This is a genomic window from Streptomyces sp. JNUCC 63 (genome assembly GCF_054366325.1).
The window spans coordinates 3,252,661-3,364,056 of sequence record NZ_CM135963.1; the positions used below are offsets into that span (position 1 = coordinate 3,252,661).

At 70.7% G+C, this 111,396-nt stretch carries 108 protein-coding genes, 5 pseudogenes and 2 riboswitches (2 of these 115 cut by a window edge); of the genes and pseudogenes, 33 read left to right on the plus strand and 80 right to left on the minus strand.

Annotation, left to right across the window (positions count from 1 at the left end; all coding sequences use genetic code 11):
* The 9 genes in view from ACX25U_RS14755 to ACX25U_RS14795 are tightly spaced (at most 6 nt apart) and all read right to left on the minus strand, a layout consistent with a single transcriptional unit that may run on beyond the window.
* Positions 1-1,138, minus strand: partial view of a complex I subunit 4 family protein gene (locus tag ACX25U_RS14755; protein WP_454392278.1) — the 5' portion only. Its footprint begins 491 nt before the window's first position; 1,138 of the gene's 1,629 nt are visible here — the first part of the coding sequence; its start codon is at positions 1,136-1,138; the stop codon falls past the left edge of the window.
* Between the two features lie 6 nt (positions 1,139-1,144).
* Entirely contained in the window at positions 1,145-3,139 is a 1,995-nt protein-coding gene (locus ACX25U_RS14760) for an NADH-quinone oxidoreductase subunit 5 family protein (protein ID WP_454392280.1), read from the minus strand.
* Positions 3,136-3,534 carry an NADH-quinone oxidoreductase subunit NuoK gene (gene nuoK / locus ACX25U_RS14765; protein WP_454392282.1) on the minus strand — a complete coding sequence of 133 codons (399 nt, stop codon included), beginning with the start codon at positions 3,532-3,534 and terminating at the stop codon, positions 3,136-3,138. Before nuoK (ACX25U_RS14765) ends, ACX25U_RS14760 begins: the two co-directional genes overlap by 4 nt.
* Complete coding sequence (locus ACX25U_RS14770) at positions 3,534-4,160, minus strand: NADH-quinone oxidoreductase subunit J family protein (protein ID WP_454392284.1); 627 nt, start codon at positions 4,158-4,160, stop codon at positions 3,534-3,536. Before ACX25U_RS14770 ends, nuoK (ACX25U_RS14765) begins: the two co-directional genes overlap by 1 nt.
* Positions 4,157-4,771, minus strand: coding sequence for a NuoI/complex I 23 kDa subunit family protein (locus ACX25U_RS14775; protein ID WP_454392286.1), 615 nt, complete (start codon positions 4,769-4,771; stop codon positions 4,157-4,159). Before ACX25U_RS14775 ends, ACX25U_RS14770 begins: the two co-directional genes overlap by 4 nt.
* On the minus strand, positions 4,771-5,739 hold the full coding sequence (locus tag ACX25U_RS14780) for a complex I subunit 1/NuoH family protein (RefSeq protein ID WP_454392288.1): 969 nt from the start codon (positions 5,737-5,739) through the stop codon (positions 4,771-4,773). The genes ACX25U_RS14775 and ACX25U_RS14780 overlap by 1 nt, the downstream gene beginning before the upstream one ends.
* Positions 5,736-7,151 (minus strand): NADH-quinone oxidoreductase subunit C, encoded by a 1,416-nt coding sequence (locus tag ACX25U_RS14785; RefSeq protein WP_454392289.1) that lies wholly within the window; start codon positions 7,149-7,151, stop codon positions 5,736-5,738. Before ACX25U_RS14785 ends, ACX25U_RS14780 begins: the two co-directional genes overlap by 4 nt.
* The gene (locus ACX25U_RS14790) at positions 7,148-7,756 is read right to left on the minus strand and encodes an NADH-quinone oxidoreductase subunit B (protein WP_454392291.1); all 609 of its coding nucleotides are present in this window, start codon (positions 7,754-7,756) and stop codon (positions 7,148-7,150) included. The genes ACX25U_RS14785 and ACX25U_RS14790 overlap by 4 nt, the downstream gene beginning before the upstream one ends.
* A complete protein-coding gene (locus tag ACX25U_RS14795; RefSeq protein WP_454392293.1) occupies positions 7,747-8,154 on the minus strand; it encodes an NADH-quinone oxidoreductase subunit A in 408 nt (135 codons plus the stop codon). Before ACX25U_RS14795 ends, ACX25U_RS14790 begins: the two co-directional genes overlap by 10 nt.
* A gap of 227 nt (positions 8,155-8,381) precedes the next feature.
* On the opposite strand from ACX25U_RS14795, the gene ACX25U_RS14800 reads away from it, so the two are divergent.
* The 7 genes from ACX25U_RS14800 (at position 8,382) to ACX25U_RS14830 (ending at position 16,873) form a co-directional block, all read left to right on the plus strand.
* The gene (locus tag ACX25U_RS14800; RefSeq protein ID WP_454392295.1) at positions 8,382-9,605 is read left to right on the plus strand and encodes a sensor histidine kinase; all 1,224 of its coding nucleotides are present in this window, start codon (positions 8,382-8,384) and stop codon (positions 9,603-9,605) included.
* 136 nt (positions 9,606-9,741) lie between these two features.
* The gene (locus ACX25U_RS14805) at positions 9,742-11,109 is read left to right on the plus strand and encodes a sensor histidine kinase (RefSeq protein WP_454392297.1); all 1,368 of its coding nucleotides are present in this window, start codon (positions 9,742-9,744) and stop codon (positions 11,107-11,109) included.
* Positions 11,110-11,368: 259 nt separating this feature from the next.
* Positions 11,369-12,040 (plus strand): LuxR C-terminal-related transcriptional regulator, encoded by a 672-nt coding sequence (locus tag ACX25U_RS14810; RefSeq protein ID WP_454392299.1) that lies wholly within the window; start codon positions 11,369-11,371, stop codon positions 12,038-12,040.
* Positions 12,041-12,197: 157 nt separating this feature from the next.
* Complete coding sequence (locus tag ACX25U_RS14815) at positions 12,198-14,126, plus strand: 2-oxoacid:acceptor oxidoreductase subunit alpha (protein ID WP_454392301.1); 1,929 nt, start codon at positions 12,198-12,200, stop codon at positions 14,124-14,126.
* Entirely contained in the window at positions 14,119-15,198 is a 1,080-nt protein-coding gene (locus ACX25U_RS14820) for a 2-oxoacid:ferredoxin oxidoreductase subunit beta (protein ID WP_454392303.1), read from the plus strand. Before ACX25U_RS14815 ends, ACX25U_RS14820 begins: the two co-directional genes overlap by 8 nt.
* A 125-nt stretch (positions 15,199-15,323) precedes the next feature.
* On the plus strand, positions 15,324-16,298 hold the full coding sequence (gene rarD, locus ACX25U_RS14825; RefSeq protein WP_454392305.1) for an EamA family transporter RarD: 975 nt from the start codon (positions 15,324-15,326) through the stop codon (positions 16,296-16,298).
* A gap of 95 nt (positions 16,299-16,393) precedes the next feature.
* Entirely contained in the window at positions 16,394-16,873 is a 480-nt protein-coding gene (locus ACX25U_RS14830; protein ID WP_454392307.1) for a VOC family protein, read from the plus strand.
* A gap of 16 nt (positions 16,874-16,889) precedes the next feature.
* On the opposite strand, the pseudogene ACX25U_RS14835 reads toward ACX25U_RS14830, so the two are convergent.
* The 5 genes and pseudogenes from ACX25U_RS14835 to ACX25U_RS14855 all read right to left on the minus strand — a co-directional run.
* Positions 16,890-17,444, minus strand: a pseudogene (locus ACX25U_RS14835) (tetratricopeptide repeat protein); the annotation flags it as partial.
* A 162-nt stretch (positions 17,445-17,606) separates the two neighbouring features.
* On the minus strand, positions 17,607-18,479 hold the full coding sequence (locus tag ACX25U_RS14840) for an ABC transporter permease (RefSeq protein WP_454392309.1): 873 nt from the start codon (positions 18,477-18,479) through the stop codon (positions 17,607-17,609).
* Positions 18,466-19,410 carry an ABC transporter ATP-binding protein gene (locus ACX25U_RS14845; RefSeq protein ID WP_454392311.1) on the minus strand — a complete coding sequence of 315 codons (945 nt, stop codon included), beginning with the start codon at positions 19,408-19,410 and terminating at the stop codon, positions 18,466-18,468. The genes ACX25U_RS14840 and ACX25U_RS14845 overlap by 14 nt, the downstream gene beginning before the upstream one ends.
* 46 nt (positions 19,411-19,456) lie before the next feature.
* On the minus strand, positions 19,457-20,692 hold the full coding sequence (locus tag ACX25U_RS14850; RefSeq protein ID WP_454392313.1) for a LolA family protein: 1,236 nt from the start codon (positions 20,690-20,692) through the stop codon (positions 19,457-19,459).
* 297 nt (positions 20,693-20,989) lie between these two features.
* Positions 20,990-22,000 (minus strand): polyprenyl synthetase family protein, encoded by a 1,011-nt coding sequence (locus ACX25U_RS14855; RefSeq protein WP_454392315.1) that lies wholly within the window; start codon positions 21,998-22,000, stop codon positions 20,990-20,992.
* Positions 22,001-22,485: 485 nt separating this feature from the next.
* A riboswitch (cyclic di-AMP (ydaO/yuaA leader) is annotated at positions 22,486-22,676 on the plus strand.
* 3 nt (positions 22,677-22,679) lie between these two features.
* Here ACX25U_RS14855 and ACX25U_RS14860 point away from each other — a divergent pair.
* A complete protein-coding gene (locus ACX25U_RS14860) occupies positions 22,680-23,174 on the plus strand; it encodes a transglycosylase SLT domain-containing protein (protein WP_454392317.1) in 495 nt (164 codons plus the stop codon).
* Positions 23,175-23,202: 28 nt separating this feature from the next.
* Here the strand turns inward: ACX25U_RS14860 and ACX25U_RS14865 are convergent, their stop codons facing one another.
* Both ACX25U_RS14865 and ACX25U_RS14870 read right to left on the minus strand, forming a co-directional pair.
* Positions 23,203-24,009 (minus strand): HAD family hydrolase, encoded by an 807-nt coding sequence (locus tag ACX25U_RS14865; protein WP_454392319.1) that lies wholly within the window; start codon positions 24,007-24,009, stop codon positions 23,203-23,205.
* Between the two features lie 194 nt (positions 24,010-24,203).
* Positions 24,204-25,442, minus strand: a complete 1,239-nt coding sequence (locus tag ACX25U_RS14870; protein WP_454392320.1) for a carboxylate--amine ligase — start codon at positions 25,440-25,442, stop codon at positions 24,204-24,206.
* Between the two features lie 223 nt (positions 25,443-25,665).
* On the opposite strand from ACX25U_RS14870, the gene fahA reads away from it, so the two are divergent.
* Positions 25,666-26,877, plus strand: coding sequence for a fumarylacetoacetase (fahA, locus tag ACX25U_RS14875; protein WP_454392322.1), 1,212 nt, complete (start codon positions 25,666-25,668; stop codon positions 26,875-26,877).
* Between the two features lie 188 nt (positions 26,878-27,065).
* Entirely contained in the window at positions 27,066-28,004 is a 939-nt protein-coding gene (locus tag ACX25U_RS14880; protein WP_454394281.1) for a M56 family metallopeptidase, read from the plus strand.
* A 24-nt stretch (positions 28,005-28,028) separates the two neighbouring features.
* On the opposite strand, the gene recQ is transcribed toward ACX25U_RS14880, so the two are convergent.
* From recQ to ACX25U_RS14955, 15 genes are all read right to left on the minus strand, one after another.
* Positions 28,029-30,023 (minus strand): DNA helicase RecQ, encoded by a 1,995-nt coding sequence (recQ, locus tag ACX25U_RS14885; protein ID WP_454394283.1) that lies wholly within the window; start codon positions 30,021-30,023, stop codon positions 28,029-28,031.
* A 245-nt stretch (positions 30,024-30,268) separates the two neighbouring features.
* The gene (gene nuoN, locus ACX25U_RS14890) at positions 30,269-31,918 is read right to left on the minus strand and encodes an NADH-quinone oxidoreductase subunit NuoN (protein ID WP_454392323.1); all 1,650 of its coding nucleotides are present in this window, start codon (positions 31,916-31,918) and stop codon (positions 30,269-30,271) included.
* Positions 31,915-33,528 carry an NADH-quinone oxidoreductase subunit M gene (locus ACX25U_RS14895; RefSeq protein ID WP_454392325.1) on the minus strand — a complete coding sequence of 538 codons (1,614 nt, stop codon included), beginning with the start codon at positions 33,526-33,528 and terminating at the stop codon, positions 31,915-31,917. The genes nuoN and ACX25U_RS14895 overlap by 4 nt, the downstream gene beginning before the upstream one ends.
* Positions 33,529-33,533: 5 nt before the next feature.
* On the minus strand, positions 33,534-35,498 hold the full coding sequence (nuoL, locus tag ACX25U_RS14900; RefSeq protein WP_454392327.1) for an NADH-quinone oxidoreductase subunit L: 1,965 nt from the start codon (positions 35,496-35,498) through the stop codon (positions 33,534-33,536).
* A gap of 15 nt (positions 35,499-35,513) precedes the next feature.
* Positions 35,514-35,813 (minus strand): NADH-quinone oxidoreductase subunit NuoK, encoded by a 300-nt coding sequence (gene nuoK / locus ACX25U_RS14905; RefSeq protein ID WP_454392329.1) that lies wholly within the window; start codon positions 35,811-35,813, stop codon positions 35,514-35,516.
* Positions 35,810-36,652 carry an NADH-quinone oxidoreductase subunit J gene (locus ACX25U_RS14910; protein ID WP_454392331.1) on the minus strand — a complete coding sequence of 281 codons (843 nt, stop codon included), beginning with the start codon at positions 36,650-36,652 and terminating at the stop codon, positions 35,810-35,812. The genes nuoK (ACX25U_RS14905) and ACX25U_RS14910 overlap by 4 nt, the downstream gene beginning before the upstream one ends.
* Positions 36,649-37,251, minus strand: a complete 603-nt coding sequence (gene nuoI, locus ACX25U_RS14915; RefSeq protein ID WP_454392333.1) for an NADH-quinone oxidoreductase subunit NuoI — start codon at positions 37,249-37,251, stop codon at positions 36,649-36,651. Before nuoI ends, ACX25U_RS14910 begins: the two co-directional genes overlap by 4 nt.
* Positions 37,244-38,608, minus strand: a complete 1,365-nt coding sequence (gene nuoH, locus ACX25U_RS14920; RefSeq protein WP_454392335.1) for an NADH-quinone oxidoreductase subunit NuoH — start codon at positions 38,606-38,608, stop codon at positions 37,244-37,246. The genes nuoI and nuoH overlap by 8 nt, the downstream gene beginning before the upstream one ends.
* Positions 38,605-41,109: an NADH-quinone oxidoreductase subunit G gene (locus ACX25U_RS14925; protein WP_454392337.1), complete on the minus strand. Its 2,505-nt coding sequence runs from the start codon at positions 41,107-41,109 to the stop codon at positions 38,605-38,607. Before ACX25U_RS14925 ends, nuoH begins: the two co-directional genes overlap by 4 nt.
* Positions 41,106-42,452, minus strand: a complete 1,347-nt coding sequence (nuoF, locus tag ACX25U_RS14930) for an NADH-quinone oxidoreductase subunit NuoF (RefSeq protein WP_454392339.1) — start codon at positions 42,450-42,452, stop codon at positions 41,106-41,108. Before nuoF ends, ACX25U_RS14925 begins: the two co-directional genes overlap by 4 nt.
* Positions 42,449-43,327: an NADH-quinone oxidoreductase subunit NuoE gene (gene nuoE, locus ACX25U_RS14935; RefSeq protein WP_454392341.1), complete on the minus strand. Its 879-nt coding sequence runs from the start codon at positions 43,325-43,327 to the stop codon at positions 42,449-42,451. Before nuoE ends, nuoF begins: the two co-directional genes overlap by 4 nt.
* The gene (locus ACX25U_RS14940) at positions 43,324-44,655 is read right to left on the minus strand and encodes an NADH-quinone oxidoreductase subunit D (RefSeq protein WP_454392343.1); all 1,332 of its coding nucleotides are present in this window, start codon (positions 44,653-44,655) and stop codon (positions 43,324-43,326) included. Before ACX25U_RS14940 ends, nuoE begins: the two co-directional genes overlap by 4 nt.
* Positions 44,652-45,434, minus strand: coding sequence for an NADH-quinone oxidoreductase subunit C (locus tag ACX25U_RS14945; RefSeq protein ID WP_454392344.1), 783 nt, complete (start codon positions 45,432-45,434; stop codon positions 44,652-44,654). Before ACX25U_RS14945 ends, ACX25U_RS14940 begins: the two co-directional genes overlap by 4 nt.
* Positions 45,431-45,985 (minus strand): NuoB/complex I 20 kDa subunit family protein, encoded by a 555-nt coding sequence (locus ACX25U_RS14950; RefSeq protein WP_007383964.1) that lies wholly within the window; start codon positions 45,983-45,985, stop codon positions 45,431-45,433. The genes ACX25U_RS14945 and ACX25U_RS14950 overlap by 4 nt, the downstream gene beginning before the upstream one ends.
* A 15-nt stretch (positions 45,986-46,000) precedes the next feature.
* Positions 46,001-46,360 carry an NADH-quinone oxidoreductase subunit A gene (locus ACX25U_RS14955; protein ID WP_007383963.1) on the minus strand — a complete coding sequence of 120 codons (360 nt, stop codon included), beginning with the start codon at positions 46,358-46,360 and terminating at the stop codon, positions 46,001-46,003.
* Between the two features lie 804 nt (positions 46,361-47,164).
* Between ACX25U_RS14955 and ACX25U_RS14960 the strand changes: the two genes are divergently transcribed.
* A complete protein-coding gene (locus ACX25U_RS14960; RefSeq protein ID WP_454392346.1) occupies positions 47,165-47,989 on the plus strand; it encodes a C40 family peptidase in 825 nt (274 codons plus the stop codon).
* A 163-nt stretch (positions 47,990-48,152) separates the two neighbouring features.
* Here ACX25U_RS14960 and ACX25U_RS14965 read toward each other — a convergent pair whose 3' ends face one another.
* Positions 48,153-49,469 carry a geranylgeranyl reductase family protein gene (locus ACX25U_RS14965; protein ID WP_454392348.1) on the minus strand — a complete coding sequence of 439 codons (1,317 nt, stop codon included), beginning with the start codon at positions 49,467-49,469 and terminating at the stop codon, positions 48,153-48,155.
* A gap of 99 nt (positions 49,470-49,568) precedes the next feature.
* On the opposite strand from ACX25U_RS14965, the gene ACX25U_RS14970 reads away from it, so the two are divergent.
* On the plus strand, positions 49,569-50,075 hold the full coding sequence (locus ACX25U_RS14970) for a GNAT family N-acetyltransferase (RefSeq protein ID WP_454392350.1): 507 nt from the start codon (positions 49,569-49,571) through the stop codon (positions 50,073-50,075).
* 118 nt (positions 50,076-50,193) lie between these two features.
* Positions 50,194-50,523: a PASTA domain-containing protein gene (locus tag ACX25U_RS14975; RefSeq protein WP_454392352.1), complete on the plus strand. Its 330-nt coding sequence runs from the start codon at positions 50,194-50,196 to the stop codon at positions 50,521-50,523.
* A 48-nt stretch (positions 50,524-50,571) separates the two neighbouring features.
* On the opposite strand, the gene ACX25U_RS14980 is transcribed toward ACX25U_RS14975, so the two are convergent.
* On the minus strand, positions 50,572-51,267 hold the full coding sequence (locus ACX25U_RS14980; protein WP_454392354.1) for a demethylmenaquinone methyltransferase: 696 nt from the start codon (positions 51,265-51,267) through the stop codon (positions 50,572-50,574).
* 157 nt (positions 51,268-51,424) lie between these two features.
* Here ACX25U_RS14980 and ACX25U_RS14985 point away from each other — a divergent pair, with 157 nt between their 5' ends.
* The gene (locus tag ACX25U_RS14985; RefSeq protein WP_454392356.1) at positions 51,425-52,426 is read left to right on the plus strand and encodes a chitinase; all 1,002 of its coding nucleotides are present in this window, start codon (positions 51,425-51,427) and stop codon (positions 52,424-52,426) included.
* 12 nt (positions 52,427-52,438) lie between these two features.
* Here the strand turns inward: ACX25U_RS14985 and ACX25U_RS14990 are convergent, their stop codons facing one another.
* The 4 genes from ACX25U_RS14990 to ACX25U_RS15005 all read right to left on the minus strand — a co-directional run bounded on the left by ACX25U_RS14990 (position 52,439) and on the right by ACX25U_RS15005 (position 56,819).
* Positions 52,439-52,885 (minus strand): imidazolonepropionase-like domain-containing protein, encoded by a 447-nt coding sequence (locus tag ACX25U_RS14990; RefSeq protein ID WP_454392358.1) that lies wholly within the window; start codon positions 52,883-52,885, stop codon positions 52,439-52,441.
* A gap of 22 nt (positions 52,886-52,907) precedes the next feature.
* Positions 52,908-54,107, minus strand: a complete 1,200-nt coding sequence (gene mqnC, locus ACX25U_RS14995) for a cyclic dehypoxanthinyl futalosine synthase (protein ID WP_454392360.1) — start codon at positions 54,105-54,107, stop codon at positions 52,908-52,910.
* A 154-nt stretch (positions 54,108-54,261) separates the two neighbouring features.
* A complete protein-coding gene (locus tag ACX25U_RS15000; protein WP_454392362.1) occupies positions 54,262-55,920 on the minus strand; it encodes a serine/threonine-protein kinase in 1,659 nt (552 codons plus the stop codon).
* Positions 55,921-55,970: 50 nt separating this feature from the next.
* On the minus strand, positions 55,971-56,819 hold the full coding sequence (locus tag ACX25U_RS15005; protein ID WP_454392364.1) for a menaquinone biosynthetic enzyme MqnA/MqnD family protein: 849 nt from the start codon (positions 56,817-56,819) through the stop codon (positions 55,971-55,973).
* A gap of 369 nt (positions 56,820-57,188) precedes the next feature.
* Here ACX25U_RS15005 and ACX25U_RS15010 point away from each other — a divergent pair, with 369 nt between their 5' ends.
* Together ACX25U_RS15010 and ACX25U_RS15015 are read left to right on the plus strand one after the other, a co-directional pair.
* Positions 57,189-57,392, plus strand: a complete 204-nt coding sequence (locus ACX25U_RS15010; RefSeq protein WP_003992177.1) for a cold-shock protein — start codon at positions 57,189-57,191, stop codon at positions 57,390-57,392.
* Positions 57,393-57,604: 212 nt separating this feature from the next.
* Complete coding sequence (locus ACX25U_RS15015) at positions 57,605-58,339, plus strand: class I SAM-dependent DNA methyltransferase (RefSeq protein ID WP_454392366.1); 735 nt, start codon at positions 57,605-57,607, stop codon at positions 58,337-58,339.
* A 19-nt stretch (positions 58,340-58,358) separates the two neighbouring features.
* Here ACX25U_RS15015 and ACX25U_RS15020 read toward each other — a convergent pair whose 3' ends face one another.
* On the minus strand, positions 58,359-60,332 hold the full coding sequence (locus ACX25U_RS15020) for an AMP-dependent synthetase/ligase (RefSeq protein ID WP_454392368.1): 1,974 nt from the start codon (positions 60,330-60,332) through the stop codon (positions 58,359-58,361).
* A gap of 398 nt (positions 60,333-60,730) precedes the next feature.
* On the opposite strand from ACX25U_RS15020, the gene ACX25U_RS15025 reads away from it, so the two are divergent.
* Positions 60,731-61,627, plus strand: a complete 897-nt coding sequence (locus ACX25U_RS15025; protein WP_454392370.1) for a MaoC family dehydratase — start codon at positions 60,731-60,733, stop codon at positions 61,625-61,627.
* 3 nt (positions 61,628-61,630) lie between these two features.
* Here ACX25U_RS15025 and ACX25U_RS15030 read toward each other — a convergent pair whose 3' ends face one another.
* From ACX25U_RS15030 to ACX25U_RS15075, 10 genes are all read right to left on the minus strand, one after another.
* A complete protein-coding gene (locus tag ACX25U_RS15030) occupies positions 61,631-62,314 on the minus strand; it encodes a TetR/AcrR family transcriptional regulator (RefSeq protein ID WP_454392372.1) in 684 nt (227 codons plus the stop codon).
* 72 nt (positions 62,315-62,386) lie between these two features.
* Positions 62,387-62,686 (minus strand): DUF4229 domain-containing protein, encoded by a 300-nt coding sequence (locus tag ACX25U_RS15035; RefSeq protein WP_454394285.1) that lies wholly within the window; start codon positions 62,684-62,686, stop codon positions 62,387-62,389.
* A gap of 116 nt (positions 62,687-62,802) precedes the next feature.
* A complete protein-coding gene (locus ACX25U_RS15040; RefSeq protein ID WP_454392374.1) occupies positions 62,803-63,327 on the minus strand; it encodes an N-acetyltransferase family protein in 525 nt (174 codons plus the stop codon).
* A gap of 76 nt (positions 63,328-63,403) precedes the next feature.
* Positions 63,404-64,078, minus strand: coding sequence for a UdgX family uracil-DNA binding protein (locus tag ACX25U_RS15045; protein WP_454392375.1), 675 nt, complete (start codon positions 64,076-64,078; stop codon positions 63,404-63,406).
* A gap of 60 nt (positions 64,079-64,138) precedes the next feature.
* The gene (gene mqnE / locus ACX25U_RS15050; protein WP_454394287.1) at positions 64,139-65,302 is read right to left on the minus strand and encodes an aminofutalosine synthase MqnE; all 1,164 of its coding nucleotides are present in this window, start codon (positions 65,300-65,302) and stop codon (positions 64,139-64,141) included.
* 48 nt (positions 65,303-65,350) lie between these two features.
* Positions 65,351-65,806, minus strand: a complete 456-nt coding sequence (locus tag ACX25U_RS15055; protein ID WP_388350003.1) for an Lrp/AsnC family transcriptional regulator — start codon at positions 65,804-65,806, stop codon at positions 65,351-65,353.
* A 106-nt stretch (positions 65,807-65,912) separates the two neighbouring features.
* Complete coding sequence (locus ACX25U_RS15060) at positions 65,913-66,587, minus strand: UbiX family flavin prenyltransferase (RefSeq protein ID WP_454392377.1); 675 nt, start codon at positions 66,585-66,587, stop codon at positions 65,913-65,915.
* Between the two features lie 31 nt (positions 66,588-66,618).
* A complete protein-coding gene (locus ACX25U_RS15065; protein ID WP_454392379.1) occupies positions 66,619-67,191 on the minus strand; it encodes a Uma2 family endonuclease in 573 nt (190 codons plus the stop codon).
* 85 nt (positions 67,192-67,276) lie between these two features.
* Complete coding sequence (locus ACX25U_RS15070) at positions 67,277-67,549, minus strand: hypothetical protein (RefSeq protein WP_454392381.1); 273 nt, start codon at positions 67,547-67,549, stop codon at positions 67,277-67,279.
* A complete protein-coding gene (locus tag ACX25U_RS15075) occupies positions 67,546-67,884 on the minus strand; it encodes a hypothetical protein (RefSeq protein ID WP_454392383.1) in 339 nt (112 codons plus the stop codon). Before ACX25U_RS15075 ends, ACX25U_RS15070 begins: the two co-directional genes overlap by 4 nt.
* A gap of 152 nt (positions 67,885-68,036) precedes the next feature.
* Between ACX25U_RS15075 and ACX25U_RS15080 the strand changes: the two genes are divergently transcribed.
* Positions 68,037-68,312, plus strand: a complete 276-nt coding sequence (locus tag ACX25U_RS15080) for a GntR family transcriptional regulator (RefSeq protein ID WP_454392385.1) — start codon at positions 68,037-68,039, stop codon at positions 68,310-68,312.
* 433 nt (positions 68,313-68,745) lie between these two features.
* Here ACX25U_RS15080 and ACX25U_RS15085 read toward each other — a convergent pair whose 3' ends face one another.
* Complete coding sequence (locus ACX25U_RS15085; protein ID WP_454392387.1) at positions 68,746-69,729, minus strand: EamA family transporter; 984 nt, start codon at positions 69,727-69,729, stop codon at positions 68,746-68,748.
* Positions 69,730-69,808: 79 nt separating this feature from the next.
* On the opposite strand from ACX25U_RS15085, the gene ACX25U_RS15090 reads away from it, so the two are divergent.
* Entirely contained in the window at positions 69,809-70,699 is an 891-nt protein-coding gene (locus ACX25U_RS15090) for a LysR family transcriptional regulator (protein ID WP_454394289.1), read from the plus strand.
* Between the two features lie 30 nt (positions 70,700-70,729).
* Here ACX25U_RS15090 and mqnP read toward each other — a convergent pair whose 3' ends face one another.
* Both mqnP and ACX25U_RS15100 read right to left on the minus strand, forming a co-directional pair.
* Positions 70,730-71,632, minus strand: coding sequence for a menaquinone biosynthesis prenyltransferase MqnP (gene mqnP / locus ACX25U_RS15095; protein WP_454392389.1), 903 nt, complete (start codon positions 71,630-71,632; stop codon positions 70,730-70,732).
* Positions 71,629-73,086 carry a menaquinone biosynthesis decarboxylase gene (locus ACX25U_RS15100; protein ID WP_454392391.1) on the minus strand — a complete coding sequence of 486 codons (1,458 nt, stop codon included), beginning with the start codon at positions 73,084-73,086 and terminating at the stop codon, positions 71,629-71,631. Before ACX25U_RS15100 ends, mqnP begins: the two co-directional genes overlap by 4 nt.
* A 90-nt stretch (positions 73,087-73,176) precedes the next feature.
* On the opposite strand from ACX25U_RS15100, the gene ACX25U_RS15105 reads away from it, so the two are divergent.
* Complete coding sequence (locus ACX25U_RS15105; RefSeq protein ID WP_454392393.1) at positions 73,177-73,566, plus strand: PLD nuclease N-terminal domain-containing protein; 390 nt, start codon at positions 73,177-73,179, stop codon at positions 73,564-73,566.
* A gap of 16 nt (positions 73,567-73,582) precedes the next feature.
* Here ACX25U_RS15105 and ACX25U_RS15110 read toward each other — a convergent pair whose 3' ends face one another.
* The gene (locus tag ACX25U_RS15110) at positions 73,583-74,350 is read right to left on the minus strand and encodes a CDP-alcohol phosphatidyltransferase family protein (protein ID WP_454392395.1); all 768 of its coding nucleotides are present in this window, start codon (positions 74,348-74,350) and stop codon (positions 73,583-73,585) included.
* Between the two features lie 118 nt (positions 74,351-74,468).
* Here ACX25U_RS15110 and ACX25U_RS15115 point away from each other — a divergent pair, with 118 nt between their 5' ends.
* Positions 74,469-74,942 (plus strand): nucleoside deaminase, encoded by a 474-nt coding sequence (locus tag ACX25U_RS15115; protein ID WP_454392397.1) that lies wholly within the window; start codon positions 74,469-74,471, stop codon positions 74,940-74,942.
* On the opposite strand, the gene ACX25U_RS15120 is transcribed toward ACX25U_RS15115, so the two are convergent.
* From ACX25U_RS15120 to hemL, 8 genes are all read right to left on the minus strand, one after another.
* On the minus strand, positions 74,896-75,330 hold the full coding sequence (locus ACX25U_RS15120; protein WP_454392399.1) for an SRPBCC domain-containing protein: 435 nt from the start codon (positions 75,328-75,330) through the stop codon (positions 74,896-74,898). The two genes, ACX25U_RS15115 and ACX25U_RS15120, sit on opposite strands and share 47 nt — an antisense overlap.
* A gap of 25 nt (positions 75,331-75,355) precedes the next feature.
* Positions 75,356-76,459 (minus strand): c-type cytochrome biogenesis protein CcsB, encoded by a 1,104-nt coding sequence (gene ccsB / locus ACX25U_RS15125; protein ID WP_454392401.1) that lies wholly within the window; start codon positions 76,457-76,459, stop codon positions 75,356-75,358.
* On the minus strand, positions 76,456-78,249 hold the full coding sequence (resB, locus tag ACX25U_RS15130; RefSeq protein ID WP_454392403.1) for a cytochrome c biogenesis protein ResB: 1,794 nt from the start codon (positions 78,247-78,249) through the stop codon (positions 76,456-76,458). The genes ccsB and resB overlap by 4 nt, the downstream gene beginning before the upstream one ends.
* A gap of 2 nt (positions 78,250-78,251) precedes the next feature.
* Positions 78,252-79,013 carry a cytochrome c biogenesis CcdA family protein gene (locus tag ACX25U_RS15135; protein ID WP_454392405.1) on the minus strand — a complete coding sequence of 254 codons (762 nt, stop codon included), beginning with the start codon at positions 79,011-79,013 and terminating at the stop codon, positions 78,252-78,254.
* Positions 79,014-79,019: 6 nt separating this feature from the next.
* Entirely contained in the window at positions 79,020-79,685 is a 666-nt protein-coding gene (locus ACX25U_RS15140) for a TlpA family protein disulfide reductase (RefSeq protein WP_454392407.1), read from the minus strand.
* A 66-nt stretch (positions 79,686-79,751) separates the two neighbouring features.
* Positions 79,752-81,041 (minus strand): hypothetical protein, encoded by a 1,290-nt coding sequence (locus ACX25U_RS15145; protein WP_454392409.1) that lies wholly within the window; start codon positions 81,039-81,041, stop codon positions 79,752-79,754.
* Between the two features lie 153 nt (positions 81,042-81,194).
* Positions 81,195-81,890, minus strand: a complete 696-nt coding sequence (locus ACX25U_RS15150; RefSeq protein WP_454392411.1) for a histidine phosphatase family protein — start codon at positions 81,888-81,890, stop codon at positions 81,195-81,197.
* A complete protein-coding gene (gene hemL / locus ACX25U_RS15155) occupies positions 81,887-83,203 on the minus strand; it encodes a glutamate-1-semialdehyde 2,1-aminomutase (RefSeq protein WP_454392413.1) in 1,317 nt (438 codons plus the stop codon). The genes ACX25U_RS15150 and hemL overlap by 4 nt, the downstream gene beginning before the upstream one ends.
* 538 nt (positions 83,204-83,741) lie before the next feature.
* Here hemL and ACX25U_RS15160 point away from each other — a divergent pair.
* Positions 83,742-84,179 carry a hypothetical protein gene (locus ACX25U_RS15160; RefSeq protein ID WP_010353923.1) on the plus strand — a complete coding sequence of 146 codons (438 nt, stop codon included), beginning with the start codon at positions 83,742-83,744 and terminating at the stop codon, positions 84,177-84,179.
* A 66-nt stretch (positions 84,180-84,245) separates the two neighbouring features.
* On the opposite strand, the pseudogene ACX25U_RS15165 reads toward ACX25U_RS15160, so the two are convergent.
* Together ACX25U_RS15165 and ACX25U_RS15170 are read right to left on the minus strand one after the other, a co-directional pair.
* Positions 84,246-84,419 (minus strand): annotated as a pseudogene (locus ACX25U_RS15165) (site-specific integrase); the annotation flags it as partial.
* A gap of 280 nt (positions 84,420-84,699) precedes the next feature.
* Positions 84,700-84,942, minus strand: a pseudogene (locus tag ACX25U_RS15170) (DDE-type integrase/transposase/recombinase); the annotation flags it as partial.
* 223 nt (positions 84,943-85,165) lie between these two features.
* Here ACX25U_RS15170 and ACX25U_RS15175 point away from each other — a divergent pair.
* Together ACX25U_RS15175 and ACX25U_RS15180 are read left to right on the plus strand one after the other, a co-directional pair.
* On the plus strand, positions 85,166-85,516 hold the full coding sequence (locus ACX25U_RS15175) for a hypothetical protein (protein WP_454392415.1): 351 nt from the start codon (positions 85,166-85,168) through the stop codon (positions 85,514-85,516).
* Positions 85,517-85,555: 39 nt separating this feature from the next.
* Positions 85,556-86,335 (plus strand): DUF4118 domain-containing protein, encoded by a 780-nt coding sequence (locus tag ACX25U_RS15180; protein WP_454392417.1) that lies wholly within the window; start codon positions 85,556-85,558, stop codon positions 86,333-86,335.
* 71 nt (positions 86,336-86,406) lie between these two features.
* Here the strand turns inward: ACX25U_RS15180 and ACX25U_RS15185 are convergent.
* Positions 86,407-86,526, minus strand: a pseudogene (locus ACX25U_RS15185) (MgtC/SapB family protein); the annotation flags it as partial.
* Between the two features lie 122 nt (positions 86,527-86,648).
* Positions 86,649-87,382: pseudogene (locus ACX25U_RS15190) on the minus strand (divalent metal cation transporter); the annotation flags it as partial.
* Positions 87,382-87,499: riboswitch (M-box (ykoK) riboswitch) on the minus strand. Its footprint overlaps the pseudogene before it by 1 nt.
* A gap of 132 nt (positions 87,500-87,631) precedes the next feature.
* Between ACX25U_RS15190 and ACX25U_RS15195 the strand changes: the two are divergent.
* Entirely contained in the window at positions 87,632-87,844 is a 213-nt protein-coding gene (locus ACX25U_RS15195; protein ID WP_454392419.1) for a hypothetical protein, read from the plus strand.
* A gap of 38 nt (positions 87,845-87,882) precedes the next feature.
* Here ACX25U_RS15195 and ACX25U_RS15200 read toward each other — a convergent pair whose 3' ends face one another.
* From ACX25U_RS15200 to ACX25U_RS15225, 6 genes are all read right to left on the minus strand, one after another.
* A complete protein-coding gene (locus ACX25U_RS15200; protein ID WP_454392421.1) occupies positions 87,883-88,062 on the minus strand; it encodes a GNAT family acetyltransferase in 180 nt (59 codons plus the stop codon).
* A gap of 805 nt (positions 88,063-88,867) precedes the next feature.
* Complete coding sequence (locus ACX25U_RS15205) at positions 88,868-90,202, minus strand: hypothetical protein (protein ID WP_454392423.1); 1,335 nt, start codon at positions 90,200-90,202, stop codon at positions 88,868-88,870.
* A 6-nt stretch (positions 90,203-90,208) separates the two neighbouring features.
* The gene (locus ACX25U_RS15210) at positions 90,209-90,541 is read right to left on the minus strand and encodes a hypothetical protein (protein WP_454392425.1); all 333 of its coding nucleotides are present in this window, start codon (positions 90,539-90,541) and stop codon (positions 90,209-90,211) included.
* A gap of 119 nt (positions 90,542-90,660) precedes the next feature.
* The gene (locus ACX25U_RS15215) at positions 90,661-90,954 is read right to left on the minus strand and encodes an SHOCT domain-containing protein (RefSeq protein WP_454392427.1); all 294 of its coding nucleotides are present in this window, start codon (positions 90,952-90,954) and stop codon (positions 90,661-90,663) included.
* 24 nt (positions 90,955-90,978) lie between these two features.
* A complete protein-coding gene (locus tag ACX25U_RS15220) occupies positions 90,979-91,443 on the minus strand; it encodes a DUF6325 family protein (protein ID WP_454392429.1) in 465 nt (154 codons plus the stop codon).
* A 130-nt stretch (positions 91,444-91,573) separates the two neighbouring features.
* Positions 91,574-93,487 carry an ABC transporter ATP-binding protein gene (locus ACX25U_RS15225; RefSeq protein WP_454394291.1) on the minus strand — a complete coding sequence of 638 codons (1,914 nt, stop codon included), beginning with the start codon at positions 93,485-93,487 and terminating at the stop codon, positions 91,574-91,576.
* 437 nt (positions 93,488-93,924) lie between these two features.
* On the opposite strand from ACX25U_RS15225, the gene ACX25U_RS15230 reads away from it, so the two are divergent.
* Positions 93,925-94,257, plus strand: a complete 333-nt coding sequence (locus ACX25U_RS15230; protein WP_454392431.1) for a hypothetical protein — start codon at positions 93,925-93,927, stop codon at positions 94,255-94,257.
* A gap of 75 nt (positions 94,258-94,332) precedes the next feature.
* On the opposite strand, the gene ACX25U_RS15235 is transcribed toward ACX25U_RS15230, so the two are convergent.
* The 4 genes from ACX25U_RS15235 to ACX25U_RS15250 form a co-directional block, all read right to left on the minus strand.
* Complete coding sequence (locus ACX25U_RS15235) at positions 94,333-95,844, minus strand: HAMP domain-containing sensor histidine kinase (protein ID WP_454392433.1); 1,512 nt, start codon at positions 95,842-95,844, stop codon at positions 94,333-94,335.
* Positions 95,845-96,585, minus strand: a complete 741-nt coding sequence (locus ACX25U_RS15240; protein WP_454394293.1) for a response regulator transcription factor — start codon at positions 96,583-96,585, stop codon at positions 95,845-95,847.
* A 115-nt stretch (positions 96,586-96,700) separates the two neighbouring features.
* Positions 96,701-97,315: a CE1759 family FMN reductase gene (locus ACX25U_RS15245; RefSeq protein ID WP_454392435.1), complete on the minus strand. Its 615-nt coding sequence runs from the start codon at positions 97,313-97,315 to the stop codon at positions 96,701-96,703.
* A complete protein-coding gene (locus ACX25U_RS15250) occupies positions 97,312-98,412 on the minus strand; it encodes an LLM class flavin-dependent oxidoreductase (RefSeq protein WP_454392437.1) in 1,101 nt (366 codons plus the stop codon). The genes ACX25U_RS15245 and ACX25U_RS15250 overlap by 4 nt, the downstream gene beginning before the upstream one ends.
* Before the next feature lie 165 nt (positions 98,413-98,577).
* On the opposite strand from ACX25U_RS15250, the gene ACX25U_RS15255 reads away from it, so the two are divergent.
* Positions 98,578-98,916: a YnfA family protein gene (locus ACX25U_RS15255; protein WP_454392439.1), complete on the plus strand. Its 339-nt coding sequence runs from the start codon at positions 98,578-98,580 to the stop codon at positions 98,914-98,916.
* 57 nt (positions 98,917-98,973) lie between these two features.
* On the plus strand, positions 98,974-99,750 hold the full coding sequence (locus ACX25U_RS15260; RefSeq protein WP_454392441.1) for an SDR family NAD(P)-dependent oxidoreductase: 777 nt from the start codon (positions 98,974-98,976) through the stop codon (positions 99,748-99,750).
* 10 nt (positions 99,751-99,760) lie between these two features.
* Here ACX25U_RS15260 and ACX25U_RS15265 read toward each other — a convergent pair whose 3' ends face one another.
* The gene (locus ACX25U_RS15265; protein ID WP_454392443.1) at positions 99,761-100,954 is read right to left on the minus strand and encodes an RtcB family protein; all 1,194 of its coding nucleotides are present in this window, start codon (positions 100,952-100,954) and stop codon (positions 99,761-99,763) included.
* Positions 100,955-101,151: 197 nt separating this feature from the next.
* On the opposite strand from ACX25U_RS15265, the gene ACX25U_RS15270 reads away from it, so the two are divergent.
* From ACX25U_RS15270 to ACX25U_RS15280, 3 genes are all read left to right on the plus strand, one after another.
* Positions 101,152-101,958, plus strand: coding sequence for a DUF3558 domain-containing protein (locus tag ACX25U_RS15270; RefSeq protein WP_454392445.1), 807 nt, complete (start codon positions 101,152-101,154; stop codon positions 101,956-101,958).
* A 118-nt stretch (positions 101,959-102,076) separates the two neighbouring features.
* Positions 102,077-102,988: a DUF3558 family protein gene (locus ACX25U_RS15275; protein WP_454392447.1), complete on the plus strand. Its 912-nt coding sequence runs from the start codon at positions 102,077-102,079 to the stop codon at positions 102,986-102,988.
* Between the two features lie 106 nt (positions 102,989-103,094).
* On the plus strand, positions 103,095-104,363 hold the full coding sequence (locus ACX25U_RS15280; RefSeq protein WP_454392448.1) for a DUF2637 domain-containing protein: 1,269 nt from the start codon (positions 103,095-103,097) through the stop codon (positions 104,361-104,363).
* 68 nt (positions 104,364-104,431) lie between these two features.
* Here ACX25U_RS15280 and lysS read toward each other — a convergent pair whose 3' ends face one another.
* On the minus strand, positions 104,432-106,174 hold the full coding sequence (gene lysS, locus ACX25U_RS15285; RefSeq protein ID WP_454392450.1) for a lysine--tRNA ligase: 1,743 nt from the start codon (positions 106,172-106,174) through the stop codon (positions 104,432-104,434).
* Positions 106,175-106,394: 220 nt separating this feature from the next.
* Here lysS and argS point away from each other — a divergent pair, with 220 nt between their 5' ends.
* Positions 106,395-108,158 (plus strand): arginine--tRNA ligase, encoded by a 1,764-nt coding sequence (argS, locus tag ACX25U_RS15290; RefSeq protein WP_454392452.1) that lies wholly within the window; start codon positions 106,395-106,397, stop codon positions 108,156-108,158.
* A 111-nt stretch (positions 108,159-108,269) separates the two neighbouring features.
* Here the strand turns inward: argS and ACX25U_RS15295 are convergent, their stop codons facing one another.
* The gene (locus ACX25U_RS15295) at positions 108,270-108,620 is read right to left on the minus strand and encodes a DUF805 domain-containing protein (protein WP_454392454.1); all 351 of its coding nucleotides are present in this window, start codon (positions 108,618-108,620) and stop codon (positions 108,270-108,272) included.
* A gap of 402 nt (positions 108,621-109,022) precedes the next feature.
* Here ACX25U_RS15295 and ACX25U_RS15300 point away from each other — a divergent pair, with 402 nt between their 5' ends.
* A complete protein-coding gene (locus ACX25U_RS15300) occupies positions 109,023-109,235 on the plus strand; it encodes a hypothetical protein (RefSeq protein WP_454392456.1) in 213 nt (70 codons plus the stop codon).
* Here the strand turns inward: ACX25U_RS15300 and hemB are convergent.
* The 3 genes from hemB to ACX25U_RS15315 all read right to left on the minus strand — a co-directional run.
* Positions 109,199-110,191, minus strand: coding sequence for a porphobilinogen synthase (hemB, locus tag ACX25U_RS15305; RefSeq protein WP_454392458.1), 993 nt, complete (start codon positions 110,189-110,191; stop codon positions 109,199-109,201). The genes ACX25U_RS15300 and hemB overlap by 37 nt on opposite strands.
* A 66-nt stretch (positions 110,192-110,257) precedes the next feature.
* Complete coding sequence (locus ACX25U_RS15310; protein WP_454392460.1) at positions 110,258-110,743, minus strand: hypothetical protein; 486 nt, start codon at positions 110,741-110,743, stop codon at positions 110,258-110,260.
* 49 nt (positions 110,744-110,792) lie between these two features.
* On the minus strand, positions 110,793-111,396 hold the 3' portion of the coding sequence (locus ACX25U_RS15315) for a helix-turn-helix domain-containing protein (RefSeq protein ID WP_454392462.1). 410 nt of this gene lie beyond the right edge of the window; only the last 604 of its 1,014 coding nucleotides appear in the window; its start codon lies beyond the right edge, outside the window — the gene reads right to left on this strand; it ends in the stop codon at positions 110,793-110,795.

The following is a 111,396-nucleotide window of genomic DNA, read 5'->3' on the forward strand; positions in this document are numbered from 1 at the left end:
TGGTGCCGGTGCGGTCCTTGAGCGCGCCGACGACGAAGAAGAGCAGGCCGGTGATGAGGCCGTGGGCGATGTTGCCGAACAGGGCGCCGTTCACGCCGGTCGGGGTCATGGTGGCGATGCCGAGCAGGACGAAGCCCATGTGGCCGACGGAGGAGTAGGCGATGAGCCGCTTGAGGTCGCCCTTGGCGCCCTGTTTGGCCAGGGCGAGGCAGGCCAGGGATCCGTAGATGATCCCGACGACGGCGAAGGCTGCGAGGTAGGGCGCGAAGGTGTGGAAGCCGTCGGGCGCGATCGGCAGCAGGATCCGGACGAAACCGTACGTTCCCATCTTGAGCAGGACGCCGGCCAGCAGGACCGAGCCGACGGTCGGGGCGGCGGTGTGAGCGTCCGGCAGCCAGCTGTGCAGCGGCCACATCGGCGTCTTGACCGCGAGCCCGATCCCGATCGCCAAAACCGCGATGACCTGCACGGTTGCGGTCAGTGACCGGCCGTTGTCAGTGGCGAGTGCGACCATGTCGAATGTGCCGGCCTTGATCCCGATCAGGAGCAGGCCGAGCAGCATGACGACCGAGCCGAGCAGCGTGTAGAGGATGAACCGCCAGGCGGCGGCCTGACGGCCCTCGCCACCCCAGCGGGCGATGAGGAAGTACATCGGGATGAGCACCATCTCGAACGCGAGGAAGAACAGCAGCAGATCGAGGACGGCGAAGGTCGCGAGGGTGCCGGACTCGAGGAGGAGCAGCAGCGCGACGAGGGCCTTCGGGGCCGGGCCCGCGGGTGGCTTGAAATAGGAGTACAGCGCGCAGAGGAAGGTCAGCAGCGCGGTCAGGACGAGGAGGGGGAGGGAAATGCCGTCGACGCCGAGGTGGATGCGCACGTGGAGTGCGGGGATCCAGCTGATGTCGGTCGTGGCCTGCATCTTCGACGCCTGGGAGTGGTCGAAGCCGGCCGTGAGGACGATCGCGGCGACGAGGACGGCGCCGGTGACCGTGACTCCGTGCCGGAGCACGGCCTGGTCGGGTGACTTCCCCTTCAGTCCGGGCGGGGCGGGCAGGAGAGCGGCGGCGGCGCCGAGGAGCGGGCCGACGACGAGGAATGCCAGAAGGAACTGCATCACGGACTCGTTGATACCGATCACGCCTGCTCACACTCCCGTGGCGAGAAGGACGGCGGCGACCGTGAGGACGACGGTGCCGGCGAGCAGCGCGCTCACATAGGTCTGCACATTGCCGGTCTGGGCACGCCGTACGGCGGCCCCGAGCAGCCGGGGTGCGGCGCCGGCGCCGCGTACGTAGGTCTCGACGACCTCGCGGTCGAGGAACCGGACGAGACTCGCTCCGGCCAGGACCGGGCGGACGAAGAGGGCCGCGTACACGGCGTCGAGGTGGAAGCCGACGGCCGCGTGGCGGTGCAGCGGTCCGAGCAGCAGCCGTCCGGGGTCGGCGGGGTCGGGCGCGTAGGCGATGTCCCCGTAGGCGGGCTTGTGGCTGGCGATGGCCTCGGCCTCGACGAGTCCGGCGTCGGCCTCCGGGTGGGCGGCGACGGCGCCGAGAGGGACGCGGGCGGCGAGCGCGGTGGTGTGCCGCCAGGCGCCGTAGGTGACGATGCCGCCGACCAGGGCGATTCCCGTGCCGAGGACGGAGGTGGTGAGCGTGGGGCTCAGGTCGCGGCCGTCGAACCAGGCGGGAAGGAGGCGGAAGGCGAGGCCGCCGAAGGCGAGGGACGGGACGGCGAGCACCCAGAGGACGGTGTTCATGACGAGGGGCTGCTTGCCGTGGTCGGGGGCCTCGGTGCCCCGGCCGCGGAAGGTCAGCAGCCACAGGCGCATGGCGTAGGCGCCGGTGAGCAGGGCCGTGACGAGGCCGGCGACGAGGACGGTCCAACCCGCCGCGCCGGGGGCGTGGTCGGTGTGGCCGGAGGCGACGTGTTCGGCGGCGCCGAGGACGGACTCCTTGGAGAAGAAGCCGCTGAAGGGAGGGATCGCGGCGAGCGCGAGGAGCGCCACGGTCATCGTCCAGTAGGCGTCCGGGACGCGGTCGCGCAGGTTGCTCATGCGGGACATGGCGGCCAGCGAGTTGGTGCCGGCGGCGTGGATGATCACGCCGGCGGCGAGGAACAGCAGCGCCTTGAAGGCGCCGTGGGACAGGAGGTGGAAGACGGCGGCGCCGCGGTCGGCGACGGCGAGGGCGCCGGTCATGTAGCCGAGCTGGCTGATCGTCGAGTAGGCGAGGACGCGTTTGATGTCGTCCTGGGCGAGTGCGGCGAGCGCCGAGCCGGCCATGGTCACGGCGGCCATGACGGCGAGGACGGTCATCGCGGCCGCGGAGGCCTGGAAGACGGGAAGGAGTCGGGCGACGAAGTAGACACCGGCGGCGACCATCGTCGCGGCGTGGATCAGCGCGGAGACGGGTGTGGGGCCCGCCATCGCGTCGGGCAGCCAGGTGTGCAGCGGGAACTGCGCCGACTTCCCCGCCACGCCGGCGAGGAGCAGCAGGGCGATCACGGTCGGGTGGTGCAGTCCGCCGCTCGCGACGGTGCCGAGGACCTTGGTGATCCGGAAGGACCCGGCGGCGGTGCCGAGCGCGAACAGGCCGATCAGGAACGGCACGTCGCCGAGCTTGGTGACCAGGAAGGCCTTGATGGAGGCGGCGCGGGCCTCCGGGGTCTCCCAGTAGTGGCCGACCAGGAAGTAGGAGCAGATGCCCATCACTTCCCAGCCGACCAGCAGCACGATCAGGTCGCCGGAGTAGACGACGAGCAGCATCGCGGAGGTGAACAGGGAGACGAGAGCGGCGTAGGAGGGATAGCGCGGGTCGTCGCGCAGGTAGCCCGTGGAGTAGATCTGCACGCAGGTGGCGACGACGCCGACCAGGACGGCGACGAGCGCGGCGAAGCCGTCGATGTGCAGGGCGAGCTCGATGGGGACCGAGCCGGTGGGTGTGAGCTCGGTGGCGGCGTCGACGGCCCGGCCGCCGCCCTGGTCCGCGGCGACCAGCACGGTCAGGACGAGGGAGGCGAGGGTCGGCAGGACGGCGAGCGGACGGACGAAGCCGGGGGCGGTGCGGCCGAGCAGCAGGCCGGCCACGGCGCCGAGGAACGGAAGGAGGGGGACGAGGACGGCGAGGGTGGTCGTGGTCACGCGGTGGCCTCAGCCTTCTCAGCGGCCCGCGCTCGCGCGGCGGCGTCGCTGTCGGGGCCGTCGTCGGAGTCGTCGGGACCCTCGGCGGCATCGCGGAGCCGGTCGATGTCCGAGGTGCCGCGGTTGCGGTGGACGGCGAGGACGATCGCCAGGCCGATGCCGATCTCGGCGGCGGCGATGGCGATGGTGAACAGGGTCAGGGCCTGTCCGGAGTGCAGGGTCTCGGCCGCGGCTCTGCTGAGCCAGACGTCGAAGGCCACCAGGTTGAGGTTGACGGCGTTGAGCATGAGCTCGACGGACATCAGGACCAGGATCGCGTTGCGGCGGGCGAGGACGCCGTACAGGCCGGTGCAGAAGAGGAGGGCGGAGAGCACGGCGGGATAGGCGAGGTGCATCAGCGGGCACCTCCCTTCGTGCCCTGGCCCGCACTCCGGTCGGCACCCTGGTCGCCGCGGGACTGCGGGGTCCGGGAGGCGGTGGCGTCCGCCTTCGCCTTGCGGGACAGGACGATCGCGCCGACCAGGGCGGCCAGCAGGAGGACGGAGAGGGCCTCGAAGGGCAGCACCCAGTTCTGGAAGAGGCTCTCGCCGGTGACCTTCGTGGAGCCGGCGGCGGCGCCGTCCAGGTCGATCCAGGTGGTGCGGAAGGCGTCGACGACCACCCAGACCAGGGCGGCCGCGGCGGCGACGGCCACGGTGAGGGCGGCCCAGCGGTTGCCGGAGTCGGCGTCCGGGGAGCGGCCGATGGGGGCCTTGGTGAGCATCAGGCCGAACAGGAGGAGGACGACGACGGAACCGACGTAGATGAGGACCTGTACCCAGGCGATGAACTCGGCGGTGAGCAGGAGGTACTCGACGGCGAGGCCGCCGAGGGCCACCACCAGCCACAGGGCGGCGTGCACCAGCTGCCGGGTGGTGACGGTGACGAGGGCGGCGCCGAAGGTGACCAGGCCGACGAGGAGGAAGGCGACCTCGACTCCGGTCGGGGAGAGGAAGCCGTGGCTTGCGGCGGCGATGCTCACGCGTCCTCCTCCCGCGGCTCGGTCTGCTGGGACTGCTCGGCCTGTGCGGTCTGCGCGGCCTGTTGCTGGGCGGCCAGCTTCTCGGCGGTCTTGCGGGCGGTGGCGATCTCCTTGGGTTCCTCCGCGCCGGGGTCCAGGGCGGGCGGGGCCGGCACGGTCCACATCCACTCGCGGAGTTTGTCGCGCTCGTGGGTGAGGTCGTGGATGTCGGTCTCGGCGTACTCGAACTCCGGGGACCAGAACAGGGCGTCGAAAGGACAGACCTCGATGCAGATACCGCAGTACATGCACAGGGCGAAGTCGATGGCGAAGCGGTCGAGGACGTTGCGGCTGCGTTCGCGGCCGCCGGGGGTCGCCGCCGGGATCGTCTCCTTGTGGGAGTCGATGTAGATGCACCAGTCCGGGCACTCGCGGGCGCACAGCATGCAGACCGTGCAGTTCTCCTCGAACAGGCCGATCACGCCGCGGGTGCGGGGCGGCAGGTCGGGCTGGGTGTCCGGGTACTGCTCGGTGACGGTCTTCTTCGTCATCGTGCGCAGGGTGACGGCCAGGCCCTTGACCAGACCGGAGCCGGGGATGCGGGGCCGGGTGGGCGGGAGCGACTCGGCCATCAGGAGATCACCACCTTGACGATGCCGGTGAGGGCGATCTGGGCGAGGGAGAGGGGGACGAGGAGGGTCCAGGACAGTTTCTGCAGCTGGTCCTCGCGCAGGCGGGGGTAGGTGACACGCAGCCAGATGACGACGAAGGCGAGGACGGCGGTCTTCAGCAGGGTCCACAACCAGCCGAGTCCGTCGGCGCCCCAGGGGCCGTGCCAGCCGCCCAGGAAGAGGACGGTGGTCAGACCGCACAGGACGACGATCCCGGCGTACTCGGCGAGGAGGAAGAGGGCGAAGCGGAGGCCGGTGTACTCGGTGTAGGCGCCGAAGATGATCTCCGAGTCGGCGACGGGCATGTCGAACGGCGGGCGTTGCAGTTCGGCGAGGCCGGCGACGAAGAAGACGATCGCGCCGACGATCTGCCAGGGCAGCCACCACCACTGGAAGGCGTGGACGATGCCGGGCAGGGAGACCGTGCCGGCCGCCATCGCCACGGAGGCGGCGGCGAGCAGCATGGGCAGTTCGTAGGCGAGGAGCTGTGCGGCGGTGCGCAGACCGCCGAGGAGGGAGAACTTGTTGGCGGAGGCCCACCCGGCCATGAGCGAGCCGAGGACGCCGACGCCCATCACGGCGAGCACGAAGAAGATGCCCGCGTCGAGGACCTGGCCGACGGCGCCCTCGCCGGGGCCGATCGGGATGGCGAGCAGCACGAGGAGGTACGGGAGCAGGGCGACGGCGGGGGCGAGCTGGAAGACCCGGCGGTCGGCGCCGGCCGGGACCACGTCCTCCTTCTGCGCGAACTTCACGCCGTCCGCGACGAGCTGGGCCCAGCCGTGGAAGCCGCCGGCGTACATGGGACCGAGGCGGCCCTGCATGTGGGCCATCACCTTGTGCTCGGTCTGACCGACGATCAGGGGGAAGGTGAGGAAGACCACGAAGACGATCAGGAGTCGCAGGGCGACGTCGACCGCGTCGTTCACCGCGGGCCTCCTTCGGAGTCGTCGGGGGTGTCGGGGGTGTTGTCGTCGGGGGTGTCGGGGGTGTCGTCCTCGGGTTTCCGCCTCGGCTTCGGCTCGGGCTCGTCGAACGCCGGGCGGGCGTGGTGCCAGGGGGCGTCCGAGCCGCGCGGGGCCGCGGGAGGCGTGGGCGACCGGTCGGCCGCCGCCGCGCGCTGGGAGGCCGAACCCTCGCTCGCACCGCGCGCGCGACGCGGCCCGGCGTCGGCCCGCTGGGACGCCGATCCCTCGGACGCGCTCCGCGCACGCCGCGGCCCGGGCCGGGCCGCGGGGGGCGCCCCCACGGTCGGTGTGCCCGGCTCATGGGCCACCGATGCCTCCGCGGCCGGTCCTTCCGCCGCCGCGGCCTGCGACGCCGTGCCTTCGGCCGCGGCCTGCTTCCGTCGCGCGGCACTCCCGGCCGCCGCCCCGCCGCCTTCCACGGGCACGTCCTCGGCCGCTGTCGGAGCCTCCGGGGCCGCATCCTCCGCGCCTGCCACGCGCTGACTGGCCGAACCCTCGGACGCGCTCCGCATCCGGCGGGACCTCCCGGCGGCCTGCCCCTGCGGCGCGGCGCTCCCGGCCACCGCTCCGGCCTCCCCGGGCACTCCCTCGGCCCCCGCCGGGGCCTCCCGGCCCGCGTCCTGGCTGACCGAACCCTCGCTCGCGCTCCGTATCCGGCGGGGCCTCGCGGCCCCGGTCGCATCCGCTGCGGGGCCGGTCTGGCTCGCCGAGCCCTCCGCCGCCGTGCGGGTACGCCGTACCGGACGGTCGCCCGCCGCGCGGGCCGCGCCCCTCGCCGGGCGGGCCGGGGCGGCCGGGAGCCGGCCCTTCAAAGGGCCCCACTCGTTGGGGTCGGGGACGCCCGGGGGCAGCATCTGGCGGCGCTTGGGGCCGCCGTGGTCCGAATCCCCCGGCTCCTTCGCCCCCGGCCAGGCCTTGGCGACGCGGGCGGCCAGGACGAAGTCCTTGCGCAGGGGATGGCCCTCGAAGGTCTCCGGCAGGAGGAGGTGGTCCAGAGCGGGGTGGCCCTCGAAGCCGACCCCGAACATCTCGTGCGTCTCGCGCTCGTGCCAGGCCGCGCCCGCGTAGACGTCGACCGCGGTGGGCAGCACCGGCGCCCCGTGCGGGACCGTCGTACGCAGCAGCAGGCGCCGTACCGGGGCGAGGGCGACGACATGGGCCGAGACACGGAAGCCCGTGCCCGGTTCGTCGACCGCGCTCAGCCAGTCGAAGTAGGTGCAGCCCAGCTCGTCGCGGGCGGTCAGCAGAGCGGGCACCCACGCGGTCGCCGGTACGTCCACCGTCAGGACCTCGTAGGACTCCTCCGCCGTGGCCTCGGCGCCGAACAGCTCCTCGGCGGGCGCGGGCAGCCAGCCGGCACCGGCACCGCTCATCGCGCGTCCCCCTCACCGGCGGTTCCGGCGGCCGGCGGCTTCACCAGCCCGCTTTGCAGCGCCGCCGTCGAAGGACGCGCCGTTTCGGCCCCGTACCGCTCCCCCAGCGACTCCCGCGCGATCTTCTCCTGGAGCTTCAGGATCCCCTGGAGCAGCGCCTCCGGGCGCGGCGGACAGCCGGGGACGTAGACGTCCACCGGGATGATCTGGTCGACGCCCTTGGTGACGGAGTACGAGTCCCAGTACGGGCCGCCGCAGTTGGAGCAGGCGCCGAAGGAGATGACGTACTTCGGCTCGGGCATCTGCTCGTACAGGCGCTTGATCGCCGGGGCCATCTTGTCCGTGACCGTGCCGGACACGACCATCAGGTCGGCCTGGCGCGGCCCGGGCGCGAACGGGATCACACCGAGCCGGATGAAGTCGTGCCGGGCCATCGACGCGGCGATGAACTCGATCGCGCAGCAGGCGAGACCGAAGTTGAAGACCCACAGCGAGTAGCGGCGGCCCCAGTTCAGGACGACCTTCATCGGCTCGGGAGCCAGCCGGGCGAGCGCACCCAGCCTCTTCGGCTCCGGCAGCAGAACGGGCTCGGGATTCACGTCCATGCCAGGACGCCCTTCTTGTATGCGTACAGCAGGCCCACGGTCAGGAAGCCGAGGAAGATGAACATCTCCACGAGCGTCGTCGCGCCGTAGCCGGGGGCGGCGAAGACCGTCGCCCAGGGGAACAGGAAGATCGAGTCGACGGCGAAGATGACGTACAGGAAGGCGTAGACGTAGTAGCGGACCTGGGTGTGTGCCCAGCCCTCGCCGACGGGGTCGACACCGCACTCGTACGTCAGCAGTTTCTCCGGCGTGGGGACCACCGGGCGCAGCAGCCGGCCCGCGCCGAAGGCGACGGCGACGAACAGCACGCCCACGACGGCGAGCAGTCCGACGACCGAATAGGACTGGAAGTGGTCCGCCGCGACGACGGCGGTCGACCCACGCAACGTCTCCCGCACCGTCCGTCCCCTCGCTCCCTGGCCGTGCCGGCCCCGTTGTCCCGGCCCTGCCGGTCCTGTCTCCTGGCCTTGTGTTCGACGATCTGTACGCACGGGAGTCTAGGCCCTGATAAAGGAACGGTAAGCAGTCCTTCACACCGTGAGATGCGAAGGTGGGGTTTTCCCCCGCAGGGCAGGGCGGCCGACCTCATGGCGCGAACGCCCCGCCGCACGGCACGCTGACCCGTATGACCGCACGCATCTCCACCGCCGATCCGGCGGCAGCCGACGCCGAGGACCGTCTGCCCCCGGTTCGTCTCGCCTACGACCTGCCCACCTGGAAGGAGATCACGCATCTCCTGGGGAACCTGCCGGTGTCGCTGTTCGGCTTCGTCTACGTGGTGTCGGTGCTGTTCACCGGCGCCACGCTGACACTGACCGTGATCGGCTTCCCGCTGCTGGCGGCCGGGCTGATGGGCTCGCGGCAGCTGGGCAGGCTGGAGCGGGCGCGGGCCAGGGCGCTGCTCGGCGTGCGGATCGATGAGCCGAGCCCGCTGCCGCTGCACCGTACGAAGGGGCTGTTCAACCGGCTGTGGCTGGTGCTGAAGGACCCGGTGGGCTGGCGCACGGTCCTGTACGACTTCATACGGCTGCCCTGGGGTGTGCTGACCTTCTCGGTCACGCTGGTCTCGCTGTTCGTGCTGTGGCCGGTGCTGCCGTTCCTCGCGCGGGGCATGGCGAACGTGGACCGGGCGATGGTGCGCGCCCTGCTCTCGCCCTCCGACGAGCTGGAGCGGCGGATCGCCGAACTGGAGTCCGACCGCGGGGTCGTGGTCGACACGGCCGCCGCGGACCTGCGGCGCATCGAGCGGGACCTGCACGACGGCGCGCAGGCCCGGCTGGTCAACCTGGCCATGGGTCTCGGCCTGGCCAAGGAGAAGCTGCTGGAGGGTCAGGCCGACGAACACGTCGCCGCGATGGTCGAGGAGGCGCACGGCGAGGTGAAGCTCGCGCTGCAGGAGCTGCGCGATCTGGCCCGCGGCATCCATCCCGCCGTACTGACCGACCGCGGCCTGGACGCGGCCCTGTCCGCGGTCGCCTCGCGCTGCACCGTGCCGGTCAAGGTGACGGCCGGCCTGGACGCGCGGCCGGCCCCGGCCATCGAGGGCATCGCCTACTTCACCGTCTCCGAGCTGCTGCAGAACGTCAGCAAGCACAGTGGGGCACGGTCCTCCTCCGTCGACGTGTGGCGGGTCGAGGACCGGCTGCTGATCCAGGTGTGGGACGACGGCCGCGGCGGCGCCCGGCTGGACGGCGGGACGGGGATGCGCGGTCTGGCCGAGCGGCTGGACGCGGTCGACGGCCTGTTCGTCGTCGACTCGCCGCCGGGCGGCCCGACGACGGTCACGGCGGAGCTGCCGTGGCGGGACCGCACCGACGGCCCCGGCGCGGACGCCCCCGGCAGGGGGTAGGGAAAACCCCCCGCCCAGGACGCCGACGCGCTCCATGGCCCCGCTCCCCGCAACCGAGCAGGCTGGAAGTACGGCGGGACAGCCGCAGGAAGCAAGCCGCAGGAAGCAGCAGAACGAGGGGAACGGGACGACGCCGATGGCCACCCAGTACGGATCGCGCTACGGACAGGGCTACGGGCCCTACAGCGGGGACGGGCTCCACGACGACGGCACCGGCCGGCGGAGGCACCTGCTGCCGGCGGGACTGCGGGCGCCGTTCGAGGCGCGCAGCTGGCGCGAGTTCGGGTACGTGCTGCTGAGCCTGCCGATCGGCATCATGCTCTTCACGTACGCCGTCACGATGGTGTCGCTGGGCGCGGGCATGCTGGTGACGTTCTTCGGTGTCCCGGTGCTGGCGGCGGCGCTGGCCGGCTGCCGCCTGTTCGGCGTGCTGGAGCGGGCGCGGGCGCGCGGTCTGCTCGGCCTGGAGGTGGCCGAGCCGGAGCCGCTGCGGATGAAGGAGCCGGGCGTCCTGGCCTGGACGGGGATCCTGCTGAAGAGCGGCGCCTCCTGGCGGGCCCTGCTCTACGCCGTGCTGCAGTTCCCGTGGGCGGTGTTCTCCTTCTCGGTCGCGCTGACCTTCTGGACGCTGGGCTGGGGGCTGCTGACGTACCCGCTGTGGTTCTGGGTCTTCCCGATGTGGGCCGGCCAGGGCGGCATCCAGCTCTACGGCGACGGGCATCACGGCATCTACCTCGACAACCCGTTCGAGATCACGGTGACCGCGCTGGTGGGGCTGCTGTTCACGCTGGCCACGCCGTGGATCGTGCGGGCGCTGACGATGGTGGACCGGGTGCTGGTGCACGGGCTGCTCGGGCCGTCGCGGCTGTCGGCGCGGGTGGTGGAGCTGGAGTCGGACCGGGGTGTCGTGGTCGACACGGCCGCCGCCGACCTGCGGCGTATCGAGCGGGACCTGCACGACGGCGCGCAGGCCCGGCTGGTGGCGCTGGCGATGGACCTGGGGCTGGCCAAGGAGAAGCTGGCGGAGGACCCGCGGGCGGCGGCGCGGATGGTGGACGAGGCGCACGGCGAGGTGAAGACCGCGCTGCAGGAGCTGCGGGACCTGGCCCGCGGCATCCACCCCGCCGTACTGACCGACCGCGGCCTGGACGCGGCCCTGTCCGCGGTCGCCTCGCGCTGCACCGTGCCGGTACGGGTGGAGGTGGACCTGTCGGAGCGGCCGGCGCCGGCGATCGAGGGCATCGCCTACTTCACCGTCTCCGAGCTGCTGCAGAACATCAGCAAGCACAGCGGGGCGCGGTCCGCCTCCGTCGACGTGTGGCGGGCCGAGGACCGGTTGATGCTGCAGGTCGTGGACGACGGGGTCGGCGGCGTGGACGTGTCCAAGGGGTCGGGCCTGGCGGGGCTGGCCGAGCGGCTGGACGCGGTGGACGGGATCCTGGTCGTCGACTCGCCGGCCGGCGGGCCCACACGGGTGACGGCGGAGCTGCCCTGGCGGCGCTGAGCGCACCGTGGATCCAGATCTTTTGATGTGCGGCCTGCCGGCCGCGGCCGCCCGGCCGTGGTCGGCAGGCCGTGGTCGGCAGGCCGTGGTCGGCAGGCCGTGGTCGGCAGGCCGTGGTCGGCAGGCCGAAACGTGTGGTCAACCGCGTAGTCACCTCCCTCACTTCCCGTGGCCCGGGCGCGGCAGGGTTCGAATGCTGGAATGCTGGACCATGTCGTATGCAACGACCGCTGAGCGAGGCTGTGGGGGGCCGAGGATTGTGGAGGACAGGGTGCGGGTGGTCATCGCCGAGGATTCAGTGCTGCTCAGGGAGGGCCTGACCCGGCTGCTGACCGACCGCGGGCACGAGGTCGTGGCGGGTGTCGGCGACGCCGAGGCGCTGATCAAGACCATCACGGAGCTGCACGACCAGTCGGCGCTGCCCGACGTCGTCGTGGCGGACGTACGGATGCCGCCGACGCACACCGACGAGGGGGTGCGGGCCGCCGTCCAGTTGCGCAAGGCACACCCGGAGCTGGGGATGCTGGTGCTGTCGCAGTACGTGGAGGAGCGGTACGCCACCGAGCTGCTGGCCGGTTCCAGCCGCGGGGTGGGTTATCTGCTCAAGGACCGGGTGGCCGATGTCCGGGAGTTCGTGGACGCGGTGGTGCGGGTCGCCGAGGGCGGTACGGCCCTGGACCCGGAGGTGGTCGCCCAGCTGCTCGGGCGCAGCCGCAAGCAGGACGTGCTGGCCGGGCTCACCCCGCGGGAGCGGGAGGTGCTGGGCCTGATGGCCGAAGGACGGACGAACTCGGCGATCGCCCGGCAGCTGGTGGTGAGCGACGGCGCGGTCGAGAAGCACGTCAGCAACATCTTCCTGAAGCTCGGACTGTCCCAGAGCGACGGGGATCACCGGCGTGTTCTGGCCGTGCTCACCTATCTGAACTCATGATCGTCCGACACTGTGACGGGCGGATCGAGCCGTCTCAGCGTTGCGTCCAACATGCGAACGGTCCAGGGAAGGCGCCCCTGACCGACGTAGGGTTGAAACCGGGAAGGTCTTCGGGAAGGCCGCTCCCACACAGCCGCCTCGAGGGAGGTCCAGTTCAGTGACCAGCCAGGTCAGCAGTCCAGCGGAGCAGGCCGACGGAGCCGTCGTGGGAGAGCAGCGCAGGGCGGCCGGGACGAAGGACGTCCGCCGTCTGGACCGGGTGATCATCCGGTTCGCGGGTGACTCGGGTGACGGTATGCAGCTGACGGGTGACCGTTTCACGTCGGAGACGGCGTCGTTCGGCAACGACCTGTCGACCCTGCCGAACTTCCCGGCCGAGATCCGGGCCCCCGCGGGGACCCTGCCGGGGGTGTCCTCCTTCCAGCTGCACTTCGCCGACCACGACATCCTCACCCCGGGCGACGCGCCGAATGTGCTGGTGGCGATGAACCCGGCCGCGCTGAAGGCGAACATCGGCGATCTGCCGCGCGGCGCGGAGATCATCGTCAACACCGACGAGTTCACCAAGCGCGCGATGGCCAAGGTCGGCTACGACGCCTCCCCGCTTCAGGACGGCTCGCTGGACGGCTACAGCCTGCACCCGGTGCCGCTGACCACGCTGACGGTGGAGGCGTTGAAGGAGTTCGACCTGTCCCGCAAGGAGGCCGAGCGCAGCAAGAACATGTTCGCGCTGGGCCTGCTGTCCTGGATGTACCACCGGCCCACCGAGGGCACCGAGAAGTTCCTGAGGAAGAAGTTCGGCAGGAAGCCGGAGATCGCGGCCGCGAACATCGCCGCCTTCCGGGCGGGCTGGAACTTCGGCGAGACCACGGAGGACTTCGCGGTCTCCTACGAGGTCGCCCCGGCCGCCAAGGCCTTCCCCGTGGGCACCTACCGGAACATCTCCGGCAACCTGGCCCTGGCCTACGGCCTGATCGCCGCCTCCCGCCAGGCGGACCTGCCGCTGTTCCTGGGCTCGTACCCGATCACCCCGGCCTCGGACATCCTGCACGAGCTGTCCAAGCACAAGAACTTCGGCGTGCGGACCTTCCAGGCCGAGGACGAGATCGCCGGCATCGGCGCCGCGCTGGGCGCGGCCTTCGGCGGCTCCCTGGCGGTGACCACCACCTCCGGCCCCGGTGTGGCGCTGAAGTCGGAGACCATCGGCCTGGCGGTGTCCCTGGAGCTGCCGCTGCTGATCGTCGACATCCAGCGCGGCGGACCGTCCACCGGCCTGCCCACCAAGACCGAGCAGGCCGACCTGCTGCAGGCGATGTACGGCCGCAACGGCGAGGCCCCGGTCCCGGTGGTCGCCCCCCGCACCCCGGCCGACTGCTTCGACGCCGCCCTGGACGCGGCCCGGATCGCGCTGACGTACCGCACGCCGGTGATGCTCCTGTCGGACGGCTACCTGGCCAACGGCTCCGAGCCGTGGCGCATCCCCGAGCCGGACGAACTGCCTGACCTCACCGTGCAGTTCGCCCGCGGCCCCAACCACACCCTGGCCGACGGCACCGAGGTGTTCTGGCCCTACAAGCGGGACGCGCAGACGCTGGCCCGGCCGTGGGCGATCCCGGGCACGCCGGGCCTGGAGCACCGCATCGGCGGCATCGAGAAGCAGGACGGCACGGGCAACATCTCCTACGACCCCGCCAACCACGACTTCATGGTCCGAACCCGGCAGGCCAAGGTCGACGGCATCGAGGTGGCGGACGTGGAGGTCGACGACCCCCACGGGGCACGCACCCTGGTGCTCGGCTGGGGCTCCACGTACGGCCCGATCACGGCGGCCGTACGGCGGCTGCGCGCGGCCGGGGAAGCGATCGCGCAGGCCCACCTGCGCCACCTCAACCCCTTCCCGAAGAACCTCGGCGCGGTCCTGAAGCGTTACGACAAGGTGGTGATCCCCGAGATGAACCTCGGGCAGCTCGCCACGCTGGTGCGGGCGAAGTACCTGGTGGACGCGCACTCGTACAACCAGGTCAACGGCATGCCGTTCAAGGCCGAACAGCTCGCCACGGCTCTGAAGGAGGCCATCGATGGCTGAGACGTCCACGGAAGGCAGGGGCACCCTCGAGGCGCTCTCCCTGGTGCCGAAGGCCGAGGCCAGGCAGTCCATGAAGGACTTCAAGTCCGACCAGGAAGTGCGCTGGTGCCCCGGCTGCGGCGACTACGCGATCCTCGCGGCCGTCCAGGGCTTCATGCCGGAACTGGGAGTGGCCAGGGAGAACATCGTCTTCGTCTCCGGCATCGGCTGCTCGAGCCGCTTCCCGTACTACATGAACACCTACGGGATGCACTCCATCCACGGCCGCGCCCCCGCCATCGCCACCGGCCTGGCCACCTCGCGGCGCGATCTGAGCGTGTGGGTGGTCACCGGTGACGGCGACGCGCTGTCGATCGGCGGCAACCACCTGATCCACGCACTGCGCCGCAACGTCAACCTCAAGATCCTGCTGTTCAACAACCGGATCTACGGCCTGACCAAGGGCCAGTACTCCCCGACCTCCGAGGTCGGCAAGATCACCAAGTCGACGCCGATGGGCTCCCTCGACGCGCCCTTCAACCCGGTCTCGCTGGCGATCGGCGCCGAGGCGTCCTTCGTGGCGCGCACCATCGACTCCGACCGCAAGCACCTGACCGAGGTGCTGCGCCAGGCCGCCGCCCATCCCGGCACCGCGCTGATCGAGATCTACCAGAACTGCAACATCTTCAACGACGGCGCCTTCGACGCCCTCAAGGACCGCCAGCAGGCCCAGGAGGCCCTGATCCGCCTGGAGCACGGGCAGCCGATTCGCTTCGGCGCCAACGGCGAGCGCGGTGTCGTCCGCGACCCGGCCACCGGCGACCTGACCACCGTCGACGTCACCGAGGAGAACGCCTCCGGCATCCTCGTCCACGACGCCCACGCGGCCTCGCCGACCACGGCCTTCGCGCTGTCCCGGCTCGCCGACCCCGACACCCTGCACCACACCCCCATCGGCGTGTTCCGCTCCGTCGACCGCCCGGTGTACGACACCGCGATGGCCGACCAGCTGGACACCGCCATCGAACAGCGCGGCAAGGGAGACCTGGCCGCCCTGCTCGCCGGCGGCGACACCTGGACCGTCGTCGGCTGAACACGCCGGCTCCCGCCGAGTACACCGGGCACCCCCGCCTGTCATGACCGTATTGCGGTACGGGTATGACAGGCGGGGGTGCCCGGCGTTACCTTCATGCGTGCCGCGCGGCACGCGGCCAGGGCATGAAGGAGGATCTCTTGAGCGAGAAGCCGAGGGGTGAACGGCGCACAGGACTGCTGAACGGCATCGCCGCCTACGGGATGTGGGGGGTCGTCCCCCTCTTCTGGCCTCTGCTCAAACCCGCCGGGGCGGTGGAGATCCTCGCCCAGCGCATGGTGTGGTCCCTCGCCTTCGTCGCCGTCGCGCTGCTCGTCGTACGCCGCTGGGCCTGGGCCGGCGAACTGCTGCGGCAGCCGCGCAGGCTGGGCCTCGTCGCGGTCGCCGCCGCGGCGATCACCGTCAACTGGGGCGTCTACATCTGGTCCGTGAACAGCGGGCACGTCGTCGAGGCCTCCCTCGGCTACTTCATCAACCCTCTGGTCACCATCGCGATGGGCGTGCTGCTCCTCAAGGAACGGCTGCGGCCCGTGCAGTGGGCGGCGGTCGGCGTCGGCGCCGCCGCCGTCGCGGTGCTCGCCGTCGGCTACGGCCGCCCGCCGTGGGTCTCCCTGTGCCTGGCCTTCTCCTTCGCCACCTACGGCCTGGTGAAGAAGAAGGTCAACCTCGGCGGCATCGAGTCGCTGGCCGCGGAGACCGCCGTCCAGTTCCTGCCCGCCCTCACCTATCTGCTGTGGCTGAGCGCACAGGGCCGTTCCACCTTCGCCGCCGAGGGCGCCGGGCACGCCGCGCTGCTCGCCTCCACGGGCATCGTCACCGCCCTGCCCCTGGTCTGCTTCGGCGCGGCCGCGATACGGGTGCCGCTGTCCACGCTGGGCCTGCTGCAGTACCTGGCTCCGGTCTTCCAGTTCCTGCTGGGCGTCGTCTACTTCCACGAGTCCATGCCGGCCGAGCGCTGGGCCGGGTTCGCCCTGGTCTGGCTGGCCCTGACACTGCTGACCTGGGACGGGCTGCGCGCGGCCCGACGGGCGGCACTGCTCAGGGCCCGGATCGGGGCACCCAGGGCGGCGGTGGCCGACGCCGATCCGGTGGACGCGTAGACATCGCCGCGAGGCCCGGGTCCGGGTGCCGGACCCGGTGAGCCGGGGGACGAGAAGCGGCTGAGCCGCCGGTCGTCAGTCGCTATAAGTGGTACATGACACAGACGTCCGCGGCCTCCGCGCCCGCCCCGCTGCACTGGAAGCTCGTCATCGACGCCACCGACCCGCACGCGCAGGCCGACTTCTGGGCCGCCGCGCTGCACTACGAGGTGGAGGACAACAGCGGGTTCGTCGAGCGGCTGCTGGAGTTCGGGGCGCTGCCCGGCGAGGCCACCGTCGAGTTCCACGGCCGCCCGGCCTTCCGGGACCTGATCGCCGTACGGCACCCCGACGACCCGTACGACACCGAGCGCGGCACCGGGCTGGGCAGGCGGCTGCTGTTCCAGCGGGTGCCGGAGGGCAAGTCCGGCAAGAACCGGCTCCACCTCGACCTGCATCCCGGCGAGGGCCGGCGCGCGGACGAGGTGGAGCGGCTGAAGGGGCTCGGCGCGAGCGTGCTGCGGCACGTGAAGGAGCCGGCCGGGGAGTGGGTGGTGATGGCGGACCCGGAGGGCAACGAGTTCTGCGTGGCGTAGGGATCCTGGGCCCGGGTCAGATGCTGGGCGTCGGGGGTGTCGTGTTGCGGGCTCGCTCGGCGAGGCGGACCATGCGGGCGCGGGCGGAGTGCAGTTGTTCGATGTCGGCGGCGGCAGGACCGTCCTCGGTGGTGAGTTCGGTCCACAGGTCGATCAGGTCGCGGCCGAGCCGCAGGCCCAGTTCGGGGTCGCGGACCGCGCGCCAGGCGGTGGCCGCGCTCTGGATGCCGCCGTAGGCGGCCCCCGCGTCGCGGTTGCGGCGGTGGATGCGGGCGAGGCCGAGGGAGAGGCGGAAGGAGCGGAGCGGATCGCCTGCCAAGTAGGCGATGTAGGCGGTCAGTTCGCGCAGGCGCAGCACCTCGGGGTGGTCCGGGCCGAGTGTGCCGGAGGCCTGCGCGACGGTGCGTTCCACCAGGGTCGCCGCCTCGTCGATACGGCCCTCCCTCACGGCCTCGTTGATCCGCGCCAGGGGCTCGGCGAGCAGGACCGCGCCCGCCTCGCCGGTCGCTGCCCTGGGATCCTCGCCGAGCACGGCTTCGGCCACGGCGTCGAAACCGCGGGCGGGGACGGGCTCGCGGCTCAGTCGAGACATCGGCTCCCTCACTCGGGTGAATGCCATCCGATCGGACGCATACTGTCGAGTCTCGCCGCCCGCCTGCCCCGCCCACGTCACCGCGACGTCACAGACTCGCACCAGGAAACCGGTGGCCGACGCCGTCACCGGGGCCGGTCCCTAGGCGGTGATGTCCTTCGTCGTGAACCGTGCCCAGGCCGCCGTGCCGAACACCGTCGCGTACAGGGCCTGCAGCTGGACGTTCTTCACCAGGCCGTCCCAGTAGACCGGCTCGCGCATGAGGTCGGCGAACGACAGCCAGTGGTGGGAGAAGAGATACGGCTGGATCGCGTGGAGCTGGGGGATCTGGTCCAGGATCTGGACGGTGATCAGCAGGCCCACGGTCGTGGCCATCGCCGCGATGCCGCTGTTGGTCAGCGTCGAGACGAACAGGCCGAGGGCGGCGAGGCCGGTCAGGGACGCGGCGACGACGAGGGCGATCAGCAGCGCCCGGCCCAGACCCTCGGCGAAGCCGATCTGCGTGCCGGAGATGGTCGTCAGGTCGCCGAGCGGGAAGAGCAGCGCGCCCACGGTGAGCGCCGAGACGGCGACCACGAGCGTGGCGACCAGGCAGAACGCCATCGTCGTGGCGTACTTGGCCAGCAGCAGGCGGGTGCGGCCGGCCGGGGCGACCAGCAGATAGCGCAGGGTGCCCGCGTTCGCCTCCCCGGCGATCGCGTCGCCCGCGATCACGCCGACGGCCATCGGCAGGAAGAACGGCAGGGTGGCGGCCAGCGCGGTGAAGACCAGGAACAGTCCGTTGTTGGTGATCTGCGCGATGAACGCCGGGCCTTCGCCGCCTCCTCGGCCGACCGGTGAACCGTTCCTCGTCTCGATTCTGACGGCCGCCCCGACCAGGACCGGTACGGCGGCCAGCACGCCCAGCAGGGCCAGGGTGCGCCAGCGCCGGAAGGTGGTGGCCAGCTCGCTGCGCAGCAGCCCGAAGGTCCACAGCGGGCTCGGGGTGCGTACGGCGGCCTCAGCCCGCGACATCGAATCCCTCCCCCGTGAGCGCCACGAACGCGTCCTCCAGCGAGGCCCGTTCGAGCCCGAGGCCACGCACGCGGACGCCCGCCGTCACCAGCGCGGCGTTCACCTCGGCGAGGTCGCGCTCCGGCGGGTCGCCGGTCACCCGGTCCTCGTCGACGACGACGTCGCCGACGCCCTGTTCCTTCAGCACCCGGGCCGCCTCCCCGGTGTCCGGCGTGGTCACCACCAGCCGGCCGCGCGCACCGGCGGCCAGCTCGGCCACCGCGCCCTGGGTGACCAGCCGGCCCTGGGCCATGACGGCCGCGTGGGTGCACACCTGCTCGATCTCGTCCAGCAGGTGGGAGGAGAGGAAGACGGTCGTGCCGTCGGAGGCCAGCTCCCGGATCAGGGAGCGGATCTCGCGCATGCCCTGGGGGTCCAGGCCGTTGGTGGGCTCGTCCAGGACGAGCAGCCTGCGCGGCTGGAGCAGGGCCGCGGCGAGGCCCAGACGCTGCTTCATGCCCAGGGAGTACGCCTTGGCCTTCTTGCCCGCGGCCGCCGTCAGGCCCACCCGGTCCAGGGCTGCCGCGACCCGGGCACGCCGGGTGCGGGGGTCGGCGGTCGGGTCGGCGGCGTCGTAGCGCAGCAGGTTGTCCCGGCCGGTCAGGTAGCCGTACAGGGCCGGGCCCTCGATGAGCGCGCCGACCCGGGGCAGCACGGCGCGCGAGGACCGGGGCATGGCGTGCCCCAGTACGCGCGCCGTGCCGGCGGTGGGCTCGATGAGCCCCATCAGCATGCGGATGGTGGTGGTCTTGCCCGAGCCGTTCGGACCGAGGAAGCCGAAGACGCTGCCCGCCGGGACGGTCAGGTCGAGACCGTCGACGGCGAGCTGCCCACCGCGGTAGCGCTTGGTGAGCCCGCGGGTGTGGATGACGCCGTCATCCCCTTCGTCCATCGGCTCCCTCGTTCCGTCGTGCCCGTCGCCTGCTCACCGCGCGGCGTCACTGCCCGGTGTTCGCCGCCTTCACCAGCGCGTCCTTGGTGACGGCACCGACGTAGACCTTGCCGTCGTCCGTCATCAGGGCGTTGATCAGGCGGGTGGAGAAGACCGTGCCCTTGCCGAACTCGCCGGAGACGCGGTCGCCGAGCGAGCCGAGGAAGCCGCTCAGGTCGCCGTTGCCGGAGGACGACGGGATGCCGCCCTTGGCGCCGGAGTCGAACACGGCGACGGAGTTCCAGCCCCTGCCGAGGACCGTGGGGCCGCCGCTCTTGGCGAGGTCCTTCTGCGCCGGGCCGGAGTCCCGGAAGTGCGCACCCGGCCCGGCGTCCTTGCCGGTGCCCTTTCCGGCGTCCTTCTCCTCGGTGACCTTCGCCCCCTTGGGCGGGGTGAAGTCGAACGTGGAGGCGGCCGGCTTGGCGAAGCTGATCCGGGTGAAGCCCGCGTCCACGACGGCGGCACCGCCGCTCGCCGGGGTGAGCGTGAACTTCAGCGGCAGCCCGGTCTTGGCGTCCACCGCGATGCTGATCGCGCCGACCGTCGTGCCGGAGGCGTGCTTCGGCTTGACGACCAGCCGGTAGGCGTCGCGGCCGGCGACCTGCGCGGTGCCGTCGACGGTCACCGAGGTGGTGTCGTCGACCGACTTCAGGGCCTGGTCGGCGAAGTCCTTGGGCGTGGCGGGCACGTCGCTCTTGTCGTCCCTGTGCTTCTTGCCGCTGTCGGCCGCCGTGCCGTGGAAGACCTCGTTCGACTTGCTGTCGTAGCCCCAGACGTCCCTGCCGTTGTGGATGAGGCTGTACTCGGCCGCGCTCTCGATCAGCGAGACCTTCTGCCGGTCCTGGCCGTCGGTCGCGACGCGCAGGGTGTGCGTGCCGGAGACCAGTTCGGTCAGTTTGGACGTCGGGTCGGCCGACGAACCCTCACCGCCCTTGCCGGCGCCCGAGATCAGGCCGCTCTCCAGGCCGCCGAGGTCGGGCAGGCCCAGGTCGGTGCTGATCTTGACCGTGCCGGACAGCTGCTGGACGTCCGACCGGGCGATTTTCTCTATGAGTTGCTGCGCGGTTATCTTCGGCAGGTCGGGGTTGCCGGAGTCGGCGAGTGCCGGGACGAGCCCGATGGTCGCCGCCGCCACCCCCACCACCGCGACCGGGACGACGTAGCGCGCGGCCCTGCGCCGTCCCGAGTGCAGACCGTCGGCCTCCCCGGCGCCCATGCTGTCGTCGGATTCGTACGGTGCCATGTGTGCCCTACCTCCGTCGTCGGCGGCGGCTGTCCTTCGCACTGGGTCCACCCCGAGCCGCCATTCTCACCCGAATCGGTGAGCAGTGGTGTTGTCCGTGGATTCCATCTGACCAAATCGGCCACGAGGAGGCGTCAACCCCCGGAGCCAACTCGTGTACTCCTGCGGTATGACACGAAAAGGGCGACGCCTCCGTCACCCCGTAAGGGTCGGGGTGGGGAGCGCCACCCGAATGGAGCAGTTGGAGCTCTGACAGGCCCCGTGGCCCGAAACCGGCTCGATCCGCCGGACAGGGCACTAGCCGGCCCGGTGCACCACCGCGTCGCACAGGTCCGTCAGCGCGGCCTTCGCGCCGCACTCGCGCAGCGGAGCCAGCGCGGCCCGCGCCTCCTCTGCGTAGCGCACGGTGTCCCGGCGGGCCTGTTCCAGCGCCGGGTGCGTGCGCAGCGCCGCCAGTGCCTCGGCGTGCCGCGTGTCGTCGCTCAGGTCGGAGTCCAGCAGCTCGCACAGGGCGACGTCCTCGGCCAGCCCCATCCGGGCCGCGCGCTCGCGCAGCCGCAGCACCGGCAGCGTGGCGATGCCCTCCCGCAGATCCGTGCCGGGCGTCTTGCCGGACTCGTGCGAGTCGGAGGCGATGTCCAGGACGTCGTCCGCGAGCTGGAAGGCGACGCCCAGCCGCTCGCCGTACTGCGTCAGCACGTCCACGACCGTCTCGTCGGCACCGGACATCATCGCGCCGAACCGGCACGACACCGCCACCAGCGACCCGGTCTTGCCGCCCAGCACGTCCAGGTAGTGGTCGACCGGGTCCCGGCCCTCCTGCGGGCCCGCCGTCTCCAGGATCTGCCCGGTGACCAGCCGCTCGAACGCCAGGGCCTGCACCCGGACCGCCTCCGGTCCGAGGTCGGCGAGGATCTGCGAGGCCCGGGCGAACAGGAAGTCGCCGGTCAGGACGGCGACGGAGTTGCCCCAGCGGGTGTTCGCGCTGGCCACGCCGCGGCGCACCGCGGCCTCGTCCATCACGTCGTCGTGGTACAGCGTCGCCAGGTGGGTCAGCTCCACGACCACGGCCGACGGCACGATCCCCGGCGCGTACGGGTCGCCGAACTGGGCCGCGAGCATCACGAGCAGTGGCCGGAACCGCTTTCCGCCTGCCCTGACGAGGTGCTGAGCGGCCTCCGTGATGAACGGGACCTCGCTCTTGGTGGCCTCGAGCAGCCCTTCCTCGACAGCCGCCATCCCGGCCTGGACATCGGCTTCGAGAGCCTGGTCCCGCACGTTCAGCCCGAACGGCCCGACGACGGTCACGAGGGGTCTCCTGTCTGCTGGTGTCAGCTGGCGGTCACACGGTTTGTCGATAGGTCGCTGCCATCACTCAAGTCAGCGTATCCGGTCAAGTTTCGATCACCGATAGCGCCCACCGATACGGGCCGGGCGGCATCACCCGACGTGACCACCATCACGCGCCTGCCACGCGGCCCATACGGGCACTCACCCGTGCGGCCCGATTCACCCTTATTAGGGTTTCAATTCCTGTTGGTCACAATTGCTCCTCGTGTCGCCAAACCGTGAATTGAGTCACGCCGGCCTCCCTGTCCATTTTCCCCCGGTCGACTTGACTTTCCCTTTGCCTGTACGCCAGTTGAACCTTGACAGACGCAAAGGATCAAGTACCTCATACACCTCAGATCAAGGTCAACCAGGGCGATCCGTGAATCCGGCCCTTGTTCCGGGCATGCGCTCTCGCATACGTTCCCGGCCGACGGGCGGACGCCGAATCCTGCCGCCGCCCGTGAACCCATCGATCGAGTCACTCACGGCAGGAGCGGGGGACCCAGGTAAGTCGCCGGGCCGGGCGTCGTACGTCCTGTGTCGTACGCCGTGCCGGAACGGCTCGGGGTGAAGCCGTGCCCTCAAGGGCGCGGCCGGGCACCTCCCCGCCCGAACCCGACAGCTCACCTCGCAGGCGACGGAGAGGAAATTCCCCATGCCTGCAAAGGGTCAGCGCCACCGTTCCCGCATAGCCCGTGCTGTCCGCACCCTCGCCGTCACCGGCACGGGTGCCGCCGTTCTCGCCGTGCCGCTCCTCGGCGCCACCAGCGCGTCCGCGGCGACCCCGGTCGGCGGCACCACCGTCAAGACGGTCACGGGCATCGGCTACCCGAACAACCTCGACGGCTGGATCCGGGCCTCCCTGGCGATCATGAAGAAGAACGGCATCCCGGGCACCTACAACGGCATCCACCGCAACATCATGCGCGAGTCCTCCGGCAACCCGCGGGCCATCAACCTCTGGGACTCCAACGCGGCCAAGGGGATCCCGTCCAAGGGTCTGTTGCAGGTCATCGACCCGACCTTCAAGGCCTACCACGTCCCGGGCACCTCGTACGACATCTACGACCCGGTCGCGAACATCACCGCCGCCTGCAACTACGCGGCCAAGCGGTACGGCTCGATCGACAAGGTGAACGGCGCCTACTGACGGACACGCGGGCCGGTCCACACTCCGGCTAGTCAAACAATCGTTCGAGGACGACGGCGATGCCGTCGTCCTCGTTCGACAGCGTGACCTCGTCGGCCACCGCCTTGAGCTCCGGGTGGGCGTTGGCCATGGCGACACCCCGGGCGGCCCACTGGAACATGGGGATGTCGTTGGGCATGTCGCCGAAGGCGAGGGCGCTCTCGCGGCCCAGCCCCAGGTGTTCGGCGGCCAGCGCCAGCCCGGTCGCCTTGGTGATGCCGCACGGCTGGAGTTCGACGGTCCCCGGACCCGACATGGTGACCGTGGCCAGGGAGCCCACCACACTGCGCGCCGCCGCCGCCAACTCGTCGTCGGACAGCACGGGATGGCGCAGCAGCACCTTGCTGATGGGCGTACGCCACAGGTCGTCGCGCCGGTCGACCCGTACGGCGGGCAGGGTCGGGTGCGGCATGCGGTACCCCGGCTCGATGAGCGTGAGCCCGTCGACGCCGTCCTGGTCGACGGCGGCGTACACCTCGCCCACCTCGGCCTCGATCTTGCCCAGCGCGGTCTCGGCCGGCTCCCGGTCCAGGGTGACCGACCACAGCAGACGGTCCGTGGCGGCGTCGTAGACCTGTGCGCCCTGACCGCACACCGCGAGCCCCGTGGCGCCCAGGGCATCGAGCAGCGGCCGCACCCTCGGCGCCGGCCGTCCGGTCACCACGAGGTGCCGGGCACCGGCGGCCGCCACCCGCGCGAGCGCGGCGAGGGACCGTTCGGACAGGGTGTCGTCGCCGCGCAGCAGCGTTCCGTCCAGGTCAGTGGCGATGAGGGCGTACGCGAGGGGAGGGGCCATGATCAGAGAATACGGATCCGCCGCCCCGCCGACTCGACGGGAACCGGACGACGGCCACGGGCACGGCTGTTCCGGCCGTCTTCCCCAACTCTCCTTGTCCGGGCGGGCGCTTCGGTGTCCCGGACAGGGAATTTCTTGAATTGTCCAACCGAGCGCCGCCGCAAGGCATTTGAGCAGTCGCAGAGCCGGCTGCCCTAACCGGTCGTGCTGCCGCGGCGGTTGGTCCGCCACAGTTGGTGGAGGTGCTTCGCGCCGGGCCGCACGAAGCGCGCGAGCATCGTGAGGAACGGCAGCGGGTCGTCACCCGCGAACCAGGCCGGCTCCGTCCCGCTCGCCTTCGCCGGCGCGTGCGGCGTCGTATAGCCGCTGCGGCGGTAGGCGAGGAGGGCGGGAAGGTCGATGTTCTCCACGACGTACCGGTGGCCAGCGCGCTGTTCTCCCTCCGGAACGGGGCGACCGGTCAGGTCGAGGTGCATGGCACGCACGACGTCCACCCCCGACTCGTTCTCGAAGAGCCGGAACTGGGCGCCCATGCGCGGGTTGAAGTCGAGGAGCTTGTACTGTCCGTCGCGCCGGTCGAAGCGCAGGTCGAGGTCGATGATGCCGGTGTAGCCGATCTGTTTGATGAAACGCGCGGCGAAGTCGGCGAGTTCCGGGTTGTCGACGACGTACGCGTTCGCCGTCATCCCCGCGTGCGGCGGCCAGGAGCGGACCTTGACGCCGGTGAACATCGCGAGCGGGGTCGAGTCCTGGTCGAAGTAGGCGTGCACGATCCAGTCCTCGGCCTCCTCCCTCGGCAGGTACTCCTGGAGGATCACGCCGGGCCGCTCGCCCCAGTCGCGGGCGAGGGTCAGCAGGCCCTCGCGGGTGGTGATCTTCGTGGTGCCGTTCACCGCGGGGCTGCTGCGCCGTACGAACGCCTCGCGGTTCTTGGCCACCACCGGGAAGCGGGCCTGGTCGGCGAACGCCACGATGTCGTCGTACGACTGCGGGAAGGCGGCCGCGGGGCTGGGGATGCCGTGCTCCACGCACATCTCGTGCAGGCCCTGCTTGCTGGCCAGCCGGCGCGGCAGGTCGGGGGCGACGCGCGGGAAGAGGAAATGGCTCTTGAGTTCGTCCTGGTGTTCGGCGATCAGGACGGCGGCCTCTTCGTCCGTGGGCACCAGGACGGTGGGCCGGCCGATGCGGCGGCCGATCCGCAGCAGGCCCTCCACCAGATGGTCCGCCTCCTCCGTGCCCCGTGTCGGCCAGACGAACGCACGTTTGAGATAGCGGGAGGAGGCTGCGGGCGTGTACGCGTCCTCGGTGATCGCGTACATGGGGATGCCGAGACGGCCCAGGCTGCGGATCGCGCCCACCCCGCCATGGTGCAGCGGATAGTCCCCGAACTTCACGATCAGGCCCGGTACGTCACGGTCGGCCCGGAAAGGCACACTGACGGCATTCCTGGCCACGGGTCCCCCCACGTGTCCCCCCTATGGCGCGGACCCACCCCGTCCGCGCCCCCAAGGACGCTAAGCCGGAATTGACGCCTCCCACAAGACCAATTCGGACATTGCAAACTCTTTAGACACTGCCCAAGAGCGGCAGTGCCCCGTAACGTGTGGCGCGACCACGTGGAAAGTACGTGGACAACGGGAAAGGAAGGCAGTACCCATGCCCCCCTTCGAGGTCCCCGAGGGCGACCCCTTCGGCCCGCACAACCTTCCCTACGGCGTCTTCTCCCGCGCCGGGTCACCGGAGAGGACCGTGGGCGTCCGGCTCGGCGACCACGTGCTCGACGCGGGAGCGGCGGCGCGGGCGCTCGGTTCGCCGTACGCCGCCCTGCTCGCGCGGCCGACCCTGAATCCGCTGCTCGCCGCCGGCCGCACCGCGTGGTCGGACGTGCGGCGCGCGCTGACGGCGTGGGCGACGGTGCCGTCCCACCAGGAGGCGGTCGCGCCGTTCCTGCACCCGCTGTCCTCGGTGACCCTGCACCTGCCCTTCGAGGTCGCGGACTACGTCGACTTCTACGCCTCGGAGAACCACGCCCGCAACGTCGGGCGGATCTTCCGCCCGGACGCCGCGGACTCGCTGACCCCCAACTGGAAGCATCTGCCGATCGGTTACCACGGCCGCTCCGGGACGGTGGTGGTCTCGGACACGGATGTCGTACGCCCCTCGGGCCAGCGGAAGGCTCCGACGGACCCGGCACCGGTGTTCGGCCCGTCGGTCCGGCTGGACATCGAGGCGGAGGTCGGCTTCGTGGTGGGCGTTCCGTCGCGGATGGGGCAGCCGGTGGCGCTGGGCGACTTCCGTGAGCACGTCTTCGGGCTGTGCCTGCTCAACGACTGGTCGGCGCGTGACATCCAGGCCTGGGAGTACGTCCCCCTCGGCCCGTTCCTCGGCAAGTCCTTCGCCACGTCGGTGTCGGCGTGGATCACCCCACTGGACGCGCTGGAGCACGCGCGGGTGGCTCCGCCGGAGCGTACGCACCCGCTGCTGCCCTATCTGGACGACTCCGCGGAGGAACCCGGCGGCTACGACCTGCGGATCTCCGTCGCGATCAACGGTCACGTGGTGTCCGAGCCGCCGTTCTCCACCATGTACTGGACGGCCGCGCAGCAGCTCGCCCACCTGACGGTCAACGGCGCCTCGCTGCGCACGGGCGACCTGTACGGCTCGGGCACGGTGAGCGGACCCATCGAGCGCGAACGCGGCTCACTGCTGGAACTGACCTGGAACGGCCGCGATCCGCTGGAACTCCCGGACGGCAAGCGGACGTTCCTGGAGGACGGGGACGTGGTGACGCTGTCGGCCTGGGCTCCGGGCGCGGGCGGTGCCCGGGTGGGGCTCGGGGAGGTGACGGGGCGGGTCGTGTCGGAGTGACGGAGGTACCTGTGGCTGGTGCGGCGGAGGAATCGGTTGCCGCCGACCCCTGACCCCCGGTACCCGTGGCCGTCATACTGGCGGCAGGCCGTGCGCGCCCGGCGCGCCGGCCGGCCGCACCCCACCACCTCACCACCGCACGACCCCGACACCCGCCCACCTCCGACGAGGATCCGGAGTCCGTGGCAATGACCGTCTGCCTGCTCCTGCTGGGCGCCGTCGCCCTGACGGCCGCCGTGCCGGTCCCCCGCGCGCTGACCCGGGCGGCGTGGTCCGAACGGGAGCCTGTCGTCGCGCTGTGGGTGTGGCAGTGCCTGGTCGCCACGGTTCTGCTGTGCTGCCTCGCCGCTTTGGTGCTGAGCACCGCGGCCGTCTTCCGCACCGTTCACGACCGGGTCTTCGCCCCGGCGCCGCCGGCCGTGACCGCCGCGTACGACCTCTCGGTGGCGCCCGCCTGGACGGCCGGCCTCACCCTGCTGCTGGCCTGCGGCGCCGCCTGGACCACCGCGATGCTCGCCCGCGAACTCGTCGAGGCGCGCCGGCGCCGCGGCCTGGCCCGCGCGCACCTGCGCGAACGCGCTCCCGACCTGCCCGCGGGCCTTCCGGCGGCCCGCGGGCCGCTGCTCGTGCTGGAGGACGAGTACCCCGACGCCCGGTGGATGCCCGGTCACCCGCCGCAGCTCGTCGTCACCACCGGCGCGCTGCGCCGGCTCACCGGCCACCAGCTCGACGCCGTCCTCGCCCATGAGCGCGGCCACGCCCGCGCCCGCCACGACTGGCTGCTGCACCTGTCGACCGCGCTGGCCACCGGCTTCCCGCGCATCCCGCTGTTCGCGCACTTCTGCGACCAGACCCACCGGCTGGTCGAACTGGCCGCCGACGACACGGCCTCCCGCCGCCACGGCCACCTCACCACGGCACTGGCCCTGATCGAGCTCAACCAGCACCGCGGCGTCCTCTCCTGCGCCAGCAGCCACCGTCTGCTGGGCGAGCGGGTGGACCGTCTCCTGGAGCCCCCGCCCCGGCTGGACCGCGGGCGCAGGGCACTGACCACGACGGTGGCGGCCCTGGTGCCCCTGCTCCCGCTGCTGATCACGTTCGCCCCGGGACTGACGGCGCTGGGCTGAGCGGCACACCCGCGAGTGGATCCCCTATATCCAGTCGTCGGGTTCCGGCTCGAGCAGGTCCTCCACCGGTTCCGGCTCGAGCAGGTCCTCCACCGGTTCCGGCTCAGCCGGGCCGGCCGTTCCCGGGCCGGCCGTTCCCGCGCCGGGCGGCCCGCCCAGCGACTCGAGCACCGCGAGCACCCCGTCCCCGTACGTCGCCAGCTTCTTCTCGCCGACGCCGCCGACCGTGCCGAGCTGTGGCACGGATGTCGGCCAGACCGTGACGATCTCCCGCAGTGTGGCGTCGTGGAAGATCACATAGGCCGGGACACCCTGCTCGCGGGCCTGTTCGGCGCGCCAGGCGCGCAGGGCCTCGAAGGCGGGGAGCAGTTCCCCGGGCAGCTCGGCCGCCGCCTTGGGTTTGCGGTCGGCTCGGGCGGCCGACTCCCGTGCAGCCGCCGGTTTCCTCGGCTCCTTGCGCAGCGGCACCTCACGCTCGCGCCGCAGCACCGAGGCGCTGGTGTCGGTCAGCACCAGCGTGCCGTACTCGCCCTCGACCGCGAGCAGGCCCTGTGCCAGCAACTGCCTTACGACACCACGCCATTCGCCCTCGGTGAGCTCCTCGCCGATGCCGAAGACGGACAGCTGGTCGTGGTCGAACTGGATCACCTTGCCGGTGCGCTTGCCGAGCAGGATGTCGATGATCTGCCCCGCACCGAACTTCTGGCCCCGCTCCCGCTTCAGCCGCACCACCGTCGACAGCACCTTCTGGGCCGCGATCGTGCCGTCCCAGGTCTCGGGCGGGGTCAGGCAGGTGTCGCAGTTGCCGCAGCCGGCCGGGTCCGGGTCCTGGCCGAAGTAGACGAGGAGTTGGCCGCGGCGGCACCGGGCCGTCTCGCACAGGGCGAGCATCGCGTCCAGATGGGCCTGGGCCCGGCGGCGGAAGGTCTCGTCGCCCTCGCCGGACTGGATGAGCTTGCGCTGCTGTATGACGTCGTTCAGGCCGTAGGCCATCCAGGCCGTCGAGGGCAGGCCGTCGCGTCCGGCGCGGCCGGTCTCCTGGTAGTAGCCCTCGACCGACTTGGGCAGGTCCAGGTGGGCGACGAACCGTACGTCCGGCTTGTCGATGCCCATGCCGAAGGCGATGGTGGCCACCACGACCAGGCCGTCCTCGCGCAGGAACCGGGACTGGTGCGCGGCGCGGGTGCCCGCGTCCAGGCCGGCGTGATAGGGCACCGCCTCGATGCCGTTGCGGGTGAGGAACTCCGCCGTCTTCTCCACCGAGTTGCGCGACAGGCAGTACACGATGCCCGCGTCGCCCGGGTGCTCCTGACCGAGGAAGGTCAGCAACTGCTTCTTGGGGTCGGCCTTGGGCACGATCCGGTACTGGATGTTGGGCCGGTCGAAGCTCGCCACGAAGTGCCGGGCCTGCGGCATGTTCAGCCGCTGGGTGATCTCCTGATGCGTGGCGCGGGTGGCTGTCGCCGTGAGCGCGATCCGCGGCACGTCCGGCCACTGCTCGCCCAGCAGCGACAGCGCCAGGTAGTCGGGGCGGAAGTCGTGGCCCCACTGGGACACGCAGTGCGCCTCGTCGATGGCGAAGACGGAGATCTTGCCGCGGGAGAGCAGGTCGAGCGTGGCCTCCAGGCGCAGTCGCTCCGGCGCCAGGTAGAGCAGGTCCAGCTCGCCGGCCAGGAACTCCGCCTCGACCACACGCCGCTCGTCGAAGTCCTGCGTGGAGTTGATGAACCCGGCGCGCACGCCCAGCGCCCGCAGCGCGTCCACCTGGTCCTGCATGAGCGCGATCAGCGGCGACACGACGACGCCCGTACCGGGTCTGACCAGGGACGGGATCTGATAGCACAGCGACTTTCCGCCACCGGTGGGCATGAGCACGACGGCATCGCCGCCCGCCACCACATGCTCGATGACCGCTTCCTGCTCGCCCCGGAAGGCCTCGTATCCGAAGACCTGGTGCAGCGTGGCCAGCGCCTCGCTCCGGCTCACTGGCATCTCGGTGACACCGCCCGTCCCACCCATCGTCTCGTCCCCCGTACGTCGTCCTTCAGTCACTGCCCCACGATAGGGGGCGGCACCGACAGCCCCGGAGTTATCCACAGGCTCCGGTCGTCTCACCACCAAACCTCTCGTGGACGAGGAATGGACGAGGAGTGGGCAAGGATCGGTAACCCACGCACGCCGCTGCCCGGCACCCCTCACAGGGGTGCCGGGCAGCCGCGTGTCACGAGGATCGCGGATCGCGGATCGCGGATCGCGGATCGCCCTCAGCGCACGAACACCCCCGCCTGGTTCGCCAGGTCCAGGAAGTACTGCGGCGCCACGCCGAGCACCACCGTGACCGCCACGCCCACGCCGATCGCCGTCATCGTCAGCGGCGACGGGACCGCCACCGTCGGACCCTCCGGTCGTGGCTCGCTGAAGAACATCAGGACGATCACGCGGATGTAGAAGAAGGCGGCGACCGCGGACGAGATCACACCGATCACGACCAGCGGGACCGCGCCACCTTCCGCCGCCGCCTTGAAGACGGCGAACTTCCCCGCGAAGCCCGAGGTCAGCGGGATGCCGGCGAAGGCCAGCAGGAACACCGCGAAAACGGCCGCCACCAGCGGCGAACGGCGGCCGAGCCCCGCCCACTTGGACAGGTGCGTGGCCTCGCCGCCGGCGTCGCGGACCAGGGTGACCACGGCGAAGGCGCCGATCGTCACGAAGGAGTACGCGGCCAGGTAGAACAGGACGGAGGAGACGCCGTCCTTCGAGGTCGCGATGACACCCGCGAGGATGAAGCCGGCGTGGGCGATCGACGAGTACGCCAACAGCCGCTTGATGTCGGTCTGCGTGATCGCGACGATCGCACCGACCAGCATCGTGATGATCGCGACCGCCCACATCACCGGCCGCCAGTCCCAGCGCATGCCCGGCAGGACGACGTAGAGCAGCCGCAGCAGCGCACCGAAGGCCGCCACCTTGGTCGCCGCCGCCATGAACCCGGTGACCGGGGTCGGCGCGCCCTGGTAGACGTCCGGCGTCCACATGTGGAACGGCACCGCGCCCACCTTGAACAACAGCCCCATCACGACCATCGCGGCGCCGATGAGCAGCAGCGCGTCGTTGCCCATGGTGTTGGCCAGCGCCGGGTCGACGTTCGGCACGTTTCCGTCGACGACCTGAGCGATCGTCGCGTACGACACCGAGCCCGCGTACCCGTACAGCAGCGCGATGCCGAACAGGGTGAACGCGGAGGCGAACGCGCCCAGCAGGAAGTACTTGACCGCGGCCTCCTGCGACATGAGCCGCTTGCGGCGGGCCAGCGCGCACAGCAGGTACAGCGGGAGGGACAGGACTTCCAGGGCCACGAACAGGGTCAGCAGGTCGTTGGCCGACGGGAACACCAGCATGCCGGCGACCGCGAAGAGGAGCAGCGGGAAGACCTCGGTGGTGGTGAAACCGGCCTTGACCGCGGCCTTCTCGCTGTCGCTGCCCGGTACGGACGACGCCTGCGCGGCGAAGGAGTCGACCCGGTTGCCGTGCGCGGCCGGATCCAGGCGCCGTTCGGCGAAGGTGAACAGGCCGACCAGGGCCGCCAGCAGGATCGTGCCCTGCAGGAACAGGGAGGGTCCGTCGACGGCGATGGCGCCCATGGCCGCGATGTGCGCCTTGGTGGTGCCGTACCCGTCCGCCGCGAGCGCGACGACCGCGGCGAACGCGGCGCAGAGCGCGACGACGGACACGAACACCTGCGCGTAGTAGCGCGACCTGCGCGGGACGAACGCCTCGATGAGCACCCCGACGATCGCCGCGCCCACGACGATCAGGGTGGGCGACAACTGCCCGTATTCGATCTTCGGCGCGTCGATCTTCGAGATCGGATCGGCCGCGGTTGTCCACAGGCTGTGGACGGCTGCTGCGCTCACTTGGCCGCCTCCACCTCGGGCTTGGGGTCGGTCTTGTGTACGTCGGACATGGTCTGCTTGACCGCCGGGTTGACGATGTCCGTGACGGGCTTGGGATAGACGCCCAGGAAGATCAGCAGGACGATCAGCGGTGCCACGACCACCAGTTCCCGCACCCGCAGGTCCGGCATCGCCGAGACCTCCTTCTTGACCGGGCCGGTCATCGTCCTCTGGTAGAGGACGAGGGTGTACAGCGCGGCGAGCACGATGCCGAAGGTGGCGACGATGCCGACCGCCGGGTAGCGCGTGAACGTGCCGACCAGGACCAGGAACTCACTGACGAAGGGCGCCAGTCCCGGTAGCGACAGGGTGGCGAGGCCGCCGATCAGGAACGTGCCGGCGAGCACCGGAGCGACCTTCTGCACACCGCCGTAGTCGGCGATGAGCCGGGAGCCGCGACGGGAGATCAGGAAGCCGGCGATCAGCATGAGCACGGCCGTCGACAGGCCGTGGTTGACCATGTAGAGCGTCGCCCCGGACTGGCCCTGGCTGGTCATCGCGAAGATGCCCATGATGATGAAGCCGAAGTGCGAGATCGACGCGTACGCGATCAGGCGCTTGATGTCCCGCTGGCCGACCGCCAGCAGCGCACCGTAGATGATGCTGATCAGGGCCAGGACCAGGATGACCGGCGTGGCCCACTTGCTCGCCTCCGGGAACAGCTGGAGGCAGAAGCGGAGCATCGCGAAGGTGCCCACCTTGTCGACCACGGCCGTGATGAGGACGGCGACCGGCGCGGTGGACTCCTGCATGGCGTTGGGCAGCCAGGTGTGCAGCGGCCACAGCGGCGCCTTCACCGCGAAGGCGAAGAAGAAGCCGAGGAACAGCCAGCGTTCGACGTCGGTCGCCATGTGCAGCGAGCCGTTGGCACGGGCCTGCGCGATCTCGGTGAGCGAGAAGCTCCCGGCGACCACGTACAGGCCGATCACCGCGGCCAGCATGATCAGGCCGCCGGCCAGGTTGTAGAGCAGGAACTTCACCGCCGCGTACGACCGCTGCGTCGACGCCGCCTTCTCCCCGTGCTCATGGGCACGGTCCCCGAAGCCGCCGATGAGGAAGTACAGCGGGATCAGCATGGCTTCGAAGAAGATGTAGAAGAGGAAGACATCGGTGGCCTCGAAGGAGATGATCACCATCGCCTCGAGGGCCAGGATCAGGGCGAAGAAGCCCTGCGTCGGCCGCCAGTGATATGGGCGTCCGGTCTCCTTGGGGCCTCCCCTGCTCGAACGAAGTTGAGAGCTTGGGGAAGGGTCGGCGTCGTGCCAGCCCGCCAGCATCACGAACGGGACGAGCAGGGTGGTCAGCCCGATCAGCGCCACCGCGATGCCGTCCACGCCCAGCTCGTACCGGACCCCGAAGGCCGCGATCCAGGAGTGGGACTCGGTGAGCTGGTAACGGGCGCCGCCCGGGTCGAAGCGGACCAGGACGGTGACCGCCAGCGCGAGCGTGCCGAGCGAGACGGCCAGCGCGAGCCACTTGGCGGCGGTGCGCCGGGCGGCCGGCACGGCGGCCGTGGCGATGGCCCCGACGGCCGGGAGTACCGCCGTCGCTGTCAGCAGAGGAAAGGACATCGGTATCAGACCGCCCTCATCAGCAGGGTCGCGGCGACGAGAAGTGCCGCACCGCCGAACATCGAGACCGCGTAGGAACGCGCGAAGCCGTTCTGCAGCCGGCGCATCCGCCCGGACAGGCCGCCGACCGAGGCCGCCGTGCCGTTGACGACGCCGTCGACCAGGGTGTGGTCGAGGTAAACCAGGGACCGCGTGAGGTGCTCGCCGCCGCGGACCAGGACGACGTGGTTGAAGTCGTCCTGGAGCAGGTCGCGCCGGGCGGCCCGGGTGAGCAGCGACCCGCGCGGGGCGACGACCGGGACCGGCTTGCGGCCGTACTGGGCCCAGGCGATGGCCACGCCGATCACCAGGCACACCATGGTCGCCCCGGTGACCGTCAGGGCACTGAGCGGCGAATTGCCCTCACTGTGTCCCGTGACCGGCTCCAGCCAGTTCAGGAAGCGGTCGCCGATGCTGAAGAACGCGCCGCCGAAGACCGACCCGACGGCCAGTACGATCATGGGGATCGTCATGACCTTGGGCGACTCGTGCGGGTGCGGCTCAGCGTGTGCGCCCCGCTCCTCGGCCGCCGGCTCCACGTCGGACTCCGCGGGGGAGGCCGTCGGCCGGTTGCGCCAGCGCTCCTCACCGAAGAACGTCATCAGCATCACGCGCGTCATGTAGAACGCGGTGATGGCCGCGCCCAGCAGGGCCGCGCCGCCGAGGATCCAGCCCTCGGTGCCGCCCTTGGCGAAGGCCGCCTCGATGATCTTGTCCTTGGAGAAGAAGCCGGACAGGCCCGGGAAGCCGATGATGGCGAGATAGCCGAGGCCGAAGGTGATGAAGGTGACCGGCATGTACTTGCGCAGGCCACCGTACTTGCGCATGTCGACCTCGTCGTTCATGCCGTGCATGACCGAACCGGCGCCGAGGAACAACCCGGCCTTGAAGAAGCCGTGCGTCACCAGGTGCATGATCGCGAAGACGTAGCCGATGGGGCCGAGGCCTGCGGCCAGCACCATGTAGCCGATCTGCGACATGGTCGAGCCGGCCAGTGCCTTCTTGATGTCGTCCTTCGCGCAACCGACGATCGCACCGAACAAGAGCGTGACCGCGCCGACGACAGTGACCACGAGCTGCGCGTTCGGCGCCGCGTTGAAGATCGCCGCGGAGCGGACGATGAGGTAGACGCCCGCCGTCACCATGGTCGCGGCGTGGATGAGGGCCGAGACCGGGGTCGGGCCCTCCATCGCGTCCCCGAGCCAGGACTGCAGCGGCACCTGGGCGGACTTGCCGCAGGCGGCGAGCAGCAGCAGCAGGGCGATCGCGGTGAGCTTGCCCTCGGTGGCGCCGCCCGCGAGACCGGGTTCGGCGTGGGTGCCGAGCAGCGGCCCGAAGGCGAAGGTTCCGAACGTCAGGAACATCAGCATGATCGCGATCGACAGGCCCATGTCGCCGACCCGGTTGACCAGGAAGGCCTTCTTCGCGGCCGTGGCCGCGCTGGGCTTGTGCTGCCAGAAGCCGATCAGCAGGTAGGAGGCGAGACCGACGCCCTCCCAGCCGAAGTACAGCAGCAGGTAGTTGTCGGCGAGGACGAGCAGCAGCATCGCCGCGAGGAACAGGTTGAGGTAGCCGAAGAAGCGGCGGCGCCGCTCGTCGTGCTCCATGTACCCGACCGAGTACAGGTGGATCAGCGAGCCGACGCCGGTGATCAGCAGTACGAACGTCATCGACAACTGGTCGAGCCGGAACGTGACGTCCGCCTGGAAGCCGGCCACCGGGATCCAGCTGAACAGGTGCTGGGTCATGGTCCGCTGTCCGGCGTCCTTGCCGAGCAGGTCGGCGAAGAGGACCAGGCCGATCACGAAGGAGACGGCCGCGAGCAGCGTGCCGATCCAGTGGCCGACGGCGTCGAGGCGTCGGCCGCCGACCAGGAGGACGGCCGCTCCGAGCAGGGGCGCCGCGATCAGCAGCGCAATCAGGTTCTCCACGATTCTTCCGACCCCTTACAGCTTCATCAGGCTGGCGTCGTCGACCGAGGCCGAGTGGCGGGAACGGAACAGCGACACGATGATCGCGAGCCCGACCACGACCTCCGCTGCGGCGACGACCATCGTGAAGAACGCGATGATCTGGCCGTCGAGGTTGCCGTGCAACCGGGAGAAGGCGACGAGCGCGAGGTTGCAGGCGTTCAGCATCAGCTCGATGCACATGAAGATCACGATGGCGTTGCGCCGGATCAGCACGCCGGTGGCGCCGATCGTGAACAACAGGGCGGCGAGATAGATGTAGTTGACGGGATTCACTTCGACGCCTCCTCGGGCCGCTTGAAGGCCGTCGGCTCGATCTCGGTGCGCTCCAGGCGCTCCTCGGCGCGCTGCTCCAGGGCCCTCAGATCGTTGAGCGCCTCCGCGGAGACGTCCCGGATCTGGCCGCGCTCGCGCAGCGTCTTGCTGACGGTGAGCTCGGACGGGGTGCCGTCGGGCAGCAGGCCGGCGATGTCCACGGCGTTGTGGCGGGCGTACACGCCGGGTGCCGGCAGCGGCGGTACGTGCGTCCCCTCGCGCACGCGCTGCTCGGACAGCTCGCGCTGGGTCCGGGCCCGCTCGGTGCGCTGGCGGTGGGTGAGCACCATGGCGCCGAGGGTGGCTGTGATGAGCAGGGCGCCGGTGAGTTCGAAGGCGAACACGTACCGGGTGAAGATGAGGGAGGCCAGGCCCTCCACGTTGCCGTTCGCGTTCGCCCTGCCGGTGCCGTTGAAGTCCTTGAGGGAGGCGTGGGCGATGCCCGCGAAGAGCAGGATGCCGAAGCCGAGCCCGCACAGGAGGGCCAGCCAGCGCTGGCCCTTGATGGTTTCCTTCAGGGAGTCCGCGGCGGTCACACCGACGAGCATCACCACGAACAGGAACAGCATCATGATCGCGCCGGTGTAGACGACGATCTGCACGATGCCCAGGAAGTAGGCGCCGTTGGCGAGGTAGAACACCGCCAAGACGATCATGGTGGCGGCCAGGCACAGCGCGCTGTGCACGGTCCTCTTCATGAAGACGGTGCACAGGGCGCCGATCACCGCGACGGTGCCGAGGACCCAGAACTGGAAGGCCTCTCCGGTGGAGGTGGAGTAGGCGGCGAGCTGAGCGCTCATGCGTCCACCTCCTTCTCTTCCTGCTTCTCCCCCTTGGAGACGGCGGCCTGGCGCACCGTGCCGGGCGCGGCCTCCGTCACCAGGCCCCGGTAGTAGTCCTGCTCGTCGGTCCCCGGGTAGATGGCGTGCGGCGTGTCGACCATGCCCTCTTCGAGACCGGCGAGCAGTTGCTCCTTGGTGTAGATGAGGTTGGCGCGGCTGGAGTCGGCCAGTTCGAACTCGTTGGTCATCGTCAGCGCGCGCGTGGGGCACGCCTCGATGCACAGGCCGCACAGGATGCAGCGGGCGTAGTTGATCTGGTAGACGCGGCCGTACCGCTCGCCCGGCGAGTAGCGCTCCTCGTCGGTGTTGTCGGCGCCCTCCACGTAGATGGCGTCGGCGGGGCAGGCCCAGGCGCACAGCTCACAGCCGACGCACTTCTCCAGACCGTCCGGATGGCGGTTGAGCTGGTGCCGTCCGTGGAAGCGCGGAGCGGTGGTCTTCTTCTGCTCCGGGTACTGCTCGGTCAGCCGCTTCTTGAACATGGCCTTGAAGGTCACGCCGAAGCCGGCCACGGGGTTCAGGAAACCGGGCTTGGTCTCCTTGGGTTCCTCAGCCATCGGACGCCTCCTTTCCATCCAGAGATCCGTCACTGTCAGTATCGGACCCGCCACTGACAATCAACTCGCGCTCGCGGCGCGGGCGGCGCCGCGGCACCGGCGGCAGTTCCTGCCCCGGCAGCGGCGGTACGGGGAATCCGCCGGCCATCGGGTCGAAGCCGACGGGCTGAGCGGCGGGCTTCTCGGCGCCCTTGGCCCGCTCGCGGAACATGTCGGCGACGAAGGACAGGACCAGCACGGTCAGCACAGCACCGCCGACGTACAGGGCGATGTCGACGAAGTCGTAGTTCTCGTTGCGCAGCACCCGCACGGTCGCGACGAGCATCAGCCAGGCCACGGAGACCGGGATGAGCACCTTCCAGCCGAGCTTCATCAGCTGGTCGTAGCGGACCCGTGGGAGCGTGCCGCGCAGCCAGATGAAGAAGAACAGCAGCAGCTGGACCTTGATCACGAACCAGAGCAGCGGCCACCAGCCGTGGTTGGCGCCCTCCCAGAAGGTGCTGATCGGCCAGGGGGCCCGCCAGCCGCCCAGGAACAGCGTGGTCGCCACCGCCGAGACCGTCACCATGTTCACGTACTCGGCGAGCATGAACATCGCGAACTTGATCGACGAGTACTCGGTGTTGAAGCCGCCGACCAGGTCGCCCTCGGACTCCGGCATGTCGAACGGGGCGCGGTTGGTCTCGCCGACCATCGTGACGATGTAGAGGATGAAGGAGACCGGCAGCAGCAGGATGTACCAGCGGTCGTGCTGCTGTTCGACGATCGCCGACGTCGACATCGACCCCGAGTACAGGAACACGGAGGCGAACGCGGCGCCCATGGCGATCTCGTAGGAGATCATCTGCGCGCAGGACCGCAGGCCGCCGAGGAGCGGGTAGGTGGATCCGGAGCTCCAGCCGGCCAGCACGATGCCGTAGATGCCGACGGAGGCGACCGCGAGGATGTAGAGCATCGCGATCGGCAGGTCGGTCAGCTGCATCGTGGTGCGGTGGCCGAAGATCGAGATCTCGTTGCCGGCCGGCCCGAAGGGGATCACCGCGATCGCCATGAAGGCCGGGATGGCCGCGACGATCGGCGCGAGGACGTAGACCACCTTGTCCGCGCGCTTGACGACGACGTCCTCCTTGAGCATCAGCTTCACGCCGTCGGCCAGCGACTGGAGCATGCCCCAGGGGCCGTTCCGGTTGGGGCCGATGCGCAGCTGCATCCAGGCGACGACCTTGCGCTCCCAGACGATGGAGAACAGCACGGTCACCATCAGGAAGGCGAAGCAGAACACCGCCTTGACGACGACCAGCCACCACGGATCGGTGCCGAACATCGAAAGGTTCTCAGCGGCGAGGTACGGGCTCATGCCTCCACCTCCTTGGGGGCCTCGGTCGAGGGCGTCGCCGGGCCGATGCGGACGAGGGAGCCGGGCAGCGCCCCGGTGTCGGAGGCGACACCCCCGCCGACGGAGTTCAGCGGGAGCCACACCACCCGGTCGGGCATCTCGGTGATCTCCAGAGGGAGTTCGACCGATCCGGCGGGGCCGGTCACGGCGAGCAGGTCGCCGTCCTCGACGCCCGCCTCGGCGGCCGTGGCGGACGACACGCGTGCGCGTGCGGCATGCCGGGTGCCGGCGAGCGCCTCGTCGCCCTCCTGCAGGACGCCGTGGTCGAGCAGCAGCCGGTGCCCGGCGAGCACGGCCTCCCCGGCGGCGGGCCGGGGCAGTACGGCCGTGCTCCCCTGCGGGTCGTCGGCGCGCGGCCCGGTCCAGGCGCCCAGCCGGTCCAGCTCCGCGCGCACGGTCCGCAGGTCCGGCAGCCCCAGGTGTACGTCCATGGCGTCGGCCAGCATCTGCAGGACGCGCGCGTCGGTGGGCGCCAGGGTGCGGGTCATCTGGTCGGGCTTGAGCGCGGCCTCGAAGACGCGGACCCTGCCCTCCCAGTTGAGGAAGGAGCCGGCCTTCTCGGCGACGGCGGCGACGGGGAGGACCACGTCCGCGTGTTCGGTGGCCTCGCTGGGCCGCAGTTCCAGCGACACCACGAAACCCGCCTCGGACAGTGCCTCACGCGCGCGTGCCGGATCGGGCAGGTCGGCGACCTCCACGCCGGCGACGACCAGCGCCTGCAGCTGGCCTCCCGCCGCGGCCTCGATGATCTGTCCGGTGTCGCGGCCGTAGCGGTGCGGGAGTTCGGCGACGCCCCAGAGCGCGGCGACCTCCTCCCGCGCGCGCGGGTCGGTGGCCGGGCGCCCGCCCGGCAGCAGCGACGGCAGCGCGCCGGCCTCGACGGCACCGCGCTCGCCCGCCCGGCGCGGGATCCACACCAGCTGGGCGCCGGTGGCGGACGCGGCCCGTACGGCGGCGGTCGGACCGCCGACGACTCCCGCGAGCCGTTCGCCGGCGACGATGACCGCGCCCTCGGCGCGCAGCGCCTGGGCGGCCTCGGCGCCCTGGTCCTCCAGGCCGACACCGCTCGCGAGCGCGTCCAGCCACTCGTTCTCGGTGCCGGGCGCGGCCGGCAGCAGCGTGCCGCCCGCCTTCTTCAGGCCCCGCGTGGCGTGCGTGGCCAGCGCGAACACCTTCTGCCCGTGCCCCCGCCAGGCCTTGCGGAGCCTGAGGAAGACGCCGGGTGCCTCCTCCTCGGACTCGAACCCGACGAGCAGGACGGCGGGCGCCTTCTCCAGGGAGGTGTAGGTGACACCGCTGCCGTCCAGGTCCCGGCCGCGTCCGGCGATCCGGGCGGCCAGGAAGTCGGCCTCCTCGCCGCTGTGCACGCGCGCGCGGAAGTCGATGTCGTTGGTGTCGAGGGCCACGCGCGCGAACTTGCTGTAGGCGTAGGCGTCCTCGACGGTGAGCCGGCCGCCGGTGAGCACACCGGTCCGCCCGCGCGAGGCGAGCAGGCCCTGGGCGGCGATCTCCAGTGCCTCCGGCCAGGACGCCGGCACCAGCTCGCCCTCGGGGTTGCGCACCAGGGGCGTCGTGAGCCGGTCCTTCATCTGCGCGTACCGGAACGCGAAGCGCCCCTTGTCGCAGATCCACTCCTCGTTGACCTCGGGGTCGTTGTCGGCGAGCCGCCGCATGACCTTGCCGCGCCGGTGGTCGGTGCGGGTGGCGCAACCGCCCGCGCAGTGCTCGCACACCGACGGTGAGGAGACGAGGTCGAAGGGGCGGGAGCGGAACCGGTACGCCGCCGAGGTGAGGGCGCCGACCGGGCAGATCTGGATGGTGTTGCCGGAGAAGTACGACTCGAAGGGGTCGCCCTCGCCGGTGCCGACCTGCTGCAGCGCGCCCCGCTCGATCAGGTCGATCATCGGGTCGCCCGCGATCTGGTTGGAGAACCGGGTGCAGCGGGCGCACAGCACGCACCGCTCGCGGTCGAGCAGCACCTGCGTGGAGATCGGGACGGGCTTCTCGTACGTCCGCTTCTTCCCGTCGAAGCGGGAGTCGGCGTTGCCGTGCGACATGGCCTGGTTCTGCAGCGGGCACTCGCCGCCCTTGTCGCAGACCGGGCAGTCCAGCGGGTGGTTGATGAGCAGCAGCTCCATCACACCCTTCTGGGCCTTCTCGGCGACCGGCGAGGTGAGATGAGTCCTGACGACCATCCCGTCCGTACAGGTGATCGTGCAGGACGCCATCGGCTTGCGCTGGCCCTCGACCTCGACGATGCACTGCCGGCAGGCGCCGGCCGGGTCGAGCAGGGGGTGGTCGCAGAACCGGGGGATCTCGATGCCGAGCTGTTCGGCGGCCCGGATGACCAGGGTGCCCTTGGGCACGCTGACCTCGATCCCGTCGATCGTCAGCGTCACGAGATCTTCCGGCGGGACCGCCGCTTCTCCCCCGCCCGCGGGAGCGTTGGTGGTCACGGTCATGCGTTCACCTCCGTGCGGTCGGCCCAGGCCGTGGACTTGGCCGGGTCGAAGGGGCAGCCCCGGCCCGTGATGTGCTGCTCGTACTCCTCGCGGAAGTACTTCAGGGAGGAGAAGATCGGGGAGGCGGAGCCGTCGCCGAGGGCGCAGAAGGACTTGCCGTTGACGTTGTCGGCGATGTCGTTCAGCTTGTCGAGGTCGGACATGACGCCCTTGCCGGCCTCGATGTCCCGCAGCAACTGCACCATCCAGTACGTCCCTTCGCGGCACGGCGTGCACTTGCCGCAGGACTCGTGGGCGTAGAACTCGGTCCACCGGGTCACGGCCCGCACCACGCACGTCGTCTCGTCGAAGCACTGCAGGGCCTTGGTGCCGAGCATGGACCCCGCGGCGCCCACTCCCTCGTAGTCGAGCGGGACGTCGAGGTGCTCGTCGGTGAACATCGGCGTCGAGGAGCCGCCCGGCGTCCAGAACTTCAGCCGGTGCCCGGGGCGCATGCCGCCGCTCATGTCGAACAGCTGACGCAGCGTGATGCCGAGCGGGGCCTCGTACTGGCCGGGGTTCGCGACATGGCCGCTGAGCGAGTAGAGCGTGAAGCCCGGGGACTTCTCGCTGCCCATCGACCTGAACCATTCCTTGCCGTTTTTCAGGATCGCGGGAACCGACGCGATCGACTCGACGTTGTTCACCACAGTCGGGCACGCGTAGAGGCCCGCGACAGCGGGGAAGGGGGGACGGAGCCGCGGTTGACCACGGCGGCCTTCGAGCGAGTCCAGCAGCGCGGTCTCCTCACCGCAGATGTACGCGCCCGCGCCCGCGTGCACGGTGAGGTCGAGGTCGAGGCCGCTGCCCAGGATGTTCTTGCCGAGGTAGCCGGCCGCGTAGGCCTCGCGCACGGCCGAGTGCAACCGCCGCAGTACGGGGACGACTTCACCACGCAGATAGATGAAGGCATGCGACGACCTGATGGCGTAGCACGCGATCACAATGCCCTCGATGAGGCTGTGCGGGTTCGCGAAGAGGAGCGGGATGTCCTTGCAGGTTCCAGGCTCCGATTCGTCGGCGTTGACAACTAGATAGTGCGGTTTTCCATCACCCTGGGGAATGAACTGCCATTTCATTCCCGTCGGGAATCCCGCGCCGCCGCGCCCGCGCAGACCGGAGTCCTTGACGTACGCGATCACGTCGTCCGGCGACATGGCGAGCGCCTTGCGGAGCCCCTCGTATCCCTCGTGCCTTCGGTACACGTCCAGCGTCCAGGACCTGTCCTCGTCCCAGAAGGCCGACAGCACGGGTACGAGCAGCTTCTCGGGGCTGCTCTCGTTGATCTCGGGTGCCAACGTCATCCCTCCCCCTCCTCTCCGACAGGTCCCGCCGGATGGGACGGATCGGATGCCGATGTGTCCTGCGGCGCGTCGTGCGAGCTCAGGTGCTCGGTCGGCGACGGCTGGTGCACGGCGGTGTCCCGCGGCCCGGCGTCGTCCGGTCCGCCGTCGCGCGGGTGGACCACGCGCGCGGGTGCGGCCTCTCCCTTGGCCAGGCGGAGGCCCACCAGTGAGGCGTGTCCCGCACTGCCGCCGGCCTCCGTCGCCCCTTCGCGCTCGTCGGGGAAGCCCGCCAGGATCCGGGCGGTCTCCTTGAAGGTGCACAGCGGCGCACCGCGCGTGGGCGTCACCGGCCGTCCCGCGCGGAGGTCGTCGGCCAGGCGCTTGACGCTCGCCGGGGTCTGGTTGTCGAAGAACTCCCAGTTGACCATCACGACCGGCGCGTAGTCGCAGGCCGCGTTGCACTCGATGTGCTCCAGGGTGACCTTGCCGTCGTCGGTGGTCTCGCCGTTGCCGACGCCGAGGTGCTCCTGGAGCGCCTCGAAGATGGCGTCGCCGCCCATCACGGCACACAGGGTGTTGGTGCAGACGCCCACCTGGTAGTCACCGGACGGCTTGCGCCGGTACATCGTGTAGAAGGTGGCGACCGCGGTGACCTCGGCCGTGGTCAGGCCGAGCACGTCCGCGCAGAACCGCATCCCGGTGCGCGTGACGTGCCCCTCCTCCGACTGCACCAGGTGCAGCAGCGGCAGCAGGGCCGACCGGGAGTCCGGGTAGCGGGCGATGATCTCGCGCGCGTCCCGCTCGAGCCGGGTGCGGACGTCGTCCGGGTAGTCGGGCGCGGGCAGTTCGGGCATGCCCAGGCTGACGCCCCGCTCCGAAGAACTGGTGGTCACCGGTCGACGCCTCCCATCACGGGGTCGATGGACGCGACGGCGACGATGACGTCGGCGACCTGGCCGCCCTCGCACATCGCCGCCATCGCCTGCAGGTTGGTGAAGGACGGGTCACGGAAGTGGACCCGGTAGGGGCGGGTGCCGCCGTCGGAGACGACGTGCACCCCGAGTTCGCCCTTGGGCGACTCGACCGCCGCGTACGCCTGTCCCGGCGGAACGCGGAAACCCTCGGTGACCAGCTTGAAGTGGTGGATCAGGGCCTCCATGGAGGTGCCCATGATCTTCTTGATGTGGTCGAGGGAGTTGCCCAGTCCGTCCGGTCCCAGGGCGAGCTGGGCGGGCCAGGCGATCTTCTTGTCGGCGACCATGACCGGGCCCGGCTGCAGCCGGTCCAGGCACTGCTCGACGATCCTGAGCGACTGGCGCATCTCCTCCAGGCGGATCAGGAAGCGGCCGTAGGAGTCGCAGGTGTCGGCGGTCGGGATGTCGAAGTCGTACGTCTCGTAGCCGCAGTAGGGCTGCGCCTTGCGCAGGTCGTGCGGCAGGCCGGTGGAGCGCAGGATCGGGCCGGTGGCGCCGAGGGCCATGCAGCCGGCCAGGTCGAGGTAGCCGACGTCCTGCATACGGGCCTTGAAGACGGGGTTCCCGGTGGCGAGCTTGTCGTACTCCGGGAGGTTCTTCTTCATCTTCTTCACGAACTCGCGGATCTGGTCCACCGCGCCGGGCGGCAGGTCCTGGGCGAGTCCGCCGGGCCGGATGTACGCGTGGTTCATCCGCAGGCCCGTGATGAGCTCGTAGATGTCGAGAATCATTTCACGATCACGGAATCCGTAGATCATGATCGTGGTGGCGCCGAGCTCCATGCCGCCGGTGGCGATGCACACCAGGTGGGAGGAGAGCCGGTTCAGCTCCATCAGGAGCACTCGGATGATCTTGGCGCGCTCGGTGATCTGGTCCTCGATGCCGAGGAGTTTCTCGACGGCGAGACAGTAGGCGGTCTCGTTGAAGAAGGACGTCAGGTAGTCCATGCGCGTGACGAAGGTGGTGCCCTGCGTCCACGTGCGGAACTCGAGGTTCTTCTCGATACCGGTGTGCAGATAGCCGATGCCGCAGCGGGCCTCGGTGACCGTCTCGCCGTCGATCTCCAGGATCAGGCGCAGCACCCCGTGGGTGGAGGGATGCTGGGGACCCATGTTGACGACGATGCGTTCGTCGTCGGCGCGGGCCGCGGACCGGGCGACCTCGTCCCAGTCGCCACCGGTGACCGTGTAGACCGTGCCCTCGGTGGTCTCGCGTGCGGAGGCTGACGACGGGGTGTGTGTGCTCATGAGTACGACCTCCGCTGGTCCGGAGCCGGGATCTGGGCGCCCTTGTACTCGACGGGGATGCCGCCGAGGGGGTAGTCCTTGCGCTGCGGATGCCCCTGCCAGTCGTCCGGCATCATGATCCGCGTCAGGGCCGGGTGACCGTCGAAGACAAGCCCGAAGAAGTCGTAGGTCTCGCGCTCGTGCCAGTCGTTCGTCGGATAGACGGAGACCAGCGACGGGATGCGCGGGTCGCTGTCGGGGGCGCTGACCTCGAGGCGGATCAGCCGGTTGTGGGTGATCGAGCGCAGGTGGTAGACGGCGTGCAGCTCGCGGCCCTTGTCGTTCGGATAGTGGACGCCGTTGACACCGGTGCACAGCTCGAAGCGCAGGGCCGGGTCGTCGCGCAGGGTGCGGGCGACGCGGACCAGGTGCTCGCGCTCGATGTGGAAGGTGAGCTCGCCGCGGTCGACGACCGTCTTCTCGATCGCGTTCTCCGGCAGGAGACCCTGCTCCTCCAGCGCGCCCTCGAGTTCGTCGGCGACCTCGTCGAACCACCCGCCGTAGGGCCGGCTCGCCGGTCCCGGGAGCCGGACGGAGCGGACCAGGCCGCCGTAGCCGGAGGTGTCGCCGCCGTTGTTGGCGCCGAACATGCCGCGCTGGACGCGGATCTCCTCGCCGCCCTGGCCGCGCTGACCGGGGAGGTTGTCGACGGCGAGGTCCTTTTCGGGGTTGACCCCGTTCGTGGACCCGTTCGCGGAGCCGTTCGCTCCGTTCACGCCCTTGCCGTTGGCGTCACTCATCGCAGCAGCCCCTTCATCTCGATCGTGGGCAGGGCCTTGAGCGCCGCCTCCTCCGCCTCGCGGGCCGCCTCCTCGGCGTTCACGCCGAGCTTGGAGGACTGGATCTTCTGGTGGAGCTTGAGGATCGCGTCCATCAGCATCTCGGGCCGCGGCGGGCAGCCCGGCAGATAGATGTCGACGGGGACGATGTGGTCGACGCCCTGGACGATCGCGTAGTTGTTGAACATGCCGCCCGAGGAGGCGCAGACACCCATGGAGATCACCCACTTGGGGTTGGGCATCTGGTCGTAGACCTGCCGGAGGACCGGCGCCATCTTCTGGCTGACCCGGCCGGCCACGATCATCAGGTCCGCCTGGCGGGGCGAACCGCGGAAGACCTCCATGCCGAAGCGCGCCAGGTCGTAGCGGCCGGCGCCGGTGGTCATCATCTCGATCGCGCAGCAGGCGAGGCCGAAGGTGGCCGGGAAGACGGACGCCTTGCGCACCCAGCCCGCGGCCTGCTCGACGGTGGTCAGCAGGAAACCGCTCGGCAGCTTTTCTTCGAGTCCCATGTCGTTAAAGGCCCCTCAGTCCCATTCCAGGCCGCCGCGCCGCCATACGTACGCGTACGCGACGAAGACGGTGAGCACGAAGAGCAGCATCTCCACGAGCCCGAAAACACCCAGGGCGTCGAAGGTGACGGCCCAGGGGTAGAGGAAGACGATCTCGATGTCGAAGACGATGAAGAGCATCGCCGTCAGGTAGTACTTGATGGGGAAGCGCCCGCCGCCGGCCGGCGTGGGGGTCGGCTCGATACCGCACTCGTAGGCCTCGAGCTTGGCGCGGTTGTACCGCTTCGGCCCGATCAGGGTGGCCATGACCACGGAGAAGATCGCAAAGCCTGCCCCGAGGGCTCCCAGTACGAGGATGGGCGCATAGGCGTTCACCGCTCCTCGCTCCTCTCAGTCGGCACTGACTGCTGGCGGTAGCGGGCTCACAGCCGCCTCACATGCCCCATCACCCCCGCTTGTGCCGGCGAAGATCGAGAACATGTGAAGCAGGTCACAAGCCCAACTGCCTCGCATCTTATGCCCGACGCTCTGTGATCTGCGACACGGGGTATTGCATGAGCTTTGTGATCTTCACCACCTGACGAACGATCATCAAGTCGGATGAGCGGTGACCTTCGCACGCGAAGCACCTACGCGATCACTACTGGTTACATTTTATCGCGTATTTGCAGGTCGGAGGGGGTGCGCATTATCAGATGCCCAACACCCGGCGCAAAGTGGCGCCACCCGTCAAGACCTTGGTATAGGGCGGCTTTTCACACATCAGAGGGACGGCGACACGAGATGTGGACACGTTCACCCCTTCACAAGCCGGAGGGCGCACCCCGCAGCCTCCCGTCGACGGCCCCTCACTCATGGGGCTCAAGTGACATAAGGGACTACCGAGCTCTGGCGCGCGGACGCGCCGCGAGGCGGTGACCGTTCCGTGACCTCCGCCACATTCATGAGAGGCGCCCGGGAACCGGGCTTGGCCAACGGCCTCGACCAGTGGTAGGTCGGGAGCAATTCGGGCGTAACAGCGAAAGCCCATGATCACAGGCATGATCACGTGCGTCCGTAATGTCCGTTACGCCGTCAATAAGGAATCAGGACCCGGGAATTTGGGCGCTCCATTGAGCAAATGTGGCACACCACACGTTCCTTGAAGATATGAAGGAGCCCCTGGTACCGGTTGTTCCCATGTCCCACACCGCTCACATACGCAGCCACCGGAAGCCCCGCCGTAGCGCGTCGAAAATCGCGATGCGGGCCGGAGTCGCCAGTGGCGTCTTCGGCACCCTGGCAGTGGCCGGTGCGTCGGCGTCGGCGAATGCCGCCGAGCCGGTGACCCAGACCCTCGAACTGCCCACCCTGACGGCCGATCTGGCCGCCCAGGTGGCCCAGTCGGCGGACGCCACGCAGCAGGCCGCGGCGAACTACCAGCTGCAGGCCGAGCGCGACGCGGCTGCCGCGAAGGCCGCGAAGCAGGCCAAGGCGGACCTCGCCGACGCCAAGAAGGCCGAGGCCAAGAAGAAGGCCGAGGCCCGCAAGAAGGCCGCCGAGGCCGCCCGCAAGGCCGCCGCCGAGCGCGCCTCCCGCACCATCGAGCGGACCACGCTCGCCACCCCGGTGAGCACCAGCACCACCACCACGAGCACGTCCACGGCGACCGGTTCGGCCGCGGCCGTCGTCTCGTTCGTCAAGGCCCAGGTCGGCAAGGCCTACGTCTCCGGTGCCACCGGTCCGTCCGCCTACGACTGCTCCGGCCTGGTGCAGACCGCCTTCAAGCAGGTGGGCATCAGCCTGCCGCGCGTCTCCCAGAACCAGTCGACCGCCGGCACCCAGGTGTCGCTGTCCAACCTGCAGCCGGGCGACATCCTCTACTGGGGTGGCGCGGGCAGCGCGTACCACGTGGGGGTGTATGTCGGCAACGGCATGTTCGTCGGCGCGCAGAACCCCTCCACGGGCGTCGTCGAGCGGCCGCTGTCCTACGACCCGCCGAGCGGCGCGGTCCGGGTGCTCTGAGGGCACCACGCACGGCCGTACGTGCCGAAGGGCCGCAGCCGCTCGGGGGCTGCGGCCCTTCGGCACGCCTGTGCGCGTTCCGGGCTTCGGACAGCACACCCCGGCCAACGCACGAGGGGCGCTCACCAAGGGGTGAGCGCCCCTTGTCGGCCGTGCCGGCGGCTCACGCCTTGGGTGCCACCTTGCTCAGGCCGTTGATGACGCGGTCCATCGCGTCGCCGCCCGTCGGGTCGGTGAGGTTGGCCAGCAGCTTGAGGGTGAACTTCATCAGCAGCGGGTGGGTCAGCCCACGCTGGGTGGCGATCTGCATGACCTTCGGGTTGCCGATGAGCTTCACGAAGGCGCGGCCCAGCGTGTAGTAGCCGCCGTAGGTGTCCTTCAGGACGCGCGGGTAGCGCTGCAGGGCGAGTTCGCGCTGGGCGGGCGTGGCCCGGGACTGGGCCTGGACGATGATGTCGGCGACGAGCTGGCCGGACTCCATGGCATAGGCGATGCCCTCGCCGTTGAAGGGGTTCACCAGGCCGCCGGCGTCACCGACGAGCAGCAGACCCTTGGTGTAGTGGGGCTGGCGGTTGAAGGCCATCGGGAGAGCCGCGCCGCGGATCGGGCCGGTCATGTTCTCCGGGGTGTAGCCCCAGTCCTCCGGCATGGACGCGCACCAGGCCTTCAGGACCTCGCGCCAGTCCAGCTCCTTGAAGGACGCCGAGGTGTTGAGCACCCCGAGGCCGACGTTGGAGGTGCCGTCGCCCATGCCGAAGATCCAGCCGTAGCCCGGCAGCAGCCGGTCCTGCGGGCCCCGCCGGTCCCACAGCTCCAGCCAGGACTCCAGGTAGTCGTCGTCATGGCGAGGGGACTCGAAGTACGTACGGACCGCGACGCCCATCGGACGGTCCTCACGGCGGTGCAGGCCCATCGCCAGGGACAGCCGGGTGGAGTTGCCGTCGGCGGCGACGACGAGCGGCGCGTGGAAGGTGACCTCACGCTTGTCCTCGCCGAGCTTGGCCTTCACACCGGTGATACGGCCGGTGCGGTCGTCGACCAGGGGGACGCTCACGTTGCAGCGCTCGTACAGCCGCGCGCCCGCCTTCTGCGCCTGCCGGGCGAGCTGCTCGTCGAAGTCGTCGCGCTTGCGCACGAGTCCGTAGTCCGGGAAGGAGGCGAGATCCGGCCAGTCCAGCTGCAGGCGCACACCACCGCCGATGATCCTCAGGCCCTTGTTGCGCAGCCAGCCGGCCTCCTCGGAGATGTCGATGCCCATCGCGACGAGCTGCTTGACGGCGCGCGGGGTGAGACCGTCGCCGCAGACCTTCTCCCGCGGGAACTCGGTCTTCTCCAGCAGGAGTACGTCGAGTCCGGCCCGGGCGAGGTGGTACGCGGTGGTGGAGCCGGCAGGCCCCGCGCCCACGACGATCACATCGGCTCTGTTCCCGGAAAGGGCCTCGGAAGGGGGCTCGGACTGGGGCTCGGTCACGACGGTCACGGCGGGATCTCCCCAAGGTTCGTAATGTGCGTGCCGACCGGCACCGTACATGGGCAGTCTATGCAGCAGAATTGATCACCCGGCTGAAGGGTTGCCCCCGTGAACCGAGCTCTCCCCGTCGTACGGCTGCGCGTTCCCACCGATGAGGACGCCGTCGCCTGGCACCGGATCTTCGACGACCCGGACGTCATGGAGTTCCAGGGCGGCCGGCCCGCGGAGCTGTCCGTCTACGAGGAGCTCACCGCCCGCCAGCGGCGGCACGACGCCGAGCGCGGCTTCTGCCTGTGGACGATGCTCGACGACTCCGGCCGGGTCATCGGCTTCACCGGTGCCCAGCCGTGGGAGCGGGCCTGGGGTCCCACGGGGGAGACGGAGATCGGCTGGCGGCTCGGCCGGGAGTTCTGGGGCCGCGGATACGTCACCGCGGCCGCCCACATGACCCTGGAGCGACTGCGCGCGGCCGGCCTGCCGAGCGTGGTCGCCCTGGTCGACGCCCGCAACGAGCGGTCCATCGCGGTCACCCGGCGGCTCGGCATGCGCCTCGCGGAGACGTTCGTGACGCCGACGTCGCAGCGGCAGGGCCACTGCTACCGGCTGAACCTCTGACTCCGACGAGTCCCGTTACCGACCGTAGTCAATTGTCACGGAAAGAAACCCGACGCTTCCGGGTGGCACCCCTGGCCGGTTACCCTGCCTGTCACCGCTGGGGGTGACGTCTGTGCACATGACACCCAAGACACCCGAAGTGCGCGTACCGCGCCTGGTCGGACTGATGGCCGTGGACGCCCGCGAGACCGCCCGGGCGCGGGGCCTGTTCCTCAACGCGCCGGACCGTCCGGACTTCCACCTCACCGTCGTCGACTACGTCGTACGCCAGTACCCGCGGCCCGGTGCCGAGGTCCCTCGGGACTCCATGGTGTACGTGTGGTTCGACTTCCGTCCGGGCGAGGGCGGCGGAGGCGTCCGCGAGCCGCGCGTCCCGAGGCCGCCCACGGGCGGGCTCCAGCGCGAGCTCGACGAACCGGGCGATCCGTACGCGACCACCCCGGCCTGACGCGGGCTCCGGTGGATCGTCCGGATCGTCAGTCCTGCTCGCAGATCGTCAGTCCTGCTTGAAACCCCGGTGCAGGGCGACGATTCCGCCGCTGAGGTTGCGCCACGCCACCTTCGACCAGCCGGCCGCGCGCAGCCGCCCGGCGAGCGCCGGCTGGTCGGGCCAGGCCCGGATGGACTCGGCGAGGTAGACGTACGCGTCCGGGCTGGAGGACACCGCGCGCGCCACGGGCGGCAGGGCGCGCATCAGGTACTCGGTGTAGACGGTGCGGAACGGCGCCCAGGTGGGATGGGAGAACTCGCAGATGACCACCCGCCCGCCGGGCCTGGTCACCCGGTACATCTCGCGCAGGGCCGTGTCGAAGTCCTGCACGTTGCGCAGTCCGAAGGAGATGGTGACGGCGTCGAAGGTGTCGTCCCTGAACGGCAGCCGCGTCGCGTCGCCGGCCGTGAACGGCAGCCAGGTGTGCCGCCGCTTGCCGACCCGCAGCATCCCGAGGGAGAAGTCGCAGGGGACGACGTAGGCGCCGGCGCGGGTGAAGGGCAGCGAGGAGGTGGCCGTACCGGCGGCGAGGTCGAGGACCTTCTGCGCCGGCCGGGCGTCGACGGCGCGCGCGACCTCCTTGCGCCACCGCCGGTCCTGTCCCAGGGACAAGACGTCGTTGGTCAGGTCGTACCGTTCCGCCACGTCGTCGAACATCGAGGCGACGTCGTACGGCTGCTTCTCCAGGGATGCGCGGGTCACGGGCCCATTGTTGCAGGCGGGGTCGCGGCGCCACGGCAGCAGCCTCGGCTTCTTGCGCGCCACCGCACGGGCCCCGTCGCGTGTGGGATATTTCGGGTCCGGAACCCCGATGTGTTCCGCTCCTGGGACGGACGCAACGAGAGCTGGTGCATGCGCGATGAGGAGTCTCCTGAAGCCGGCGGCCGGGCTCGCCTGCCTGTCCGCCCTGGCCGCCGCAGGCTGCTCCTCGGGTTTCGGCGACACCTCGGACGCGGCCCCGAAGGTGCCCGAGCGCACCGCCGGCACGTCGTACGCCCCGTACGTGAGCGCCACGACGGCCTCCGGCAGCGACTCCGCCGGCTCCCCGGAGACGTACAACCTCGCCTTCGTGATTTCCGACGGCGACGGCTGCGCACCGAAGTGGGACGGCATGTACGCCCTCGACAACGCGGAAGTGGCATCGCGGATTTCGCGGCTGAAGAAGTCGGGCGGCACGCTGCGCGTCTCCTTCGGCGGGGCTGACGGCAAGGAGTTGGCGGCGACCTGTGAGAACGTCTCCGCGCTGGCCGACGCCTACGGCAAGGCACTGGACGCGGTGGGCTCCGCCCAGGCCGACTTCGACATCGAGGGCGACGAGTTGACCGACTCCGCCTCCGTCGCCCTGCGCTCCCGGGCGATCGCGCGGCTGCAGAAGGAGCGCCCCGGCCTGGAGGTCACCTTCACCCTGCCCGTCATGCCCTCCGGGCTGGACTCCCACGGCCTGGCCCTGCTGGAGTCCGCCAACCAGCACGACGTCCAGGTCTCCACCGTGAACCTGATGACGATGAACTACGCCGAGTCGCACACCGGCGACATGGGCGACTACGCCATCACCGCCGCCGAGGCCGCCCACACCCAGCTGAAGAAGGTCTTCGCGCTGTCGGACACCGCCGCCTGGCGGGGCATGGCGCTCACCTCGATGATTGGCGCCAACGACATCGCCGGCGAGACCTTCACGCTCTCCGACGCGGCCCAGGTGCGCTCCTTCGCCGAGAAGAAGCGGATCGCCTGGGTGTCGATGTGGTCCGCCTTCCGCGACCAGCAGTGCGAGAAGGGCTCCTCCTCGCGGGGCGACGCGGCGACCAACTGCAGTGGGGTGACGCAGAAGCCGGGGGCGTTCGGGCAGGCGTTCGGGGGCTGAGGACCGCCGCCGTCAGCGCCTGCGGTGCACGAGCCGTCCCGCGCACACGGTGGCGAGGCAGGCACCGGCGTCGTCGAGGACGGCGAGGTCGGCACGGCCGCCCTCCACGACGGTCGCGGGCCGTGCGCCCGGCAGGACGGCGACGTCGTTGCGGGCGGCGGCCTCCCGCAGTGCGGGCGAGTCGACGTACCGCGCCAGCACAGCCGTCGCGCCGAGCTTCAGGACCGCGTGGACGCGCTCGCGCGGACTCGGCGCCTGGGGCAGCGGCCCCTCGTGAACGCGGGCGGGCCCGAGCATGCCCGGCCAGCGCCGCACGCGCGCACCCGGGAACCGCCGTTCCAGCTCGGCCAGCGGCCCCACGGCCGCGACCCGGGCACCCTCGACGGCGACGGCACCGTCCTTCACCGGCTCGGCGTCCCAGGCGCGCCGGACCTCGTCCGCGGCGTGAATCGTCAGCACAGGCGGCCCCCTTGGTGCCGCGTCAGTTGGAGGCGAGGAGCTTGAGCTCCGGGTGGGCCGTTCCGCCCGCGATCGCCGTCGAGGAGATGTGGGACATCACGCGGTCGTCGACCGGGTCGTTCGCCGGGTCGTCGTGGACGACGAGGTGCTCGTACGTCGTCGACCGCTGCGCCGGGACCCGCCCCGCCCTCCGGATGAGCTCGATGATCTCCATCCGGTTGGACCGGTGCTTGGCGCCCGCGGAGGAGACGACGTTCTCCTCGAGCATGATCGAACCGAGGTCGTCGGCGCCGTAGTGCAGGGTCAGCTGACCGACGTCCTTGCCGGTGGTCAGCCAGGAGCCCTGGATGTGCATCACGTTGTCGAGGAAGAGGCGGGCGATCGCGATCATCCGCAGGTACTCGAAGAGGGTGGCCTGGGTACGGCCCTTCAGGTGGTTGTTCTCCGGCTGGTAGGTGTACGGGATGAACGCCCGGAAGCCACCCGTGCGGTCCTGTACGTCCCGGATCATCCGCAGGTGCTCGATCCGCTCGGCGTTCGTCTCACCGGTGCCCATGAGCATCGTCGAGGTGGACTCCACACCCAGCCGGTGCGCGGCCTCCATGATCTCCAGCCAGCGCTCGCCGGACTCCTTCAGCGGGGCGATGGCCTTGCGCGGCCGCTCCGGCAGCAGCTCGGCGCCGGCGCCGGCGAAGGAGTCGAGGCCGGCCTCGTGGATCCGGGTGATGGCCTCCTCGACCGACACCCCCGAGATCCGCGCCATGTGCTCCACCTCGGAGGCGCCCAGCGAGTGGATCACCAGCTGCGGGAAGGCCTCCTTGATGGCGCGGAAGTGCTTCTCGTAGTACTCCACGCCGTAGTCCGGGTGGTGGCCGCCCTGGAACATGATCTGCGTACCGCCGAGCTCCACGGTCTCCGCACAGCGCCGCAGGATGTCGTCCAGGTCGCGCGTCCACCCCTTCGCGGTGTCCTTGGGGGCGGCGTAGAAGGCGCAGAACTTGCACGCCGTGACGCACACGTTCGTGTAGTTGATGTTGCGCTCGATGATGTACGTCGCGATGTGCTCGGTGCCCGCGTACTTCCGGCGGCGTACGGCGTCGGCCGCGGCGCCCAGCGCGTGCAGCGGCGCGTCGCGGTACAGGTCGAGCGCCTCCTCGGGGGTGATCCGTCCGCCCGCGGCGGCACGGTCGAGGACGGACTGGAGGTCGGCCTTCTCGGTCACCGGCGTCCCTTTCGCAAGGTTCGTAAGGGTTGGACAGGAGGTGTGCGCGAAGCGCTCGAAACAAGGGTGGTGGGAGACGGGTGGGCGGACCGAACCAGCCTACGTCAGGGGTTTTACGGCCCTCACGCCAGGCCGCGTCGGCGACGGCCCGCGTCTACTCGGCCTTCGCCAGCCGCGCCTCCGGGTATCCCGACCCGGAACTCTCCGACTTGTACACGAGGTCGTCCCCGACCGGACTGAGGCGGACCGTGTGCTCGGCCTGGACGCAGTTCGAGCGGTTGTCTCCGGCGCCCTCGGACGACATGACGAGCTCCGTCCCCGTCACCCGCTTCAGCGTGAGTACGTCGGTGCAGACCCCGCCGATCTGGTCCGTGTGGCGCACCGTGCCCGCCTTCTCGCCCACGGCGGCCTGGCGGACCGTCACACGGAAGGTGCCCATCGGCAGGGCGCCGCCGAGGGCGGTGCCCTGGCCCTCCCAGGTGCCGAGGTAGCGGGCGGGGATCGGGGAGGAGGTGGCGGTCGGCGTCGAGTGGCGGTCGCCGCTGGGTGTTCCACTGCCGGTTTCGCTGTTGTCGGGGTGGAGCGGAAGCAACCACAGCAGCGAACCGACCGTCACCGCCGCCAGCGCGCCCGCTGTCGCGAGAACCACGCTGCAGCTCAGCCGACGGCCCTGCCTCTCCTTGCCGGCCGTCACAGTGACCGAGAACCGGCCGGAGCGGGACGGCGGTGCGATGGTCTCCTGCGGGGGCGCGTCCCTCGGCTCGGGGAGGGAGAGGGGTGGGGCGGCGGTCGGCATGAGGGGTGGGGGGCCGAACCGGCCCTCCGGGGTGGGGTTCGCGGGGGTCGGGCCTTCCATCGAGGCTCTGCTGAAATCCAGCGGACCGGACGCCGGTTCCGACGCTCCCGGCCCCGCACCCGTCGCCTCCAGGTTCAGCAGCTGTACGGCGCTGCGGCCGACCTGCTCGACCAGGCGGGACGGGAGCCAGCCGGCCGCGACAAGGCGGGACGCGCCCTCGGGGGCGAGGCGGCGGGCCACGTCGCCCGGGGCCGGGCGGGCAGCCGGGTCCTTGGCCAGGCAGTCCGCCACCAGCTTCCGCAGATCCCCGTCCAGCGCGCCCAGTTCGGGCTCCTCGTGGACCACCTTGTACAGGAGCGCCGCCGAGGAGTCGCCCGGGAAGGGGGGTGCGCCGGTCGCGGCGTAGGCCAGGACCGCGCCCAGGGAGAAGACGTCCGCCGCCCCGGTGACGCCCTTGCCCAGGATCTGCTCGGGCGACATGTAGCCGGGCGAGCCGATCGACACGCCGGTCGAGGTCAGGGAGGCCGTGCCGTCGGTGGCGCGGGCGATGCCGAAGTCGATCAGGAGGGGGCCGTCGACGGTGAGCAGGATGTTTGAGGGCTTCACGTCGCGGTGCACCAGGGCCAGTTCGTGCACCGCGGCCAGCGCCTCGGCGAGGCCGGCGCCCAGGACCCGTACGGAATGCGGCGGCAGCGGACCGGTCCCCGCGACCGCCGCCGCCAGGGAGGGGCCGGCCGCGTAGGCGGTGGCGACCCAGGGCACCGGCGCCTCGGGGCCGGCGTCCAGGACCGGCGCGGTCCAGGCGCCGCCCACCCGGCGCGCGGCCTCGACCTCGCGGCGGAAGCGGGCGCGGAACTCCTCGTCGAGCGCGAAGTGCGGGTGCACGATCTTCACCGCGACCGTGCGGCCGCCCGCGCTGCGGCCCAGATAGACGCGGCCCATGCCGCCGGAGCCCAGCCGGCCGAGCAGCCGGTAGGGACCTACGGCGGTGGGCTCGTCGGCTTCCAGCGGCTGCATGCGTCCACCCTTCCCCCGTACGCCTCACAGCAGGGTAGTGCGCTACGGCTCTACGGCTGCAGCAAGTCCACCTTCACGTCCGCCGGGAAGCCGGTCGTCGGGCCGACCCGCCGCGCGAACTCGGCGACCGCCGACAGCTGCGGGCCGCCGAAGCTGAAGTCCAGGGTGGTGAAGTACTGCTCGAGGACCTGCTGGTCGAAGGCCTCCCAGCGGGCCGCCTGCTCGGCGACCTTGCCGACCTCCTCCAGGGACAGGTTGCGGGAGGACAGGAAGGCCTCGTGGACCTTGCGGGTGATGTCCGGCTCGCGCTCGAGGTAGTCGCGGCGCGCCGCCCAGATCGCGAAGACGAACGGCAGGCCCGTCCACTCCTTCCACAGCTGCCCCAGGTCGTGCACGTCGAGGCCGTAGCGCGGGCCGTCGTGCAGGTTGGCGCGCAGGGCCGCGTCGCCGATGAGCACCGCCGCCTCCGCCTCCTGCATCATCAGGCTCAGGTCGGGCGGGCAGGTGTAGTAGTCCGGCGCGACCCCGTACCGCTCGGCCAGCAGCAGCTGGGCGAGGCGGACGGAGGTGCGGGAGGTCGACCCGAGCGCGACCCGGGCGCCGTCGAGCCGGTCCAGCGGGACCTGCGAGACGATCACGCACGACATCACCGGGCCGTCGCAGCCGACGGCGATGTCGGGGAAGGCGACCAGATCGTCCGCGTGCTTGAGGAATTCGACGAGGGTGATCGGCCCGATGTCGAGGTCGCCCCGCACCAGCTGCTCGCTGAGCTTCTCCGGGGTGTCCTTCGTCAGCTCGAAGTCGAGGAGCGTGCCCGTTCTCGCGAGCCCCCAGTACAGAGGAAGGCAGTTGAGGAACTGAATGTGGCCGACGCGCGGCCGGTTGCGAGAATTGTCCACATCGCGAGACTAGACCCTCCTCGGTACGGTCCTGCCGTCGCCCCCTTCTCCGCCTCCGCGCCCACCCGGTTGCCTCGATCGGCCGATTCCGTGCCATTCTTCTCTCAGGCCGAGCCGACCCCTCTGCGTCAACCTCTCACCAGAACCTTCAAACATCCGGGTGACGTGATCTTGACCTCTATTGCGTTCGGCTGCCCGCATGCTAGGCTCACCAGCAAGTTGCAGTTTGGTTTCCCTTGCAGTACAGAGCCTGCGGAGCATGTAACCGCGGGCTCTGGTCGTTTTCAGACGTATGCAGTTGTGCGGCGATTTCGTTATCACACTTGCAGGTTCTGGAGCAGGGCGACCCTTTGAGCCCAAGGAGGGCTTATGGCTACCGGAACCGTGAAGTGGTTCAACGCCGAAAAGGGCTTTGGCTTCATTGCCCAGGAAGGCGGCGGCCCCGACGTCTTCGTCCACTACTCCGCGATCAACGCGAGCGGTTTCCGCTCTCTCGAAGAGAACCAGCAGGTGAGCTTCGACGTCACCCAGGGTCCGAAGGGCCCGCAGGCGGAGAACGTCACCCCGGTCTGATAGCAGTACCCAAGGAGCCCCGCGCCGTCCGGCGACGGGGCTCCTGCCTTTTCCCGGCCGGAGCGGGGCGCGCCCGCCGGCATACGGTCCGGTGAATTCCCGGCGAACTCTCCCATACGTTCCCGGAAAGGAATGGCGGGCCGCGGCAGGGATGGCCTGAATGACACGCGAACCCCGCCCGCTGTCAGTGGGCCCCGCTAACGTCCACGGCCATGACCGACACAGGAACAGGCACAGACGCAGGAACGGGTACAGACACAGGAACAAGCGCAGGAACCGGAACAGACACGGACACCGATACGGATTCCGGAACCGACTTCCTCACCACCATCCGGGCCTTCTACGACGCCGTCGCCGAGGACTACGCCGAGCGCTTCCGCGGGGACCTCGCGGCCAAGCCCCTGGAACGCGCCCTGCTCGCGGCCTTCGCCGAGCTCGTCGGCGCGGGCGGACAGGTGGCCGACCTCGGGTGCGGGCCCGGGCGGGTCACCGCGTACCTGGACTCGCTGGGTCTGTCCGTGTTCGGCGTGGACCTGTCCGCGTCGATGCTCGCCGTCGCCCGCAGGGAGAACCCGGGGCTGCGGTTCGAGCAGGGCTCGATGCCGGCCCTGGACCTCCCGGACGGGGAACTGGCGGGCGTCGTCTCCTGGTACTCGACCATCCACACCCCCTTGGACCGCCTGCCCGACCTCTTCGCCGAGTTCCACCGCGTCCTGGCGCCGGGAGGCCATCTGCTGCTCGCCTTCCAGGTCGGCGACGAGCCGCGCCACCTCTCCGAGCCCTTCGGCCACCCCGTGTCCCTGGACTTCCAGCGGCGCCGCCCGGAGCGGATCACCGAGCTGCTGACGGCGGCCGGCTTCGCCCTCCACTCCAGCACCGTACGGGAACGGGACGAGACACTCGCGGAGTCGTCACCACACGCGTTCCTGATGGCCCGTAAGCCGTAGTCCGCGGGAAGGACGGTTCTCACCCCCCGTACAGGCCCTCCACCTCCCGTGCGAAGTCCCGCATGATCGCCTGGCGGCGCAGCTTCATCGACGGGGTGAGGTGGCCCGACTGTTCCGTGAAGTCCACGGGGAGGACGGTGAAGCGGCGGATGGACTCGGGGCGGGAGACCAGTTGGTTGGCCTCGTCCACGGCCCGTTGCAGGACCGCCGTCAAGTCGGGGTCGTCGACAAGGAGTTCGGCGGGGACCGGGTGTTTGCCGTTCATCTGCCGCCAGTGGGTGATGCCCTCGGGGTCCAGGGTGATCAGGGCGGAGACGTAGGGGCGGCCGTCGCCCAGGACCATGCACTGGGAGATCAGGGGGTGGGAGCGCAGCCAGTTCTCCAGGGGAGCCGGGGCCACGTTCTTGCCGCCCGCCGTGATCAGGATCTCCTTCTTCCGGCCGGTGATCGTCAGATAGCCGTCGTCGTCCAGACGCCCGATGTCGCCCGTCGGGAACCAGCCGTCGTACGTCGCCGGGACGACCCCGCCGGCGTGCGGGTCCCAGTAGCCGCGGAAGACCTGGCCGCCGGACAGCAGTACCTCGCCGTCCGCCGCGATACGGACCCGCGTCCCCGGCAGCGGCCGGCCGACCGTGCCCAGGCGCGGCTTCTGCGGAGGCGTCACCGTGGCCGCGCCCGTCGACTCGGTCAGGCCGTAGCCCTCGAAGACGTCGATGCCGGCGCCCGCGTAGAAGGCGGCCAGGTGGCGGCCCAGCGGGGAGCCGCCGCAGATGACGTAGCGCAGGCGGCCGCCCAGGGCGCCGCGGATACGGCGGTAGACGAGCGGATCGTAGAAGGCGCGGGCCGTCTTCAGGGAGAGGCCCGGGCCGGGGCCACTGCCGTGCCGGCGGGCCTCGGCCGCCTCGCCGTGGCGGCGGGCCACCCCGGCCGCGCGGTCGAAGGACGACGCCCGGCCGCGGCGCTCGGCGGTCGCACGCGCGCCGTTGTAGATCTTCTCCAGCATGTACGGGATGGCCAGCAGGAACGTCGGCCGGAAGCCGGCCAGGTCGGCCAGCAGGTCCTCCGCCTTCAGACTCGGCGCGTGGCCCAGCCGTACGCCCGCGCGGACGCAGGCGACCGCGACCATGCGGCCGAAGACGTGGGACAGCGGCAGGAAGAGCACCGTCGACGGTTCGTCCTTCGTCTCCGCCTTGAAGACGGGGTAGAGGAGTTCGATCGCGTTGTCGACCTCTGCCAGGAAGTTGCCGTGGGTCAGCGCGCAGCCCTTCGGGCGGCCCGTCGTGCCGGAGGTGTAGACGAGGGTGGCCAGTGTGTCGGGGCCGAGGACGCCCCGGCGTACGGCTACCTCCTGGTCCGGGACGGTCGCGCCGAGCTCCGCCAGGCGGTCGACGTGTCCCTTCTCCATGACCCACATGTGGCGCAGGCCGAGCAGGCGGTCGCGTTGCGGGCCGAGGGCCGCCGCCTGGTCGACCGTCTCCGTCATCAGGGCCACCGCGCCGGAGTCCTGGAGGATCCAGCGGGTCTGGAAGGGGGAGGACGTGGGGTAGACGGGGACCGTGACCAGGCCGGCGGCCCAGGCGGCGAAGTCCAGCAGCGTCCACTCGTACCTCGTACGCGCCATGACCGCGATCCGGTCGCCCGGCATCAGGCCCTCCGCGATCAGACCCTTGGCCAGAACCAGCACCTGGTCGGCGAACTGCGCCGCCGTCACATGCGTCCAGCCGCCGTCGGCGTCCCGGCGGCTCAGCACACGACGCCCGGGGTCGGCGCTCGCGTTCTCGAACGGCAGGTCGGCCAGCGAGCCGTGCGTCACCGGCGGCACCAGCGGGGGTACGTACGCCTCGCGCACCTCTCCGTCCAGCCGCCGTGTCTCCGGCTCCACGAGCACCGGGCCCGCGTCCGGGTCGTAGTCGAATCCCGGCGTCGGGGAGGGGCCCGGGCCGGAGGACGACGATGACGGCGATGGTGACGAGGACGAGTACGAGATGGGCATGGCAGCTCCTGAGGCCTGCAGCTACGCACTGCTCTGCTGCATGTGGTACGCGCCGTGCGCACCGAGTCGTTCACCGGCGGCACGCGCCCGTGAGGGTTACCGCCGGTTGCAAGCGGGATCGTAGGGCGCCCTTATGAGGAGTTCGTGCGGATTCGGGAAGGATCCGGAGAGGGTCCAGGAAGAGCTCGGGGCCGGGCGGCGCAATCCGAGGGACGAGGGGCGCAAGGGGACTCGCCTCGGCCCTCTCCTCACCCGTGACGTAGACTTACCTGCGGTAACCAGGGCGGCTTGCCCGCCGACGTCGCCGAGACGATCGCCTGGCTCGCCCACCGGGCCTCCGGTGCGGTCAACGGCCGGGTCATCCGCGTCTGCGGCCTGAGCCCGCTGGGGGCGTAGCCATGACCGGCGCCGAATCCACTGTGGACACTGTCGTCCTCACCCGCTCCCCCGCCCTCGCCCCGGTACTCGCCCGCGGTGCCCTGCGCTCCCCGTTCAAGCGCCCCCGCCCGGACGCGCCCCTCCCCCGCACCCGGCTCGTACTGCCCTCCGTCCGCGTGGACCTGGCACGGCTGGCCGCCTACGAGCGGGTGTGCGGCTTCGCGACCGGTGACGACGCCCTGCCGATCACCTATCCGCAGGTGCTCGGCTTTCCCGCGGCCGTGCGCCTGATGAGCCGCGCGGACTTCCCGCTGCCGCTGCTCGGCCTGGTGCACACCTCGATCGACATCACCCGGCACACCGTCCTGCCGGCCACGGGCGTGTACGAACTGACCGTGCACGTCGCCGGGTTGGCCCCCCACCGGCGCGGCACGGAGGCCACCGTCGTCACCGTGATGAGGGCGGCGGGTGCAGACGTCGTATGGGAGTCGACGAGCACCTACCTGGCCCGCCACCGCACCGGCCGGCCCGCGCCCGAGTCCGCGCAGGAGAAAGCCGAGCCCGCCCGGCAGAAGCACGAGCCCCTGCCCGCCGTCGCCGAGTGGCGGCTCGCTCCGGGCCTGGGGCGGCGTTACGGTGCCGCGTCCGGGGACCGCAACCCCATCCACCTCCACCCGCTCACCGCCCGCCTGTTCGGCTTCCCCCGGGCGATCGCGCACGGCATGTGGACCGTGGCCCGCTGCCTAGCCGCCCACGGCACCTCCGAAGCCGTCCTGGTCCGGGCCGGGTTCCGGGCGCCGGTCCTGCTGCCGGGCACGGCCGTCTACGCCGCCGACGGCATCGGCCGCTTCGAACTGCGCGCCCCCTCCGGAGAGCGGACCCACCTGACCGGCGAGGTGCTTCCGCTGCTCACCTGAGCCTCAGACCGCGGACGGGGTCCAGGCCCGGCCCTCCATGAGGTTGCCCAGGCCCGCCCAGGCGAAGTTCATCAGGGTCGCCGCCGCCTGGCGGGCCGTGACACCCGGGGTGGCGTTGGCCCAGGCGGCAAGCGACTCGGCGGCGCCGACCAGGGCCTCGGCGAGCCCGTCGACCTCGTGCTCGGGCAGATCGGGGTCGTGGTGCTCCCCCGGGCTCCCGGCCGCGCTCGAGCAGGGGGCAGCCCCGTTCCGGGCGGTGGCGAGGATCAACTGTGTGACGAACGCGACGAACTCCGTGCGCACCGCGGCGACCTCGGCCGCGAACGGCTCCCCGTGCGTACGGGCCTGCCGGTGCAGCACCGTCCAGCCCTCCGGGTGCTGCGCGGTGTGCGCGAAGAACGCCCGCAGCCCCTCCCAGAGTTGACGGTCGGCGGGCACGTCGGGACGGACTCCGGCCCGCACGGCCTCGGTCAGCGCGACGGCCTCGCGGCGGATACAGGCGCTGAAGAGGTCTTCCTTGGAGTTCAGATACAGGTAGACCAACGGCTTGGAGACGCCCGCCAGTTCCGCTATCTCGTCCATCGACGCGGCCATGTAGCCGCGCTGTCCGAAGATCTGTACGGCGGCGTCGAGCATCTGCTGCTCGCGCACCGCCCTCGGCTTCCGCTTGGTCTTCACGGCACCCATGAGGGCAAGCCTACGTTCGGGGCACCGGCCGCAGGCCCGCCGAACGGACCGACCGGAACCGGATCGACCGAATCAGGATGCCTGGCCCTGCGCCCGCGCCCGGTCGTCGGCCCCGTCCTCCTGGCCGGCGCTGGCCTGGAAATTCTCCTTCATACGGTCCACCCGCCGGGCGACCTGGACCGACGCCCGGTCCCGCTCCTTGCGCAGGGCGACGAAGCTGATCGGGGCCGAAATCACCATGGCGAGCAGGAGGATCCACAGGCCGTTGGAGCTGCCGAGGCCGCGCGGGGCGATGCCGGAGTAGACGAGGCCCCAGACGACCACGAGGCAGCCCACGAAGATCCCGAGGCGCATCAGCGTGTAGCGGAGCATCTCAATCCACTCTTCCGTTCCGGACATTTTCCACAGGGCAACGTCCAGTGAAGCACGACCGGCACCCGATCGTGAAAGGGGGTACCAAAAGGGGGCGAAATCTCAGGTCGGCGACCTCAGCCCAGCGGCAGGAGCATGATCACGTCGTCGCGGTCGTCGTCCGGCGCGATCCGGATGGCGCCGGGCACCCGCCCGACCTCCTTGTAGCCGCAGGAGGCGTAGAACCGCTCCAGGCCGAGCCCGCCCCGGCAGGTGAGCCGGACCGCCTCGATGCCGTCGAAGCCGCGGGCCGCGTCCGCCGCGGCCTCCAGCAGGTCCCGCCCGTAGCCCCGGCCCTGGTGGCGCGGGTGCACCATCACCGTGTAGAGCCACAGCCAATGGGTCATCAGCCGGTGGGTGTTGAAGGTCAGGAAGGCCGTCGCGGCGACCCGCCCCTCCTCGTCATGGCCGACCAGCAGCCGGGCGCGGCCCTCGGTCAGCGCCATGAACTGCTTCACCAGCTCGGGCCGTATCGCCTCCCGCGTCACCGGCGGCACGAAGCCGACCGCGCCGCCCGCGTTCGAGACGTCGGTCCACAGGTCGAGGATGCCGTCGCGCAGGGCGGGGTCGACGGCGGGGTCCAGCGTAAAAGTAAGGGGCATAGGCCGATCGTATCTATTACATGACCGCTCTTGTCCAGTGAATGAGCACGTCCGGACAGATCTGGACGGACACGTCCTACGACAGCGCCCTCGCCGCCACCTTCAGGTCGGAGACCAGCCCCCGGTACGCCCCCTCCCGGTCCTCCGCCCGCAGCACGGACGAGGGGTGCACGGTCGGTACCAGCCGCTCCGGGCGCCCGTGGATCTCCTGCTCCAGCACGGTCCCGCGCACCTCGGTCACCCGGAACGACGAGCCCAGCAGCGCCTTGCCGGCCGTTGCGCCCAGGAGCACGATCAGCTCGGGCTCGACGAGCGCCAGCTCGGCCGCGAGCCAGGGCCCGCACGCCTTCGTCTCCCGCAGGGTGGGCGCCTTGTGGATACGGCGCTTGCGGGGCTCGGCCCGCGTGAACTTGAAGTGCTTGACCGCGTTGGTGACGTACGCCTCGTCCGGGTCGATACCGGCCTCGGCCAGCGCCCGGTCCAGCAGCTTCCCGGCCGGTCCGACGAACGGCCTGCCCTGCCGGTCCTCCTGGTCGCCGGGCTGCTCGCCGACGAGCATGACCCGGGCGTCGGTGTTCCCGGCGCCGAACACGGTCTGCGTGGCGTCCCGGTGCAGCGGGCAGCCGCGGCAGCCGGCGGCCGCCTCGCGCAGGGCGGCCAGATCCGCGTGGGCCGGGACGAAGGGCTCGGCGGTGTAGGCGTCCTCGGGCGCCCCGGGGCTCCCGGCGGCCTTCGGCTTCGTGGTGGCCATACCGGGCGGGTACCCGCCCGGCCACCGGCCTCACCGCGCCCGGCGGTCACACCTCGGCGGTCACACCCGCATCGGCTGCGGCGACTCGCGGCGCGCCGGGTCCGGGCCGTCGTACTCCCGGATGATCTCGTACCGCGTGTTGCGCTCCACCGGCCGGAAGCCCGCGTCGCGGATCAGCTCCAGCAGGTCGTCGCGGGTCAGCTTGTTCGGGGTGCCGAAGTTGTCCGCGTCGTGCGTGATCTTGTACTCGACGACCGAGCCGTCCATGTCGTCGGCGCCGTGCTGGAGGGCGAGCTGCGCGGTCTGCACGCCGTGCATCACCCAGAAGACCTTGACGTGCGGGACGTTGTCGAACAGAAGCCGCGAGACGGCGAAGGTCTTCAGGGCCTCGGCGCCGCTCGCCATCGTCGTACGGGCCTGGAGGCGGTTGCGGACCTTGCCGTCCTTCACGTCCACGAAGTCGTGCTGGTAGCGCAGCGGGATGAAGACCTGGAAACCGCCGGTCTCGTCCTGCAGCTCACGCAGCCGCAGCACGTGGTCCACGCGGTGGCGGGGTTCCTCGATGTGTCCGTAGAGCATGGTGCACGGGGTCTTCAGACCCTTCTCGTGGGCCAGCCGGTGGATCCGGGACCAGTCCTCCCAGTGGGTCCGGTGATCCACGATGTGCTGCCGGACCTCCCAGTCGAAGATCTCCGCGCCGCCGCCGGTGAGGGACTCGAGCCCGGCGTCGATCAACTCGTCGAGGATCTCGGAGGCGGACATCCCGGAGATCGTCTCGAAGTGGTGGATCTCGGTGGCCGTGAACGCCTTCAGCGACACGCCCGGCAGGGCCGCCTTCAACTCCCGCAGGGAGCGCGGGTAGTAACGCCACGGCAGATTGGGGTGGAGGCCGTTGACGATGTGCAGCTCGGTCAGGTTCTCCGACTCCATCGCCTTGGCCAGCTTGACGGCCTCCTCGATGCGCATCGTGTACGCGTCCTTCTCGCCCGGCTTGCGCTGGAAGGAGCAGTAGGCGCAGGACGCGGTGCACACGTTCGTCATGTTGAGGTGCCGGTTGACGTTGAAGTGCACCACGTCGCCGTTCTTGCGGGTGCGCACCTCGTGGGCGAGGCCGCCGAGCCACGCCAGGTCGTCCGACTCGTACAGCGCGATGCCGTCCTCGCGGGTCAGCCGCTCACCGGAGCGGACCTTCTCCTCCAGCTCGCGCTTGAGCCCGACGTCCATGCCCATACCTCTTTCCTCGAAGACTCCGACAACCGTACGCCCGGGTGATCAGACTTCTTCGGGCAGCTCACCCACCCGGTTCTCCCACTTCGTGGAGAGCACGATCGTGGTACGGGTCCGGGAGACGCCCTTGGTGCCGGACAGCCGCCGGATGATGCTCTCCAGTCCGTCGACGTCCGGCGCGCGCACCTTGAGCATGAAGGAGTCGTCGCCCGCGATGAACCAGCAGTCCTCGATCTCGGACAGGTCCTTCAGCCGCTGCGCCACGTCCTCGTGGTCGGCGGCGTCGGAGAGCGAGATGCCGACCAGGGCGGTGACACCGAGGCCGAGCGAGGCGGCGTCCACGGTGGCGCGGTAGCCGGTGATGACACCGGCCGCCTCCAGCCGGTTGATGCGGTCGGTGACGCTCGGTCCCGACAGGCCGACGAGGCGCCCCAGCTCCGCGTACGAGGCCCGGCCGTTCTCCCTCAGGGCCTGGATGAGCTGCCTGTCCACCGCGTCCATGCGATCGAAGCCTTCCGCTGGAGAGATCCGGTGAGGGATCTCGAGAAGTTCCTGAAGTGTGTCGAGTGGTACTGGTACTACCGGTGTTGCTCTTGCCGCCCGTCGCTCACGAAGGCCGCGAGCCGCCGCCCAGTTCGCCCTCCCAGCGGCGGTAGAGGCGGTGGGGCACGCCCACGGCGTCCAGGGCCCGGCCGGCCACGAAGTCCACCAGGTGCTGGATGTGCGTGGCTCCGGCGTAGAAGGCGGGCGAGGCGGGCAGGACGGTGGCGCCCGCGTCGTCCAGGGTCACCAGGTGCCGCAGCGTCTGGCCGTGCAGCGGGGTCTCCCGTACGGCCACGACCAGCGGCCTGCCCTCCTTGAGGGTCACGCTCGCCGCCCGCTGCAGCAGGTCCTTCGACAGCCCGAGGGCGACCCCCGCCACGCAGGCCGTCGAGGCGGGCACGATCAGCATGCCCTTCGCCGGGTACGACCCGGAGGACGGCCCGGCCGCCAGGTCACCGGCGCTCCAGTGCCGTACCCCCGTGACGTCCACCTCGAACGTACCGGGCTTGCCGTCGGCCCCCAGGGACAGCCACTCCCGCAGGTCGTCCTGCCAGTGCGCGTCCCGGAAGGAGATCCCGGTCTCGTCGAGCAGGGTGAGCCGCGAGGCCCGGCTGACCACCAGGTCGACACTCTGTCCGGCGTCGAGCAACGCCCGCAGCACGGCGGCCGCATACGGAGTGCCGGACGCCCCGGACACCCCCACGATCCAAGGCGCGCGCTGCGTTTCTCCTACGTTCACACGTCGAGCCTACCGGCGGGACGGGCCGAACTCAGGACCGGCCGGACACCTGCGGGTCCACGGGGAGGCGGTCGGTGGGGATCGTCAGCTTGCCGAGCGGGGATTCGACGGTCAGTTCCGGCCCGTACGGAATCGTGTCCCGGCCCTGGTAGCCGTCGGGGCCGGGATTCCACAGCGTGACCGCATGGCCCTGGAGCGGGTCGAAAACCAGGTGGTTGGCGATGCTGCAGGAGGCGTACCAGCGGGGCTTGATCTCGTAGTCGCGCCGGATGCTCTCCGGGGACACCGCTTCGGCGACGAACTCGATCGGGCCGACCGGGTACGCACTGCGGTTCCCGGCCTCCGCCGAGGCCGGGATGACCGCGAGGTCCGGGCAGAACTCATTGACGTCGTCGAAGGGAAACGCGACGTCGCTGACCAGCGCCCACTCCGGCGCCAACTGTCCTTTGAGCGTCACCCACAACCGCTGGATCGTGCTGGGGTGGATGGGGCGCACCGGGGACAGCACGACACCGCCCTCGACGATCTCCGACAGCCAGCCGGGAAACATGTCCTCCAGCTCGCCGAGCCGCGAGCGCAGGCGGCGGATACCCGAGCCACTCATGCCGGCCTCCCCTCGTTTCCTGCGGGTGACCGCACGCTACCGACGCGTGCGGCCGTGTGCATCCTGCTCCTCAGGACTTCACCCGTCAGGCGATCCGCAGGACGTCGGCGAGCGACCGCGTCAGCTCGACCACGAGGTGCCGCAGCTCCTCGGGCCCCGCCTCGCCCACCAACTGCCGGGCGTGCCCCAGCAGGATGCCCGCCATCTCCGGCTGGGCGTCCTCCACCGCGTCGGCGCGGCGCGAGACCGGCCCGGGGCGCGCGGGGTCGGCGATGACGTAGGCGGGCTTGCCGTCAGCACCGCACCAGGGCAAGGGGCGGGGCTCATAACTCTCACCGGATGCCGACACGAACCTCATGCGACCTCCACCCCATGGATCACGTACGGGCCGGGCCCGTCCAGCCCCAGCGCCGCCAGCTCCAACTCCTGCCGCCGATCCGCCTGCTCGGCGGCGACCACGTAGGGGCGGACAGACCGGGTGGCCTCCCCGGCGAGAGGCACCTCGGTACGGCGGAAGCAGGGCCGGAGCCGGACGCGGCTTCGGCACGTCAGGGGCGGCCCGGGGCGCCGGTGCCGCCCCACCACCGATCCGCCCGGAGCCGACAGCACCGTACGGGCCAGGCTCAGCAGGATCGCGACGGACGCGAGGAAGAGGGCCGCGCAGGGCAGGAGGGGAGGGATAGGGTCGGACACGCGTCAGCTCCTTGTCAGCTGGTGCCGTGCCCCGGGGCGAGTGCCATCGCCGCCGGGGTCTCTTGCGTCCAGCGTAGCGGCAGAGTCCTATAGGAACCTAGGGGAACTACAGATGGATAAGAAGAGTGTGCCAGGCACACTATGGAGGAGTGATGGAGTTCGAGCCCGACATTCCCCGCTGGCGGCAGGTGGCCGCCGTCATCCGCAGCCGCATCGAAGACGGCACCTACCCCCCTCGCGGACGCGTTCCCTCGGTGCAGCAACTCGTGGAGGAGTTCGGTATCGCCACGGCCACGGCCGGGAAGGTGAACGTGGGGCTGAAGAAGGAGGGACTCGTCTACACCGAAGTGGGCATGGGTTCCTTTGTCACCCCCGACGCCCTCGAAATCCTGCGGAAAGCCCGCGCTGAGGCGGAAGCCACCGACTGACGTACGAGCCCCGACGCGCAGATTCCTGGAGACACAGTGCGGGACCGGGGAGATCGTCGGTTGCGAGGAGCTGAAAGCCTGCTGCGCAGGGGACACGCCGTCCATATGGGCAGCGTGTCCCGCCTCGTGGTGCAAGCGGCCCTGCTCGACGCGTTCCGGCGAGCCGCACCTCGGCCGCCCCATGCGACAACAGCCCTTACATCGCGCGCGGCCGGCCTGCCGTCAGCGCCACGGACGGCCCCCGAGCCGCGTCGACGCCGCGGTGACCCGCGCGCTCCACGTACCTGACCGGCCGCACCGCCCGGCGGGACGCGATCTCCCGGGGGCTCAGGACACCCACCCTCCTGAAAGGGTGAACACCCGGCCGGTGAATGCCACTCACGCACTCAAATGAGCGGCATGTGAACACCGGAGGCCGAGAGGCTCCCACTTTTCAGAGGGATACGTGCCTCCTGGCCGGGCGTCGATGGGATCGTGTGCGATCTGCCGCGGGCAGGCCGCGCGCCACGCGGCCGGACGGGTTCGGCGGGTTGAGCTGCGCGGCGAGCAAGGCGGCGAGGGCGAAGGCGAAGCCGAGGGTCTGCGGCAGGCTCAGTGACTCGCCCAGCACGACGCCGACGACGGCCGCCACCAGCGGAGACAGCAGCACCAGTGGTGCGGACGCGCCGACCGGCAGCTTTCCGATCCCACGGAACCACAGCGTGTACGCGATCAGCCCGCCCATGCCGCCGAGCCACAGATAACCGCCGACGGCTCCGGCGCCGATCCGCTGCGGCACCCCCTCGATCGCGAGGGTGAGCGGGAGCAACAGCAGGCCACCGGCCGTCAGTTGCCAGCCGGCCAGGGTCAGTGGGCCGACCCCCGGGGGACGGCCCCAGCGCTTGGTGAGGACGACCCCGCCGGCCATGGTGGCCGTACCGCCGAGGCCGGCGAGCACCCCGACGACGTCCAGCCGGGCCCCCGGCCCGAGCACGACGAGTCCGACGCCGGCCACGCCGATCACCCCCCAGGCCAGTCGCCAGGCCGTCGGCCGGTCATGGAGCACCGCGATGGCCAGGGCGGCGACCAGCAGCGGCTGCGCGGCGCCGAGGGTGGCGGCGACACCGCCGGGGAGTCGTTCGGCCGCCAGGAACAACAGGGGGAAGAAGGCGCCGATGTTGAGCACGCCGAGGACGGCGGCCTTCCACCACCAGTCCCCTCGCGGGAGCACGCGGATGATCGCCAGCGCGAGCAGCCCGGCGGGCAGGGCGCGCATCAGCCCGGCGAACAGCGGGTGCCCGGGCGGTAGCAGCTCCGTGGTCACGGCGTACGTGGTGCCCCAGGACGCGGGAGCGAGTGCGGTCAGTGCGACGGTCGCCGCCTGCTGCGCGTACGAGGTCCGCGGCGGGCCCGGTGACCGTTCGGTCAGGGAATGCATGTGAGGAAGTCTCGGCAGCAACCCATCATGAACGCAAAGCATGCTTGTCATGGAAACCATGAAGCAGCACGATGGAAGTGTGGATCTCCAGCAGATGCGATACGTCGTCGCCGTCGCCGAAACCCGCAACTTCACCCGCGCCGCGGAGCGCTGCTCCGTGGTGCAGTCGTCACTCAGTCACCGGATCGCCGGCCTGGAACGGGAGCTCGGGGTCAAGCTGTTCGCCCGGTCCAGCCGTCGCGTCGAGCTGACCAGCGCCGGAGCGGCGTTCCTCGTCGGCGCGCGCGAGTGCCTGGCCGCCGCGGACCGCGCGGTCACCGACGCCGCCGCCGCGACCGGCGTGGTACGCGGCCGGCTCGCCGTCGGCGTGATCGTGACCACGGCTGCCGTCGACGTACCCGAACTGCTGCAGAGGTACCGCGCCCGGCACCCGGACGTCCGCGTCCTCCTCCGTTCCGGACGCAGCGACGAACTGGCGGCGGCACTCCGGAGCGGCGAGCTGGACATCGCCTTCCTCGGCATGCCGGAGGGCGAACGGCCGTCCGGTGTGGAAACCATCGTCCTCGATCACGACGAGCACGTGCTGGTGGTGCCGGCCGGGCACCGGCTCGCGGGCGTTTCCCGGGTCACGCTGCGGGAGATCGCCGAGGAGACGTTCGTGGACTTCGCGGGCGGGACCCCCGGCCGGGCCCAGTCCGACCAGGCGTTCGCCGCTGCCGGCCTGACCCGCGACGTCGCGTACGAAGCCGGTGTCGTCGAACTGATCACCCGGCTGATCGCGCGCGGGCTCGGCATCGCGCTGCTGCCGTCGGCGTTCATCCGGCCACTGGTCGCCGACGACCCCGGACTGGCCCTGGTCCCGGTGGTCGACGGGCCGCGTCGCATCGAGTATCTGGCGTGGAGCCGGTTCAACCCCAGCCCGGCCACCCGAGCGCTGCTCGACGTCCTCGGGGTCGGAGCACAGCCGTAGCCCTGCCTGCGCCGACGCTCCGCACCCGCGTTACACCGTCAGCCCGCGCACCAGCAGGTCCAGCAGCGCGCACACGAACAGCGCGATGCCGATGAAGCCGTTGACGCTGAAGAACGCCCGGTTGAGGCGGGACAGGTCGTGCGGGCGGACGATGGTGTGCTCGTAGACGAACGCGCCCGCGACGATGAGCAGGCCCAGCCAGAAGAAGGCGCCGGCGTCGGTGGCGACGGCGTACCAGGCGAACAGGGCGGTGGTGACCAGGTGGCAGGCCCGGGCCGACCGGATGGCGGCCGGTATGCCGAAGCGGGCCGGGACCGACTTGACGCCGATCTCGCGGTCGGTCTCCACGTCCTGGCAGGCGTAGATGAGGTCGAAGCCGCCGATCCAGATGCCGACGGCCAGGCCCAGGATCACCGCCTCCCAGGACCAGGTGCCGGAGATCGCCAGCCAGCCGCCGACCGGGCCGATCGCCTGGGCCAGGCCCAGGATGGCCTGCGGGAAGTTCGTGAACCGCTTGCCGTAGGGGTAGACCACCATCGGGATCACCGCGAGGGGGGCGAGTGCCAGGCACAGGGGGTTCAGCAGGGCCGCCGCCGTCAGGAAGACCACCAGGGCGACCAGGGCGCCGGTCCACGCGTGGCGGACGGACATGGCGCCCGTGACCAGCTCGCGGTGCGCGGTCCTGGGGTTACGGGCGTCGATCTCCCGGTCGATGATCCGGTTGACCGCCATGGCGAACGTGCGCAGACCCACCATGCAGATCGTGACCAGCAGCAGCCTGCCCCAGTGGATGGTCCTGTCCCACTCGTACATCGCCGTGAGGGAGGCGATGTAGGCGAAGGGCAGCGCGAAGATCGAGTGCTCGATCATGACCAGGCGCAGGAAGGCCCTGGTGCGCCCCGGTTGCGGAAGCGCCGCGGACGCCGAGCTCACAGGCCGTACTCCTTCCAGCGGCGGTCGACCTTCGCCGCCGTCTCCGGGTCGGACAGCACCATCTCCGGCCACCCGCCGTCGCGCGTGTAGCCCTCCTCGGGCAGCTTCTTCGTCGCGTCGATGCCCGCCTTGCCGCCCCAGAACTGCTGGTAGGAGGCGTGGTCGAGGTGGTCGACGGGGCCTTCCACGACCGTGAGGTCACGGGTGTAGTCCGTGTTGCCCAGGGCCCGCCAGGCGACCTCGTGCAGATCGTGCACGTCGCAGTCGGCGTCGACGACCACGATCAGCTTGGTCAGCGACATCATGTGTGCCCCCCAGATGGCGTGCATCACCTTCTGGGCGTGCTTGGGGTACTTCTTGTCGATGGAGACGATCGCGCAGTTGTGGAAGCCGCCGGCCTCGGGGAGGTGGTAGTCCACGATGTCCGGGACGATGATCTTCAACAGGGGGAGGAAGAAGCGTTCCGTCGCGCGGCCGAGCGGGCCGTCCTCCGTCGGGGGGCGGCCGACGACGATCGACTGCAGCAGGGGCCGCTTCCGCATCGTCACGCAGTCGATGGTCAGCGCCGGGAAGGGTTCCTGCGGGGTGTAGAAGCCGGTGTGGTCGCCGAAGGGGCCCTCCGGCAGCATCTCGCCGGGCTCCAGCCAGCCCTCCAGGACGACCTCGGCGTTCGCCGGGACCTGCAGCGGTACGGTCTTGCAGTCGACCATCTCGATCCGCCTGCCCGCGATGAAACCGGCGAACAGGTATTCGTCGATGTCCCCGGGGAGAGGAGCGGTCGAGGCGTACGTCACCGCCGGGGGGCAGCCGAAGGCGATGGCCACCGGCAGCCGCTCGCCCCGCCGCGCCGCCACCTGGTAGTGGTTGCGGCTGTCCTTGTGGATCTGCCAGTGCACGCCGATGGTGCGCTTGTCGTGGCGCTGCAGGCGGTACAGGCCCAGGTTGCGGACGCCGCTCTCCGGGTCCTTGGTGTGGGTGAGCCCCAGGTTGAAGAAGGAGCCGCCGTCCTCGGGCCAGGTGAACAGCGCCGGCAGCCGGTCGAGGTCGACGTCGTCGCCGTGCAGGACGACCTCGTGCACGGGGGCGTTCTCCGACTTCACCTTCTTCGGCGGTACGTGCGTCATCGCGCCGAGCTTGCCGAAGGCCTCCCGCACGCCCACGAAGCCCTGCGGCAGTTCGGGCCGCAGCAGCCCGCCGATCCTGTCGGAGATCTCGCCGTACGACTTCAGGCCGAGGGCCTTCAGCAGGCGCCGGTCGGTGCCGAAGACGTTCATGGCCAGCGGCATGGCCGAGCCCTTCACGTTCTCGAAGAGGAGGGCGGGGCCGCCGGACTTCTGCACTCGGTCGACGATCTCACCGACCTCCAGATGCGGGTCGACCTCGGCCTTGATGCGCTTGAGGTCGCCCTCGCGCTCCAGCGCCCTGAGCAGGGAGCGAAGATCGTCGTAAGCCATGCGTCCCAGTATCGGCCACGGGCTACCCTGGCCCCGTCACCGGGGCCGTCTCGCAGAGCCCCGCCGTCGTTTTCCAGGGGACTTCTCGACATGCTCAGGGTGCTGACCATCCTCGTGCCGTTGGCACTGACGATCTTCGCGTTCATCGACTGCCTGAACACGCCCGAGGACGAGGCGAAGCATCTGCCCAAGATCGCCTGGGTCTTCATCATCCTGCTCTTCTGGGTCGTCGGCCCGATCGTCTGGCTCGCCGCGGGCAAGGACCGGCGGCCCCCGGCGAACGGCCGTACGCCCTCGGAGTGGCACCGCAACCACCGGGCCCAGTACGTCGCCCCGGACGACAACCCCGAGTTCCTGAAGTCCCTCGCCGAGGAGAACAAGAAGGACGAGCAGCTCCTGAAGAACTGGGAGGCCGACCTGCGCCGCCGCGAGGAGGAACTGCGCCGCAAGGAGCACGGCGAGGAGCCGAAGGACAGCTGACCCCCGGCCGAGCGCCTCAGCGCAGCCGGGACGACGACAGGATCGACAGCAGGTGGGCCGGGACCATCACCCAGGTGATGGCGGCGAGGGCGATCAGGGCCCAGCGGGTGACCTCGGTACCGCCGGTGACCGTGTCGCCGATCGCCGCGGCGAGGAAGAGCAGGGACGCCTCGATGCCGTTGGTCAGGCGGTGGACCTTGAAGGCGGCGGCCAGCCGGCGGACCGTGGCCACGCCCTGGGAGCGCGGCCGGGTCGACTCGTCGTCGGCGACGGTCAGGCCGCGCCGGGCGCGGGCCACGTCCACCAGGTCGGTGGAGGCCTTCAGCAGGACCACGCCGAGGGCGGTCGCGAGGCCCAGGGACACCCAGCCGCCGAAGCCGGAGCGGGCCGCGTGGAAGCCGGCGCCCACCATCAGGGCGGCGTCCGCGAGGTAGGCGCCGAGCCGGTCGACGTAGATGCCGGTCGCGCTGTTCTGGCCCTTCCAGCGGGCGACCTCGCCGTCCACGCAGTCGAAGAGCAGGAAGAGCTGCATCAGCACGACGGCCAGGACGGCACCGGTCAGGCCCGGGACCAGCAGCGCGGCCCCGGAGGCGATCCCGCACACCACCATGGTCCAGGTCAGCTGGTCGGGGGTGACGGGCGTGCGCACCAGCTGCCGGGTGAGGCGCAGGGAGATCTTCCGCATGTACAGGCGGCCCGCCCAGTGCTCGCCGTTGCGGCTCGCCAGCTTCGCCTGCGGCTGGCAGACCTCCCGCAGCTCCTCCAGAACCGGAGCAGCAACCATGACCGTTTCCTCCCACCCACCCGGGCCCAACTGCCGCACACGCGGCGATGATCGGGCCAGGGTACCGAGTGGGTGCGGAGGCGTTGCCATGCGGCCGCGCTGCCCGCACAGTGTGCGCATGGATCAAGCACGGGATCAGGCACTGGATCAGGCACAGGCACGTTCATGGCTCACCACCGCCCTCGCCGAGGCCCGCGCCGGGCTGGCGGAGGGCGGCGTCCCCATCGGCGCCGCGCTCTACGCGGCCGACGGCACCCTTCTCGGCCGCGGCCACAACCGCCGCGTCCAGGACGACGACCCGTCCACACACGCGGAGACGGCCGCGTTCCGCGCCGCGGGCCGGCAGCGCTCCTACCGGGATACGACGATGGTGACGACCCTCTCGCCCTGCTGGTACTGCAGCGGCCTGGTGCGCCAGTTCGGCATCTCACGGGTCGTGGTCGGTGAGGCGACCACCTTCCGGGGCGGGCACGACTGGCTCGCGGAGCACGGTGTGGAGGTCGTGGTGCTGGACGATCCGGAGTGCGTCGAGCTGATGCGGGGCTTCATCGAGAAGCATCCGGATCTGTGGAACGAGGACATTGGCGCGTAGTTAGTTCGAGCAAGCGTTCGAATCGGGTCCGCCAGCGCTGCTCCGACTCCCTCTCGCCCTGGAACTCATGGGTGAAACGGAGGGTGGCGCCGTCCTCCCCGTGGCGCTCCAGGTGGAAGCGGATCCGGCCGCCGCCCTCCACGGTGTACTCGGCGACCCGGTCCACGTCCCACGCGGTGATCCGCCCGCTGCCGATGCCGCGCAGGGTCACCGCGCCGCCGAGCCGGGGTTCCAGCTCGTCGGCGTCGGTGAACCACCGCGAGAGTCCTTCCGGTGTGGCCAGCTGGGGCCAGACCTTCTCCATGGGCTGGGGAAGCCGCACCAGGAAGGCGAGGATGTGCGTGTTCCCGTGGGTCTGGCTGGTGCCCTGTTCGATGGATCCGGTCATGGCACCAGTGTCCCCGAGCGGCCGGTCAGACGCCCGAGTACGAGTGCTTGCCGCTCACGAAGATGTTGACGCCGTAGTAGTTGAACAGCCAGCAGCCGAAGGCGATGAGCGCGATGTAGGCCGCCTTGCGGCCCTTCCAGCCGGCCGTGGAGCGGGCGTGCAGGTAGCAGGCGTAGGCGACCCAGGTGATGAAGGACCAGGTCTCCTTGGGGTCCCAGCCCCAGTAGCGGCCCCAGGCGGACTCGGCCCAGATGGCGCCCGCGATGATCGTGAACGTCCACAGCGGGAAGACGGCCGCGTTGATGCGGTAGGCGAACTTGTCCAGGGAGGCCGAGGCGGGCAGCCGTTCCAGGACGGAGGTCGCGAAGCGGCCGGGCTTCCCGCCGGAGACGAGCTTGTTCTCGTACGAGTCCTTGAACAGGTACAGCAGGGTGCCGACCGCGCCGACGTAGAGGACCGCGCCGCAGAAGATCGCGGTGGAGACGTGGATGTAGAGCCAGTACGACTGCAGGGCCGGGACCAGCTGGTCGCTCGCCGTGTAGAGGACGGTGACCGCGAGGCCGAGGTCGAGCAGGACCGTGGTGGTCAGGAACAGGCCGAGCCAGCGCACGTTCTTCTTCAGCGCGAGCAGCAGCAGGTACACGCCGACCGCGACCGTGGAGAAGGTGATGCTGAACTCGTACATGTTGCCCCACGGCGCCCGCTGCACGGAGGCCGCGCGGGTGATCACGCCGCCCAGCTCGATGAGGAAGGCGAGCGCGCTGAGGGACACGGCGATCCGGCCGTACAGGTCGCCCTGCTCGTCGCCGCCGTGCGCGCCGGGCCCGTCGGGTACGTCACGGGCGCCGGCGGAGGACCGTACGACGACCTCGGGCCGCTCGAGCACGGCGGTGCCTCCGGCCGACTTCACCGTCACCGCCGGGCCCTGCGCCTTGGCCCGGCCGGGTTCGGCGGTCAGCGCGGCGGCCGTGCGTGCCACCTTGCTGCGGCTGCCGAAGAGCCATTCGGCGATGTAGGCGAAGAAGGCCAGCGTGTAGACGGCCATCGCGGAGTAGATCAGCGTGTTGCTGATGTTCGCGAGGTTTTCGTTGGTCGCCGTGGCCAGCTGGGTCGTGGCGGCGAGAGTCATTTCTTCTCAGCCCCTTCGGCAGGTGCGGGGGTGTCGGCGTCCGGCTCCCGGTCGGGGTCGGCGTCGGTCTGTGCGGGTGCCTTGTCGTGGACGAGGGCGGCCAGGTCGCCGAGCTCCTCGGGGAGTTTCGCGGACTCGCTGCGGCCCAGGCCCGCCATCTCGACGACCGTCACGCCGTCGGCGCCCTCCACTGCGCGCACCCAGACGCGGCGGCGCTGGATGAACAGGGAGCCGGCCAGGCCGGCGATCGCGGCGATCGCGCCGGTGAGCGCCCAGCCGGTGCCGGGCTGCTGGACGATCTGGAAGCCGGCCCACTCCTTGATGTCCTTCTCGAAGGTGATGGAGCCGGCGCCGTTCGGCAGCGTCATCGTCTCGCCGGGCAGCAGCCGGGCCGCGACGATGTCGCCCTTGTCGTCCTTGAACTGCTTCAGCTTCGGGTTCTTGGTGTCCAGCTGGTAGACGTTCTGCGGGAGGCCCGAGTTGATTCCCAGGTCGCCGTGGAAGCCGGTCAGCGCGAGGACGGGGAAGTCCAGCGCGGGGAACTGGGAGAACATCGTGCCCTTGCCCGCGCCGGCGAAGGTCGGCACGAAGAACGCGGAGAAGCCGAGCTGCTCGGACTCGCCCTTGGCGTTCCGGTAGCCGTCGAGCACCTTGATCGCGCCCTGCGAGGTGACGTTGGGGTCCACCGGCAGCAGCGGCACGGCCTGCTGGTAGACCACGTCGCCCTTGCCGTCCCGGACGGTGACGGTCGGGGCGTAGCCGTGGCTGACCAGGTACACCCGGGCGTCGTCGACCTGCAGCGGATGGTTGGGCGAGATGGTGGCCTTCTGCTCCTCGCCGTGGGCGCCCACACTGTAGGCGACGTCCGCCTTGTAGATGCGCGGGGTTCCCTTCTGCGGGCCGGTGCGCTCGTAGGTGCCGGTGAACTTCTTCAGGTTGAAGCTGAACGGCACCAGGTCGTCGTCGTTGAAGAGGTTGCCGGACTTGAAGTCGTCGTACTGGACGAGGGTGTTGGCGAAGCCGTCGCCCTCGACGATCAGCTTGTTGCCCTCGGTCTTGTACAACTGGCCCCAGGCGAAGGCGACCAGCATCACGATCAGCGCGAGGTGGAAGACGAGGTTGCCGGCCTCGCGCAGGTAGCCCTTCTCGGCGGCGACGGCGTCACCGGCGAGGTGGGCGCGGAAGCGGCGCTGCTTGAGCACCTTCAGCGCGGTGCCGCGGACCTCCTCGGGCGAGGCGGCGGTGCGCCAGGCGGCGTACGCGGGCAGCCGGGTGAGCCGCTTGGGGGCGCCCGGCGGGCGGCCGCGCAGCTGACCGACGAACTGCCAGGTGCGGGGCACGATGCAGCCGATGAGGGAGACGAACAGCAGGATGTAGACCGCGGAGAACCACACCGAGCTGTAGACGTGGAACAGGCCGAGCTTGTCGTAGATCGGCCCGAGTGTCCTGTGCGACTCCTTGAAGGCCTCGACCTTCATCGCGTCGGTGCCGTCCTGCGGGATCAGCGAGCCGGGGACGGCGCCGAGGGAGAGCAGGAACAGCAGCAGCAGCGCGACCCGCATGGAGGTCAGCTGCCGCCAGAACCAGCGGGCCCAGCCGAGGACCTCGCGGCCGGTCCAGGTGAGCCAGCCGGTCAGGCCGGGGGCGCGGTTGCCGCCGAAGGAGCCGGGGACGGCCGTCTCGGCGGGGGCGGTGGACAGCTGGGCGCCGGCGGCGCCCAGCTCCTCCTCACCGGGGGGCACCGGGGCCGGGGTCTCGTCGGCCGTCGTGTCGGCTGGTGTCTTGCTCATGTTCAGATCCCCACAGTGAAGCCGGTGGACCAGGTCTGCATCTCCTGCACCAGCAGGTCCCAGGCGCCGGTCAGCAGCAGCACACCGGTCACGATCATCATCGTGCCGCCGATGCGCATCACCCAGACATAGTGGCGCTTGACCCAGCCGAAGGCGCCGAGGGCCTTGCGGAAGGCGATCGCGGTGAGCACGAACGGGATGCCGAGCCCGGCGCAGTAGGCGACGGTCAGCAGGGCGCCGCGCCCGGCGCTGGCCTGGTTGGAGGAGAGCGCCACCACGGAGGCGAGGGTGGGGCCGATGCACGGCGTCCAGCCGACGCCGAACAGGGCCCCGAGGACGGGTGCGCCCACCAGGCCGGTGGCGGGCCGCTTGTGGAAGCGGAACTCGCGCTGGGTCAGCCAGGGCATCAGGCCCATGAAGAAGACGCCCATGAGGATCATGAGCACGCCCAGCACCCTGGACAGGATGTCCTTGTAGTCCTGCAGGGTCTGCCCGAAGTAGCCGAACAGCGCCCCGCCGGAGACGAAGACCACGGTGAAGCCGAGCACGAAGAGCGAGGCACCGACGGCCATCCGCCCGCGCCGGGCCTCGGCCAGGTCGGTGCCGGTGACGCCCGTCACATACGACAGGTAGCCGGGGACGAGCGGCAGGACGCACGGGGAGAAGAAGGAGACGAGCCCGCCGAGCAGGGCGATGGGCAGCGCGAGCAGCAGGGCTCCGCTGAACACCGTCTGGTTGGAATCAGTGGCTGCGGCCAGTAGCACGGCGGCTCACTTCTCCGCGACGACCGGGTCGAGCATCTTGCGCAGCTTCTCCTCGCTGAGCGCCTGCAGGGCGCGCGCGGCGATCTTCCCGTCCCGGTCGATGACGATCGTGCTCGGAATGGCCTGCGGGTTGAGGGTGCCCTTCTGGAAGCGGAGCATGAGCTTGCCCGTCGGGTCGTACAGGCTCGGGTACGGCACCTGGTACTGCTTCTCGAACGCGACGGCCGGCTGGGTGCTGGTGTCGCGGGTGTTGATGCCGACGAACTGCACGTCCTTGGCGGCGGTGTCCTTGGCCACCTTCACCAGGTTGGGCGCCTCGGCGCGGCAGGGCGCGCACCAGGAGCCCCAGACGTTGAGGACGACGACCTTGCCCTTGTAGGCGGTCATGTCCAGATGCTTGCCGTCGAGCGTCTCGCCGGACAGGTCGGGGGCGGGCTTGCGCTCGTCCTTCTTCACGGTCGCGATGCCGTCGGAGCCGGTGATGAAGTTGGTGTTGCCCGAGCCGCCGGAGGTGCCCCCGGACCCGCACGCGGACAGGGTGAGTGCGGCGACGGCGGTCCCGGCGGCGAGCAGGGCGGCGCGGCGGCGGACGCGGCTCGGGCACGTGCGGTGCGGACGGGACGTACGGTTCGCCCGGTTCGAGCACTGGGGGGCGCGACTGACGGCACTCATGTGAAAAGTTTCGCATGCCCCTTCCGGGGATCTTGCCCACCCCCCTGGCGGCCGGAAAACCGCATCTCAGGCCGCGTCCGGCGTACCCTCCGCGCCCTGGGTCCCGGTACTGCCGGCGTCCTTCAGGAACTCCGCCCAGCCCCCGGCCGGCCGCTGCCCGACCTCGAGGGTGCGCAGCTTGGCGAGCACCTCCGGCCTCTGTACGTCCATCCAGTCGACGAACTGCCTGAAGGAGACCAGGCGCACGTCCTCGCCCTTCTCCTTCTCCCGCGCGATGTGCTTGAAGGCCTCCTCGACGGCGTCCATGTAGATGCCGCCGTTCCACTGTTCGAAGTGGTTGCCTATGAAGAAGGGCGCCCGGTTCGTCTCGTACGCCCGCTCGAAGCCCTGGATGTAGGCCTGCGCCGACTGCTCGCGCCAGCCGGGGTAGTTGTGGGCGGGGGCCTTGGTGGAGTTGACCGACTGGTTGGCGAGCATGTTGTAGTCCATCGAGAGGACCTCGAACCTGCGGCCGGGGAAGGGTATCTGCTGCAACGGCAGGTCCCAGATCCCCAGCCGCTTCTCCGGCCACACCTGACGGCCGCCGGGCGAGGAGGCGTCGTAGCGCCAGCCGAGCTCGCGGGCGGTGGGCAGCAACTGGTTCTGGCCGAGCAGGCAGGGGGTGCGGCCGCCGACGAGCTCCTTGTCGTAGTCGAAGGGCAGGGCGGGCAGGTCGGTCCAGCCGGAGTTGGTCCTCCACTGCTTCACGAAGCTCTTGGCCTGGTCGATCTCGCTGCGCCACTGCTTGGGCGTCCAGTTGGCGACCGTCCCGCTGCCGGAGCAGAAGTGGCCGTTGAAGTGGGTGCCGATCTCGTGGCCCTCGAGCCAGGCGCGGCGGAGGCCGGCGAGGGTGGCCTTGATGTGGTCGTCGGTCAGATAGCCGATGTCGGAGGCGCCGCGCGGGTTGTTCGGCGGGTCGTACAGGCGCTTCTTCGACTCGGGCAGCAGGTAGAGGCCGGAGAGGAAGAAGGTCATGTGGGCGTCGTGCTGCTTGGCGAGGTCCAGGAAGCGGGGGAACAGGCCGTTGCCGACCTCGCCGGCTCCGTCCCAGGAGAAGATGACGAACTGCGGCGGGGTCTGACCCGGCTCCAGCGGGACCGGCTTGGCGGGCTGGCGCGGCTGCCTGCCGGTGAAGGAGGTCGAGCCGTCGCCGATGGGGCGTGCGGAGGGTGTCGCACTGGGCGTGCTCGCGCCCCAGGAACCGTCGGTGCGGCTCGGCCCGTCCGACGACTTGAGGCTGCCGCAGCCCGCAAGCCCGACGGTGGCCGCGGCGCCCGCGCCGAGGCCGAGTATTCCCCTTCGGGAGAAGGTGCGCATGGAGTTCCCCGATCCGTCACGTCCTCTGGTGGTCACCCACTCAGAGGCCGTGACGAACGCGGGGGTTCCGCGGTTTCATATGAATTTCACAACAAACGTAACGAACGCGTCTGTATGCGACCGAGGACTTACAGCGTCTTCACACTCCGTGCTCTACGCACCGAACGCCTTGCCCTGCCCCCTCACCGGCTTGGCGCCCGAGAGGAGATGGGCGGGGACCAGGTCGCGGGCCGGCTCGGTGTAGCCGACGGAGACGATCCGGTCGCCCCGGTAGGTGAACGTCGTCAGCGAGGCGAGCGTGCACTGCCGCTTGCGCGGGTCGTGCCACAGCCGGCGCCGCTCGACGTAGGAGCGCACGATCCAGATCGGCAACTGGTGGCTGACCAGCACCGCCTCATGCCCGCGCGCCTTGTCCTTCGCCGCGTTCAGCGCGCCCATCATGCGCACCACCTGGTCGATGTACGGCTCGCCCCAGGACGGCCTGAACGGGTTGACCACGTGCTTCCAGTTGGCGGGCCGGCGCAGCGCGCCGTCGCCGACACCGAAGGTCTTGCCCTGGAAGACGTTGCCCGCCTCGATCAGCCGCTCGTCCGTGGCGAGGTCCAGCCCGTGCGCCTTGGCGATCGGCGCCGCCGTCTCCTGCGCCCGCTCCAGCGGGGAGGCGGCGACGTAGGTGATGTCGCGGGGGGCGAGGTGCTCGGCGACCCGCTCGGCCATCTTCCGGCCGAGTTCGGAGAGGTGGTAGCCGGGCAACCGCCCGTACAGGATCCCGTCCGGGTTCTCCACCTCGCCGTGCCGCATGAGGTGGACGACGGTGATGTCGTCGTTCTTTCCGGCGGTGTTGCTCATGCCGTCGCCTCCGCGGCCGCCCGGGCCGCCGCCGGAAGGGCGTCGGCGATCCGCTGGAGCGCCGTCTCGTCGTGCGCGGTGGAGACGAACCAGGACTCGAAGGACGAGGGCGGCAGGTGGACGCCGTTCGCCAGCATCGCGTGGAAGAACGCGGTGAAGCGGTACGACTCCTGCGCCTTGGCGTCGTCGTAGTTGCGCACCGGACGGTCCGTGAAGAAGACGGAGAACATGTTGGAGGCGTTCTGCAGGGTGTGCGCCACGCCTTCCTTGGTCAGCGCCTCGGAGACGAGTGCCTGGAGCTGCTGCGAGACGGCGTTCACCTTGGTGTACGCGGCCTCGTCGAGCAGCCGCAGCTGGGCGAGTCCGGCGGCGGTGGCGACCGGGTTCCCGGACAGGGTGCCGGCCTGGTAGACGGGCCCGGCCGGGGCGAGGCGCGCCATGACGTCGGCGCGCCCGCCGAACGCGGCGGCGGGGAAGCCGCCGCCCATCACCTTGCCGAAGGTCATGAGGTCGGGCACGACCCCGTCGACGCCGTACCACCCGGCACGGCTGGTCCGGAACCCGGTCATGACCTCGTCGGAGACGTAGAGGGCGCCGCCTGCCGCACAGAGGTCCTTGAGCCCCTGGTTGAACCCGGGCAGCGGAGGAACGACACCCATGTTGCCGGGCGAGGCCTCGGTGATCACGCAGGCGATCTCGCCCGGGTGGGCGGCGAAGGCGGCGCGTACGGCGTCGAGGTCGTTGTACGGCAGCACGATCGTGTCACCGGCCTGGGCGCCGGTCACGCCCGGGGTGTCGGGCAGGGCGAAGGTGGCGACCCCGGACCCGGCGGCGGCGAGGAGCGAGTCCACATGCCCGTGGTAGCACCCGGCGAACTTGATCACCTTGGACCGTTGGGTGAACCCGCGGGCCAGCCGGATCGCGGACATGGTGGCCTCGGTCCCGCTGGAGACCAGCCGCACCTGCTCCAGCGGCCCGACCCGGCCGGTCATCTCCTCGGCGAGCGCGACCTCGCCCTCACCGGGCGTACCGAAGGACGTACCGCGCGCCACCGCCTCCTGCACGGCGGCGATCACCTCGGGGTGCGCGTGTCCGAGGATCATCGGCCCCCAGGAACACACCAGGTCGACGTACTCCCGCCCATCGGCGTCCTTCAGGTACGGACCGCTGCCGGACACCATGAACCGGGGCGTACCGCCCACGGCGCGGAAGGCACGCACCGGCGAGTTCACGCCGCCGGGCGTGACGGCCGCCGCACGGTCGAACAGCGCCTGCGAGACGGGGGCTTCGTATGGATATGGCAGTTCGCTCATGACCTGCGACTTCTCCGACTTCTCGGGGGTTTCCCGGGGGTTCTCCGAATCCGGTGGGCAGTGACCTGTTCAGGGTAGGCCAGCGGCGCCGGCGACCTGGGACCGGAGAGGCCCGCCCGGCACCACTCCGGGCGCCCCGAACGACGGATTCGAGGATTCCGCTCCGTCCATCTGCGAAACTGGGCTCCGCGTACGTATGAACCGTATGTACAAGGCGAAGGATCGTGTCGAGGACCGCGAGCTCCCGCGGACAGATGGTTCGGCGCACGTTTCGGCGGGCGGCCGTGGGGGAGGTCACTGTCACGATGATCGGGTTGCGCGGCGGCGGACACGCGTCCTAGAAAAGCAGTCGGGTGGAGATATGCATCGCGGTGGCGGACCGGGCGAGGGGACTGACGGCCTGGGTCCTCGACGTGCCCGGCGGGGAAGGCACCGGCGCGAGGTTGAGGAAGCGGCCGAAGCACGTCAGGCGAGAAACCTACCGAGGGAGCCCGAGCGGGCCGACCGTCTCGGGGCAGGGAGCAGGAATGGTGGTCGGGTGGGGGTGACGTACAAGTACTTCGGCGCGCCCGACGGCGCGACGGCGGCCCGCGTCCCGATCTCGATGCGCCCCGAGGAACTCGGCGGTGACGAGCTCGGCATGAACGGCATGTTCACCAAGATCAAGCCGGAGACGATGGCCGCCATGGTGCTGACCGGCATCGAGGGCGTGCCCCTGCACAAGGTGCCGCCCCTGGAACTGGTCGTCCTGCACCCCGACTACGCGGTCGTGAAGCTCCCGATGACGGTCGTCGACCCCCTCCGCGACATCGGCGAGGAAGCCGTCGGCGCGGCCGCCTTCATCTGGTCCACGGTCCCGGACCGCGGCGGCCCCCGGGACGCGTTCAACGTGTACCAGCTGCTGCACGAGTGGCAGGACTTCAGCCACCGGCTGCACGAGGCGGGGCACCAGCCGTACTGCCTGGTGTGGCCCTGACCTGGGGTTTCGTAGGGGTGGGCGGGTCTTTCGGGGCCCGCCCTCTCCAACGCCGGAGCGCGGCCGTTTACGGGTGCGGGTCTCGCTGAACGACAGAAGCTGCGTGTACGTCCGCAGCGTGAAGCCCGGGTCCGAGTGGCCGAGCCACTCCGAGAGCGCCTTGGTGCTCTCCCCCGCGCCCAGGAGTACGGAGGCGCCGGCGTGCCGGAGGACGTGCATGTCGTCTTCCGGGGCCGCCGCGGTTTGATGACCTCGGTCTTGGACAGGCCGATGGCCGACTCCATGAAGGCGTCGTCCAGCGCGTCGCCGACTGCGCCGATCGAGGCCGCGATCCGGGCCGTGTCGAGCTGCTCGGCCAGGCGGAACGAGGTGTACCGGCCGGCTGCCCGCGTCGGAGTGGCGAACCAGCTCGCCCGGCGCGGGTGGACGACCTTCGCGGTCGCGCTGCCCCAAGCCCGTCTCCGGTGCATCCGGGACGAGTCGGGTCTCCTTGGACCCTTGGACCCTTGGACATCGAGGCGGACCAGCCGACGATGCGGCGCGAAAAGGTGTCCACGACGAACGCGACGTGGACGGTGTCCGCCCAAGCCACCACGTGCGTGAAGTCCGCCACCCAGGTGCGGTTCGGGGCGGGGGCGACGAAACGGCCCCGGTGCTCGGCGATGAACGCTGCCCGGCGTCGGTCTGGTCCTGGCGGACCCACTCGCGCAGCTCGGGCGGGCAGGAGGAGGGACGTTCCGTGGCTCCGGCCCTCTCCTCGCACGGAATCGAGCCTCCACCCGGGGGTGGTTCACGGAGGTGTACGGATCCCGTATGGACCGGCGCGAGCTGGTGCCGGGCACTGGATGCCGCGTGAGGATGGGGTTGAGGGGGTGTGAAGGGAGGCGTCGATGTGGACGCGGCTTCCCCCGTGCTCCAGCGAGGTTCTGGTGGCTCTCGGCCTGCCGCCCGTGTGGACGAGGCTTCCGGCACTGGATCATCCGGGCGTGGCCGTCGCGGTCCTGACCGCGGCCGTCGGAGCCGGTGTGGTCGCCCTGCGGGTGTGGCAGGGGAGGGCCCGGCGGGTGCGGCGGCCCCGGGACCGGGACTTCGGCCCGCCGGTCGACACGTCATGGTTCACGGACCAGACCCTGAACGACTTCCCCGATGAAGTGGTCCGTGCCTGTCTGAAGGACCGCGCCGCGCCGTCCATGGACCGCGTGTACACGGCGTGGATCCTGGCCGTCCACGGAGCGGACGCCGCGTGGCTGGAACGGCATCTGGACCTCCCCGCCGACCTGGCACGCCCGCTCGTCGAAGCCGCCGTCCAGGCACGGCGCCGCAGAGTGGGCGTCTGAGAGAGGACCACGCCCGGTCCTTGGCCGGCATCCGCCCGCATGACGGAAGCCTTGGGGCTCACCATGCCCGACCACCTCGTCAGGGGACCCGTCGCGATCATCGCCGTCCTCGTGGCGCCGCTCGCGGTCTGCGCGGTGCTGCTGCCCTTCCGGACCGGACTGGCCAACACCGTCGTCGCGCTGATCCTGGTCGTGGTCGTCGTCGCCGCAGCGGCCCTCGGCCACCGCCTGGCCGGCGTCCTCGCCGCCCTGTCCGCGGCCGTCTGGTTCGACTTCTTCTTCACCGCCCCCTACCAGCGGCTCACCATCAGCAGCCCCGCCGACATCACCACCGCGGTCGTGCTGCTCACCGTCGGACTGGCCGTCTCCCAGTTGGCGGCCCGCGCCCGACGCCTGAAGGTCGTCACCATCACCGACGCCGACTACCTCGCCCAGCTCCACCGCGCGGCCCGCCTGGCCCAAACGGCGACCTCGCCCGACGCGGTGGTGGAGTGCGTACGCGCCCAACTAGTCGGTCCGCTCCACCTGCGCGGCTGCCGCTTCCAGTACGGCACCCTGCTCGGCCACGCCCCCCGCCTCGAAAACGACGGCTCCGTCACCGTCGGCCGCAAAACATGGGACGTCGACCGCCTCGGCCTGCCCGACCAGGACATCGAGCTGCGCGTCTTCGCCGGCGGCCACTTCCACGGCCGATTCCTCCTCCAGCCGACGCCCGGCCACACCCCGCCCCTCCAGGCGCGCCTGGTCGCCGTCACCCTGGCCGACCAGGCCGGCGCCGCTTTGCAGACCATCTGGAGGGAAACGGCACCCCGCCCCTGAGTCACGCCGCCCTTCATCACTCGTTGTCGCTCAGTGGCGCTGCCGGGCGACCCGAACAGGGCAGCGACCAGGACGTTCGTGCGCAGATCCGCCATCCGGGCGCGCCACTGCCGCTCGACTCCGATCAGCGCCCCGCAGACCACATCGGCCGTCAGCCTGGTCAATGACTCAAAAATGGTCAGGGTGTGCACGGGACTCCTCCTTCAGGGCGCGCCACCAAGACGACAGCAGTGGGCGGGCTGGAGGCCCCGGACGATGGCCCCTGTGGCGTCCCGTGCAGAGGCCCGAGTACGTGTGGTGTCACCAGCGGTGCTCAGTGGCCGAGTGCCACCTGGACGACCTTGATGACGACCAGGACCGTGGCGATCAGCAGACAGGTGCGCAGCGCGCCCGCGCCGATCCGGTAGCCGGTGGACATCACCGGCCGGGTCAGCGTCTCCAGCGGGGGCATCCGCCGCGTGTCCCGGCCCGTGCGGTCGATCGGCTCCTTCGCCCCGCTGCGGCGCCGAAGGAAGGAGTATCCGACGGCCAGCACCCCGGTGATGCCGCAGGCAGCCATGATGCGCAGGATCGCGGTCGCGGAGATGTCCGGAACAGCACGGAGGCGGTCAGGACGATCGACAGGGCGACCAGCACGCCGACCACCGGGGCCGTGAACGCGTTGGTCCTGCGGCCGTTGGCCCACGGGCCCAGCACGACCCTGTCGTTGCACAGGAGCAGCAGGAACACCGACGCCGAGGGCAGCAGCACCCCGGCCAGGGTCTGCACGCCCTCGGTCAGCAGGCCCGGCGGGGAGCCGGGGATCAGCACGATCACCGCGGCAGCGGCCACCGGACCGGCGTAGACGGCGTGGAAGCCCTTGGCGCCCCGGACGCCGCGGTGCGGGGAGTGCTTGAGCCCGAGCACGTCACCGATCGCGTACGCGGTGGACAGCGACACCGCGAACGCGCCGATGATCGAGGCGTCCAGCAGCGCGATCGCGAACAGCACTCCTGCCGGCTTCCCGGCCTTGTGTTCCAGGCTGGTGGCGATGCCCGCGGTGTCGGTTCACGGCGTAATCCCTTTGCGCGGAAAGCCACTCGGGGTCACCCCTTAGGTCGGGGAGACCTGTCCTGACCCTGGGCGTCTCTCGACGTCGTGGGGTCAGTGGCCTGTGTCCGTGAAGACGCCTCACCGAACGAGGCGCCTCTTCAGAGTCGAAAAGTGTGGCCCCGTACTTGCGCGCGTGCGCAGGTACTTGAAGAGTTCTTGACGCGGTCACGAGCCAAGGTGCGTACCGCCCGGAACGACCCATCCATGGACCACAGCGACCTCCACACCGGCGTCCCGGGCGATGTCCTCGGGCGCCACACCGATGCTCCAGGCAACGAGTACGGCACGTCGGAGCTCTTCCGCTCGCGTCTGCAATCCGGCCTCGGCGGCCTCCGCGGACGCCGCCATCAAGGCAGCCGCGTCCTCGGACAGCCGCTGCGCCGCCTGGCGCACGGCGAGGCGCGCTTCACCTCGTGAATCGTTCACCGTCTGCCTCCAAGCGGCTGCGCTGTGGATCAGCTCTGCGCGGCCGACCGGGCGAGCTTGACGCTGAGCCCCAGCAGGCGCACCGGCATCCCGATGCCGCAGGCGTCGGCCAGAGCGAGGATCGCCGGTTCGGCGGCCGGCAGCAGCCGCAGGCCACGCTCGGTGACCGCGGAGACGGGGAAACGGGGCAGCGTGATGGTGATCGCCATGACGCACCTCCACCTGATCGGCACCCGCGGACGCGCCGACGGCAAGCGCTGTCGCTGCCCGGCCCTTCAAGTCGGGGCAGGCCGTCAGACGGCGGTGCGGTGGCCGCCGGGCGCCTCGGGTGCAACGGAATGGGAGCTGGGACTACTGCTGCAGGGACTCATCCCGTCCACCTCCTCGCACTCACGGCGGTCACGTCGATCAGGGGGCATCGCACCCTTCAGTCATGCTACGCCTACGTACAACGCGAACGCCTGCCGCAGCCTTCCCCGGGAACCGGTACTCCTGGCCAGGGCACTCGCCTTCTGAAACCGCCGGAACCCATCGCCGGAACGGATTCGCCTGTGGTGCGGTTTTCCCAGGCCGGGCGAGCCCCAGCTCACACATTTCCCAGACTCAAGCCCTCTGGCCGGCGTGAAGCCGAGGGCACATCCAGGGCACATGAGCCCGGGAAACGGCGTTGACGCGTGAGAACTACGGAGAGGCACTTCCTCAGGTCAGCCCACTGTTCAACGAGGAACCCCAGGTCAGCGACCCGCCTCCTCCACTCGCTGCACGAGTGGCAGGACTTCTCGCACCGCCTGCACGAGGCGGGGCACCAGCCGTACCGCCTGGTGTGGCCCTGAGCGGGGGTCGCTCTGACGGGCGGGGCTTTCGGGTCCCGCCCTTGCCGGCACTTGCGAGGCCCGGCCGCCGTACGTCGGGGTGTCGGGCACGGCACGGCGTTCGTCCTCACCACGATCGAGGACTGACAGCGAGGACGCCCGACCGAGCGGAAAAAAACTCCGCAGGTCCGGGCGGGGGCCGTCACCGGCCCGGACCCAGGCCGGACGCGCTCGGTGCTGTCGGTGCTGTCGGTGCGGGCGGCTCGGTGAGGAACTCCACCACCGCCATGGCGAACAACAGCACCAGGGCGATGGCGAGGACCACCCACCCGGTGGGGTAGCTCCACAGGATGTACGTCAGGACGGCCGCGGCGACGAGGATCCAGGTGATCCAGGCCCGGTGGCGGTGGACGAAGGGGCCGACCGGGCCGGTACGGAAACCCGTGTGGTCCGCCGCGGCGCGCACCGCGTGGATGCCCGACTGCCACGCCTCCCGCACGAAGGTCGCCCGCCGTCCCCGGCCGGTCAGCCAGGCGGCCAGCGCGATCACCACGGCGAGCGCGACGACTCTGCGCACGGAGGTGCGCAGGTAGCGGGTCAGGGTGTCGTAGATGGCCCCGGCGGCCGGCTGCGAGACGCCGGCCGGGAGCCTGTTCAGATAGACCTCGCGGAAGACGGTGAGGCCCAGGCCGAGGATCAGCATGGCGACCGCGACGCCGAGCACCGCGGCGACGAGGACGCGCCGGCGGTGGGCGGAGAGCAGCCACCCCGCGACGAGGAACACCACCGCGAGCACCGGCAGCCAGAACCCGGCGATCCGGAGCAGCCGGAGGTAGGTCTTCAGCTCGCCGAGGCTGTCGGAGCGCAGGACGGTGAAGTCGGTGTGGATCTGCGGAATCCGTCCGGCGACTGTCATGCCGTCGTTGACGAGACGCTGCTTGACCCGGTCCACGACGGGGGCCAGGTCGATGGTCACCGCTTGGTTGGTGATCTTCACCGCGCCGCCGCTGCCGGTCAGCGCCTTGTCGAGGGCCGTGTGGATCCCTCGGTTGGCGTCGACCCAGAAGCGCTGGAAGGCGTCGGAGGCGATGACGTCCTGGGCCTTGCCGTGGACGAAGCCGCGGACGGCGTCCTCCAAGGGGTTCGCCAGCCTGCCGAGCGCCTTCTCCAGCCGCGGCCTGTCCGCCGGGGCCACGTCTTCGAGCAACGTCTGCAGGTGGATGCGGCTCATCAGCGCGTCGGTGACCCGGTTCGCCGCGGCCGCCTGGACGGCGGGGTCGGAGGCGAGAGGCGCGACCGTCGCGACGTACCGGTCGGTGTCGTCGACCTCGGCCGCCGCCCACGAGGAGACGGCGGAGAGCGGGGCGAGGATGCAGCCGACGACGATGAGCAGCGCCGAGAAGAAGGACCTCCACCGGTGGTGCGCCGCCCGTGCGGTCCTGCCGGCCTCCAACTCGGTGACACGGGCCCTCAGCTGCTCCAGCTCCGAGCGCTCGCCGCCCGCACCGGCTCCTCCTGGTTGCTCACGGGGAGTCACGGCCGGTCAGCTCACGATGCCGAAGCTGCGCCACGGTGCCGAGGAGGGGGCCACCTGGTCCGACATCTGCCGGTCCAGGTGGACGCTCTGCCCGCCCGCGGGCTCGGTGCAGTCGGCTTTCCCGTACAGAACGATGTTGCTCTGCGTGCAGTCGGTGACGTGGGTCACCCCCTCGCGGAAGCGGTGGCACCCGTGGACCGACGGGTGCGAGATCGTCTCGACGGCCTTGGCACCGTTTCTCCCCTCGCTCGTGCCTTGCGCATGCTCCTCGCAGGCCGTCAGGGCCATGCCGGGCATCGCGATGCCGGCGAGCGCGGTCGGCGACCGTGAGACGGGCATCGGGCCTCCTGTACCGGGCGGGCGGCCGACTGGGACGACGTCCTGACCCCACTATCCACCGCCTTGGGCGGACGCGCCTGGCGTGCACGGCCGTGCGGGATCGTCGCCCATGGGCTTCCTCAGGCGAGAACCCGGCGCTTCTGGGCCTCGAACTCCTCCTCGCTGAGCGCTCCTTGGGCCTTGAGGTCGGCGAGTTGCTTCAGCTGGTCGATCTTGCTGGTCATGTCGTCGGCGTCCGGCTGCGGTGCCGCCGCCGCGGGAGGCGGGGCCTGCTGTTGCTGCTGCGCGAGTTGCTGTTCGTAGTCCTGCTGGGCCCATCGGCCCGCCTGTCGCCGCGAGACGCGGTTGGACACCGCGGTGGCCGTACCCGAAATCACCGCGGTGCGGGCGACACCGCGCAGAAGTCCCGGCATGTTCACTCATCTCCCTCGGCTTCTTCAAGCGGCCACGGGCCCACTCGGCGGCGGTGTCGTCATCTCGGTCGCGTCCAGGGACGCCAGCAGCGCGGGCACGGGAATGCGTCCGCTTGCCACCATCTGTGCCCCGCCGCGCCTCAGCGCCCGGGCCAGCGGCGCGGCCCATACGTTCTCGTACACCAGGACCGCCGCCGAGTTGCCGGGCTCCAGCGCGGCACCGGCGTCGTCCAGGTCGCTCTGGTCCAGCAGCCCGGAGGAAGCTCCCTCGAACATCGTCAGGTCGATCCCGTCCCCGATCTCCCGCAGTTCCAGTGCCGCGACCGATCCGTCGGTGTCCTTGCGGACGAAGGCGAGATCGATGATCCGGATGATGCCGCGCTCGACCAGGTCGACGAGCAGGGGGAGGCCTTCTCCTGTCATGCGGTTGCCGGGGAACTCGACGATCAGATAGTCGACGGGCCCCATTTCCTGGAGATCCTCGGTCATGGCCACTCCTCTGAGGCGGACGGCCCCTTCAGCCATTCCAGCACTCGGCCCCATGGCCTGCACTTCCGACAGCGGCCGGCCCCCGTGACGGCGCCCATGTCGGACCCCATGCCGGACCCCATGCCGGACCTCATGGCCGCGGGTCCACGGCCGGGTGGCCCTGCTGGGCGGGCAGGGCGGCGGCCTGGCCGTCGATGCGGTACTGCTCGGCCTGGACGAGGTACATGCGGCGGAAGAGACCGGGACCGTCCGCGTCCGGCCGCATCAGCTCGTCGAACGTGCCGTGTTCGGCGACGCGCCCGTGCTCGAGGACGTAGATCGTGTCGGCGTGGCGGACGCTGTGCAGGCGGTGGGTGATCAGGATGATCGTCTGACCTTCGGCGGCGAGGTTGCGGATCTGGTCGAAGACGCGCTGTTCGGCCTCGGCGTCGAGGGCGCTGGTGGGTTCGTCGACCACGAGGATCCGCGCGTCGCGGTGGCGGGCGCGGGCGATGCCGAGGCGTTGCCACTGGCCGCCGGAGATCTGGTGGCCGCCCTTGTAGCCGCGGGCGAGCAGGGTGTCCCAGCCGCGGGGCAGGGAGGCGACGGTCTCGTCGGCGCCGGCGTACTCGGCGGCGGCGTGCAGCAGATCGTCGTCGTACGGGGCCTCGGGGCGGCCGATCGCGACGTTGATACGGGCGGTGAAGGGCCAGCGGTAGAAGTCCTGGGCCACGACGGCGACGCGGTCGAAGAGGTCGGCGCGGTCGGCCTCGGCGGCGTCCACGTCGTCCCAGAGGACACGGCCGGCGTCCGGTGCGTACAGGCCGCACAGGAGCTTGGCGAGCGTGCTCTTGCCACTGCCGTTGTTGCCGACCAGGGCGATGATCTTCCCTGTGGGGATGGTGACGCTCACCTCCTCCAGGGCGGGACGGCTGTCGGTCGTGCCCGGGTAGGTGAAGGTGACGCTCTCGAAGCGGACGGCGTCGACCTGTCGCGGCAGGGGGCGGCCGGTCTCCGGGATGAGGCGGCGGTCGGCCTCCTGGCAGAGCCGGTCGAGGTCGGCGACGAACAGGCTCTCCTCGTAGAGGTAGTTGAGCTGGACGACCAGGGCCTCGAGGTTGGCGGAGCCGGTGCGGATGGCGATGACGGCGGTGCCGGCGACGGCGAGTCCCATGGTGCCGGTCCACAGCAGCACGCCGAGCACCCCGTACGCGGCGACGGTCGCGAGCCCCGTCCAGCCCGAGGCGATCAGGCCGGTGCGGGCGGCCAGGGACGCCAGGCGGGTCTGTTCCCGCTCACCGGTCTCGGCCATCGTGCGGAAGTGCCTGAGCAGGAACGGTCCGATGTTGTGCACCCGTACCTCGGGCGCGGCCTGGACGTCGATGAGCAGGCGCCCCAGCAACTGGCCGGCCCGGGCGTGCTGGACCCAGGTGTGGAAGGAGACGTAGCGGCGGCGGGCGATGGTCAGCGCGCTCCAGGCGCTCGGCAGCGTCATCACCGCCAGCAGGGGCAGCAGCGCCGGGTGCAACGCCGTCAGTACGCCGGCGGCGGCGACCAGCGCGATCGCGGCGGTGATCACCGACACACAGAACTTGATCATCCGCCGGGCGGACTCGGCTCCCCACTGGGCGGAGTCCAGCAGCTTGTGGAACTCCTCGTCCTCCACGGCGGCCAGCTCCACGCGGGCCACCCGCTCCAGGTACTCCTCCGTCGCCACCCGGAACACCTTCGGCTCCAGCCGTCCGGTGCCGGCCGTGGAGACCGACTTCAGCAGCGCGCCGATGACGGCGGTGACGGCCACCGCGATGAGCGCGGGGGCCGCGGCGGTGAGGCGTTCGGTGGTCTCGCCGTGGCCCAGCAGCTGGGCGAGTACCCGGTTGACCGCGACCAGGCCGACCGCCTGCGCGACACCGCCGCCGGCCTCCGCCGCGGCGACCTGGAACAGGGCCCGCCGGTCGGCACGGCGGGCCAGCCGGACGGTGGAGCCGATCAGCCGCGGCATCCGCACGATCATGGTGCGCAGGTCGAGTTCCAGGAACGAGCCGTGGTGGTGGTTCCAGCCCATGTCGTAGCGGAGCGGGCCGCCGAAGAGCAGCCGTTCCGACTCCGAGACCTCCTGGGCGCCGACCGCGTCCTTCGTCGGCTTGGCGTTGTCCCCCGTGCGCTTCCCGCGTGTCGTCATACGCCCCTGCCCCCGCCGTCTCGAACGCCAGGTGAGCATCATCCGGCGTGACCACCCGGTGCAACGCGTCCGGTGCGCGACCGGAAGCGGCAGGCGGGCGTGCTGTGGATGCGTCGGGGTGCGGTCCGGGGCATGAACGCGGTGGCGGGCTCTCGGTGTGCGACCCCTTGTGTCGCCGCGCGCCCGCTCGTGCACCGGTGATGCACCGGAGGCGCAATCGTGCGGACACGCCCGGCGACCGAGCCGTCCGTTTCGCCTCCGGCGGCGGCCCTACGTACCGTAGGGACTTGGCTCGCCATTCAACCGTCGACGGGGGACCCATGCAGGAAGCACATCGTCCGCAGCCCGGCACCTCGTCCGGCGAGGACGGCGAGAACGGCGAGAACGGACTCGGGCCGACCGTCGCGCTGCTCGTCGTCAGCCTCACGGTCGCCGCCGTCGGGGTCTATCTGCTGTGCGGTTTCGGGCTGCACAGCCTCAACCCGCGGCCGCGTCTGTTCCACGCCGGCTTCGCCACGGCGGGGGTGATCGTCGCCACCGTGGCGGCCGGGGCGGCGGTGGGGAACCTGGCCTGGCTGCTGACGGCGTCCCGCAGGCGCGCGGCCGCGGGCGGAACGCCCTCCGACGGCGAGCGCGCCCCCGCCGACGGGTGAGCCCCCGCCGGGGAGACCGGCGATCCGGGCGACGGGTGAGCCCCCGCCGGGGAGACCGGCGATCCGGGCGACGGGTCAGATCCCCTGGCCGGTGTCCCGGACCGTTCCCCGTGCCCCACTCCCCGTTCCCCGTGCCCTGTTCCCCGTCCCTTCGCCCCCGCCCTCGTGCCGGCCCCGGTCCGTGCCGACCGTGAAGCCGATCACCGAGCCGCCGCCGGCGCGCCGGAAGGCGAACGGGGCGCCGCCGTGCGCCAGGGCCACCTCGCGCACGATGGACAGGCCGAGGCCTGAGCCGGGCAGGGAGCGGGCGTCGGCGGCGCGGTAGAAGCGGTCGAAGACGCGTATCAGGTCGCCCTCGGCGATACCGGGCCCGCGGTCGAGGACCTCCACGCGGACCATGCCGGGCCGGGCGGGCCCGGTGACGGCGATCTCGATGGGCGCCGTGCCGTCCCGGTCGAACTTGGTGGCGTTCTCCACGAGGTTGGAGACGGCCCGCTGGAGCATCCCCGGCCGGCCTTCGGCCGTCGTGTCGCCGCTCGCGCGGACCACGATGTCGCGTCCGCTGCGCCGGCGGGCCACACCCGCCACGTCCTCGGCGATGTCGGCGAGGTCGACCCGCTGCGGCGGCTCGGTGTCGGACTGGCCTGCCGCGAGGTCGACCAGCTCGTTGACGAGGTCGGTGAGCTCGCGGGCCTCCTGGGTGAGGTCGGCGACCAGGTCCTCGCGGGTGGCGGGCGGCAGTTCGTCGATGCGGCGCAACAGGGAGATGTTCGTCCGCAGGGAGGTCAGCGGCGTACGGAGCTCGTGGCCCGCGTCCTGGACCAGGCGGCGCTGGTCCTCCTCGGACTGGGCGAGCCGGCCCAGCATGCGGTCGAAGGAGCGGCCGAGGCGGCCCACCTCGTCGTAGCCGGTGACGGGCACCTCGACGCCGAGCCGGCGGGTGCGGGCGACGTTCTCGGCGGCGGAGGTGAGGATCACCAGCCGGCGCGTGATGCGGCGGGCCAGCCACCAGCCGCAGAGACCGGCCGCGACCACCACGGCCCCCATCAGGATCAGCGTGCGCTGCTGCAGCGCCCGCAGCAGGTCCTCGGTGTCGCTGAACTCCTGGGCGACCTGCACGGCGCCCCGGCCGCCGCCCAGGGCGACGGTCGCGATGCGGAACACGTCACCGGCGACGACGACGTCCTTGTACTCGGCGGTCCTCCCGGCCGTGGCGGCGGCCGCCACGGCCTTGTCCCGGGCGGTGACGGGCAGCTCGGGGCTGCCGTGGTCGACGATCTCCCCGCCCGCGCCGAGCACCTGCACATTGGTGCGGCTGGGCCGGACCAGCTCGTGGCCGGGCCGGGAGGAGGCGAAGTCCGCGGGCGTCAGGTCGTAGCGCCGTACCTCGTTCCGCACGTCCTGCACGACCTGCGTGAACACCGACTGCTGGTCCACCCGCACCAGACGGGCCGCGGAGTTGTACGACAGGATGCCGACGAGAATGGTGACGGCGGCGGTCACCACGGCGAACGTCACCGCGAAAGTGGTCCGCAGCGACGACAGCCGGGGCCGCGGTCGCTCCAGCAGCCGCGGGAGGCGGCCCACTCAGTCCTCCCGCAGCACGTACCCCACGCCACGCACGGTGTGGATCAGCTGCGGCGCGTCCGGCTCGTCGAGCTTGCGGCGCAGATAGCCGACGTACACGGCGAGGTTCTTGGAGCCGGGGCCGAAGTCGTAGCCCCAGATGCGGTCGTAGATGGTGGAGTGGTCCAGCACGATCCCGGCGTTGCGGACCAGTAGTTCCAGCAGTTCGAACTCGGTGCGGGTCAGCTCCAGCTCCCGCGTGCCCCGCCACACCCGGCGAGCCTGGAGGTCCATGCGGATCCCGGCCGCCTCGATCTGCCGCTCGGGGGCCTGCGGCTCCTTCGCCTGGACGTCACCGGAGGCGGAGGCGTCGGCCGCCGCGCCGACCGCGCTGCCGACGCCGGCCGGTCTGGTGCGGCGCAGCAGGGCGCGCAGCCGGGCGAAGACCTCCTCGACGTCGAACGGCTTGACGACGTAGTCGTCGGCGCCGGCGTCCAGTCCGGCGATCCGGTCGGCCGTCTCCACCAGGGCGGTGAGCATGAGGATCGGCGTGCGGTCGCCCTCGGCGCGCAGCACGCGGCAGACCTGGAGCCCGTCGATGCCCGGCATCATCACATCGAGGACGAGGATGTCCGGCGGCGTCTTGTGCGCCTGCGCGAGTGCCTCGACGCCGTCGGCGACCGCCGTCACCTCGTAGCCCTCCAACGTCAGGGCACGCTCGAGGGCGTGGCGGATGGCGCGGTCGTCTTCGGCGAGCAGCACGGTCTGAGGCACCCGTCCAGTCTGCCAAGGCCACGGGGCCCCGGCCGAGACGGGCAGGGCGACGATCACCCTTTTTACCCGCCTCTCACCGTCACCGCCGGGCCGCGCCCGCCCGTCACCCCCGCAGCGCGGCCAGCTGCTCCTCGAACGGCACCACTGTGAAGCCGCCGTCCTTCTCGGGCCCGGTCTGCTCCGCCTCGCGCCCCGCGGACAGCCCCGTCATCAGCGCCGCCAGCTCCCCCGCCGCCCGCTCGATCCGGCCGGGCAGCCCCTCGGCTCCCCAGTCCTCCGAGGCGGCGTAGACACCGGTCGGCACGACCACGGCCTTCAGGTACGCGAAGAGCGGGCGCAGGGCGTGGTCGAGGACCAGGGAGTGGCGGGCGGTGCCGCCGGTCGCGGCGATCAGCACCGGCTTGCCGGCCAGTGCGTCCTGGTCCCGGACGCCGAGGACGTCGAAGAAGGACTTGAACAGCCCGCTGTACGACGCCGAGAACACCGGAGTGACGACGATCAGCCCGTCCGCCTCCGTCACCGCGTCCAACGCGGACGCGAGGTCCGGACCGGGGAAGCCGCTCGCGAAATTTTGGGCGATCTCGACGGCGAGATCGCGCAGCTCGATCACCCGTACGTCGGCCGAGGCGCGCTCGGCGGCCGCGGCCGCCAGCCGGTCGGCCAGCAGCCGGGTGGAGGACGGGACACTCAGTCCCGCCGAGACGACGACGAGCTTCATACGGCGCTCACTCCTTCCTCGGCGCCCGCCTTGTCGGCGAGCAGAGACGCATGGGTCGGCGCGTCGGGCACACCGGCCGGACGCCCCTTGGCGAACTCCTCGCGCAGCACCGGCACGACCTCCTCGCCGAGCATGTCGATCTGCTCCAGGACGGTCTTCAGCGGCAGCCCCGCGTGGTCGATCAGGAACAGCTGGCGCTGGTAGTCGCCGGCGTAGTCACGGAAGGACAGCGTCTTCTCGATGACCTGCTGCGGGGAGCCGACGGTCAGCGGGGTCTGGGCGGTGAACTCCTCCAGGGAGGGCCCGTGCCCGTAGACGGGGGCGACATCGAAGTACGGCCGGAACTCGCGCACCGCGTCCTGCGAGTTCTTCCGCATGAACACCTGGCCGCCGAGCCCGACGATCGCCTGCTCGGGCGTGCCGTGCCCGTAGTGGGCGTACCGGGTGCGGTACAGCTCGACCATCCGCTTGGTGTGGTCGGCCGGCCAGAAGATGTTGTTGTGGAAGAAGCCGTCGCCGTAGTACGCGGCCTGCTCGGCGATCTGGGGAGAGCGGATGGAGCCGTGCCAGACGAACGGCGGTACGCCGTCCAGCGGGCGGGGTGTGGAGGTGAACCCCTGCAGCGGCGTGCGGAACTTCCCCTCCCAGTCGACGACGTCCTCGCGCCACAGCCGGTGCAGCAGGGCGTAGTTCTCGATGGCGAGGTTGATGCCCTGCCGGATGTCCTGCCCGAACCAGGGGTAGACCGGCCCGGTGTTGCCGCGCCCCATCATCAGGTCCACCCGGCCGTCGGCGAGGTGCTGGAGCATCGCGTAGTCCTCGGCGATCTTCACCGGGTCGTTGGTGGTGATCAGGGTGGTGGAGGTGGACAGGAGCAGCCGCTCGGTCCGGGCGGCTATGTACCCGAGCATGGTGGTCGGCGACGACGGCACGAACGGCGGGTTGTGGTGCTCGCCGGTCGCGAAGACGTCCAGCCCGACCTCCTCGGCCTTCAGAGCGATGGCGACCATGGCCTTGATCCGCTCACGCTCGGTCGGCGTACGGCCCGTGGTGGGGTCCGGCGTCACATCGCCGATGCTGAAGATCCCGAACTGCATGGTCGCTCACCTTCCAGGTAGTTGATGCTTCAACTATAGCCGGAGAACGGTCCGCGGCCCGGAGGTATTCCGCCCATCCCCGCTCGCCCCTACGACACCGGCACGAGCCACCCCCGCACGCCGGCCGCGGTGATCCCCGCAGAAGCCTCATGCGAGGCTGCTCGCATGCTGATCCTCCGCTCCGCCGCCCTCTTCGTCGTCGCCGCGCTCTTCGAGATCGGCGGCGCCTGGCTGGTCTGGCAGGGCGTACGCGAGCAGCGCGGCTGGCTGTGGGCGATCGGCGGCGTCCTCGCACTCGGGGCGTACGGCTTCGTCGCCACCTTCCAGCCGGACGCCCACTTCGGCCGCATCCTCGCCGCGTACGGCGGGATCTTCGTCGCCGGTTCGATCCTGTGGGGCATGGCCGCCGACGGGTACCGGCCCGACCGCTGGGACGTGACCGGCGCGCTGGTCTGCCTCGCCGGCATGGCCGTGATCATGTGGGCGCCACGGAACGGCGGCTGACGTCCACCTACGCTGGGCACAGCCAACCGCACCGACCGCCGCCCCGAGGAGCAACCCATGGCCACCGCCGCACCGTCCGCCGCCTCCCGCCTCGCCGTCGTGACGGGTGCGAGCAGCGGCATCGGCTCCGCCACGGCACGACAGCTCGCCGCCGCCGGTTACCGCGTCGTCCTGACCGCCCGCCGCAAGGACCGCATCGAGGCGCTCGCCGAGGAGATCAACGCGGCCGGCCACTCCGCCACCGCCTACCGGCTCGACGTCACCGACCGCGCGGCCGTGGACGAGTTCGCCACGGCCTTCAGGGCCATCGGCGTCCTGGTCAACAACGCGGGCGGCGCGCTCGGCGCCGACCCGGTCGCCACCGGCGACCCGGCCGACTGGCGCACGATGTACGAGACGAACGTCCTCGGCACCCTCAACCTCACCCAGGCCCTCCTGCCCAAGCTGGAGGCGAGCGGCGACGGCACGGTGGTCGTGGTCTCCTCCACGGCCGGCCACGCCACCTACGAGGGCGGCGCGGGCTACGCCGCCGCCAAGCACGGCGCCCACGTCCTCGCCGAGACCCTCCGCCTGGAGATCGTCGGCAGGCCGGTCCGCGTCATCGAGGTCGCCCCCGGCATGGTCAGGACGGAGGAGTTCGCCCTGACCCGCTTCGGCGGCGACGAGGAAAAGGCCGCCAAGGTCTACGAGGGCGTCGCCGAACCCCTCACCGCCGACGACGTGGCCGACACCATCACCTGGGCGGTCACCCGCCCCAGCCACGTCAACATCGACCTCCTGGTCGTCCGCCCCCGCGCCCAGGCGTCCAACACCAAGGTCCACCGGGAGCGGTGAGTGCCCGCCGTCAGCCCTTCACGCACACCACCTGCTTGAGCTTCGCCACGACCTCGACCAGGTCCCGCTGCTGGTCGATGACCTGCTCGATCGGCTTGTAGGCGCCCGGGATCTCGTCGACGACACCGGAGTCCTTGCGGCACTCCACGCCCCGCGTCTGCTCCTCCAGGTCCTTCGTGGAGAAGCGGCGCTTGGCCGCGTTGCGGCTCATGCGCCGGCCGGCGCCGTGGGACGCGGAGTTGAAGGACTTCTCGTTGCCGAGGCCCTTCACGATGTACGAGCCCGTACCCATCGAACCGGGGATGATCCCGTACTCGCCGGAGCCCGCGTGGATCGCGCCCTTGCGGGTGACGAGCAGGTCCATGCCGTCGTAGCGCTCCTCGGCCACGTAGTTGTGATGGCAGGAGATCTCCGGCTCGAAGGCCGGCTTCGCCTTCTTGAACTCCTTGCGGATCACGTCCTTCAGGAGCGCCATCATGATCGTGCGGTTGTACTTGGCGTACTCCTGCGCCCAGAACAGGTCGTTGCGGTACGCCGCCATCTGCGGGGTGTCCGACACGAAGACGGCGAGGTCGCGGTCGACCAGGCCCTGGTTGTGGGGGAGCTTCTGGGCGACGTCGATGTGGTGCTCGGCCAGCTCCTTGCCGATGTTGCGGGAGCCGGAGTGGAGCATCAGCCAGACAGAACCGGCCTCATCCGTACACACTTCGACGAAATGGTTGCCCGACCCGAGCGTGCCCATCTGCTTGACGGCTCGTTCCTCGCGGAACCTCACCGCCTCCGCCACCCCGTCGAACCGCCCCCAGAAGTCGTCCCATCCAGCCGTCGCCAGTCCATGGAACCGCCCCGGGTCGACGGGATCGTCATGCATCCCCCGCCCCACCGGAATCGCCTGCTCGATCTTCGAGCGGAGCCGCGACAGGTCGCCGGGAAGATCGTTCGCTGTCAGCGACGTCTTCACCGCCGACATCCCGCAGCCGATGTCCACGCCCACCGCCGCCGGGCACACCGCGCCCCGCATGGCGATGACGGACCCGACCGTCGCGCCCTTGCCGTAGTGCACGTCCGGCATGACGGCGAGGCCCTTGATCCACGGGAGGGCCGCGACGTTCTGGAGCTGCCGCATCGCGACGTCCTCGACCGTCGCGGGGTCGGTCCACATGCGGATCGGGACCTTCGCGCCCGGCACCTCTACGTACGACATACCGATCCTATTCCCCCGAAAAGAAGACAAAAGTATTGAAACGCAATACCAGCGCCAAGGTCGACGAAAGAGGGCAACGGACCGGCGTCCACGGCATCGCGTGCGATAGACATTGTGTTCCGGAGGCGCCCCCGCCCGGCAAGCGAATAACCAGCGGGGACCTCGGACCGACCGACATCCGCGAGAGGAGCCTGACCGTGCTGCGGAAGGCGTACGTACCCGGCGCTGCCGCGCTTCTCGCCGCGCTGCTGGCCGGCTGCACCGGCGGTTCGCCGGACGACGGCCGGACGGACGACGCCAACCCCGCCGGCACCGGCACGGCGACGCCGGCGGCCCAGCCGGGCAAGTACCGCACGCTTCCCCAGGCCTGCGGCGCGGTCTCCCACGGTGCCCTGGACTCGCTGCTGCCCGGCATCAAGCAGATCACGGATGTGGACCAGCGGGGCAAGGCCTACGAGGGCCAGGCGACGCTCACGTACGACACCGACCGCAAGACCGGCTGCCGTTGGAAGGTGGAGTCGGCGGACGCCACCGACCACCTCTACGTCGACTTCGAGCGTGTCGTCTCCTACGACAACACCGTCAGCGACGACAGCCAGGCGGAGTCGGTCTTCGCCACCAAGCAGGCGGCCGCGAACCTGTCCGAGCCCACCGCCACCGGGAGCTCCGACGCCAACTCCGGCTCCGGCAGCGCCTCTTCCTCTTCCTCCTCCCCCTCCTCCTCGTCCTCGTCCTCGGCCCCCGCCGGTGTCACACCGGCCGACCTCCAGCCCCGCACCCTGGGCGATCTCGGCGACGAGGCGTTCCTCGACGACTCGCTCAACAGCTCCGGTTCGACGGCCGAGCAGCGCACCGTGACTGTGGCGTTCCGCACGTCCAACGTGATCGTGACCATCGAGTACGTGGAGCAGCCGGCGAGCGTCGGCACGGTCCCGGACAGCGAGGAAATGCAGGACAGAGCAAGGAAACTGGCGGAACAGCTGGCCGATTCGCTGGGTGGCTGACCTGTCCCGTCCGGCACTTGGCGCCGGGGCGCGAAGCGCGGGAAGGGAGACCACACAGTTGCCCCACCGCGTACCGTGGCCCCTCGGACCCGATCCGACCGCAGGAACCACGAGCGTCATGAGTGAAGGAACCATGCAGCGAGCAGCCCAGCGAGAAGAGGGGGTACCTCCCACGTCGTTCAGGCGGTGGGGGAGTGACCCGCGAGCGAAGCGTCTGAACCGCGTCCTTGTCCGCGCGGTCGCCGTGCCCATGGTGTTCCTGGCCGCGGCCTGCTCCTCCTCGGACTCCGGCTCCGGTGACGGCGCGAAGCAGACCGCGGCGGGCGACGCGCAGGACTCCGCGAGCGCGAGCGCCTCGCCGACGGTGCAGGCGGCCGCGTACGCCAAGCTGCCGGGGGCGTGCAAGGTCCTGTCGGACAAGACGCTCGGCGAACTGGTGCCCAAGGGCGTGAAGTCGGCCAAGGAGAGCGCCTCGAGCGACCTGTCCACGCGCGCCGGCTGCTCCTGGAGCAGCCTGGACAACAACGGCGTGAAGGGCTCTCAGTTCCGCTGGCTCAACGTCTCCCTGCTGCGATTCGAGTCCGACGTCTCGCGCGGCACGGGCGAGAAACAGGCGCAGGAGTTCTACCAGAAGCAGGTGCGGGACGCGCAGTCCGTGCCGGGCACGAAGAACGCGAAGGCGGAGCCGGTGTCCGGGACGGGCGACGAGGCCACCGCGGTGCGCTACGACCTGAAGAAGAAGGAAGGCGCCTTCAAGCAGCAGACGGTCGTGACCCGGGTGGAGAACGTGGTCGTCACCCTCGACTACAACGGTGCCGGACTGGCCGGTGACAAGACCCCGGACGCGGACGACCTGGCCAAGTCCGCCGGGAAGGCCGCCAAGGAGGCGGTGGCCGCGGTGGCGACGGCGAACGGGGCGGCCGGCGGCGGCTCGGCGCCGAGCGCTTCCTCGTCCCCCTCGGCCTCCAAGTCCCCCGGGAAGCCGGCGTCTCCGTCGGCCTCGGCGTCCGAGTCGGCCGCGAAGGGCTGAGCCGGGGCAGCGACGCAAAAGCGGAGCAACTGGACCGGCCCTCCGTCCCTCGTACGGATGTGCCACCCTGTTGCGCGCAACAACACGCAAGGGGAGGGGAGTACGGGTGGCCGCGCCACAGCTGACTCGGATGCACCGCGTTCTCATCGGCGTGGTCGTCACGGGCGCCGTGATCATCGCCGGTATCGGTTTCGCCGGTTCGTACGCGGCCGTCCTGGACCTCGCCCTCAAAAAGGGCTTCGGGAAGTTCAGTTACGTCTTCCCGATCGGCATCGACGCGGGCATCTGCGTCCTGCTCGCCCTGGATCTGCTGCTGACCTGGATCCGCATCCCGTTCCCGCTGCTGCGCCAGACGGCGTGGCTGCTGACGGCGGCGACCATCGCGTTCAACGGCGCCGCCGCCTGGCCGGACCCGCTGGGCGTGGGCATGCACGCGGTGATCCCGGTGCTCTTCGTGGTCGCCGTCGAGGCGGCCCGGCACGCGATCGGCCGGATCGCCGACATCACGGCCGACAAGCACATGGAGGGCGTCCGCCTCACCCGCTGGCTGCTCTCCCCGATCCCCACGTTCCTCCTGTGGCGCCGCATGAAGCTGTGGGAGCTCCGCTCCTACGACCAGGTGATCAAGCTGGAGCAGGAACGTCTCGTCTACCAGGCCCGCCTGCGCTCCCGCTTCGGCCGCGCCTGGCGCCGCAAGGCCCCGGTGGAGTCCCTGATGCCGCTGCGCCTGGCGAAGTACGGCGTCCCCCTGGCGGACACGGCCCCGGCGGGCCTGGCAGCAGCCGGCATAGAGCCGGCGCTGATACCCCCGGCACCGCGTGCGGAGGCCCCCGCCCCGCAGAGCGCGGTGCCGCCCGTCGAGCAGCGCCCGGAACTCGTCGGCAACCGGCAGGACGCGGGACCAGTGCCGTACGGGGAGCCCGTCCCGGACCAGAACCCCTGGTTGCACGCCCGCGACCCGCAGTCCGTCGAGTACCACGGGGGCTACGACCCCACGTACGACCCGGACGCCGCGTATGCCCAGTGGTACGCGGAGCAGCAGCAGGCCGAGGAGTACCAGGAGCAGTACCAGGAGGAGCCCCCCGTCCAGGAGCCCTCTCCGGAGGAGACCGGCAGCTTCCCGATCCCGGTGAGCCCGGGCCGCACCCGCGAGCTGGGCGAGGGCGGCGGTGCTCCGGCCGCCGAGCCGGACGAGGAGGCGTATTACCAGGTGTTCCGCCAGTCGATAGACGGCAGCTACCCCACGCCCCGTGTCCTCGGCGACAACATCCAGGCGACCTACGGCACGACGCTGAGCCCGAGCGCCCTGAAGGCCCTCGCGGAACGCTTCCAGATGCGCCACCTGGCGGAACTGGAAGAGGACCACATCGCCTAGCCACGACGGCGGAGGGGGCGCCCGGTGAAACCACCGGGCGCCCCCTCCGCCGTCGAACCGGACGCGGTCTACTCCCCGAGCAGGGCCCGCACCCGCTCCTGCCCCACCGCCAGCAGCAGCGTGGGCAGTCGCGGACCGGTGTCACGCCCCACCAGCAGGTGGTACAGCAGCGCGAAGAACGACCGCTGGGCGGTCTTGATCTCCGGCGGCAGCTCCTTGGGCGTGGCGTCGGCGGAGAACCCGGCCTGGACCTTGGGCACGCCGTAGACGAGGTGGGTGAGCCCGTCGAGCGACCAGTTCCCGGCCAGCCCGTCGAGCAGCAGCCGGATCGACTGCCGGGAGGGCTCGTCGAGGGACTTCAGCAGGTCGGTGTCGGGCTCGTCGCGGACGATGGTGCGCTGGTCGGCGGGGACGTAGGTGTTGATCCACGCCTCGGCCTTGTCGTACCGCGGGCGCGCCTCGTCGAGCGAGGTGAGCGGGTTGGCCGGGTCGAGCTCGCTGAGGATGCGCAGCGCCTGGTCCTGGTGGCCGGCGGTGATGTCGGCGACGGACGCGAGCGTGCGGTACGGCAGCGGGCGCGGCGTCTTCGGCAGCTCACCGGCGGCGGTGCCGACCGCGCGCGTGTACGCGGCGACGTCACCGGGCAGCGCGGAGCCGTCGGCGACCTTGGCGGCGAGCCTGTCCCACTCGTCGTACAGACGCTGGATCTCCTGGTCGAAGGCGACCTTGAAGGACTGGTTCGGCTTGCGCCGGGCGTACAGCCAGCGCAGGATCTGCGGCGCCATGATCTTCAGCGCGTCGGCCGGGGTGGGGACCCCGCCCCTCGAGGACGACATCTTCGCCATCCCGGAGATGCCGACGAAGGCGTACATCGGCCCGATGGGCTGCTTGCCGCCGAAGATCCCGACGATCTGCCCGCCGACCTGGAACGACGACCCGGGCGAGGAGTGGTCGACACCGCTGGGCTCGAAGACGACGCCCTCGTACGCCCACCGCATCGGCCAGTCGACCTTCCAGACCAGCTTGCCGCGGTTGAACTCGCTGAGCCGTACGGTCTCCGAGAAGCCGCACGCGGTGCAGGCGTAGGTCAGCTCGGTGGAGTCGTCGTCGTAGGCGGTGACGGCGGTGAAGTCCTTCTCGCAGTTGCCGCAGTACGGCCTGTACGGGAAGTACCCGGCGGAGCCGGAGCTGCCGTCGTCCTCGGACGCGGCGCCCGAGCCCTCCTCGGCCTCCAGCTCGGCCTCGTCGACGGGCTTCTGCTGCTGCTTCTTGGCCGGCTTGGACTTGGTGCGGTACTGGGCGAGGATCGCGTCGATCTCGCCGCGGTGCCTCATCGCGTGCAGGATCTGCTCGCGGTAGGCGCCGGAGGTGTACTGCTCGGTCTGGCTGATGCTGTCGAACTCCACGCCCAGCTCGGCGAGCGAGGCGATCATGACGGCCTTGAAGTGCTCGGCCCAGTTGGGGTGCGCCGAGCCCTTGGGGGCCGGGACGGAGGTCAGCGGCTTGCCGATGTGCTCGGCCCAGGAGTCGTCGATGCCGGTGACGCCGGCCGGGACCTTGCGGTAGCGGTCGTAGTCGTCCCAGGAGATCAGGTGCCGTACCTCGTACCCCCGGCGGCGGATCTCGTCGGCGACCAGGTGCGGGGTCATGACCTCGCGCAGGTTGCCCAGGTGGATGGGGCCGGACGGCGACAGGCCGGACGCGACGACGACCGGTTTGCCCGGGGCCCGACGCTCCGACTCCTCGATGACGTCGTCCGCGAAACGGGAGACCCAGTCGGTGGTCTCGGTGCTCTGAGCCACGATCGGCACGTCCTCTTTCCTGAAGTTTCTCCATGCGCAGCCGATACCGTTGCACGGCTGACCGCTCCATTGTCCCAGGCGGGTCGGCATCCACGAAAACGCCTTTTCATCGCGTTGGACGGGCCTCGGCGCCCCGGCGTTCACCCGCGGACCGGAAAATTCGCTTTGCCCCGCGTGGGATACTGGGTCTGTCTATCCATCCCCACGAGGAGAACGGCACCCAATTCCTATGGCCTCGGTCACGTCCCTCACGTCAGCCGTCCACCAGCGCCTCGCGTCCGCCCTCTCGGCCACCCTGCCGGAGACCGCCGACGCGGACCCGCTGCTGCGACGCAGCGACCGGGCGGACTTCCAGGCCAACGGGATCCTGGCGCTGGCGAAGAAGGCCAAGGCGAACCCGCGGGAGCTGGCGACGCAGGTCGTCGGGCACGTGGCCACCGGTGACGTGATCAAGGACGTCGAGGTCTCCGGGCCCGGCTTCCTCAACATCACGGTCACCGACAAGGCGATCACGGAGAACCTGGCCGCGCGGGTGGCCGACCCGGAGGGCCGGCTGGGCGTGCCGTACGCGGAGCACCCGGGCACGACGGTGATCGACTACGCCCAGCCGAACGTGGCCAAGGAGATGCACGTCGGCCATCTGCGGTCCGCGGTGATCGGCGACTCCGTCGTCCAGCTCCTGGAGTTCACCGGCGAGAACGTGATCCGCCGGCACCACATCGGCGACTGGGGCACCCAGTTCGGCATGCTCATCCAGTACCTGGACGAGCACCCGCACGAGCTGGACCACAGGGCGTCCGAGGTGACCGGCGAGGAGGCGATGTCGAACCTCGACCGCCTCTACAAGGCCGCGCGCAAGCTGTTCGACTCCGACGAGGAGTTCAAGACGCGGGCGCGGCGCCGGGTGGTGGACCTCCAGGCGGGGGACCCGGCCACGCTCGCCACGTGGCAGAAGTTCGTCGACGAGTCGAAGATCTACTTCTTCTCCGTCTTCGAGAAGCTGGACATGGAGATCCAGGACCCGGACATCGTCGGCGAGTCCGGCTACAACGACATGCTGGCCGAGACCTGCCGCCTGCTGGAGGAGTCCGGTGTGGCGGTCCGCTCGGAGGGCGCCCTGTGCGTCTTCTTCGACGACATCAAGGGCCCGGACGGCAACCCGGTCCCGCTGATCGTCCAGAAGTCCGACGGCGGCTACGGCTACGCGGCCACCGACCTGTCCGCGATCCGCGACCGCGTCTTCAACCTCAAGGCGAACACCTTGCTGTACGTGGTGGACGCCCGCCAGTCCCTGCACTTCAAGATGGTCTTCGAGACCGCGCGGCGGGCCGGCTGGCTGAACGGGGACGTGACGGCGTACCAGCTGGCCTTCGGCACGGTGCTGGGCAAGGACGGCAAGCCGTTCAAGACCAGGGAGGGCGAGACCGTCCGCCTGGTCGACCTCCTCGACGAGGCGATCGAGCGCGCCTCGGCGGTCGTCCGGGAGAAGGCGCAGGACCTCTCCGAGGAGGAGATCGCCGAGCGGGGCGCCCAGGTGGGCATCGGCGCGGTGAAGTACGCGGACCTGTCGACGTCGGCGAACCGGGACTACAAGTTCGACCTGGACCAGATGGTCTCGCTGAACGGCGACACCAGCGTGTACCTGCAGTACGCCTACGCCCGGATCCAGTCCATCCTCCGCAAGGCCGGCGAGACCCGCCCGGCCGCCCACCCAGACCTGGAGCTGACGGAGGCGGAGCGGACGCTCGGCCTGCACGTGGACGCCTTCGCGGAGACGGTGCGGGAGGCGGCGGCGGAGTACGCCCCGCACAAGCTGGCGGCCTACCTGTACCAACTGGCCTCCCTGTACACGTCCTTCTACGACAAGTGCCCGGTCCTGAAGGCCGAGACCCCGTCGCAGGTCGAGAACCGCCTGTTCCTCTGCGAGGTGACGGCCCGCACCCTCCACCAGGGCATGGCCCTGCTGGGCATCAGGACTCCCGAGCGGCTCTGACCTCGCAACGGCTCCACCCCGGAAGACAGCACAGCCTCCTGTCCACCGCTCGGGTGGTCAGGAGGCTGTGCGTGGGGACGGTGCGGCGGTGGAAGGTCCGACCGAGTGCGCTCAGGCCACGGCCGCCTTCGGGTTCGGGCCGTACTGGTTGTCGCCCGGCTGCGAATCGCTGACCGTGAAGACCAGCAGCACGATGAAGCCGACCAGCGGCACCAGGCCGATGAGGATCCACCAGCCCGAGCGGCCCGTGTCGTGCAGGCGGCGGACCGCGACGCCCAGGCCCGGGAGCAGCACCGCGAGGCTGTAGAGGCCGCTGAGGACCTCCACGCCGATCGCCTTGCCTATGGCGAGCAGGACGATGCTCACGATGAAGTTGAACAGGACGAACATCCAGTATTCCTTGCGGCGTGCGCGACCGCTGAACACCGCGTACTTCTTGAGTACTTCCAGGTACCAGTTCATAGGAGTCCCCCCACAGGGCAGAGCGGCGCCCGGCCTAAATGGCCAGGTCAGTGGCTGAAACTATGCCGCTTGATGCGAACTGGTCAAGCTGTTACCTGGGCTTATCCATTCTCTTACCGCGTTCACAGGCAGTTCACCGGTGCGTGCCGCGGCGTCGGTCGCCGGAGATCCGCACCCAGTCGCCGCCGCCCAGCGGAGTCGATGCGTACGATGCCGTGCCGGCCGCCGCTCGACACTTCTGGCCGTCCGTCCCGGCCCGTGTCCCGGTGGGACGCCGTCTTTGCAGGTCACAGACGGTCCCGGCGTTCCGGCGTCCCACATTCGCGGGCGATCGTGGCGCCGGGACGCGCGGGCCGGTCAGGCTGGAGCCACTGTCGAACGTGCCCGTCCACAGGGGGACTCATGCCCGCACGCCCCACACGTGCCCGCGCCGCCCGTCTGCTCGTCGCCACCGCGCTCGTCCTCACCGCGTCCGCCGCCCTCACGGGCTGCCGCGACGGCCAGGGCGTACGGGACGAGGGCCCGTCCTCGGTGTCGGGATCACCGGACCGGCCGTGCGGAGCCGACTCGTCCGCCCCTCAGCGCAGCTTCTGCGCGACCTCGACGGCCCAGTAGGTGAGGATGTTGCGCGCCCCGGCCCGCTTGATGCCGGTCAGGGTCTCCAGGATCGCCCGGTCCCGGTCGACCCAGCCCTTCTCGGCGGCGGCCTCGATCATCGAGTACTCGCCGGAGATCTGGTAGGCGGCGACGGGTACGTCCACGGCGTCGGCGACCCGGGCCAGGACGTCGAGGTAGGGCCCGGCCGGCTTGACCATCACCATGTCGGCGCCCTCCTCCAGGTCCAGCGCCAACTCCCGCAAGGACTCGCGCAGGTTCGCCGGATCCTGCTGGTAGGTCTTGCGATCGCCCTGCAGCGAGGAGCCCACCGCCTCCCGGAAGGGCCCGTAGAAGGCGGAGGAGTACTTGGCGGTGTAGGCGAGGATGGCGACGTCCTCCCGCCCGATCTGGTCGAGCGCGTCACGGATGACGCCGATCTGCCCGTCCATCATCCCGCTGGGACCCACGACATGGGCGCCCGCGTCGGCCTGCACCTGGGCCATCTCGGCGTACCGCTCGAGCGTGGCGTCGTTGTCGACCCGCCCCTCGGCGTCCAGCACCCCGCAGTGCCCGTGATCGGTGAACTCGTCCAGACACAGATCGGACATGACGAGCAGCTCGTCCCCGACCTCGGCCCGCACATCGCGCAGCGCGACCTGCAGAATCCCGTCCGGATCGGTCCCGGCGCCGCCGAGGCCGTCCTTCTTCCCCTCCTCCGGCACCCCGAACAGCATGATCCCGGAGATCCCGGCCTCCACCGCCTCCGCAGCCGCCTTCTTCAGGCTCTCCCGCGTGTGCTGCACGACCCCGGGCATCGCCGAGATCGGCACCGGCTCACTCACACCCTCCCGCACGAACGCGGGCAGGATGAAGTCCGCCGGATGCAACCGGGTCTCGGCGACCATGCGCCGCATGGCTGGGGTGGTGCGCAGCCGACGAGGACGCGTACCGGGAAACGATCCGTACTTCGTCATGCCCTCTACGCTACGCCCGCCACCCCTGTGCCTTTGCCGACGCGGAGTCGGTCCCGGCCAGGCCCGTCAGGTGGCGGCCTTCGCCGAGCCTTTGGCCTTGGTGCGGTCTGTGCCCTTCCCCGGCTTCTCCGAGCTCCTCTGTTGAGAGGTGCCTGCATCAGCCGACGGGACATGTCCCTTGAGCAACTGGGAGACGCGCTGGAATGACACACCCAGGAAACGGCCGGCGTCGCGCTGGCTCAGGTCCCTGGTGAGAACGGCTGCGGTGTGTTGCATCGCCTGCCGCTCGCGTTCAGCCGCCTTTCGTGTCGCCTCCGGAGCCTGCCTGGCCGCCTCCAGGGCCTCACGCGCTTCGTCGGGCAGCCCGGGTTCGACATCCACTGAGAAGCTGTCAGGCTCTGTGTCGAGCATGCCGGCGATGGCTTCTCGAACCACCTTGTCAGCCTGCTCCATACGCTTCACCTGGGTGAAAACACCGGGCAGGTCCGGCACCTCCAGAGCCCACCACTCACCGGCGCGACGCGCGGTGACACGGTAGGTGTTCACCGCCACCGCCTCTCTCCCTGCTCTGGTTCAAGGGTCTTGCAGAAGCGGCCTGCGCTCAGGCTGCTCGCGCCGGCTCGGCCGCTGTCGTCGGAGCGGTTCGGCAGTCGCGGCAGCGGCCCGGTTCCGGGGCGCGGAAGACGCGTCCGCAGCCGTCGCAGTCCTGGAAGGGATGCGGGCGGTGAGTGCCGCCCGTGCGCCCCGTGTCCGTTGCCGTGACCGGCGCGGGTGCCGGGGTCGCGGGGAGCGGCGGGGGCAGGAGTTCGCCGAGGCGGTGGGCCAGCAACGCGGCAGGGCTCTTGATGTCCACGGGAAGGCCTGCGGTCAGAGTGCGGTGGACGGCGGCGGTGGTGGCACCCACCTCGAACCAGCGGATGACGCTCGGGGCCAAAGTGTTCACGTCCCGGAGGGACAGGGTCAGGCGGTCATCGGTATGACGCAGACCCGCGAGGAGGGTGACAGCTCTCTCGTGACGCGGATCGCGAGGGGCGTGCGCCTTCGGCAGCATCGGTGACATCGGCGGTTCGGGTGCTTCAGGGGTGTCCTCGGGCTTGTCCGGAACGGTCGGCGGCTGGTGGACGACTTGGTCGTCCTCCTGTGGCGCTTCCGGTACGTCCGCGCCCGTCACGGGCCTCTGCGTACGGGCGCGGGCCACGGCGGGG

Coding starts and splice junctions, on each gene's coding strand:
- nuoK (WP_454392282.1), bottom strand. CDS start 3,534: ATGCACCTCGCCTATCCCGCCGTGCTCTCCGCCCTCCTCTTCTGCACC.
- ACX25U_RS14775 (WP_454392286.1), bottom strand. CDS start 4,771: ATGGCCGAGTCGCTCCCGCCCACCCGGCCCCGCATCCCCGGCTCCGGT.
- ACX25U_RS14785 (WP_454392289.1), bottom strand. CDS start 7,151: ATGAGCGGTGCCGGTGCCGGCTGGCTGCCCGCGCCCGCCGAGGAGCTG.
- ACX25U_RS14790 (WP_454392291.1), bottom strand. CDS start 7,756: ATGGACGTGAATCCCGAGCCCGTTCTGCTGCCGGAGCCGAAGAGGCTG.
- ACX25U_RS14800 (WP_454392295.1), top strand. CDS start 8,382: ATGACCGCACGCATCTCCACCGCCGATCCGGCGGCAGCCGACGCCGAG.
- ACX25U_RS14805 (WP_454392297.1), top strand. CDS start 9,742: ATGGCCACCCAGTACGGATCGCGCTACGGACAGGGCTACGGGCCCTAC.
- ACX25U_RS14820 (WP_454392303.1), top strand. CDS start 14,119: ATGGCTGAGACGTCCACGGAAGGCAGGGGCACCCTCGAGGCGCTCTCC.
- rarD (WP_454392305.1), top strand. CDS start 15,324: ATGAAGGAGGATCTCTTGAGCGAGAAGCCGAGGGGTGAACGGCGCACA.
- ACX25U_RS14830 (WP_454392307.1), top strand. CDS start 16,394: ATGACACAGACGTCCGCGGCCTCCGCGCCCGCCCCGCTGCACTGGAAG.
- ACX25U_RS14840 (WP_454392309.1), bottom strand. CDS start 18,479: ATGTCGCGGGCTGAGGCCGCCGTACGCACCCCGAGCCCGCTGTGGACC.
- ACX25U_RS14845 (WP_454392311.1), bottom strand. CDS start 19,410: ATGGACGAAGGGGATGACGGCGTCATCCACACCCGCGGGCTCACCAAG.
- ACX25U_RS14850 (WP_454392313.1), bottom strand. CDS start 20,692: ATGGCACCGTACGAATCCGACGACAGCATGGGCGCCGGGGAGGCCGAC.
- ACX25U_RS14860 (WP_454392317.1), top strand. CDS start 22,680: ATGCCTGCAAAGGGTCAGCGCCACCGTTCCCGCATAGCCCGTGCTGTC.
- ACX25U_RS14865 (WP_454392319.1), bottom strand. CDS start 24,009: ATGGCCCCTCCCCTCGCGTACGCCCTCATCGCCACTGACCTGGACGGA.
- fahA (WP_454392322.1), top strand. CDS start 25,666: ATGCCCCCCTTCGAGGTCCCCGAGGGCGACCCCTTCGGCCCGCACAAC.
- ACX25U_RS14880 (WP_454394281.1), top strand. CDS start 27,066: ATGACCGTCTGCCTGCTCCTGCTGGGCGCCGTCGCCCTGACGGCCGCC.
- recQ (WP_454394283.1), bottom strand. CDS start 30,023: ATGGGTGGGACGGGCGGTGTCACCGAGATGCCAGTGAGCCGGAGCGAG.
- ACX25U_RS14895 (WP_454392325.1), bottom strand. CDS start 33,528: ATGTCCTTTCCTCTGCTGACAGCGACGGCGGTACTCCCGGCCGTCGGG.
- ACX25U_RS14910 (WP_454392331.1), bottom strand. CDS start 36,652: ATGAGCGCTCAGCTCGCCGCCTACTCCACCTCCACCGGAGAGGCCTTC.
- nuoI (WP_454392333.1), bottom strand. CDS start 37,251: ATGGCTGAGGAACCCAAGGAGACCAAGCCCGGTTTCCTGAACCCCGTG.
- nuoH (WP_454392335.1), bottom strand. CDS start 38,608: ATGAGCCCGTACCTCGCCGCTGAGAACCTTTCGATGTTCGGCACCGAT.
- ACX25U_RS14925 (WP_454392337.1), bottom strand. CDS start 41,109: ATGACCGTGACCACCAACGCTCCCGCGGGCGGGGGAGAAGCGGCGGTC.
- nuoF (WP_454392339.1), bottom strand. CDS start 42,452: ATGACGTTGGCACCCGAGATCAACGAGAGCAGCCCCGAGAAGCTGCTC.
- ACX25U_RS14940 (WP_454392343.1), bottom strand. CDS start 44,655: ATGAGCACACACACCCCGTCGTCAGCCTCCGCACGCGAGACCACCGAG.
- ACX25U_RS14945 (WP_454392344.1), bottom strand. CDS start 45,434: ATGAGTGACGCCAACGGCAAGGGCGTGAACGGAGCGAACGGCTCCGCG.
- ACX25U_RS14950 (WP_007383964.1), bottom strand. CDS start 45,985: ATGGGACTCGAAGAAAAGCTGCCGAGCGGTTTCCTGCTGACCACCGTC.
- ACX25U_RS14960 (WP_454392346.1), top strand. CDS start 47,165: ATGTCCCACACCGCTCACATACGCAGCCACCGGAAGCCCCGCCGTAGC.
- ACX25U_RS14975 (WP_454392352.1), top strand. CDS start 50,194: ATGACACCCAAGACACCCGAAGTGCGCGTACCGCGCCTGGTCGGACTG.
- ACX25U_RS14985 (WP_454392356.1), top strand. CDS start 51,425: ATGAGGAGTCTCCTGAAGCCGGCGGCCGGGCTCGCCTGCCTGTCCGCC.
- ACX25U_RS15000 (WP_454392362.1), bottom strand. CDS start 55,920: ATGCAGCCGCTGGAAGCCGACGAGCCCACCGCCGTAGGTCCCTACCGG.
- ACX25U_RS15010 (WP_003992177.1), top strand. CDS start 57,189: ATGGCTACCGGAACCGTGAAGTGGTTCAACGCCGAAAAGGGCTTTGGC.
- ACX25U_RS15015 (WP_454392366.1), top strand. CDS start 57,605: ATGACCGACACAGGAACAGGCACAGACGCAGGAACGGGTACAGACACA.
- ACX25U_RS15020 (WP_454392368.1), bottom strand. CDS start 60,332: ATGCCCATCTCGTACTCGTCCTCGTCACCATCGCCGTCATCGTCGTCC.
- ACX25U_RS15025 (WP_454392370.1), top strand. CDS start 60,731: ATGACCGGCGCCGAATCCACTGTGGACACTGTCGTCCTCACCCGCTCC.
- ACX25U_RS15030 (WP_454392372.1), bottom strand. CDS start 62,314: ATGGGTGCCGTGAAGACCAAGCGGAAGCCGAGGGCGGTGCGCGAGCAG.
- ACX25U_RS15035 (WP_454394285.1), bottom strand. CDS start 62,686: ATGCTCCGCTACACGCTGATGCGCCTCGGGATCTTCGTGGGCTGCCTC.
- ACX25U_RS15040 (WP_454392374.1), bottom strand. CDS start 63,327: ATGCCCCTTACTTTTACGCTGGACCCCGCCGTCGACCCCGCCCTGCGC.
- ACX25U_RS15045 (WP_454392375.1), bottom strand. CDS start 64,078: ATGGCCACCACGAAGCCGAAGGCCGCCGGGAGCCCCGGGGCGCCCGAG.
- mqnE (WP_454394287.1), bottom strand. CDS start 65,302: ATGGACGTCGGGCTCAAGCGCGAGCTGGAGGAGAAGGTCCGCTCCGGT.
- ACX25U_RS15055 (WP_388350003.1), bottom strand. CDS start 65,806: ATGGACGCGGTGGACAGGCAGCTCATCCAGGCCCTGAGGGAGAACGGC.
- ACX25U_RS15065 (WP_454392379.1), bottom strand. CDS start 67,191: ATGAGTGGCTCGGGTATCCGCCGCCTGCGCTCGCGGCTCGGCGAGCTG.
- ACX25U_RS15070 (WP_454392381.1), bottom strand. CDS start 67,549: ATGAGGTTCGTGTCGGCATCCGGTGAGAGTTATGAGCCCCGCCCCTTG.
- ACX25U_RS15080 (WP_454392385.1), top strand. CDS start 68,037: ATGGAGTTCGAGCCCGACATTCCCCGCTGGCGGCAGGTGGCCGCCGTC.
- ACX25U_RS15085 (WP_454392387.1), bottom strand. CDS start 69,729: ATGCATTCCCTGACCGAACGGTCACCGGGCCCGCCGCGGACCTCGTAC.
- ACX25U_RS15100 (WP_454392391.1), bottom strand. CDS start 73,086: ATGGCTTACGACGATCTTCGCTCCCTGCTCAGGGCGCTGGAGCGCGAG.
- ACX25U_RS15105 (WP_454392393.1), top strand. CDS start 73,177: ATGCTCAGGGTGCTGACCATCCTCGTGCCGTTGGCACTGACGATCTTC.
- ACX25U_RS15110 (WP_454392395.1), bottom strand. CDS start 74,350: ATGGTTGCTGCTCCGGTTCTGGAGGAGCTGCGGGAGGTCTGCCAGCCG.
- ACX25U_RS15115 (WP_454392397.1), top strand. CDS start 74,469: ATGGATCAAGCACGGGATCAGGCACTGGATCAGGCACAGGCACGTTCA.
- ACX25U_RS15120 (WP_454392399.1), bottom strand. CDS start 75,330: ATGACCGGATCCATCGAACAGGGCACCAGCCAGACCCACGGGAACACG.
- ccsB (WP_454392401.1), bottom strand. CDS start 76,459: ATGACTCTCGCCGCCACGACCCAGCTGGCCACGGCGACCAACGAAAAC.
- resB (WP_454392403.1), bottom strand. CDS start 78,249: ATGAGCAAGACACCAGCCGACACGACGGCCGACGAGACCCCGGCCCCG.
- ACX25U_RS15140 (WP_454392407.1), bottom strand. CDS start 79,685: ATGAGTGCCGTCAGTCGCGCCCCCCAGTGCTCGAACCGGGCGAACCGT.
- ACX25U_RS15145 (WP_454392409.1), bottom strand. CDS start 81,041: ATGCGCACCTTCTCCCGAAGGGGAATACTCGGCCTCGGCGCGGGCGCC.
- ACX25U_RS15150 (WP_454392411.1), bottom strand. CDS start 81,890: ATGAGCAACACCGCCGGAAAGAACGACGACATCACCGTCGTCCACCTC.
- hemL (WP_454392413.1), bottom strand. CDS start 83,203: ATGAGCGAACTGCCATATCCATACGAAGCCCCCGTCTCGCAGGCGCTG.
- ACX25U_RS15180 (WP_454392417.1), top strand. CDS start 85,556: ATGACGGAAGCCTTGGGGCTCACCATGCCCGACCACCTCGTCAGGGGA.
- ACX25U_RS15195 (WP_454392419.1), top strand. CDS start 87,632: ATGGACCACAGCGACCTCCACACCGGCGTCCCGGGCGATGTCCTCGGG.
- ACX25U_RS15200 (WP_454392421.1), bottom strand. CDS start 88,062: ATGGCGATCACCATCACGCTGCCCCGTTTCCCCGTCTCCGCGGTCACC.
- ACX25U_RS15210 (WP_454392425.1), bottom strand. CDS start 90,541: ATGCCCGTCTCACGGTCGCCGACCGCGCTCGCCGGCATCGCGATGCCC.
- ACX25U_RS15215 (WP_454392427.1), bottom strand. CDS start 90,954: ATGCCGGGACTTCTGCGCGGTGTCGCCCGCACCGCGGTGATTTCGGGT.
- ACX25U_RS15220 (WP_454392429.1), bottom strand. CDS start 91,443: ATGACCGAGGATCTCCAGGAAATGGGGCCCGTCGACTATCTGATCGTC.
- ACX25U_RS15225 (WP_454394291.1), bottom strand. CDS start 93,487: ATGGGCTGGAACCACCACCACGGCTCGTTCCTGGAACTCGACCTGCGC.
- ACX25U_RS15230 (WP_454392431.1), top strand. CDS start 93,925: ATGCAGGAAGCACATCGTCCGCAGCCCGGCACCTCGTCCGGCGAGGAC.
- ACX25U_RS15245 (WP_454392435.1), bottom strand. CDS start 97,315: ATGAAGCTCGTCGTCGTCTCGGCGGGACTGAGTGTCCCGTCCTCCACC.
- ACX25U_RS15250 (WP_454392437.1), bottom strand. CDS start 98,412: ATGCAGTTCGGGATCTTCAGCATCGGCGATGTGACGCCGGACCCCACC.
- ACX25U_RS15255 (WP_454392439.1), top strand. CDS start 98,578: ATGCTGATCCTCCGCTCCGCCGCCCTCTTCGTCGTCGCCGCGCTCTTC.
- ACX25U_RS15260 (WP_454392441.1), top strand. CDS start 98,974: ATGGCCACCGCCGCACCGTCCGCCGCCTCCCGCCTCGCCGTCGTGACG.
- ACX25U_RS15265 (WP_454392443.1), bottom strand. CDS start 100,954: ATGTCGTACGTAGAGGTGCCGGGCGCGAAGGTCCCGATCCGCATGTGG.
- ACX25U_RS15275 (WP_454392447.1), top strand. CDS start 102,077: ATGAGTGAAGGAACCATGCAGCGAGCAGCCCAGCGAGAAGAGGGGGTA.
- argS (WP_454392452.1), top strand. CDS start 106,395: ATGGCCTCGGTCACGTCCCTCACGTCAGCCGTCCACCAGCGCCTCGCG.
- ACX25U_RS15295 (WP_454392454.1), bottom strand. CDS start 108,620: ATGAACTGGTACCTGGAAGTACTCAAGAAGTACGCGGTGTTCAGCGGT.
- ACX25U_RS15300 (WP_454392456.1), top strand. CDS start 109,023: ATGCCCGCACGCCCCACACGTGCCCGCGCCGCCCGTCTGCTCGTCGCC.
- hemB (WP_454392458.1), bottom strand. CDS start 110,191: ATGACGAAGTACGGATCGTTTCCCGGTACGCGTCCTCGTCGGCTGCGC.